Here is a 115,343-nt window from a genome sequence, read left to right as displayed (position 1 = left end):
GGCACCGAGCTCACTCTTCAGCAATTCGAGAGCGACCTCGTCTGGGTCTCGCCGGTCGCCAGGAGCCACCGGATCCGCCGCGGCGGCCAGCATCTCTTGCTCCTCCTCCGGCGTCGAGGCGGGAACGACCCCGTCGTTGTCCCATCCCCTGCTGGTCGCGGCGTCGTTTCCGCTCGCAGCGGCATCGAACGTCGCGGAGTCCGCGGGGCCGGGATCGTCCGGCAGATCGGGATAGTCGGGCGGTGGAATATCGTCATCGCCGCCGAACGGACGTGAGTCGGAGCGGCCTTGGCGCGACCGGCCTGCACCGGTCTGCTGGTCCGCGCCTGCATTCCTGGCCTGACTCGGGCGCGAAAAGCGCGGCGGCGCAGCGGCATCCGAACCACGTCCGGCCGCGTTGCCCGATTCACGTCCTGCGGCTTGACTGCCCGCCGATCCGCGCGATCGGTTCCCCCCGCCGCCGGACCGCGGCGCCGCGGCAGGCCGCGGTGCCGCACCACCCGCTTCCCAGCGCACCTCATGGTCGCGACCGAGCACAGCGCGCACCGCCGACCGCACCGCTTCCAGATTCCGCGGATCAGACAATCGCTGCGCCAGTGGGGCGTGCTGATGCGCGAACACGATGACATTGCCCTCGACGCGCGACACCGACGCGCCGGCCAGCATCGCCTGCACGGCCGCGCCGAACTCGCGCACCTTGGTGCGGATCTCCGCCCAGGCGGCTTCCACCTCGCGCAGCAGGTCATCGCTCTGCGTGACGGGTTCCGGTTGCCCTGGTTCGTGCGCCGAGTGGGCTTCCGCGGGTGCGGTATGCGCGGCCGTCGACGGCGTGGCCCGAGCCGCCGCTGCGGTATTCGCATCTGCGGCCTGCGCATCGGACGCACCCGTCGGCCTGGCCTTCGCAGCGGACGAAGGTTCGTCAGCCGCATCTCCCGCGGAGATAGGCTGCGCCGCCGCGGAGTCCGGGTCGTGGACAGCGGGAGGACGGCGACTCGAGCTCGATTCGGCCCTGGCGGGCGCCGATCCGGACCGTTCGGCCGCGGCTGCGGAACCACCTGGAGCGTTCGCGGAGTCGGCCGTCGAACTCGGGGGGGCGGCCACGGAGCTCGACTCGGTGGGCAAGGTGGGCCCGCTCGGCGACGAGGGCAGCGTGTTGCCGGCTGAACCACCCGATACGTCCGACGCGGCACCCGACGACCCCGGTCCGGAGGTAGCAGCGGTATTCCGGCCCCTCTCCGCTCCTACGACCGGCGACCCGGATGCACCGACCTGCGCGGATCGCGCGTCTTCCTGGCCGGGACCAGCACGTCGAACGTCGGGCGCACTGCCGGCCGGCTCCCCTGTGGCAGACCCGCCACCAGCCGACGACGCGTCGGACGCGCCACGACCGGCGGATCCGATATGCGTCCGACCCTCTGCGGAATCCTCGCCAGCGATGGGCACTATGCGCTCAACGGGCCCGGTATCGGCAGATGCCGCGTCACCGCCAGGCGCCACACCACCGGGATCGCCAACCTGTGCCGTACCGCTCGTAGGCACCGCGGCACCGATAGACGCGCTATCACCAACGGATGCAACGCCACCGGTTTCAGTGGTATCCGCCGACGCGGCGGACCCGACAGTCGAGGCCGTACCGGCAGGCGGGTTGCCGTCATGGCTCTCACGGCGAATAGCGGCCAGTGCCTCCGCGCCGCGCCGGCGCGGCGGATCGGACGGCGATCCGCTCGCAGGCGCGGGCCGGGCAGGCGCGGTAGCCGGCGCCGGAGACGCGGTGGGCGCTGCCGCGAGGGAGCCGGTCGCCACCCCCCGCTCCAGTCGTTCCAGGCGCTGCAGCGTCGCGGATTCGGCGTCGGAGACCGAGGGCAGCAGCATGCGGGCGCAGACGACCTCGAGCAGAAGTCGGGGCGCGGTGGCACCACGCATCTCGCCGAGCCCTTCGTGTAACAGCTCGGCGTAGCGGGTCAAGGTGGCCGAACCGAGACGCTCGGCCTGATCGCGCATGCGGTCGAGCACGTCGCCGGGGCCGGTGACCAGGGCGCGATCGGTGGCGTCGGGCACCGCGCGCAGCAGGATCAGGTCGCGGAAGCGGTCGAGCAGGTCGACGGCGAAACGGCGCGGGTCGTGTCCCGCCTCCATTACCCGATCGACCGTGCCGAACAGTGCCGCCCCGTCGTCGGTGACCAACGCCTCGACGGCGTCGTCGATCAGCGCCACGTCGGTGACGCCAAGCAGAGACACCGCGCGGGAATAGGTGACGCCCTCGTGGCCCGCGCCGGCCACAAGCTGGTCGAGCACGCTCAGACTGTCGCGCGGCGAACCGCCGCCCGCGCGAATCACCAAGGGGTACACCGCCTCTTCGACCGGAACGTGCTCCTGCTCGCAGATCCGGCCGAGCAGCCCGCGCATGGTCGCCGGCGGCAACAGCCGGAACGGATAGTGGTGTGTGCGTGAGCGGATGGTGGGCAGCACCTTGTCCGGCTCGGTGGTCGCGAAGATGAAGATCAGGTGGGCCGGCGGCTCCTCGACGATCTTCAGCAGCGCGTTGAAGCCCGCGGTGGTGACCATGTGCGCCTCGTCCACGATGAACACCCGGTACCTGGACTCGGCGGGGGCGTAGAAGGCGCGGTCGCGCAGCTCGCGGGTGTCGTCGACGCCGCCGTGGCTCGCGGCGTCGAGCTCGATCACGTCCAGGTTGCCCGGGCCACCTGGGCCGAGCGCAACACAGGACGGGCAGACGCCGCACGGCGTCGAGGTGGGACCCTGCACGCAGTTCAGCGACCGGGCGAGAATGCGCGCCGAAGAGGTCTTGCCACAGCCTCGTGGACCGGAGAACAGATAGGCATGACTGATCCGCCCCGTGTCGAGCGCGGTACTCAGCGGGTCGGTGACGTGCTCCTGACCCACCACCTCAGCGAATGTTGCCGGTCGGTACTTTCGGTACAGAGCCACGGCCAGAGGTTACCGGCGAGCACCGACAAAGAACATTCCCGCCCAGCGCGGCTCGCACGAGCACATCGACCACCAGATCTGTGACCCAGATCACATGATACGCCATGACTTCTTACACCCCGCTTCCCGGCAAGCAAGACGGCAACGCGTCAGCAATCACACATCGCCGCCAACCGAACCCGGACGTTTGCCACCACATTCTCCCTAATAGCGCGAAAATACGTACCTACGCCCCGCTTCACCGCAAGTTTGTGGACATAACGAAACAGTCACCACTGGTGACATGAACGCAATCGTCTGGCTAACGTGGCAATCGGCAACTTCGGTAGCCAAACCTTCATCAGGTTGGTGACCCCGGCCGGTCCCTCATCCCGACCGGGGCACAACCACCGAGTTCGGCCCACGGTGACCAGCACCATTCCCACACTTCCACCGGAGGAAATTCCACCGTGCCGTCGTGTGACGACATCGCCGCCGCCTGGCTGTCCAGTACCGATTTCGCAGGCGATCACTCCGCCGTCGCCCTGCTGAGCCGGGCGATCAGCCCGCAGGACTTCGCGATCAAGCGCGATTCGCTACCGGTGACCGCCGCGGCCGACCCGGCCACCGCCGCCGCGATTCTCGAACTCCTGGAACGCGGCCAGGTTCCGACCATAGCCGCGATCCGCACCCTGACGACACAGAACGAGATGCGCCGCGAGGCCGAGCGCATCGAGCGGCTCGGGCGGCGCGCCCAGCGCAGCATCGACGACTTCGGCCGGGTACTCGCCAGACTTGCCGACGCGCACTGGACCTCGCACGGCATCGGGCCGACGCGCCGTGACGTGCTGTGCTCCGAGCAGATCATGACCCTGATCCGCACCCGCATCGGCAATATCGCCCCATCAGCCGTCAAGCACCTCTGGCTGATCGAGCGGGCGCAGCGCGCAGGCTGGATCGCCTCCAATGCCAATCCCCGATCCCTTTGTGCTGCACGACGTTTCCACGCCGCCCAGTACGGCAACCGGGTGTCGCTGCGCCCGGTGAACACCATCGGCACCGCGGTCGCGGCCTACCTCAACGACTACCTGGCCGAGCACGGACGCCCGCCACGCTGGTCGGTGGTCACACAGGAATTACGCGACGACCGAGGCCGCCGGATCTTCCACAACACCGCCGACGCCCGCGCTCAGCAACTCTGGTTGACCACGGCGGAGTGGGTGGAGATGCACGACGACTTTCCCGTCCCTGGCCGCAGGGGGCTTCGGGCAATCCGCAAGTCCCGTGGCTGACCCTTCAGCGCATCCCGGCCTCTCGACACCCATAGGTTAACGGCGTTACTCTAACGTCGCTAACCTATCGAGCGGAGCGCCCCGATGCTGACCCGGATAGCCCGATTCACGACCCGATTCCCCCGTGCCGTGCTCGCAGCCGCGTTCGCTATCGCCGTGCTGTGCGGTATTTTCGGAGCGACCGCGGCCGCGCACCTGAAATCCGGCGGATTCACCTCGAACGATGCCGAGTCCGCACGGGTGGTCCAGCTGATCGCCGACAACTTCGGCGGCGCCGCGCCTAATTTCGTGCTGCTGGTCAGCTCCGACGCCGGTGCGAACGATCCGGCTACCAAGGCGGCGGGTATCGGGCTTGCCGACACCCTGAAAGCGCGCGCCGACGTGCAGGGCGTCCAGTCCTATTGGACCGCCCCGTCCCCGCTGTCGACCGCCTTACGCAGCAGCGACGGCAAGAGCGCCTTGGTAGTCGCCTACCTCACCGGCGACGAATCCCACGTCCAGCAGACCGCGGGCGAGCTGACCGACCAGCTCGCCGGTACCTCCGACGGCGTCACGGTCCGCCAGGGCGGCATCGCCGCGATCTACCACGACGTAACCGTGCAGACCACGCGAGATCTCGCCCTCGCCGAAGGCGTCGCGCTGCCGCTGGTGATGATCGTGCTGATCCTGGTGTTCGGCAGCCTTATCGCGGCCGCACTGCCGCTGGTGATCGGCTTGTTCGCGATCGCGGCGACGCTGGCCATCCTGCGCTTGTGCACGCTGTTCACCGATGTCTCGATCTACGCGCTGAACATGACGACTGCCATGGGACTCGCGCTGGCCATCGACTACAGCCTGTTCATCGTGAGCCGCTACCGAGAGGAACTCGGCAACGGCCTCGACCCGACCGCGGCCACCATCCGCGCCGTGCAGACCGCTGGACGAACCGTACTGTTCTCCGCACTCACCGTCGCCCTCTCGATGGCCGTGCTGAGCGTGTTCGACCTGTACTTCCTCAAGTCTTTCGCCTATGCGGGCGTCGCCGTGGTCGTCGCGGCCGCGGCAGCATCGATCCTGATCCTGCCCGCGGCGCTCGTGCTGCTCGGCCATCGGGTGAACGCCCTCGACCTGCGAGTTCCCCTGCGTCGGCTGTTCCGTCCAGGCACACCCGCGCCGGCCCCGCTTGCGCCGGAGGAGACCCGCTGGTACCGAACGGTTTCCGCGGTAATGCGTCACGCGCCGCCGGTCGCGGTCGTGCTCATCGTGGTGTTGCTCGCGCTCGGCGCACCGTTCCTCTCGGTGAAGTTCGGCTACCCCGACGACCGGGTGCTCCAGACCGGCGCCGCCAGCCGTCAGGTCGGTGACGTAATGCGCAGCCAGTTCCCCCAGGCGGACCCGGCGGCCACCACAACGATCGTGTTGGACGGCTACCGGGGCGATACCGCGGCGATCGGCGCGTACGCCGCCGAGCTATCCAAGGTCGACGGCGTACCCGCCGTACAGTCCAGCGCCGGGATCTACGCCTCCGGATTCCGGTTCGCGGCGCCCACGCCCGGTATGGCCAATGACACGGGGACCTACCTCAACGTCGCCACCAAGCTCGACCCCTTCTCCCCCGCGGGTGACCGGCAGCTGCAAGCGATCCGGGCGGTACCCGCGCCGGGCCCCGCGCTCTACGGCGGCGCCGCGGCGATCAACGACGACTCGCTGGACGTACTGGCCGCCCGGCTGCCGCTCGCGGGTGCGCTGATCGCGCTGACCACCTTCGTCGTGCTGTTCCTGTTCACCGGGAGCGTCGTGCTTCCGATCAAAGCGCTTGTGCTGAATACGCTTTCGCTCGCCGCCGCGTTCGGTGCGATGGTATGGGTGTTCCAGGAGGGCCACCTGTCCGGGCTACTCGGGTTCACCCCGGTCGGCTACCTGGTGCCGACCATGCCGATCCTGATGTTCTGCCTGGCCTTCGGCCTGTCGATGGACTACGAGGTGTTCCTGCTCTCGCGGGTGCGTGAGGAGTGGCTGGCCGAGCACGACAACGCCCGCGCGGTCGCGATCGGCGTCGCCCGCACCGGTCGCATCTTCACTGCGGCCGCCGTGCTGATGGCTATCGTGTTGGGCGCCCTTGTCACCTCGAAGGTGTCGTTCATGCAATTGATGGGGCTCGGCCTCACGCTGACCGTGCTCGCCGACGCGACAATCATTCGCGGCCTGCTCGCACCGGCGCTCATGCGGCTGCTCGGCCCGGCGAACTGGTGGGCGCCTGAACCGCTGGCCCGCCTGCACGCGAAGATCGGGCTGACCGAGGTCGACCACGCGTCCGCGACACCCGACCTCGAAACCGCAGATCGCCCATGATCGGCTCGCACCGGCCGCGCTCGCCACGCGGCTCCGGAGCCCAGCTACGCGAGGAGATCCTGCGCGCCACCGCCGACCTGCTCGCACGCACCGGTGCCGCCGAGGCGGTGTCGATCCGCGCGGTCAGCGAGCTGGTCGGAGTGAGCGCGCCGTCGATATACCGACACTTCGGGGACAAGGACGAGCTCATCGAAGCCGTCGTTGCCCGGGTCTTCGAGGACCTCGCCGAGGCGTTGCGGACGGCAACCGACCCGGCGACCTCGCCGATGACCCAGCTGCGTGACCAGGGCATGGCCTACGTTCGGTTCGCCCTCGCGCATCCCGAGCAGTACCGGCTGGCGATCGCGCCCACGAAGATCGGCGGCGCGGTCGACCAAGTTCTCACCAGCGGAGCGTTCGAGCATTTCGCGGCAACCGTGCACAAGTGCATGGACGAGGGAACGATGGCACCGCGCGATCCGCTGCCCGTCGTGCTAGAACTCTGGTCCGTCGCCCACGGCATCGCCTCCCTGCTGATCGCCAAGCCCTACCTGCCCTGGGGCGACGTGGAAGCGGCTGCGTCGCGCGTGATGGGCGCCGCGTGCATCGGATACAGCGTGCTCGACCTGATCGGCGATGACCTGCCGACACCGGAAACCGTTACTGCCTGGCTCGGCCGTCTAAGGCACCACGATTCCCCGGCCTGACCAGCGTTAGTGTGTTTCCGCCGCTCGACTGCGAGGTTGCGTCATCGCCTCAGTTCACCTCGCCCGTCGATGCGGTGAATGTATTGCACTGGGCCGCACGGTTGTTGTCCAACCCCGTCTCGAACCACTGGCCGCCGTTCTCGGACGTGCCGTGGTCTCGCATGTCGCCTGCCTGGTCACCACGGCCGTACGCGTCCTTGCGGGCCAAGGTGAGCTGCGGGTTGGTCAGCGAGCCGCCTCCGGCCGAGGACGAGAGGTACATGCCGTCGAAGCAGTTGGCCTGCAATTCGACTCGGCGCGACAGTTCCAGCCCCTTGGCGCTGCGCGGGCCCGCGTCGGCCCGATCGCTGTTCGCCTTGCGCAGAATGCCGGACATCGCCTGCACGTGGTGACCATACTCATGTGCGAAGACCGACAGGTAGACCACCCAGTTGTCCTTGAAGTAGTCGGTCTGCAGCTGGCTGATCGGCATATAGATGGTCTTGTTCGCCGGGCAGTAGAACGCGGCGAAATTGCTCGTCGACCCGGTGCACGGCGTCGTGATGCCCGTCGTGGTCGCGCTGACGTTCAACGCGGGCGGCTGAAACGGCAGATTCTCCTTTCGCAACACCGGTTTCCACGCCGCCTCCAGGCACGACGCGGCGCTTTCGAAGAACTTGCGCGCGGCGTCGACCTGAGTGCCCCACGGGGAGTACGCGCACCGCGCCGGGAGCAGAGTCACGTTCGGGTCTGTGAGCAGCGGGTTGCTGCCCGTCTCGGCCGGACCCGTCGAACCGTCTGGCTGGGGAGTGAAAGTGAAGGTGGGCTGCGGACCGGACGGGCCACTGTTGTTCCGTCCGACGGAGACCGCGTTGCGCACCAGCCCTCCGGCGACGAGAAACACGACGACGATCAACAACGCCACCCATCCGCCGCCCCGTTTGCGCGGCGGCGGATACGGCCGTCGACCAGGCGGACCGTAGGGCATCGGCGGCGGCATCTGCGGGCGATAACCCGGTGGCGGACCGTAACCGGGCGGCGAATAACCGGGCGGCGGACCATATCCCGGCGGCGAACCGTAACCGGGCGGCGAACCGTATGCGGGTGGCGGTCCGTATGCGGGCGGCGAACCGTAGGCAGGTGGCGGACCGTAGCCGGGCTGGGGCGGAACCGGGCGCCCGCCATGCGGAACCGGTCCGTATCCGTACGGTGGTTGTGTCACGCCCCCGTACCCCCTCGTCTCAGTGATCGCCGACAGCCGCTGACGCAGGATAGCAAGCTGTCTAGAGTAGGCAGCCATGCTGACTTTTCGGGGGGGCGCCGTAGGCGCGCTCCTTCTCGCCACCGCGGGAATGCTCGCGACCGCCCCGGTCGCCCACACGGAGCCCGCACCGAGCGGCGTGACCATCACCGCCGACCTGAAACTCAGCCGCGAAGGCGTCCTCGAGGTGGTAGAGCGGGTGGCGGTGCCGCAGGACCGCACGTTCCGGATGTCACTTCCATTGCGGCTGAGGGTGAGCGACGACGTCGAGCGGGTTTTCCAGGTCACCGACGTGGACACCGAGGGCGCGGGCACCGCGACGGTGGCCGACGACCAGTTCACCATCGAGGCGCGACCCGGCGAATCCACTTTCGAGTACTCGGTGCGCAACACGGTCAGCGACGCGCCAGGTACCCAGGTTTTCCGTTGGCTCGGCGTGCTGAGCACCGACATCGCCTCGATCAGCGCTTCGTTGATCAGCCCGAGCTTCGAGATGGGCATCGTCGACTGCAGACTCGGCCCGCCCGGCAATGCCCGGCCGTGCGCCGACGTCAAAATCGAGACCGACGGCGTGCTCTTCCTCGAGCAGACCGACCTGCACAAGGGCGACGTCATCGATCTGACCCTGCAACTGCCGCCCGGCACCGTGCCGAGCAACGCCGACGTGCGCGACAGCGGCGACGCGGGCCCGTTCACAGTCACCACGCCGGCGCTGGTCGCGTTCGGTGTGCTGCTGCTCGCGCTGGCGGGCGTGATCGCCTTCGTGCTGCGGGCCCGGCGCCGCGACGTCGCAGCAGGCGGTGGCTCGGACGCGATCGATCCGCTGCTGCGCGAGGGTGACCGTGTGCAGTTCATCTCGCCCGACGGAGTGCTTCCCGGGGAGGCGGGCCTGCTGCTGGACGGGCACGTCGATCCGGTCGATATCGCCGCGACGGTGGTGGATCTCGCAGTGCGCCGGTACGTCCGGATCACCCCGCTCGGCGACACCGACTGGCGAATCAACCGGGTGAACGCACCCGACGACCAGCTGCGCGACTACGAGAAGGCGGTCTACCGGGCGCTGCTGCCCGACGGCGCCGACGCGGTGACCGTCACCGACCTGCGCAAGCCGGGCCGCATCCAATCCGGTCCGGTTCGCACCGCCTTGCTGGCCGACGCCGTCGCCCGCGGCAGCTTCACCGATCGCCGTCGCCCCGGCCTCGCGGTATGGCTGGGCGGCGCGCTGGTCGTCGCGGGCATCGCCGCGACGGTCGCGCTCGCACTCACCTCCGGGCATGCCCTGGTCGGCGTCGCCATCGCGCTCGCCGGTGTCGCGACCCTACTGCTTCCGAAGTACCTGCCGGTCAGGACCGCGCGCGGGGTGGAGCTCACCGGGCAGATCCGCGCGCTGCAACGCGGCCTGGAAGCGACTCGGCGCGAACAGATCCCGCCGCTCGACCAGGAGACGGTGTTCTCCCGCGCCCTGCCGTTCATGGTGATCGGCGGACGCGCCGACAACTGGATCCGCGCCTTCCGTGACCTCGACCTGTCAGCCGACTCCCAGGCCGGCCTCTACTGGTTCGGCGGCTTCGAACGCGACCGCAACCTGCAGCGCTTCGCAGGACACTTCCCATTCTTCATCACCGCGCTGGAAGGTCTGTTCGCCACCGCGGGCGATCCGCATCGGTAGCGCCGCACGCGGATGATCAAAGGGCGACCAGCCACCGCGGCCGGTCGCCCTTTCTCGAATCGCTCAGTCGCCCAGCGTTCGCCGGATCGCGGCGAGCGGATCGGCGTAGAGGACGCTCAGCGAGGTGACCACGGCGGCGAATTCCTGCACCTTGCCGCCGAATCCGCTGATCCGGATGTCGGTCGGAGGCAAGGTCGAGCCCTGGTTGAACGCGCGCGCAACGTGCGCGACCGCAGGCCGGTAGCCGGTGAAGGCCTGGCCACCCAGGATCACGCGATCAGGGTTGAGCATGTCGCGCACCATCGCCACGGTGTGGCCGAGGATCGTGGCGCGCTCGGCGAGCAGTTCACGCGCGGGTTCCGAGCCCGACTCCGCAGCCCGGTACAGGTCCGCGATGGTCGATCCCGCGGTCCCGTTGTGCGCCGGGATGATTCCACGACCGACGGCCCTGGAGTGCAGCGACCGATCACCCACGGTCACCTCCAGGCAGCCACGCCGTCCGCAGGTGCATTCGACGTCCGAGCCGGTGGGAAGGTGCGCGATCGAGCCGGGGCCGTTGCTCGGCGTGTGCACACGGCCATCCAAAGTCACCGCCACACCCGCGGTTTCGCGGACATAGAAATACAGGCTGCTGCCGTGCTCGGCGCGCGCTTGGTCACGCGGTTCGGCGGTGCGTAGCAACAGCTCCGAACCGGCCATCGCCTCGACGTGCGGCGCCACCGAGACGGGCAGCTCGAGTACCTCGCCGAGCACCGAACCGACCTGCGCGCCATGCCAATCCAGCTTGGGGTGGTCGACGACGCCGGTGAGCGGATCGACCCGGCCGCCGATCGCGACGCCCGCCCATAACGCCTTGCGCCGATGCCAGCGCTGCAGGAACGCCTTCGCGCTGCGGGCGACCGTGGTGGTGGCGAACTCCTGCCCGGTCTGCGGGGTGGCGATGGCGAGGCCACCGAGGATGCGGCCGCGCAGATCGGCCGCGACGATCTTGGTGACCGCGGCGCCGATGTGGATGCCAATGGTCAGGTAGGCCTCGTGGTCGAGTTCGAACGGCACCCGGGGGCGTCCGACCGCACCCGAGGCCGTCAGGTCCTGGCGCTCACGCAGCAGACCGGCGGCGAGTAGCGCGGACACCTGACGGTTGACCGTCGCGATGCTCAAACCCGTTGTGCGCGCGGCATTGTCGCGTGAAACTGGACCACCGATCGCGGCGCGGATAACCGCGGCCGCCGGGTTGTCGGCGATCCGCAGTTCGGGGGCGACCACCGGACGCTGAACACGAGCACGGCCGGCGGCAACCCTGGCGACAGATCGTTCAAGGGTAGGGAGGGACGTCAGGGTGAGGGGGGACATTGTGCAGATCCTTGCTGAAGTCCCGCGATCGAACGGGACGTGCCTACATGGGCGACGAAGCAGCAAACGAGCTGGAAAACCAGCTCAGCCGCAGCAAGAGGCGCAACACAGTTCACGTGTCAATGGCAGCCGCAAACCCAGCGCCGCGGTCACGTAAGTGACCCGCAGCGAGTTCGGCCGGCCGACAGACATGTCATTCAAATTAACACCGATATCCGCGACGCACCAAGCCCCGACTCGCCGTTGTGTGCATGCGCACACAGTTTCCCCAGGTGACAGATACAAGAATAAAGGCCTCGCCCGGCGGAGAAGCACCGGACGAGCCCTTTCGATTTCAACTGTGTTTCGGCCGCCCGCTACTTCGCTTTCGCGGCCGCTTTCGCTTGCTTCTTGAATTCCCTTACCTGAGTTAGGGATTCGACGTCGGTCACGTCGGCAACCGACCGCCGCGACCCCTCCGCACCGTACACGCCCGCCGCCGCGCGCCAGCCCTCCGGCCGCACGCCGCGCTGCTTGCCGAGCAACGCGAGGAAGATCTTGGCCTTCTGTTCGCCGTAGCCGGGCAGGTCCTTCAGCCGGCGCAGCACCTCAGCGCCGTCCGGGTCGCCCTTGGTCCAGATGTTCTCGGTCTCGCCGTCGTAGTTCTCGATGACGTAGCGCGCCAGCTCTTGAGCGCGCCGGGCCATCGAGCGGCCGTAGCGGTGGATGGCGGGCGGGGTCGCGGCCAGGTCCTCGAACTCCTGCGGATCGGCCTCGGCGATGCGGTGGATGTCGAAGCCACCCATGCGGTCGGCGATCTTCTTCGGGCCGCGGAACGCGTGCTCCATCGGGTACTGCTGGTCCAGAAGCATCCCGAGCAGGGTCGCGAAGTGGTCCTCGGTCAGTAGTTCGTCCGCCTCGACGTCCTGTGCGAGGCAAAGCTTGCGACTCATCGCCTACCTCCTGCTCCCCACGTGGTGTGCTCCTGACGGATTCGATCATCGCATCGGCGCCGACCGCATCGGCACCCGCCGGCCCCACACGCAGTGACTCGAGTCACAGATCTTACGCGCGGGTAGATGATGCCCCGCGTAGGCTCCAGACCATGCCTCAGACGACGGCGACACCCACCCCCACAATGGCCACGGATGGACACGGGCCCATGAACACCTACACTTTGCGCCCCGATCGGTTCGACCGAGCAGGCCAGGACCAGCTCGTCGATGTGCGCGACCTCCAGGCCGCGCTCCCGGGCATCCGCCGACTGCGAACCTGGGCGCACGAAGCCCTCGCGCTGCAGCCCGGCGAGAGCGCGGTGGATATCGGATCCGGCACCGGCTCCGAGGTCATGGCCTTCGCCGAAGCAGTCGGCCCGAACGGCAGCGCGGTCGGAGTCGAGCCCGACCCGCACCTGCTCGCCTCTGCCGAACGCCGCGCCACCCAGGCCGGCTCCACCGCGAAATTCCACTCCGGCGACGCCTACGGCCTGCCGTTCGGCGCGGGCAGCTTCGACGCTGCCCTGTGCGAGCGGGTCTTCCAGCACCTGACCGCCCCTGCCCGCGCCGCGAACGAGATCGCGCGCGTGCTGCGTCCCGGCGGCCGCGTCGTCGTAGTGGACAGCGACTGGGGCACCGCGATCGTGCACCCCGGCAACCGGCAGGTCGTGCGCGAGGTGATCGACACGCTGGTGTCGGCGACCACCAATCCGCTCGCCGGGCGCCGCATCCCCGGCCTGCTCACCAAGGCCGGTCTTGTGATCGACGACATCGGCTCGCAGGCCCTGGTGCAGGACCGCAGTGTGGGCGCAGGCTCGCTGGTCAACAGGATCTCGGCGATGGCGGTCGCGCGCGGCGTGATCAGCGAGGCACAGCGTGATCAGCTGATCGCCGACCTGCGAGCGGGCGCCGACAGCGGCGACATCCACCTCTCGGTCAGCATGTTCGCGGTTCTCGCACACAAGCCGCGCTGAGGCTGCCGATGTCCGTCGACGTGGTGACGGAGGTCGTGATCAACCGGTCGCGCGAGTTGGTCGCGGCGTTCGCGGGCGACCCGACGAACACTCCCGCTTGGTACGACAAAATCCGCGGCGTCGACTGGCGCACGGCACCACCGCTGCGAGTTGGCTCGCAGATGGATTTCGTCGTGCATTCCCACGGCAGGCGGCTGGCCTACACCTACGAGGTGGTCGACTACGCACCCGGCGAGCGGCTGGTGATGCGCACCTCCGCCGGTCCTTTTCCGATTGAGATGACCTGCACCTGGGCGGATACCCCGGAGGGCGGCACGCGCATGACGCTGCGCAACCGCGGCGAACCGAGCGGATTCGGCAAAGTCGCCGGACGCGTACTGGAAGCTGCGATCCGACGGGCCAATCGCGCCGACCTCGCACGGCTGAAGACGCTATTGGAGACCCGGTAGCCGGCGCACCGTCCCCTCAGCCCCGCCGGGCCGAGCGAAGGCGAGGCAGCCGCACAACGCGAGCGCCCGGCACGAAATTCGTGCCGGGCGCTCGCGTTGTGTCCGGTTACTTGCCAAGCAGCTTCTCGGTGGCCGCGAGCAGGACGCAGGTGGCCAGGCCGTCCATCGCCTTCTCCAGCTCGGGCAGCTTCGGAAAGCTCGGTGCGATCCGAATGTTCTTGTCCTCCAGGTCGTTTCGGTACGGGAAGGCCGAGCCCGCCGCGGTCAGCGCGATGCCCGCCTCCTTCGCCAACGCGATCACCCGCGCCGCGGTGCCCTCGAGCACGTCCAGGCTGATGAAGTAGCCGCCCTTCGGCTCAGTCCAGGACGCCACCTTGGACGCGCCGAGCCGGTCTTCCAGAATCTTCAGCACCAGGGCGAACTTGGGCTCCAGGATGGCGCGATGCTTCTGCATGTGTGCACGCACACCGTCGACATCCTTGAAGAAACGCAGGTGACGTAGCTGGTTGATCTTATCCGGGCCGATGCTCTTCTTCGACGCGTGGCTCAGGTACCAGTCCAGGTTCGCCGTGGAGCCTCCGATGAAGCTGACCCCCGAACCAGCGAAGGTGATCTTCGAGGTGGAAGCGAACACCAAGGGGCGGTTCGGGTTTCCGGCCGCGGCGGCCAGGCCGAGCACGTCGAGCACCGGAGCCGCCGTGTCGGTCAGCGGGTGTACCGCATAGGCGTTGTCCCAGAACAGCCGGAAGTCGGGCGCGGCGGAGGGCATCGAAACCAGTTCCCGGACGACATCTTCGGAGAAGACCACGCCGGTCGGGTTGGAGTAGTTCGGCACCGCCCACAGACCCTTGATCTGTGGATCATTCGCCAGCAGTTCGGCGATGACGTGGGTGTCCGGGCCGTCGTGGCGCATCGGGATGGGGATCATCTCGAAGCCGAGCGCCTCGGTGATCGAGAAATGCCGGTCGTAGCCGGGGGCGGGACACAGGAACTTCAGCGTGCCCTCGGCGGCCCAGCGGCGATCGGAGTCGTTGGTGCCGTACAGCATCGCGTAGGCGATCACGTCGTGCATCAGCTCGAGGCTGGCGTTGTTGCCCGCGAGCAGGTTGTCCACCGGGATGCCGAGCAGCTCACCGAAAATCGCGCGCAGCTCCGGGAGACCGTGCAGACCACCGTAATTGCGGCAGTCGGTGCCTGCGCCATCGCGGAAATCGCCCTCGCCGGGCAGGGTCAGCAGTTCGGTGGACAGGTCGAGTTGTTCCGGTGAAGGTTTTCCCCGTGTCAAATCCAGCGTGAGCTTCTCGGTCCGGAGCGTCGCGTAGTTCGCGGACTGGGTCTCGTGTTCGGACACGAGCTCCTCGTGGCTCATCAAACCGATCTGCGTTTGCCGGGGCATCCTGGGCAGCCTTTCGAAGCAGCGAAGGGGACGTGGAGGGCCGGGCCGATGTTGGCCGCGGCCGGTCATTTGTCCGTGCGGACGCAGGTGCGTTCGCGGACGCCGTTCACGTTACCCGTGCGTTGCTCGGAATTGGAGGCGTTATTCGACAGCCGGACATCCGTCCGTGCGAGCCCTCCGAAAGGGGACCCCGCGCACCCGGCAGAGCCCGTTGACCCTTGCTGCCTTCCGGCCCTGGGGGAGTTCACAGGATGCGCGCCGCGCGGGATCCGTAGGCCAGTGTAGCGGCTCCCGCGCGAAACCCGATCTTCGGGTCGACCAACCCTGACTCACCAGGCACTTCGCCCGATCACCCGGGGGCATTTGGCGACTCGCCGGGGGCTACCGGTATGCTGCTGCACGGAGGATTCGCCTAGTGGCCTATGGCGCTCGCCTGGAACGCGGGTTGGGTTAACGCCCTCAGGGGTTCAAATCCCCTATCCTCCGCAGAAACAGCAGGTCAGGGCAAGCTTGCCCTGACCTGCTGTTGTTTGTCCTCTCGGTGCCGAGGTCATGACCTATGACGGAATGCTCCGCGTCACGAGGAAGGGGTGGCAAGGTGGTCCCGCAGTTGGATATGGCGGAACTCGTAGACACCCCCAACCTGCCGAAGGACACCCGACCGATGGGCGTCATCTAGGAACGCCATCACTCCCCAGGGCAATTTGCGGCCGAGTGGCAGGTAGACGCGGGCTATGAACCACGGACCCCACACCGGGAAGAAGAGTACCCAGCTCAACAAACCCGCGTACATGGTGGCCAGCCAACCGAGCGCCCATCGGCCGTCACCGAGGACGGCGTCGAAGGGCAGCCCGAACGCGCGCTCGAACGCGAACCACATCATGCACCAGAACACGGATGCGCCGCCCACGCCGATGCCGAGTCCTTGCCGTAGTGCGGTCACGCGGTCGGTGTGGAGCAGGTCCGCCGGGCTCACCGTCTCCGTCGGATCGACCGGCACTCCCATGGCCCTGATGAAGGTGACGACGAGCCAGATGCCGGATCCGGCGAACACCCCCGCGGCGGAACCGACCGGAATCACGTTGTAGGTTTCCATGACCGGGGCGGCCGCGACTCCGAAGAATGTTCCGCCCGCCGTCCAGACAATGATCCACGCTAGTGTGCGCCAGCTGCGCAGCCTGCGGGACAAGTCCTGAACGATCTCGCCGACGCGGCCCTTGGCCCGCAGCCGCACCCGCGCGGGTGTGCGCCGGATACCGCGGCCCCGACCGACGAGGATGCCGCCCACGACGCCGCTGACCACCCCGGACACGAGCGTCGCGGTCAGCCAGGCCAGTTGGCCATCACTACCGCGCCATTCACCGACCCACCCGGTGATCCCGATGACCGGCCACACCGTCAAGGCAATGATCGAACCCGCGACCAGGCCGACGATGGTCCTTGGGACGGCATAGATCAGTTGCCACCAGACGAGTTCGTTGGTATTCCTCCGTTTCACATGCCTGGCAAGGAAGCCGAGCCACTTATTCGCGTCGTCGGCGTTGTAATGCTTTCGGAGGCCCGGTACTTGGGTGCGGTAGATGCGCGAGTACACCGCGGGAACGAATCCGTCCAGCAGCCGGTGCTCCAACGCGCGTCGGCGGTCGTCCGCAGGATCGGCTACCCGCTGGTCGAGGATGGCGAGCAACACGGCCGGATCAGCGTCGGTTTCGCTGAAGATCGTCCGCGCCAGCATGATCATCAACGGCGTGGACAACACATCCAGCAACACGGTGTATCGGGGCTGTGCCCGCGCGCGGGCCAGCACTGGATGCCATTTGGTTTGCCCGCCAAGGTTCTTCGGGGTAGTCAGCGGCAGGTACTCGGTGATCTGATCGGGGGTGAGGTCAGCCAGCTGGACCACCGCTGCGGCGCTGAGGACGTCTTCGGCCGGCACGACACTCTCGTACTCGTCGAGACGACTGGTCAGCAGTAACCGGTCGCCTGGGCGGAGGGCTGCGTTGATGCCGCGGATCGCGGCGGCCCGCAGTTTCTTGTTGATCTCGTCGAATCCGTCGAGCACGGGGATGATGCGCTGGTCGTCCAAGAGTCGAGCGGCGAAGGACTTTCCGACCGCATCTTCTCCCGTCAGCTGCGGCGAGATGATCTCGACCAGCTGATCGACCAGCCACAGGCGCAGGGGGATCGCGGTGGGGTTCCATGAGTACACCGAGAACAGGACCGGCACCGGCTGACGTGAACGGGGGATCCTGCGCTCGAGTGAGTCCAACACGAACCGTGACGCCAAGATGGTCTTTCCCGCACCGCCCTTCCCGAGTACGACAATCCGCCCCGAGGGTATGCGCTGGAAGACGTCGACGATCTGGTCGAGTCGACCGCTCAGGTCGATCGGGGTATGCCGCTCCGCCGATCCATGGATGTTCTCCCAGTGGTCCGCGAGGTGGTCCGGCCCGTTGTCCCAACGAGTTTCCATCGGCAACGAGTCATGCACGCGGCGAACCGTTTCCTCGTCGCGCCACAGTGCTCGTACCGCAGCGGCGAGCGTCTCGGTGAGCTCGTCGAGTTGCCCGGACGAATCGTGATGAGCCGGAGTCCGCCGCCCTTGCCAGACCGCGACTACCAGCGCAACCACCGCCAGCGGAAAGCCAACCACGGCAACCCACATGCTCACAATGCCCGCGAGCCAACTGCCGCGTTCGAGATCCTCCTGTGTCAGCCGCAGGACGAGCCAACTGACAAACGCCACAAAGGAAACTCCGCCAGCAATGGCACCGATCCGCAACCACGACGTAGGGTGACCTGGCGACACGGACATCATCATTGCGCACCCGCGTCCGCGGTGTCTCCCCAATTGCCATGCTCAGCGCGGCGAAACGGGGGCAAATGTCACCGGGCATGATGCCGAAACCGTAGTCCAAGGGCTGCATTTGGCATCCCCAACAGGGATCTGCTCCCGTGCGGGCCCGCACTCAGATCGGATCACTACACTCCGTTGATTGCGCTCGTTTCAACCCGTCAAGATGATGGACAGGCCGGAACGGAACTCGTCTTCAGGGTCGCTGCCGGTTGCGGCGTGGGCGATCTCGATCAGCTTGGCGAAGCCATCGGGTGGCAAGGCCGCGATACGTTCGGTGATGGTGACAGGGTCCGGCTCGCGCGCCGCGGAGAGCGGTCCAGCCAGTTCGGCTTGCGCGAGCCCGGTAATGAACCCGGACACCGCGCGGAACGCGATCAGTAGTTCGGCACCGGATCTGCCGCTTCGGGCAAGGGCCTGTAACAACGCCTCCGCGATCACGAGGGTGGGCAGGTCGAGGCTGCGGCGCGTGAGAAGGAGAGGAATGGCGTGCGGGTTGGCCCGAATGGCGCGCCACATGCCCCCGGCCACCGCGAGGATCTCGTCGGTCCAGTCGTAGCGGAGAAGGTCGCGACCGACGCGCCGCACACCATCGTCCAGCACTACGACGCCGATCACTTCACTGTTTATCCCCCGCCGATCGTGCAGCGGGTCGTCGCCGACCAGATCGACTTCCTGACCGAACACCTCGCATAGATTGAGGATCCCGCGCCTCTTGCACATGACCGGCCTGATCGGGTATCCCGGATATCAGGAGGTGTTCGATGCCGTCCTCCGCACCCGATCCCATGACGCGGACAGAAGAGGTCATCGTGCCGTCGGAGTCCATCCGGCTGGCGGGGCTACTGGCCGTCCCGGAGAACTCCACCGCCCTGATCGTCTTCGCGCACGGGAGCGGAAGCGGCCGGCACAGTCCGAGGAATCGGTTCGTCGCCGACGTACTGAATCGGGCGGGACTCGCGACGATGCTGGTCGACCTGCTGGTCGCGGACGAGGAGGGCGACCGTACCCGCGTTTTCGATATCGAGCTGCTCGCCCATCGTCTCGTCGACGTGACCCGCTGGCTGCGCACGCGATCGGGTCTGAGCGGCCTTCCCACCGGATATTTCGGGGCGAGCACCGGTGCCGGTGCCGCGCTGTGGGCGGCCACCGAACCCGGCACCGAGATCGCGGCCGTCGTCTCTCGCGGCGGCCGCCCCGACCTGGCCGGTCCGCGGCTGGCGCTGGTCCACGCACCGACGCTACTCATCGTCGGCGGTAACGATCAACAGGTGCTCGAGCTCAATCGGGAGGCCAGGCTGCGGATGCCGTGTCCGAGCGAGATCGATGTCGTCCCCGGTGCGACGCACCTGTTCGAGGAGCCCGGCGCACTCGAGCAGGTGGCGGATCTGGCCAGCGACTGGTTCCGCCGCCATCTCAGCGTTGTGTGGCGTTGAACACTACTGGCAGGTCGTCGGGCCGTGATGCGACTCTGGTACCGAAGCCGCGGCTGATCTGTTCGATCGTTTCGCACAGCCATCTGGATTCGCTGCGCGCCGCCGATTCGAGGCGCATGCGCCGCACCCGCAGCGGAATCATTCGCACCTCCACCGCACCCGGATCGATGGACACGAGATACAGCAGATGAAGATCGGTGCGGTACCGCTCGTGACCGTGGATGCCCTCGTAGTCGTCGATGACGTCGCCACACCCGTACAGAATCGGTTTGCCCCGGTAGATCTCGATCGGCCGCGGATGATGCGCGGAATGGCCGTGCACCAGGTCGACGCCGGCATCGACCAACCGATGAGCGAACTGTGTTTCGCTTCGTGCCACCCCGTAACCCCAGTTGGGTCCCCAATGTACGGACACGATCGCGATATCATCGTCGCGCTTATGGGCCAGCACTTGTGCTGCCACCTGGTCGGCGACATCAACGCTCGGTGAATCTCCGACCCGCCACAGCCCGGGCCGATCGCGACGCGCTGCCCAGAATTCCGGGACCCCGCTCGAGCCCGCGGCCACCGAGACGATCACCACCCTGCGTCCGTCGTCGAGTTCCGATATCGCCGGTGCCTGGGCGTCGTCGAGATCCGCGCCCGCTCCGGCGCGGCGGACGCCCCCGGTATCGAGCGCTTCGAGGGTGTCCACCAGCCCGTGGATACCGAAATCGAGGACGTGATTGTTGGCCAGCGCGCAAACGACCGGTGCGATCACGGTCAGCACCGGCAGATTGCCGGGGTTCATCCGGTAGTGGATGCCCTTGGCGGGGGCGAACGCACCGTCAGCGGTGATAGCGGTTTCCAGGTTGATCAACCGCACCTCGGGGTGGACCTGCGCGAGAATCGGCAGCACATCACCCCATGGTCGGCGGAAATCCACCGGACGGGTAAATGCGCCGTGCACACGTTCGGCCAACTCCACATACGTCCGCGCATCGTCGACATACCGTTCGCGCAGCGTCGGGTCGCCGGGATGCGGCAGGATCTGGTCCACACCGCGCCCCAGCATGACGTCACCGCCGAGCAGGACCGTCGCCATACCACCATTGTCGATCTACCGGACAAAGAGTGCACCTACTAGTAGCGCACCCGGCCCCGCCTGCAGGACATGGGCAGCTTCGAGCGGAATCGAGAACATTCGAACTTCGTCGGCTGTGCGAGCCACGATCGCGATGCGATGATTTCCCGGTGACTCAGTGGCTTCCACTCTTCGGTTCCCTTGTCGTCGCCATCGCGGCGGTGGTCGGCGTACTTCTCAACAACCGCACCAATCGCGCGGCGGTGACCGCCGCGGACGAGCGCAACAGGGTCACGCTCGACGCGGCGCAGCGGAATGTGGAGTTGACGAACTCGGCCGCGGAACGCCGCGAGCACGATAAGTGGCGGCGTGAGTCCGTGCTGGCCGCAGTGGCTTCCGTGCTGGCGATCTCCGCCGATGTCCGCCAGCAGTTGTTGTACTGCGACCGCTGGGAGGCCGACGAGCTGGACGAGATCGGCGCGGACGTGCTCCAGACCATCGCTGGGGCAAGGGGATACATCAGCAATCTGCGTGTCCTCGCGCATCGGAAGATCCCGAATCGCTGCGAGGATCTGACACGGACGCTCACCGCGGCGCTGAACATTTCGTTGCAGCGGCGCAGGATCGAAATGGACGCCGAGGCGACCGGTGAGGAGATCTCCGAAATCCAAGCGCTGTGGTCGAGGGCGATCGAGAACACCGTCGAGGAGGAACGCTCGGTCATCAACGCGACCCGTGTCGAGCTCGAGATCAAAATCTCCACCGACCTCCACTCGGCTTCGCCCGAACTGGCCCTCAACCGAGCCTGATCCACCGGTTCCGCTTCGCCGACGCAGGACGCTCCGCACAGGTTCTGAACCGCGCGAAGAGCCTGTCACCTTGTGAAGCGCGCCCTCCGAGGTGGAGAGCCCGCGGGTGCCGGACGTACCCGGTGGCATGGCAGGTTCAGCAGGTTCGGAGGGCAGCGATGACCTCGTCCAGCGCGGAGCGGAGTAGGGACGCGTAGGTGTCGAGGTCGGGTAGGACCGCGGGATCGGCGTGCAGCGAGAGGGTGATGGTGTCGCCGAGGCCGTGTACGCCGTGGGTGAGGTGCATGACCGAGCCGACGGCGGGAAAACCGGCGGTGAAGCGGACCCGGCCGCCGCCGAAGGTGAGGTCGGCGGGCCCGCGATCGACGCTGGAGACAATCGTGTGGCCCGCGATCGAGTCGGGGACAGTGTCGAGGGGATAGCGGTCGACGTCGCGGCGTAGCAGCGGGGCAGGGAGGGTCGCGGTGACCCGGTCCTGGGCGGACAGCAGCGGGTGGCGTGCCCGGAGACGGCGATCGGCGAGCGCCGTGCCGATCTTGTCGGCGCGCAGGCGCAGGTCCGGTTCGTCGGCGAACAGGTCGACGCCGAGGCTGCGGTAGTTGTTGCGCGGGTCGTCGTCGCTTCCGGCCGACGGCTCGGGCAGCGCCATCGGAACCTGCGCGCCGAGACGTTCCACATGTTCGCCCCGGTCCGCCAGATACCGCGCGAGCGCCAGTGACACCGCGGTCAGGACCACAACGGTCACCGTGTCACCAGGTGCCCGAAGACGCTCGGCAGCGCACACGAGCATACGCACTTGGTGTTGCGAGATGCCCTCTGCCACAGTTCGATTCACCTGGCTCGGCAGAAAGCCGACGCCAGGCGGCGGTAGTCGACCAGTATCGGTCAGGTACGCCAACTGCTGCTGCGCGTGGAAGGCTTGGTAACCGCGCACCGCGGTCGACGCCAACCGAACCGGAATGCACAGCAGCCCCAGCGCCGAATCAACCAGTGTCCCAGTGGATATCCGCCCGCCCACGATCATCTGCCCGCGGGCCACCACCGCAGAACCGATCGACAGCCCACCGGTGACCACCGCCCAGCCGACCTCGCGCACCCGAGCGAACAGGGTGGACAACGCCTGTGTCTCGCCACCCGGAATCACACTGCGGCAGACACCGCTCACCCCCGCATCGGCCTGCCCATCCACCACTCCCGTACCGCCGGCACCGCGACTGCTCGGCGCCACCAGACCCGTTCGGCGATAACTCAGAGGCGGAGCATCCCCCTTCCGCACGTCGGACTCGATGAACAACGCCCGCGCGATAGCCGCCGCCCGCCGCCCGTCCGCCAGAGCATGCGACATCTGCAACACTGCCACCAGCGCGGGTCCATCCTCCGGGCCTGGCGCGTCGACGACCCCGCGGAACACGTGCACCCGCCATGGACGTACGGCGGCATCCACGCCGGTGCCGAGCACCTCCCCGAGAGCGTCCACCAGATGCACCCAATTCGGCTCCACCAGCCGATGCTCCACGAATTGCTCGGCAGCGAATTCGCAGGGCATCCACGATGGGTAATCGATGTCCGCGGGCAGTTCGCGCAGTCGAACCCGCAGATCATCGATCCGCGCACTGCGTTCGGCGACCGAGGCGCGCAGTTCCTCGGTCGGGCACCCCTCGTCGTGGAAGCAATACAAGAGAAACAAGTCGTTGCGCGTGCGCTTCGACAGCCAGTACATCGTCGCGTCCTGCGGTGCCATCGCGCTCACGGATGGAACGATATCGACCCTGATTGCGGCGGCATTCGACGACGTAGAAAAAAATATAAATGATCTTGTTCCACAATTGAGACCGAAACCCCTCTCGATTCCGCGGATCCCGTCTGCTACCGTCCGTAGTAGGAACAGATACCACTCTCAACCAGGGCGGGGTGTCGGCCATGGCTACACAACTGGTTCGCAAAATAGGCGCGCAAGCCGACGAGGCGGACGAACGCTATCGTGCCGCCGCATTTCTGAAGCGGTCGATCAACAAGGTCTTCCCGACTCATTGGTCGTTCCTGCTCGGTGAGATCGCGCTCTACAGCTTCATCATCTTGTTGCTGTCGGGTGTGTATCTGACCTTGTTCTTCGATCCCTCGATGACCGAGGTGGTCTACAACGGGACATACCAGCCGTTGCGCGGTGTGACCATGTCGCGGGCGTACGAGACCGCGCTGGACATCACCTTCGAGGTGCGTGGTGGTTTGTTCGTCCGCCAGGTGCACCATTGGGCGGCGTTGTTGTTCGCGGTGTCGATCATCGTGCATCTGTTCCGTATCTTCTTCACCGGCGCGTTCCGCAAGCCGCGGGAGGCGAACTGGGTGCTCGGGTCGCTGCTGTTGATCTTGGCGATGTTCGAGGGGTTCTTCGGCTACTCGCTGCCGGATGATCTGTTGTCCGGCACCGGTCTACGCGCCGCGTTCTCGGGTATCACGATGAGCATCCCGATCATCGGTACCTGGATGCACTGGCTGATCTTCGGCGGTGACTTCCCCGGCGAGATCATCATCCCCCGTCTCTATGTCGCGCATGTGCTGCTGTTCCCCGGCATCATCCTGGCGTTGATCGCCGCGCATGTGGCGCTGGTGTGGTACCAGAAGCACACCCAGTTCCCCGGACCAGGCCGTACCGAGAACAATGTGGTCGGCGCCCGTATCGTGCCGGTGTTCGCCGCCGATCAGGGTGCGTTCTTCGCCTTCACCCTCGGAATCGTCGGCATCATGGGCGGGGTGTTCCAGATCAACCCGATCTGGAACCTGGGCCCGTACAACCCGTCGCAGGTGTCGGCGGGGTCGCAGCCGGACTTCTACATGATGTGGACCGACGGTATGGCGCGTCTGATGCCGCCATGGGAGCTGTATCTGGGTCGCTACACGGTGCCCGCAGCGTTCTGGGTCGCGTTGATCATGGGTTTGGTGTTCACCGTGTTGATCGCGTACCCGTGGATCGAGAAGCGGCTCACCGGCGACACCAGCGCGCACCACAACCTGCTGCAGCGTCCCCGCGACGTGCCGGTGCGCACCGCGATCGGCGCTATGTCCATCGCGTTCTACGTGGTACTGACCCTGTCGTGCGTCAACGACATCATCGCCTACAAGTTCGACATCTCACTGAACGCGACCACGTGGGTCGGCCGGATCGGGCTTCTGCTCGCACCGCCGATCGCGTACTTCCTCGCCTACCGGATCTGTCTGGGTCTGCAGCGCAGTGATCGTGCGGTGCTCGAGCATGGCGTGGAAACCGGTGTGGTCAAGCGTCTTCCGCACGGCGAGTACATCGAGGTGCACCAACCGCTGGGCCCGGTCGACGAGCACGGCCATCCGATTCCGCTGGAGTATCAAGGCGCCCCGGTGCCGAAGAAGATGAGCAAGTTGGGTTCCGCGGGCAAGCCGGGCACCGGCAGCTTCCTGCGCGCGGACCCGCGGCAGGAGTCGGAGCGGAACCGGTCGCTGGAGCACGAAGAAGAACGCAAGCAGCTTGCTGTGCTGCGCAGATATCAGGAGCGGACGAACGGCCGCGGCAACGGCTCCGCCGGTTGATGATTCGGCATCGCATCGCATCGCACGCGCCCTGAATACCGCGAAGGCCCCGAGTCCATCCCGCCCCGGGGCCCGCTTGCCTTATTCAGGCGTTTCCGAACCAGTTCAGCTGCGCCGGAACTCTCCCGTCGAGACCCCCGCTAGGAATGCATCCCACTCGCCCGGCGCGAAGGCCAGGACCGGGCCACGTCCACTGTCCTTGGTATCACGGACCGCTACATTGCCGTCGATGAGAAAGGCGACTTCCACGCAGTTCCCATCCGGACCGCTGTATGTGCTCTTGCGCCACACAGCGCCCGCCACATCAACCTTCACGGCACTAGCTCCTTTGCTGCGTCGAGAACGAGATTTCTCCTGACATCGTTCTAACTACCATCGGCACTCGGCGGAGACGCCGAATGCCGTAGCGCACCCTTCGGGAGAGCACACTTTCCCGGTGCGTCCATATCGCACATCGGGTTCGAGAGGAATTCACCTCGCGCGGGGTTGTCCCCGTGCGGTAAACACTAGCAGGTCCATCGAAAGTTTGCCCGCCTCTTATCTATTCAATCATCGCAACCACGCACGTTTGCGAAGGACGAGAGTTGCGGGAGCATTGCCAGCCGGTGGCATCCATTCCGAACACCGGCGTTCCACAATCTTTTTAACGGATGTAATTGCTCCGTTATCACTCGGACAATTCGCCCGGCGGGCAGTGCCCCTTCGACGGTGCCGCCGCGGCCGTGCATCATGGAACCTATGGTGGAACGCGATCGTGACGATGCAGGTCGTGCCCGTAGCACCCGTCCGCGCGACCGCCTCGGGCGTCCGCTGCCGCCGGGAAGTGCCGGAGTTGCCCGAATTCCGGACGATCTGAATCTGCCGCCACAGCAAACCCTGACCTTCGCCCAGCAACTGCTGGACGACGGTTTAGCATTCAATGCACATGAGGTATTAGAGGCAGCATGGAAGAACGGGCCGTTCGCTGAGCGGATGCTGTGGCAGGCGCTTGCTCAGTTCGCTGTCGGCCTTACCCACATACAGCGTGGAAATCCCAAAGGGGCGCGTACACTGCTGGACCGGGCTGTGACCCGGCTGGCCGCCTATCGGCCGGAAGACGACAGAGTGCCCTACGGGATCGACCGTGTCGGACTGATCGCTCACGCCGAATCGCTGCTCGCCACGCTCGACGCGGGCGTCGAACCGGCCGCCGACAACCTCAAGCCCCGTCTCCGCGGCTGATCGCACACCCCTACCATGGCCACCGTGCGCACCTCATCGTTCTCCAGTCGGCCCCGTGCCTGAGGTCGGCGCGGGCCGGTATGCGCCGAGCCCGTCCGGGGACCTGCACCTGGGCAACCTCCGCACCGCCCTGCTCGCCTGGGCGTTCGCCCGCTCCACGGGTCGGCGCTTCCTCCTCAGGATCGAGGATCTGGACCGGGTGCGCCCCGGCGCGGAGCAGCGGCAGCTGGACGACCTCGCCGCAATAGGGGTGGACTGGGACGGGCCGGTGGTGCGGCAGTCCGAGCGGCTGCCACACTACGAGGCCGCGATCGAACGCCTCACCGCCGCCGGACTGACCTACGAATGCTATTGCACCCGAAGGGAAATCCAGCAGGCCGCGACGGCGCCGCACGGGCCGATGGGCGCCTATCCCGGCACCTGCCGCACACTGACCGCACGGGCGCGAGAAAGGTTGTATACCGACGGCCGCCCGGCCGCTCTGCGCTTACGCGCGAAGGCGACCGAGTTCGAGGTGGTCGACGAACTGCACGGACGTTACCGCGGCCCGGTCGACGATCTGGTGCTGCGCCGCGGCGACGGTGTCCCGGCCTACAACCTCGCGGTCGTCGTGGACGACGCGGCGCAGGGCATCGACCAGGTGGTGCGCGGCAACGATTTGCTGCCGTCGACACCACGGCAGGCCTATCTCGCGACGCTGCTCGATCTTCCGGTGCCCCGCTACGCCCATGTCCCGCTGGTGCTCGACCCGGACGGGAAGCGGCTGGCGAAGCGAGACGCCGCGGTGCCCCTGGCCGACCAACGGGCGCTCGGCAACACGCCCGAACAGGTCGTGGCGGCCCTCGCCGCCTCACTCGGCTGCACCGCGACATCGTCATCTGAGTTACTCGCACATTTCGACCCCGGGCTTCTGCCCTGGGAACCGTGGATACTCGACGTGAGTGGGTTGTTGCAACGCAGTCGATGTCCGTAACGTACGCAACGTCCGAACTACCGATCACTCGACGAGGACAAACAATTATGACAAGCGGTGGGTACGACCCCAACCAGTATCCGCAGGGCGGGCAGCCGTACGGGCAGCCGTACCCGCAGGGCGGCGACCAGTACGGGCAGCAGCCCCAGTACGGGCAGCAGCCCCAGCATGGCCAGCAGCCCCAGCATGGGCAGCAGCCACAATACGGCCAGCAGCCGCAGCAGCAGTACGGCCAGCAGCCGCAGTACGGGCAGCAGCCCCAGTACGGGCAGCAGCCGCAGTACGGGCAGCAGCCGCAGTACGGGCAGGATGCCTACGGTCAGCAGCCGTACCCGCAGCAGCCGGGCAACTTCGGCTACAACGGCCAGCCTGGTGACCTCGGCACCCGCATCGGCGCCCGCGTCATCGACGGGCTGATCCTGATGATCCCCTACTTCATCCTGTACATCCTGGTCAACAACTCGCTCGGCCTGACCATTGGTCTCGGCCTGGTCTGGACCCTTGTCGAGCTCGGCTACTTCGTCGGCATGGAGACCTCGCAGGGCACCACGCTGGGCAAGAAGATCCTCGGCCTGAAGGTGCTCGCCCCCGGCGGCGCCGCCAAGATCGACCCGGTCACCTCGCTGAAGCGGAACCTCTTCCTCGCGGCGAACATCATCCCGTGCGTCGGCGGCCTCGTCGCGCTGGGCCTGGCGATCTACATCATGGTCACCATCTCGCAGGACCCGAACAAGCAGGGCTGGCACGATAAGTTCGCCGGCGGCACCCAGGTCGTCAAGGCCTGACACGGGGCAGCGGTACGACGCGTAAGGGGCGCACCCGATTCGGGTGCGCCCCTTACGCTTTCCCGGCCCTTGCCGCTATGAGCTCGTCGACCCCACGATGATCACGACGACGAACCACAGGATGGCGAGCACGATCGCACCGACACCGATCCAGACGCCGGCGAGCGCCATGCCGCGCCCCTCCTGCCCGGACTGCTTGATCTGGTTCAACGCGACCGCACCGAGGATGATGCCGACGATCGAGCCGATTCCACAGGTGACGAACCCGACCAGCGACGAGATCAGCGCACCGATCGCCACACCGTTGGTGCCCTGCACCGGAGCGCCATAGGGCTGGTAGGGGCTCTGGTAGGCGTAGTTCGGCTGCGGATAGGGCTGCGCGGGCTGCTGATAGGACGGGTACTGCGGGTGCGGAGGGGGCGTCATCGGCTGCGACGGCGGCTGCACCGGGTGCTGCGGCGCCGACGGATAACCCGAAGGCGGCTCGGCGTTCGGGTACTGCGGAACCGAACTCTGCCCACCGGACTCCGGCGACACGCCTTGGCCGCTGTACTGCTTCCACCATTCGTCGGAATCGCCGGGATTCGTCATTGGTACAGCGTATTCCACAACCTGGTTGGATGATGCACGTGAGTGAGTCGAAGACAACCGAAGAACACGGACCTGGAGACCCCGCGCCAGAGCATGCGGCATTCGCCCAGGTGGCGCGGGGGTACTACACACCGATCGTGGCGGTGTTCACCGCGACGCTGATCATCTCCAACATCTGCGCGACCAAGGGCGTGCAGTTCCTCAGCGACCATTCGGTGAAACTGGGTCCGCTGGAGATCCTGCCGATCACCACGGACGGCGCCTGGTTCCTCTTTCCCCTCGCCTACATCATCGGCGACGTGCTGAGCGAGATCTACGGCTTCCGCGCCGCGCGCCGGGCCATCTACTACGGCTTCGCCATGCTGCTGCTGACCGTGGTGTGCTTCAAGATCGCCATCGAACTGCCCGCCGCGACCTTCTACGAGAACCAGGACGCGTTCCGTTCCGTCATCGGAACAACCCCGCAGCTCGTCGCCGCCGGTCTGGCGGGCTATTTCGTCGGCGAGATGCTGAATTCGGCGACACTGGTGCTGATCAAGGAGCGGACCAAGGAGAGGCACCTGTGGGCGCGCCTGATCGGGTCGACCGTGGTCGGCGAGTTCGGCGACACGCTGATCTTCTGCTCGATCGCGGCCACGGCCATCGGCATCGACTCCTGGGGACAGTTCGTCAATTTCGTGATCGTCGGCTTCCTCTGGAAGACGCTCGCGGAAGTCATCGTGCTGCCGATCACCTATCGGGTGATTGCGTGGCTCAAGAAGCACGAACCCAGCTACGCGCCGAGCGAAGTTCCCGCTCTGCTCCGATGAAGGGGTGTCGAGTCCACGATGCGGAGTCCGGTTCAGACCCTATGACGTCCGGATCCGGCCCCGCCAGCGACCCAGGGTCTCGGCTTTGTGCTCGTAGAAGTAGCCGCCGTCGATACTCTGCCGGATGCGATCGACGAGCCGCACCGTGAACCGCTCGTTGTGGATCGTGCACAGCATGGCCGCGAGCATCTCCTTGGCCTTGAACAGGTGGTGGATGTAGGCGCGGCTGTAGTTGGCGCAGGTGTAGCAGTCGCAGGTCTCGTCGATCGGGGTGAAGTCGCGCCGGAAGCGGCTGGTGTTGATGTTGAACCGGCCTTCGGCGACGTAGATCGCGGCGTTGCGGGCGACCCGAGACGGGTTCACGCAATCGAAGGTATCCGCGCCGTTCTCGACGGCGGTGAAGATGTCCTCCGGCTCGCTGATGCCGAGCATGTGGCGCGGCTTGTCCTCGGGCAGCTCGTCCGAGCACCAGCCGACGATGGCGCCCAGGTTGCGCTTCTCCAACGCGCCGCCGATGCCGTAGCCGTCGAACGCCGTTCCCGCGCTTCCCCGGATCGATTCGAGTCCGCGACATGCCTTACGCCGCAGATCCTCGTACTGCGCGCCCTGGATGACTGCGAACAGTGCCTGGTACGGGCGGTGCGTGCGTGCGGCCGTCAGCCGTTCGTGCTCATCGATGCAACGCTGCGCCCACTCGTGCGTGCGCTGCAACGACTTCTCCTGGTAGGCGCGGGTGTTGAGCAACGTGGTGAGTTCGTCGAAGGCGAACATGATGTCGGCGCCCAATTCGTGCTGGATGCCCATCGACACCTCGGGGGTGAACCGGCGCTCGGAGCCGTCCAGGTGCGAGCGGAAGGTGACGCCGTCGTCGTCGACGATGGCAAGCCGCTCCTTGCCCGCAGCGATCACGTCGTCGCTGCGGACGTCGACCGCCTCCATCGCAAGCACCTTCTTGAACCCGACGCCCAGCGACATCACCTGGAACCCGCCGCTGTCGGTGAAGGTCGGCCCGGACCAGTTCATGAATTTGCCGAGCCCGCCCGCCTCGTCCACGATGTCGGCGCCGGGCTGCAGGTATAGGTGATAAGCGTTGGCCAGCAGCGCCTGCGCGCCGAGATCCTTCATGGTCTCCGGCAGCACCGCCTTCACTGTGGCCTTGGTGCCCACCGGGATGAACGCAGGCGTGGCGATCGGGCCGTGCGGCGTGCCGATCATGCCGGACCGGCCGTGCCGCCCGTCCAGGCGAGCACCGACGGTGAAGGAGAAGGATTCAGGACCGGACACCCCGCCATCCTCCCAGGGCGGCGGCCGCCGACCGCAGCAGGCCACCGACCATCAGCTCCGGCACCGCCCGTGGGTGCGCGCGTGTCGACATCGTCGCCCAGCACGGCGGCGAACACCGCCGCGCCGCAGGCGAAGGCAACCCTGCACAGTGATCGCCTCCAGACCCAACCACTCGGCCCGACCCCCACTTCCGAGCGCAGCGAAACCGAGCATTCCCCGTTCACGGCCCGCGCGGCCAAAACTACAGAGCCGCGGCGAACTGGGCGTTGTACAGGCGGTAGTACGGCCCGCGCTCCTCGAGCAGGCGTTCGTGCGTGCCGTGTTCCACGATCCGGCCCGCCTCCATGACGACGATCAGATCGGCGTCGCGGATGGTGGAGAGGCGGTGGGCGATGACGAAGCTGGTCCGGTCCCGGCGCAGCGCGGCGGTCGCGTGTTGCACCAGCAGCTCGGTACGGGTGTCCACCGAGCTGGTCGCCTCGTCGAGGATGAGGATGGACGGCTTGGCCAGGAATGCTCGCGCGATGGTGATCAGCTGCTTCTCGCCCGCGCTGACGCCGGAGCCCTCCTCGTCGATGATCGTGTCGTAGCCGTCGGGCAGCGCGTGTACGAAACGGTCGACGTACGCGGCGCGCGCGGCCGCGATGATGTCCTGTTCGCTCGCGTTCGGGTTGCCGTAGGCGATGTTCTCCCGGATGGTGCCGCGGAACAGCCAGGTGTCCTGCAACACCATGCCGATGCGCGAGCGCAGGTGGTCGCGGGTGATCTCGGTGATATCGACGCCGTCGATGGTGATGGTGCCCGCGTCGAGCTCGTAGAACCGCATGACCAGATTCACCAGCGTGGTCTTGCCCGCGCCGGTAGGGCCGACGATGGCGACCACGTGACCAGGCTCGACCAGCAGCGAGAGCCTCTCGATCACCGGCTTGTCCGGTTCGTAGCGGAATGAGACGGCCTCGAATTCCACCCGGCCGCGATCCACCGGGCGGGTGTCGGCCATCGCCGGGTCCGGGCTCTGCTCCTCGGCGTCGAGAATCTCGAAGATCCGCTCGGCCGAGGCGACACCGGACTGCAGCAGGTTGGCCATCGCGCCGATCTGGGTCAGCGGCTGGCTGAATTGGCGGGAGTACTGGATGAACGCCTGCACGTCACCGAGCGACAGGTTGCCTGTCGCTACCCGCAGGCCGCCGACCAGTGCGACCAGCACGAAATTCACGTTCCCGAGGAACATGATCGCGGGCATGATCAGACCGGAGATGAACTGTGCCGCGAAGCTGGCCTGGTAGAGCTCCTGATTGCGCTTGTCGAACTCCTTGCCGACCTCGCGGTTGCGGCCGAATGCGGTGACCACCTCGTGCCCGGTGTACGCCTCCTCGACCTGAGCGTTGACCAGGCCGGTATATTTCCACTGGTTGACGAAGTGCGGCTTGGAGCGTTTCGCGATTTGCGCGGTGACCACGACCGCGGCGGGCACGGTGAGCAGCGCGATCACCGCCAGCAGCGGCGAGATCCAGAACATCATTATCAGGATGCCGAGCACCGAGAACACCGAGGTCAGCAGCTGGCTCATGGTCTGCTGCAGGCTCTGCGAGATGTTGTCCACGTCGTTCGTGACCCTGCTGAGCACGTCACCGCGCGGCGCGGAATCGAAGTAGCGCAACGGAAGCCGGTGGATCTTGTCCTCGATGTCGCTGCGCAGCCGCTTCACTGTCCGATTGATGACGATGTTGAGCAGATAGCCCTGCAACCAGCCGAACACCGCGGCGCCGAGGTAGAGGACGAGCACGAGCGTGAGAATCTTGCCGACCGCGGCGAAATCGACTCCCACGCCCGGGATCACGTTCATCGCGCCGAGCATGTCGGCAAAGGTGTTGTCGCCCTTGGCCCGCAGCGCCTCGATCGTCTGGTCCTTGGTGACGCCGGACGGCAGTTGTTTGCCGACCACGCCGTCGAAGACCAGATTGGTCGCCTTGCCGAGGATGTACGGGCCCAGCGTGTTCAGTACCACGGATACGACGACGAGCAGGATGATCAACCCGACGTAGAACCGTTCGGGAGCGAGCCTGCGCAGCAAGCGCCGCAGCGAAGGGCCGAACGATTTCGCCTTGGCGTCCGGCGCACCGGGACTCGGCATTCCTGGCCTCATCGCGCCTCCCGCGTCCTGCGGGGGTTCCCGCACCCCGTCGGCTCGACGAGCGCTGCGCGATTGTGTCTCATCGCGCCTCCCGCGTCCTGCGGGGGTTCCCGCACCCCGTCGGCTCGACGAGCGCTGCGCGATTGTGTCTCATCGCGCCTCCTCGGCACTCAGCTGCGATTCGACGATCTCCCGGTACTCCGAGCAGTCCCGCATCAGCTGCTCATGGGTGCCGACGCCCGCCATCGCGCCGTCCTCGAGCACCACGATCTGATCGGCGTCGCGGATGGTCGTGATGCGCTGGGCGACGATGACCACCGAGGCGTTCGCGGTCTCCGGCTTCAGCGCCTCTCGCAGCCTGGCGTCGGTCGCGACATCGAGCGCGGAGAACGAGTCGTCGAACAGGTACACCCTCGGCTTCTTCACCAGTGCCCGCGCGATCGCCAGTCGCTGGCGCTGACCGCCGGAGACCGTCGTGCCGCCCTGCGCGACCGGGGTTTCGAGGCCTTTCGGCATATCCCGGACGAAATCGGCGGCTTGCGCGATCTCCAGTGCGTGCCAGAGATCCTCGTCGGTGGCGTCCGGATCGCCGTAGCGCAGGTTGCTCGCGATCGTCCCGGAGAACAGATACGCCTTCTGCGGGACGAGGCCGATCCGTGAGCGCAGCAGCTCGAGGTCGATGTGGCGGACGTCGGTTCCGCCGACGTAGACCGCGCCGTCGGTGACGTCCATCAACCGGGGAACGAGGTTGATCAAGGTGGTCTTGCCCGCGCCGGTGGACCCGACGATCGCGGTGGTGGTGCCGGGGCGCACCTGGAACCGGATGGCCTTCAGCACCGGCTTTTCCGCGCCGGGAAAGGCGAATTCGGCGAACTGGAAATCCACTGCGGCCGGGTCGTCCTTGAACGGCTGCGGCAATCGCGGTGGGCGAACCGAGGATTCGGTGTCCAGCACCTCGGCGATGCGGTCCGCGGAGACCGCGGCGCGCGGCGCCATCATGGCCAGGAACGAAGCCATCATCACGGCCATCAGGATCTGCATGATGTAGGACAGCATCGCGGTGAGCGAGCCGATCTGCATGTGCCCCGCATCGATCGCGTGCCCGCCGAACCAGATCACCGCGACGGCGGTGACGTTGCTGATCAGCATGACCGTCGGGAACATCAGCGCCGTCAACCGGCCCACACGCAGCGCGGTCTCGGTGAGTTCGGTGTTGGCCACGCCGAAGCGCCAGGTCTCCTGCCGCTCCCGCACGAACGCCCGGACCACGCGGATGCCGGTGATCTGCTCGCGCAGCACCCGGTTCACCTCGTCGATCCTGGTCTGCATCTCGCGGAAGCCGGGCACCATCCTGGAGATGATGAAACCCATGGACAATCCGAGTGCGGGCACCGCGATCAGCAGCAGCCAGGACAGGCCGAGATCCTCGCGCAGCGCCATGATGATGCCGCCGACGCACATGATCGGCGCCATCACCAGGATGGTCGCCGACATCACGATGAGCAGCTGAACCTGCTGGATGTCGTTGGTGTTACGGGTGATCAGCGACGGAGCGCCGAACATCCCCACTTCCCGCGCGGAGAATGTGCCGACCCGGTGCAGCACCGCGCCGCGCAGATCACGTCCGGCACCCATAGCCGCCTGCGCACCGAGATAGACCGACGAGGCCGACGCGACGATCTGCACACCGGTGACCGCGAGCATCCATAGGCCGATGGTCCAGATATAGCCGATATCACCCTTGGTGACGCCGCCGTCGATCAGATCCGCGTTCAGACTCGGCAGGTACAGCATCGCGATGACGGAGATCAGCTGGAGCACAACGACCCCCGCCAATTGGGCGCGGTAGGGGTACAGATGTGCGCGAAGCAGTCTGATCAGCATGATGAGTCGCAGGCTACCGGCAAACGGTGTACTCCGTCGCGGAGATTCCTGACCAGCATGAATACCCTTTCGTCGGGGTGCGCGGCGCTATCTGCGCGACCACGCTCCCGGATCCTCGGTGAGCGACTCGACGAATCCGGGCAGTTGATTCCGCGCGATGTCGTCGATCGACACGTTCTCCAGTACGGCGCGCAGGTTCACCCGTAGCGCGATCCACACCCGCTGCAACGAGTCGGCCGCGCCGGGATAGCGCACGTCCTCTGGTCGTTCGCCGCGGACCGACGCCAGCGGGCCCTCGACCGCGCGGATCACGTCGGCGATGGAGATCTCGGATGCGGGCCTGGCCAGCCAGTAGCCGCCCTCCGGACCTCGCCTGCTGATCACCAGATCGGCCCTGCGGAGCTCGCCGAGCACCGACTCGAGCACCTTGGGCGGAATTCGCTGCGCGGTGGCGATGGCCTCGGCCTTGACCACCGGGGCGGCCTCCGCGATGGATACGCCGAGTCCGACCGTGGTCTGGTTCAGCCGCGATGCGCGCGCGATCTCGAGCAGCGTCCGCACCGCGTAATCGACCTTCGCGCTGATGTGCACAGCGACAACTCCCTGGCGTTGGCGGCGGTAGGTCGAATCTACGCGGTTCCACACGCGGTGAGCACGCAAGTCGCCGCGTCCAGGAGGGACGACTCGACCAGCGAATCGTCGGCGCCGGGGACCAATTCCTTGGTCACCAGCGCGACGCCGATCACCTCGAGCGCCGCGCAGGCCCGGAGCCTGGCCTCCTCGGTGGCATTCGGCCCGGCCAGCCATTCCCGCAGCACCCGGCTCGCGTCCATCACATCCGGGTAGCGGTCGGCCATCGCGTTGATGATCGCGACCGTGTCGCGCATGATCAGTGCCCCGGCGCCGCGGTGGTGGATCAGCCCGCGCAAGTAGGTCCGCAGGACCTGGCGAATACCCTCGGCATCGTGCGGCACCTGGTCCAGATCGACGACCACCGATCGCATGTGATCGACGATCGGATCGATGATCGCGAGCAGCAGATCGAGCTTCGAGGCGTAGTGATAGTAGAGCGAAGCCTTTGTGATTCCTACCGCATCCGCGACCTCGCGCAGGCTCGTCTGTTCGAATCCTTTGGCTCCGAACAGCTTGACCGCTGCGTCGCGGATTGCAATTTTAGTGCCTCCACCTGCCACAACAGTGTCAGGTGCATCTCGGACAGCCATGGGATGATCCTCTCATCACTTCTGCGCTGAGCTAACGGTGCCAGCAAAATAGAGGTTGCACCTCCGCTTAGCTCCTGGGTAGTCTACCTACCGCACGGTAGGCAGAAAGCGTCAGTGTGGAGGCGGGGCAGGCAGGGCTCCCCGCGAGAGTGCTGTCTACACGCGGAACCAGCACGTCCCAGCCATCGCTAGGAGTAACCCCTCGTGTCCGTTTATCTGTACAGATGGGGAAAGTTCGCTTTCCGCAGGAAATGGATCGTTCTTCCCGTCTGGCTCGTCTTGTTCGTGCTCCTCGGCGGTTTGGGCGCACAGCTCAGCAAGCCGATGACCAACGACTTCAGCATGCCGGACCTACCGTCCGCCCGAGCCAACGACATCCTCGACAAGCACTTCCCTGGCGCCTCCGACGCGTTCAAGTTCGACGCGGTCACCGGCACCTACGTCATCAGCGCGCCGGAAGGGCAGAAGCTGACCGATTCGGCGAACCGTGCCGCGGTCGAAGCGTTCATCGCGAAGCTCGGCCAGCTCGACATCGTCGACCATGGCAAGCCGATCACGAACCCGGTCGAAGCGGCCGAGAAGATGGGCTGCCTGGCCAACCCCGACCCCGCCCAGTGCAGTGGCGCGCCGCTCAACGTGCTCAGCAAGACCGCGCCCGACACCGTGGCGGTGATGAACGTCCCGTTCACCATCGCGAAGTTCACCGATGTGACCGATACGGACCGTGACGCGGCGTACCAGGTGGCCGCCGACGCACGCAATGCCGGGCTCACGGTCGAGATGAGCGGCTCCATCGCGACGAAGCAGGAGGCCCCGAGCGGCAAGTCCGAGATGATCGGCATGGCCGTCGCGTTGGTCGTCATGATCGTGGCGTTCGGCGCCATCGTCGCCGCGTTCGTGCCGATCGTCACCGCGATCGTCGGACTCGGCGCGGCCACCTCGCTGATCATGCTCGGCACCTCCGTGATCGAGGTCCCCAGCTTCACCACGTTCCTCGCATCGATGATCGGCATCGCGCTGTCCATCGACTACGCGCTGTTCATCGTGTCCAGGTACAAACACGAACTCGCGGTGCAGGATTCGCCCGAGGAGGCGGCGGGCACCGCGCTCGGCACGGCCGGTTCCGCGGTGGTATTCGCCGGCCTGACCGTCATCATCGCGCTGGCGGGCCTCAGCATCGTCGGCGTCCAGTTCATGACGTTCATGGGTCTGGGTGGCGCGATCGCCGCCGGCTTCGCGGTGCTCACCGCGATCACCCTCATGCCAGCGCTGCTCGGCGCGTTCGGCCGCGTGCTGTTCAAGCCGAAGCTGCCGGTGGTGGCCCAGCACGACCCCGAGGACGAGCACTCGGTCACCAACGGCATGCGCTTCGGCCGACTGATCGGCAAGGCACCGTGGGCGGCGCTGATCCTCAGCGTCGTGGTGCTCGGCGCGCTCGCCGCGCCCGCGGCGGGCCTGAACCTCGGCCTGCCCGGCGACGACAGCATGCCGAAGACATCTACCGTCCGCAAGGCCTATGAGCTGCGCACCGAGGGCTTCGGCGAAGGCAGCAACGGCGTGCTGAACGTGGCCGCCGACCTGACCGACGTGCCCGCCGAGAACCGGCAGGCCGCAGTCGGGGCACTGCGCGACAAGCTCGCCTCCTACCCGGGCATGGATTACGTCACCGAGCCGCAGTGGAGCAAGGACGAGCAGGGCGTGCTGTTGGACGGCGTGCCGAAGTCGGGCCCGAACAACCAGGCCACCAAAGATCTGGTGCAGGACGCCCGCGACGCCGAAGGACAGCTGAAGGCCCAGTACGGCATCGAGTACGGCATCACAGGAAGCACCGCGATCTACGCCGACGTCGACCACGTGCTGCTCAGCAAGATCGTGCCCTACCTGGCGATCGTGGCGGGTGCGGCATTCGTTCTGCTGATCCTGGTGTTCCGATCCATCCTCGTGCCGCTCACCGCGGCACTCGGATTCCTGCTTTCGATGGCCGCGACCTTCGGCGCGACCGTGCTGATCTTCCAGCAGGGCAAGCTCGGGCTGATCGAGGACCCGCATCCGCTGGTCAGCTTCCTGCCGATCATGCTGATCGGCCTGGTGTTCGGCCTCGCGATGGACTACCAGGTGTTCCTGGTGACCCGGATGCGTGAGGAGTTCGTCAAGGGCAGGTCTCCCAAGGAAGCGGTGGTCGCCGGCTACCACCACGGCGCCCGCGTGGTGACCGCGGCCGCGATCATCATGATCTCGGTGTTCGGCTCCTTCCTGCTCGAGACGGATGTGACGGCGAAGTCGTTCGGCTTCGCGCTGGCGGCAGGCGTGCTGCTGGACGCGTTCATCGTCCGGATGGTGCTGATCCCGTCGCTGCTGGTGCTGATGGGCAAGTGGTCGTGGTGGATGCCCGAGTGGCTCGACCGGATCCTGCCGGACATCGACGTCGAGGGCGCGAAACTGCGTGAGCTACAGCAGCGTTCGGTGGACACCGTGCAGATGCCAGTCGGCGTCAGCTGATCCGAAAACCGCCGCTCGGCCCCGCATCCCGATTTCGGGTGCGGGGCCGAGCGCGTTTCCGGTTCTCGAGTTCGTGGGCATTCGTTCGGCTACTGGCTGGGCTCCGGAAGCTCGCAGTCGCCGACCTTCGGATTCATGCCCGTGTAGTTGAGCGGGCCAGCGAGCGCCGTCACGGCGATCGTGCCCCATCCCGCACAGTCGATAATCGGGCCGCTGTCGAAGTAATGGCGCTGACCGGCGGCGAGCAGCCCGACGGCCAGCCAGATCATCAGCACGAACCCGACAAGTCGGGTACCCGTTCCGCGTGCGGCACGCCTGTGAGTTCCATGGTCGCGCATCTCATCGCTCCCTTCCGTGCTTGCCATGGCTGGATACCCGGATGCAGGTTGGTTACCCCGCCGCTACTGGCGTGGCCGCGGAACGTGTCCGCCGGCGACCTTCGGGTTCATCCCGACGTAGTCGACCGGCGCCGCGAGCACAGTGCTGCGTAGCGGGGCGTAGTCACCGGGCTACGGCCGAAGTAGCGTCGCCGGCCCTCGTCGAGCGGCCCATGTTTTGCGCAGGCGGCCGAGCGGAATCCGCCCGGCCGCCGAGGTCACTCTGCCGTACTACGGACTCGGTTGCGGCACATTGCAATCCGCAATCTTCGGGTTCACGCCCATATAGTTCAGCGGACCTGCGATGACGGTGACAGCGACGGTGCCCACACCGGCGCAGTTGACCGGGCCGCTGTCGAAGTAGTGGCGCTGCGCGGCGGCGACCACGCCGATCAGCAGCCAGACCAAGACGATTACACTTCCGATTCTCATGTTTCTCTCGCGCATCGTTCCCGCGCGGACTGTTCTACGGCGCATTATGACATCGCGTCCTTTCCGCACTTCCGTATCCGGCGTATACCCCCGATTTCGCCGAATATCCGCCGTATGCGGGGGGATTCTCGGCTCGCCGACCAACCGGTTCGGATGTCGGGAGCGCGGCCGTTCGCCCCGTCCCTGGTACTTTCGGGTGGCATGGCGTCGGTATTGCAGTCGTCGATTCCAGGTTGGGTGATCCTCCTCGTGCTCGTCGCGGTCTACGAGCTGACCGTCAACAAGCGCCGCAGGCGGCGCCGCACCCCACTCTCGGGCACGTTCACCGACGAGTTCACCGCGCTGCTCTACAGCACCAAACGCATGGAACTCGACCACCGCGAATCGATCTCCATGCTGCGCGACGAGCAGGACCACGGTGCGCCACCGCTGCTCGGCGTCGACCTGGACCGCCACACCGTCGTGCTGCGCAAAGACGAACACCGCTAACGAATTTCCGCTGCGAACCGAGGTTTTCGATCTCCGGCAAGTGATTCACCGCGCTGAGAGCTTCTCACGTTCGAAGGCGATGACCGTTGACTCCGCACCTGGCCGCAGCCGATGCCTTCGTTGTAGCGACCCCGGGATGCGGTCCCGTTGCGCCCACCGAACCGGCCGTCCGCCGCCCTGCGCCCGTCTTACACCGCGACGGCGTTCAGCAGCGGTCCAAGCCCCTTGAAGTCGTCAGGGTTGCGGGTGTACAGCGGCAAGCTGTGCTGGACTGCCGTAGCTGCTATCTGGAGGTCGGCCACTCGTCCTCGGGGTTTACGCCCGATCCGCTCGAGGAGAAAAGCCAATGACCCATACACGTTGGCCGTCTCGGCGTCGAACGCGAGTGGATTGAACGATTTCGCGACCCACTGAAACTGGAGTTGGCGTCGGGCTTGTTTCATCGGATCTTTGGTGGAGTGCAGTCCCGCGGCGAGTTCGGCAAGGCTTATCGCACTGATGGCGGCTTCCGCTTCATCGGGCAGCGCTGATTGCACCTCGGGGTAATCGATAAGGATTGATGTGTCGAGCAGCACGTGCCGGGGACTGGTGGGTTCATTCACGGCCAGGGATCTCCTGGTCGATCATCGCATCCATGTCGGCACGCCACTCGTTGTAGTCGATACGCGGGAGGTGGGTGCTGGTGCGGGCGAGTTCGGCGATGGGCACGAAGGTTTGCCGTGTCAGGGGCTTGAGTTCGGCGACAGGTTTGCCATTACGGGTGATAGTGAAGCTCTCGCCGGCTTCGACAGCGGCGAGGACCTTGCCGCTGTCGTTGCGGAGGTCGCGTTGCTGGATCGTTTTCATACCCCCAGGCTACTCAAACTGCTACGTGGTGTACAGAATGCTACAGTCCTAGTATCCTGCGCCAGGAATTCGTTGAAGATGCCGAAACGCTGTGGGGACGAGGCCGAGGCGGTGCTCGCACCGATAGGCGGCTCAAACCGGGCAGCAGCAAGCGGTTCGCCTCCCCTGACCGCCGAGGAGGTCACTGACATCGGAGACCAGCAAGGTCTGGAAATTGACGCACCGCAACAAACATCGAACCCTCACCTACCCGCTTCGGCAGGTCAACCCTGTCCTGCGGGGATGGTACAACTACGCCGCCGATTCCGGCCGAAACAACCGGCGCCTGCACAGCCTCCTCGACCACACCCGGCCCGAGGAGTTCGAAGCCGCCTACTACGCTCAGATCGCGACGTCCCAGCCGGCGATGTCTCAACCATAAAGCCGGCATCGAACTCGGGGACGGTTCGAAGAATGGAGACCTCGTGGGTACAGCGCACGCCATCCTCACCGCCATCGCGATCATGGGAACCGCCGTCATCTACGGATCCGACACCTTCGCCGCCACCGTACTTCGCCCCGCGTTGACCCACCTCGACGACCGTGCTCTCGGCGTCTTGAGCGGGTTCGTCCATCTATACGGCGACCGAAGACTCGTGATACCAGGCATAGGAGGCACAGTCGCGGCGGGAGCGGCCACGCTAGTGGCCATCATGCAGGAAAACCTCGAGACGATCGTGCTCGACAGCGTGGCTCTCACCGCTCTACTGGCTTGGCTCGGCATCTACCTGCGGATCAATGCCCCCATCAACCGTGCGATGACCGAAGCGGCCCTGAGGGGCGAGACCCTCGGTGACATCAGAATGCTCCAACGGAAGTGGGAAAGCGTCTCCATCCCCCGCACGACCCTGCAAGCCGTCGCGGTTGGGTGCCTCTTCGCCGCCGCTGTAGCGAGCTGAACTCCTGAATGCTCACAGCGTTCGGCTACCAGCGCCACCGCCCAGGCCGAGAGGTGAGCGAGCCTTCACCAGCGTGGGGTCAGGACGAAGACCGGGATCTGACGGGTGGTCTTGCTCTGATAGTCGGCGTACGGCGGGTACGCCGCGACGGCGCGCCTCCACCACAGTGCCTTCTCCTCACCGAAAACTTCGCGAGCGGTGTAGTCATTAGCGACGGTGCCGTCCTGCAACTCGACGTGCGGGTCGGCGATGATGTTGTAGTACCAGACCGGATGGTTGGGCGCTCCGGCCAGTGACGCAACCACAGCGTATTCACCTTTGTACTCAACCCGCATCAAGGGGGTTTTGCGTAGTTTGCCGGTCTTGTTGCCGATGGTGGTCAGCAGGATGACCGGCATGCCCATTGCCGTCATACCTTCCGTGCCACCGGATTCCATTATTCGTTCGGCCTGATTCGCAGCCCAATCCATGGTGCCGCGTTCATACTCGCCGGTCAGTGGCATGGTGATCGTTCCTTCGTGTTCAGGCGACGTAGGGCCGAGTGGCTTTGGCGTCCCGCAGCGCGTGAGCCCACCAGATGAGCTGGTCCAGCATGGTTTTGGCCGCAGTGGCGGCAGCTTCGGGCTCTTTGAGTTCTCCCTGTTGGTCGAACTGCTGCCACGCGCCGTGGAAACTGACCGTGTCCCGGGTGGTTACGGCGTGCAATTCGGCGAAGACCATACGCAGGTGTTCCACGGCGCGCAGACCACCGGACATGCCGCCGTAGGAGACGAAGGCGACCGGCTTGGCGTGGAACTGCGGGCCATGCCAATCGATAGCGTTCTTCAAGGCTGCCGGGTAGCTGTGGTTGTACTCCGGGGTCACTACAACGAAGGCGTCGGCGTCGGCGAGGCGCGGAGTCAACTGATCGAGCGCCTGCCGCACGTGCACCGGCGGCGACGTGGATGGCGCGGTCGACCCGAGCGGGATCTCGGCCAAGTCGATGACGTCGATCTCGAGATCGCCGCGCTGCCGAGCCTGGGCTATGAACCAGGCGGCCACGATGGGAGCGAAGCGTCCTTCGCGGACGCTTCCGATGACGATGGCCAGTCTCACAGTGCCGGGGGACATATCGGTGTTCCTTCTTTCGAGGCGAATACGGCCCGCCTTGACGCAGGCAGGGACGCTGGCGGCTGTGCACCGCTCACGGCGCCGCGATGCCGGGGAGAAGGCCGGCGACTTGGCGCTCGAGGATCATCAGGAGCTGGCGGCTGCTTCGCGCTGCAGCGGCGACACCCCGACGGGAGTGTTCTGCGCTGCCGCCAGCCACCACCGCCCGCCACGTTCGACCAGCACGTACATCGCCATCTCCGAGAACCCCTCGGTATCGGCCGCCTGCCTGCGAATCTGCGTTACCACGACACCGGGCGCGGGGGTCAGTGCGGCGACCACCTCGAATCGCGACGGGGGTGCGACGTTCGCCGCCATCAGTCGGTGGTGGAGCGCATTCAGCTCAGCATATCCGGCCACACTTGCCCCGAAAGGGCTGCCCCACAACACATCTGCCGCGAAGTCGGAGTCGTACCCGTCGGCGTCGCCGGCCCGCTGCAATCCGGCGGCAAACCCGGCTGCCACCTCATGCGCCCGCACACCACCCTCTGGATCGCTCAAAGTAGGTCGCACATCCATTTCCCATCCCTTCGTCCGCCGATCATCAATTCGAGTACAGCGTACTCTAATTGGCTTCGGTAATTCAAGTACCCTGTACGCAAGAAAGGGGAAGTGCATGTCCAGTCACGAGAACACGACAATCTGGATGCGCCCGGAGGAGTTGGAGCGGTCCGGTCCGGGGCGTCGGCCGGGCTACAGTCGGGCCAAGATCATCGAGGCTGCCGTCAAGGTCGCCGACGTGGAGGGTTTGGATGCCGCGACGATGCGGCGGATCGCTGTAGAACTCGGCACCGGCGCCATGTCGCTGTACCGATATGTAACCAGCCGCGACGACTTGGTCGACCTGATGATCGACGCCGCCCTAGGCGAGATCGACCTCCCCGCACGGCCGAGCGGAGACTGGCGCAGCGACCTGTCGCTCGTCGCTGAGGAAACCCGCGCGGTTGGGTTGCGTCACCCCTGGCAGATCACCCTCGCCAATCGGCGCCCCACCCTGGGGCCGAACTCCTTGCGCGTGCAGGAATTCGCAATGTCCGCACTCGACGGCTTCGGGCTGGACATCGACGAAATCGCCAGCCTGGTCGGGATGGTCAGCGATTACGCCCACAGCGCCGTCCACCGGGAGATCGGATGGCTGGAAGAAGCCCGCCGCACAGGCATGGACATGGCCCAGTGGATGAGTGGTTACGTCGGACCGTATGTCGCACGGATCGTCGCCTGCGGACAGTACCCGATGTTCAATCGTTCGATCAGGCAGGCACGGATCCCGCATCTACCCCCGGAGGCGCGCTTCCGGTACGGGCTCGACCACGTGCTCAACGGCATCGCCGCCAGCCTTCCGGCCCAGAGCAGACAGGCCGTGCCGGTCCCGGACGGGGCACAACCCTCCTGCGCGCAGCACCCATCCTGACCACGACGGCCGAATCCGGTCTACCTGGACCGTTTCACTCACGGATTCAGGGAGGCGTTGTTGTTCGGTCGTGTCACGTGTCGACCGGCCGACACGGCCAAGACCAAATCCCTACTACCAGAGGAGAAATAGCCCCTCACCTGCGCGAACAGGTGAAGGGCGTATGCGGTGGCGGAGGGATTTGAACCCTCGGAGGGGGGTTACCCCTCACACGCTTTCGAGGCGTGCTCCTTAGGCCGCTCGGACACGCCACCGCCGACAACCATACCGGACCGTTGCCGGATCGTTAAATCGGCTCGAGAGCTGGGCTGACCGTTCGGTGTCCCGTTCTGACGGCCGGTGGCGGAGCGATCTCACCGAGGCTCGGTGCGGCATAGGTCTGGACACCCTGGAGCTCAGCGCTGGGTGCGGAAGAATTCGTCGAGCAGCGCGGCGCACTCCGCTTCGAGCACTCCCCCGCGCACCTCTGGCCGGTGGTTCAGCCGACGGTCCCGAACCACGTCCCAGAGGGAGCCGACGGCGCCGGTTTTCGGCTCCCACGCGCCGAAGACCAAGCGGCCGACCCTGGCGAGCACCAGCGCGCCCGCGCACATGGTGCACGGCTCCAGTGTCACCGCGAGGGTCGTCCCCGCCAGCCGCCAGCCGTCGCCGAGAACTTCGGCGGCCCGGCGCAGCGCGAGGATCTCCGCGTGCGCGGTCGGGTCACCGAGTGCTTCGCGGGCATTCGCCGCGCGCGCGAGTTCCCTTCCTGCCGAATCGAATACGACCGCGCCCACCGGTACGTCACGATCCCCGGCGGCAGCCGCCGCATCGATGGCGGCACGCACCATCTCGGCGTCCGAGGGGACCGGGGTGTCCGGCGAAACTCCCACGTCAGTGGGGCAGCTTGTCCAGGACCGCGGAGAGTTCGTCGGCGAAGCCGAGCCGCTGGGCGATCATGCCGAGCTGCTCGTCCGGATAGAGGTCGGTCTCGGCGAGGATGACGCTCAGCACCGGTTCGGGCAGGCCGAGATCGGCGAGCACACCGAGGTCGCCCTCCTCCCACGGTTCGATGTCGTCGATCTCGTCCGGGTCGATGTCGGGAATTTCCACATTCAAGGCATCGAGGACATCCGCGGCGATGTCGTAATCGATCGCGGCCGTCGCGTCCGACACCAGCATCCGTGTTCCGCTCGGCGCGGGCCGGAGCACGATGAAGAACTCGTCATCGACGTCGAGTAGTCCGAACACCGCTCCGGAGCTGCGCAAAGCCTTCAGCTCGGTTTCCGCCGCGGACAAATCGGTGAGCGCAGCCCGGGTCAGCGGACTGCATCGCCACTTGCCGTCTTCGCGGACAACCGCCACTGCGAACCCTTCCACGTCGTCGTCATCGTCCGACGCCGCCCTGTTCGTGCCCGAGCGCTGTGCTGCCATGGCCGCAACGGTAGTCGGCTCGAGCGGAAATGTTGAAGTCGTATGCCAATCTGTTCCGGTGACTTCCGCGAAGAAAGCACCCGTGTGCGTCCTCGGGACGGGTTTGATCGGTGGTTCGCTGCTGCGCGCGGCCGTCGGCGCGGGTTATGACGGCTGGGGATACAACCGATCAGCCGCGGGGGCGCGGGCAGCGCGAGCCGACGGTTTCGCCGTCACGGAGGACTTGCCCGCCGCACTACAACGCGCCGCGGACGCCGATGCGCTGATCGTCGTCGCGGTGCCGATGCCCGCGGTGGACCACATACTTTCCTCGGTCGCGACCTTCGCGCCGCAGTGCGCGCTGACCGACGTGGTGAGTGTGAAGACGCCAGTCGCCGCCGCCGTGCACAAACATGGGCTCGGGGCCCGATACGTCGGCGGCCATCCGATGACGGGCACCGCCGAATCCGGGTGGGCCGCTACCGATCCCGACCTGTTCCGCGACGCCGTGTGGGCGGTCGGGGTGGACGTAGGAACCCGTGCCGACCCGTGGACCCGGGTGGCGCGGCTCGCGCTGGACTGCGGCTCGGTCGTCGTCCCGGTGGTGGCCGAGGAACACGACCGCGCCGTCGCCCGCATCTCGCACCTGCCGCATGTGCTCGCCGAGGCGCTGGCGCTGTCCGGTGCCTCGGGCGGCGATCTCGCTCTGGGGCTCGCCGCCGGATCATTCCGCGATGGCACCCGCGTCGCAAGCACCGCGCCGGACATGGTCCGCGCGATCTGCGAACCGAATTCCGACGCGCTGCTGGACGTGCTGGAAGAAACCCTCACTGTCCTCGGCGCTGCACGCGACAGCCTGCGTGCGGAGAATTCCCTCGTCGATCTGGTCGAAGCCGGACACGACGCCAGGCAACGCTACGAATCGGCGCGACGGTGGGAAATCACCGATGTCCGCCCCGGGGATCACCATTGGCTGGAAGACCTGCGCGCGGCCGGACAGCGTGGCGGAGTCATCACCCGGCTGGACTGAACACACTCTTTCTGCTGCGGTACCAGCCTCGACCTACGGCGGGCGCCGGTCGACGAGAACCGAAGATCAGATCCGCTCGGCCAGGCCCGGGTAGTCCAGGAGAAAGCCGTCGGCGTCGACGGTGACGGTCGCGCTGGAGACCGGGGACAGCACGCTGATGCCCTCGGCCGCGCTGCTGTAGATCAACGTGGCCTCCTGCACGAGCAGGTCGGGCAGGCGGACGTAGACCACCGGGACCTGGACGGCCTCCACGGCGTGCTGCAGGTCGTAGCGACGGATCGGCAAAGTGTTGAAGAACGGGCTGAGCACCACGTCCACGTCGAGCGCGCCCGCGAAGGTGGAGCGGACGTGGTTGCCGCCCGAGTCGACGAGCCAATAGTTCTCCTCGTCCCTGGCGATCGAGGCTTGCCGCTCGCCAGCGGCGGTCGTGGTGCGCAGCGAGAGCCGCTTCGTCCTGCCGTTCTCGTCGGTGACCAGGTCATAGGAGGCGCTGAACGCGGGATGGTCCGCGCCCGCGCCGCCGATCATGCGCCCGGCGGCACGGATGCGGTTGCCATTGACCGTCACCCGGACCGACTCCATCCGCGACGCGTCAGGCGCGCGCCAGGTGAGAATCGCCGGCCACCGGGATGCCCGCGGGCTCTCGGCGGGAATCTCGGGGTCGGAGGCTGGGGTTGTCACGTATCTACCGTAAGCGACACCTTGCCGTAACCCGCACAACACCAACGCTCATCACACCAACGACTCGCGCCACGCCGCGTGCAGACCGGCGAATCTGCCGGTCCCTACGATCAGCTCGTCCGGTGCACCGTCCTCGACGATCCGTCCGGACTCGAGCACGAGCACCCGGTCCGCGATCGCCACCGTGGACAACCGGTGCGCGATGATCACCGCGGTGCGCCCGCGCAGCACGGTCTCCAGCGCATGCTGCACGAGCCGCTCGCTCGGGATGTCCAGGCTCGAGGTGGCCTCGTCGAGCACGATCACGGCGGGATCGGCCAGGAACACCCTGGCGAACGCGACCAGCTGCCGCTGACCCGCCGAGAGCCTGCCACCACGCTTGCGCACGTCGGTGGCGAAGCCCTCGGACAGAGACCGCACGAAGTCGTACAGACCGACCGCGCGTGCCGCGGCGAACACCTCCGCGTCGGTGGCGTCCGGCCTACCGAACCGGATGTTGTCGGCGACCGACCCGGAGAACAGGTAGGACTCCTGAGTGACCATCACGACGTTGCGACGCAGGTCGGCGTCCGAGAGGTCACGCAGGTCGACGCCGTCCAGGGTGACCGAGCCACCGGACGGGTCGTAGAACCGCGTCAGCAGCTTGGCCAGTGTCGACTTGCCCGCCCCGGTCGCTCCGACCAGCGCGACCACCTGTCCGGCCGGTATGTCCAAGGTGAACTCCGGCAGCACCGGTCGCTTCCTGCGGCTGTCCCGCTCGCCCTCGGATTCGCCCGAGCCCGCCACCTCGGCGACCACGGCCGCGCTGTTCGCGGGGAGCCGCGTGACCTCCCCGCCGGGACCGTCGGGCAGCTCGGCGGACGTGGCTCCGTAGCCGAACCACACCTTGTCCATCCGGATCGCGCCCGACGCCTTGCCCAGAGCTGCCGGCTGCGCCGGCTCCGGGACCGACGGCTCCTCCTCGAGCACACCCGAGATCTTCTCCAGCGCCGCCGCTGCGGACTGGTACGAGTTGAACACCTGCGCGAGTTCGTCCAGCGGACCGTAGAACTCGTTGAGGTAGAGCAGGTAGGCCGCGAGCACCCCGACCGCTAGGTCGCCCTCGATCACCCGCCACGCGCCGACCAGGATGACGATCACCGTCGTCAGGTTGCCGAGCAGCCTGGTGAGGCCCGCGTAGTCGCCCATGCCGCGCATGGCCGCGGTGGTCGCCCGGCGGTATTCGCCGTCCTCGACGGCGAGCACCGCCTCGTTGCGCTGCTCGCGCCGGAACGTCTGCACCGCGCGCATGCCGCCCATCGACTCGACGAACTGCACGACCACCTTGGCGATCGCGCCGCGCGTGCGGCGGTAGCCCGCGCGTTGCCTGCGCTGCGCCCAGCGGGTGACCAGCACCAAAGGCACGAAACCGGCCAGCACGATCACCGCGAGAGTCTTATCCAGATAGATCAGCAGCGCCGCGATGGTCAGCACCGAGAGGATCGCGCTCAGCGCCTGGTTGAGCGCGCCCTCCAGCAGCTCCTGCAGCGTCTCGATGTCTCCGGTGAGCCGGGCGACCACCTTGCCGGAGGTGTACTTCTCATGGAATGCGACGCTGAGCCGCTGTATGTGCGTGAACGAGCGCACTCGCAGGTCGAACAGCACGCTCTGGCTGAGCCTGCCGGACACCCGCAGGAAGAAGAACGTGGTGAGCACGCCGAGCAGCACCGAGCCGAGGTAACCGGCCACGGTCAAGGTGAGCGGGTGCCAGTTGCCTTCCGCACCCCGCGCGATGCCGGTGTCCAGCCCGTGTGCGACGAACAGCGGCGCCGACACCGTCGCCACGTTGTCGACCACGATGAGCACCAGCGCGAACGCCGTCAGCTTGCGGTAGGGCCGGACCAGGTCGAGCAGCAGCAGCCGGGACCGGTCGGCCAGCGCCAGATTTCCTGTCTCGGTGACCTCCTTGTCCTCGCTCGCGATGCCGCGCCAGTCGGCCACTTCGTCCCGGGCAACCTGGGCATCCTGTGTCGCCACGTCTTTCGACACGATCGTGTCCGTAGTCACTGCTACTCACCTCCCATCAGTTCTCGGTATCTGCCGCTGACCCGCAGCAGGTGGTCGTGTGTGCCCTCGGCGACGATCCGGCCGTCGGCCAGCACCGCGACCCGATCGGCCAGTGCCGCTGTGGACGGACGGTGTGCGACGAGCAGCGTCGTCGCGTCGGCAAGCACTGTGCGCAGCCGCTCCTGCACCCGCTCCTCGGTCTCCACGTCGAGCGCGGACAGCGGGTCGTCGAGCACCATGATCCGGCTGCGCTTCCCCGCGCCGCCGAGCACCGCGCGGGCCAGCGCGAGCCGCTGACGCTGGCCGCCGGACAGACTCAGGCCCTGTTCGCCGATCCTGGTGTCCAGACCCCAGGGCAGGTCGTCGACGAACCCGGTGGCCTGGGCGACGTCGAGCGCGCGACGCACATCGGCGTCGGTGGCGTCCGGGACGCCGAGCGCGACGTTTTCCCGCACGCTCGCCGAAAACAGCACCGGGTCCTCGAACGCGACCGATACCAGCGAGCGCAGATCTGCCAGCAGCATGCCGGCGATATCGATGCCGTCGACGGTGATGGCGCCACCCGTCACGTCGTACAGGCGCGGAATCAGATTGAGCAGCGCCGTCTTTCCACTGCCGGTCGCACCGACCAGGGCCACCGTTTCACCGGGCCGTACTGTCAGCGAAACATCCTGCAGTACTCCGGTTTCGGCATCAGGAAAGGTGAAATGCACACCTTCCAAGCGCAACTCGCCGACGAGCCGATCCGGCAGGTCCACCGGATCGGCCGGATCGGTGATGTCGATCGGGGTGTCGATGATCTCCCAGTACCGGTCCGCCGCGGTGCGCGCGTCGTTCAGCTCGGCGAGCAGGAAGCCGGTCCAGATGATCGGCCACTGCAGGAAGGTAGCCAACGTAATGCCCGCAACCAGGGTGCCGAGCGTCATCGCGCCGTGCACCACCGCGTAGCCGCCGTAGCCGAGCGCGAACGCGATGGCCAGCTGCGACAGGCCCACCATGGCCGACCACAGGGTCGCGTCCAGCCGCACCTTCAGCAGCTCCGTCCGCTGCAGCTCGCGCGACTGGGCGGTGAACCGGCCGCCGAAGAACACGCCGCGGCCGAACGCCTTGAGCACGCGCACCCCCTGTGCCGATTCCTCAGCCGTGGTGGCCAAGTCGCCGGACTGGTCCTGCGAACGCCGTGAGGCCACCGAGTACTGCCGTTCGAACCGAATGCAGATGTACACCAACGGAATCGACACGGTCGCGAACATCAGGCCGATCTGCAAGTTCAGCGCGAACAGCACGAGCAGGCCGACCGGGATGATCACGGTGTGCATCAGCAGGAACGGCCCGGCGAACGCGACGAACCGCCGCATGGTCGCCAGGTCGTCCACCGCGCGCGAGAGCAGCTGACCAGACTCCCATGCATCGTGCCTACCGATCGCCAGCGACTGCAATTTGCGAAAGATCTCGGCGCGCATGGCGATCTCGAACTGGGTGGCCGGTTTGGAGACCAGCCAGCGACGCCCCCACACGCCGAGCGCCTCCAGCAGGCCGAGTACCAGCACGACAGCCACCGGCCCGAGGGCTTTCGGGAAATCCCGCTCGGCGATCGGCCCGTCGATGATTCTGGCGATCATCAGCGGAATCACGATGGCCGTGAAGGTGGCGAGGATCGCGAGGCCGCAGGCGGCGAGCAGCGCGGCGCGGTGCGGACGCAGATACGGCCAGAAACGGCGCAGTGAATGCAGGCGGCGCGGCGCGGCGGCGGGCCGCGCCGGTCTGTCGGCCTCCGGTTCGGCCGAAATGTCCAGTGCGACTGACAAAGCTCCCCCTCGAGTTCCGTGGATTGCGGTGTCGGAAGACGGAACTCTCGATGATGTTCGCATCGAGGTCCGACATTCCAGGGTCGCACCGGGCCCCGGATCGGCCAACCGATTTTCCGGCTGGCCCGATACCGCGTCCACGCTGGACACAACGGTCGGCCCGCAAGCGGGAACGGCGTTCATGCCCTCAGCGAACAACCTCGAGCAACCTCGAGGTCAAGGGCATGGACTCGGCGCTCGTGCCGCGGGGGAGCGCTTCCGCGGCACGGGCACCTGTGACGACGTCGGCGCCCACATCGCAGGCGCCGACGTCCGTGAATTCGAGTGCACCACCGAATTTCGGCGGCTAGCCGACGATCACGCTCCCCGAGTCCCACTCCGCCTGCGCGTCCGGGAACGCCTGCTGCTGGTGGCCGCCGCGCAGCGTGCCCTCCAGGTACGCCGCACGACAGGCGCGGCGGGCGATCTTGCCGCTGGAGGTGCGTGGGATCGAGCCGGCGGGCACGAGTAGCACGTCGCGCACCGTGACGCCGTGACGCTGGGAAATGGCGGCACGCACGGTGTCGGCGACCGGCCGGGGTTCCAGCTTCCCCGCGCCGATGTTGCGCTCCGCGACGATCACCAGCTGCTCGGAGGTATCGTCGGCGTCGAACGTCAAGCCGACGTGACTGTCTTGATCGGAAACCAGCACGGGCAGCTCGTTGGCGGGCACCGAGAACGCCGCGACGAAGCCAGGACGTAGCGCCGTGCTCGATTCCTGGGCGGAGAACTCCAGGTCCTGTGGGTAGTGATTGCGTCCGTCCACGATCACCAGGTCCTTGACCCGGCCGGTGATGTACAGCTCGCCGTCCAGGTACGCGCCGTAATCGCCGGTGCGCATCCAGTTGGCGTCCGGCTCGGTGCCTTCGGCATGGCTGCCCGCTGCCAGCCGCGCGGCCAGCTGGGCGCGGAAAGTGGCCTGGCTCTCCTCAGGGCGGCCCCAGTACCCGATGCCCATGTTATCGCCGTGCAGCCAGATCTCGCCGACCTCGCCGTCGCGCCGCTCGGTGCCTTGCTCCGGGTCGACGATCACCGCCCACTGGGTCAGCGCGACGTAGCCGCATGACACTTGGGCGATCGCATTGTCCGCGTCCTGCGAGGTCTCGACCATGCGCCCGGCGTTCAACGCGGAGCGATCCACGTACACGACCTTCGCCTTGTCCTCGGCCTTGGTCGCCGACACGAACAGCGTCGCCTCCGCCATGCCGTAGCAGGGCTTGATCGCCGTCTCGGGCAACCCGTACGGCGCGAACGCCTCGTTGAACTTCTTCATCGATGACACCGAGACCGGCTCGCTGCCGTTGATCAACCCGATCACGTTCGACAGATCCAACTCCTCGTCCGGCTTCGGCTTGCCCCGCGCCGCGGCGTGCTCGAACGCGAAATTCGGTGCGGCGGCAAAGGTTCCCGCGCCGTCGGAGGCCGCGGCCAACTCCTTGATCCAGCGGTACGGCCGGCGCACGAACGCGCTCGGCGACATGATCGTGATGAATCCGCCGCCGATGGTCGGCAGGATCACAGACAGCAGACCCATGTCGTGGAACAGCGGCAGCCAGGTGACACCGCGCGAATGCTCGGTGACGCCGATGGCGTCGATCATCTGCAGCAGGTTCGTGCCGACCGCACGGTGGGTGATCTCCACCCCAGCGGGTGTCCGAGTGGAGCCCGAGGTGTACTGCAGGTAGGCGACACTGTCGATGTTGATGTCGGGTAGCACCCAGAGCGCGCCGACACTGTCCGGGACCGCTTCCACCGCGATGATGCGCGGCCGCTGCGGTGCAGGCAGATTCCGGAAGAGGTTCCGTACCCCGCCCGCCGCGGACCCCACCGTCAGAATCGCCGCAGGCCTGCAGTCGCCGAGCACCGCGTGCAACCGATCGGTGTGGCCCTGCTCCTCCGGATCGAACAGCGGCACCGCGATATTGCCTGCGTACACCGCGGCGAATATCGAGACGACGTAGTCGAGCCCCTGCGGAGCCAGGATCGCCACCCGGTCGCCCGGCCGCGTGACCTGCTGCAGCCGGGCCGCCACCGCTCGCAACCGCACACCGAACTGCCGCCAGGTGAGTTCGTAGTACTCACCGTCGCGTTCGCGGGAGTAGTCGATGAAGCGGTAGGCGAGGTCGTCGCCGTTCTCCGCCGTGTGCTTGTCGACGAAGTCGATCAGGGTCCTGTCACCGCGGATCTCGATATTGCCCTGATCGTCCAGATAGTCGTCGAAGGTTTCGTCGATCATCGCCTCATCCTTTTCCAGCGCACCGGCACTCAGGCCGTGCAATGACACCGAACACAGGTCGATAGCGAAGCGTCGGGAAGGCTAGCAGGTGCGCGACCTCCCGACGCTCAATAGCGGCCGAACGCGAGTGCGACGTTGTGCCCGCCGAAGCCGAAGGAGTTCTTCACGGCGTAGTCGATACGCCCGGTCCGGGATCGGCCACGCACGATATCCAGATCGATGTCCGGATCCTGGTTGTCCAGGTTCAGCGTGGGCGGCACGATGCCGTCGCGCACACTGAGCACGGTGATCACCGATTCTAGGGCGCCGACGGCACCGATCGAGTGGCCGAGGGCCGACTTGGGCGCGTAGACCGACGCGTGGTTGCCGACCGCCTCCGCGATCGCGCGCGCCTCGGCGGTGTCGCCGATCGGAGTGGCCGTCGCGTGCGCGTTGATGTGCGAGATATCGCTCTTGACCAGCCCTGCGGTCTGCAGCGCCCGCGTCATCGCGCGCGCCGCGCCGGTGCCATCGGGGTCGGGTGCGACCAGGTGGAAGCCGTCCGAGGTGATGCCGGCTCCGAGCAGCCGCGCGTGGATGGTCGCGCCGCGCGCCTTGGCGTGTTCCTCGGTCTCGACCACCATCATCGCGCCTGCCTCGCCGAACACGAACCCGTCACGATCGGTGTCGAACGGACGGGAGGCGCACTTCGGCGCGTCGTTGCGGGTGCTCATGGCGCGCATCATGGTGAACGCCGCGATCGCGAGCGCCTGGATCGAGCCCTCGACTCCGCCGGTGACCACCATGTCGGCGTCACCCATGACGATCATCTTCCACGCGTTGGCGATCGCCTCCGACCCCGATGAGCAGGCCGAGACCGGCGTCGCCGCACCGGCCCGCGCGCCGAGTTCCAGCGCGACGCACGCGGCGGCGCCGTTGGGCATGACGGCCTGGACGGTGAGTGGCGAAACCTTGCGGTAGCCACCGTTGCTCAGCTTGTCGCGCGCGTCGATGATCCCCTCGGCGCCGCCGAGTCCGGTGCCGATGGACACCCCGAGGCGGTCCTTGTCCACCTCAGGGCTGCCCGCGTTGCGCCAGACGTCGCGACCGAGCACTGTGGCCATCTGCTCGACATACGCAAGCCGGCGCGCCTCGCTGGTGGAGAGGCGGGCCGAGGGCTTGACCTTCAGATGACCGCCGATCCGGACCGGCAGCTCGAACTGGTCGATGAAGTCGTCGTCCAGGACGTCGATGCCGCTCTCGCCGTCGAGCAGGCCCTTCCAGGTGGAGTCCGCATCGCCCGCGATGGACGTGGTCGCCGCGAGTCCGGTGACCACGACCGTAGGAAAGTTCCCATTTCTGGTGGAAGAAATCCGCATTCTCGCTCACTTTCCCTAGCGTCGCTCTGGAAACTTTGTCGAGCAATGGCAATTCGCGATCGCGCGCCACCAGGGTCGTGGGACAACCCGCGCGGACGGCACCGAAGCGCAGGCGGGTCGGCCTGCCCGCCATTCATCGGGGCCGCGCATGTGATCGGCCCTGTGCATTATTGAGAAGAACACGCCGATCGCAGTGCGTGACACGCGGACGGTACCAGGTGCCGGGTTGTCGGTCGCCTGGTTCGCCGATCGCCTCCGGCAACTCGAGTACCCTGCTCCCGGGTACGGGTCGCGCGTTCGGCGGCGTCTCGTCGTGGACGTGAGGAAGGGAAGACTGTTGACGGGCGCGCGGATGGTCGGGCTGTTCGCCGGTATCGGTGGACTCGAGCTCGGCCTCGGCAGGCACGGCTGGCAGACCGAGTTGCTGTGCGAAATCGAGCCCGGCGCCCAGGGCGTGCTCGCGGCCCACTTCCCGGACGTGCCATTGCATTCCGACATCACCCGGCTGCGCGCGATCCCGTCGGGGACCGAACTGGTCGCGGCGGGGTTTCCGTGCCAGGACCTATCCCAGGCCGGGCGTACCGCGGGCATCACCGGCACCCGGTCCGGTCTGGTCGACGAAGTGTTCCGGCTGGTACGCCGCAAACGCGGGCCACGCTGGCTGCTGATCGAAAACGTCCCATTCATGCTGCAACTCGGCCGCGGTGCGGCGATGCGGCATATCACCGGCGCGCTGGAGGAGCTCGGCTACACCTGGGCCTACCGGGTGGTGGACGCGCGCGCGTTCGGCCTGCCGCAGCGCCGTCAGCGGGTGCTGATGCTGGCCTCCCGCACCGAGGACCCGCGTCCGGTGCTGTTCGGCGAGGACGCCGGTCTCCGAACGGTGGGCGACCCCGAGCGCGATCCGTGCGGCTTCTACTGGACCGAGGGGGTCCGCGGGCTCGGCTGGGCGGTGAACGCGGTGCCAACGCTGAAGGGCGGCTCGGCGCTCGGCATCGCCAGCCCGCCCGCGGTGCGACTGCCCTCCGGCGAGATCGTCACGCCGGGCATCGCCGACGCCGAACGCCTCCAGGGCTTCGACGCGGGCTGGACCGCGGCAGCGACCGAGGTTCCCGGCATCCGCAACGGCCATCGCTGGAAGCTGGTCGGTAATGCGGTGAGTGTACGGATGGCGGCCTGGGTGGGATCGCGGCTGGCCACGCCTCTGGGCCCGATTTCAGGCGATCAGCCGCTGCCGACCGGCACGCCGTGGCCGGTCGCCGCGTGGGGGCGCGGCGGTGTCGCGCACCGGGTGCCGGTGTCCACCTGGCCGGTGCATGAGCCGTACGAAGACCTGACCCACTTCCTCACCGACGCGCGGTTGCTCTCCGCCCGCGCGACGGCCGGATTCCTGCGCCGAACCGGCATGGGCAGCCTGCGTTTTCCGCCTGGTTTCCTCGCCGACGTGGAAAGTCACCTCGACCGGATGGGCGGCTGGGCGGCATGAGCGACCGACCACGCACGGACGCGGCCACCAGTGCGCGGATGGCACGCCAGCGGCGCACCGGGACCGATCCGGAACTCGCGCTGCGTCGCGAGCTGCACCGGCGGGGGATGCGCTATTTCGTCGATCGGGCGCCGATCCGCGGGCAGCGCCGACGCGCCGACCTGGTCTTTCCACGACGACGGGTCGCGGTCTACGTGGACGGCTGTTTCTGGCACCGCTGCCCGCAGCACGCGACCGATCCGAAGAACAATGCCGAGTGGTGGGCCACCAAACTAGCGGGCAATGTGGCCAGGGATCGCGCCACCGACACGGCGCTGATCGCGGCGGGCTGGCGTGTGGTCCGGGTATGGGAGCACGAGGATGCCGTCGCGGCTGCCGACCGCGTCCAGGCGGCGTTGCGGCCGCCGTGCTAGCGGTGCCGGACCCGAACGAGTGAGCGCGGCGCGTGGGCAGCCAGATAACCGGACACCGCCATCACCGCCATCACCGCGATTCCGGCGGTGGCTGTCGCGAAGCTGAGCATGAGGACCTCCTCGATATTTCACCTGCCCCTACAGGGTGTTCGGTGAGCCTGGTAAGACCCTGTGTGCCGGGTGGCAATGACGTGTCGATCAGGAGACCCGTCGGGGCCGCGCGGGCAAGCAGGACAATGGGTGTGTGACTGGTAGCCCGAAAGTCGCCGAACGGCGCGTGCGACTGGCGTCGGCGATAATCGCGGCAGCGATCGCGATCGCGGGGCTCTGCTATTCGTCCTGGGTGCTGGAATTCGTGCTGAAGATCAGCGTCGACCCGGTCAACTCCCTTCTCAGCGAGCTCGACGCGGAAGGCAAACCGTACCGTCAGGTCTTCGCTGTCGCCGACACGATCGTGGGAACGGTGCTGATGCCCGCGGCGGTCGCGGGACTGCTGCTGTTCCCGCGCCGCGGGTTCACCACGGCCGGATGGGTGGCGCTGTTCTGCTTCGGCGCGGCGACCATCGCCGATGTGCTGCTGCCGCTGCACGACTGCGTTCCCGGCGACAGCACGTGCGGCGGGCCGAGCGAGCTGTTCCCCCAACTGCATCAGCCGCACGCGCTGTCGAGCACGCTGGCGGTGACCTCGATCGCGGTCGCCGCTTTCGCGTTCAGCCTGGCCGCGTTCCGCTACCACCGCTGGCGGATCCTGCGCGAATTCGGTCTGGTCGTGCTGGTGGTCGGGTCGGCGGCGACGGTGTGGATGCTGGTCGCGGACAATCTGACCGGGAACTACGCCCTCGGGATCGCTCAGCGCATCCAGGTGGGGGCGATGTCGCTGTGGCTGCTCACGTTGGCCGCCGCCGTGCTCCTGGAAGGGAGGGACTGGACCGACCCGAGCTGATCGCCTACTACCCGACCTTCAGCCGAACAGTGTGGCGTTCGGTGCGCGCGGGCAGTTTCGCGGTGTCGACGAACAGGATCTCGCCGGTGTCCTGCACGCCGCCGGGCAGCGTCTTCGGCTTCAGCCCGAACGGCGGCTGCTCGCCCGTGCTCGCGGCCAGACCGAAATCGCTGTCGTCGGCGATGTAGAGGGTCTTACCGCCGTCCGAGGTGGCGACGCCCTCGATCTTGTCGTGACCGAAGAACGTTCCGTCCGGATTCAGCGTTCTGACCAGCACGCCGAGATCGACGTGCGCGGACTTGACGGCCGGGGTGATGCCCGCCTTGCTCAGCGCTGCGACGCCCTCGGCTGTCGGGACCGTCCCGACCAACGTCTCCACCGGCTTGCCGTCGACCTGGAGGCCACGCTCCCGGCCGTACTGCGCGCCGTCGACTTCCGAGTCCGGGCCGATGTCCGTGGCGGCGGAGATGTCCACGGTCCACAGCTTCTTGTCCGCCTTCGGCGCCGGGTTGCCGTCCCGTTCATCGACCAGGAAGGTGGTGGCGCTCAGCGCGGTGATCTCCGAGTCGGCGACCTTCGTGCTTTTCGGGTTCTCCAGGGGGAGCAGGAACTCCTTGACCGCCTTGGTCCTCAGATCCACGGCGACGATGCGGGTTACGGGCACATCCCTGGCCGACCCCGCCAGCCCCGGGGTGTTCAGGCCGCTTTGCATCAAACCGACAAGGGCGGCCCCGTCCGGCGTGACGGTCAGGCCCTCCATGCCCTGGTTCGGCGTGCGCAGCGAAAGTTCTTTCGGCAGACCTCGTCCCGGGACGAGTCGTTCGAGCTCGACGCCCTTGGCGTCGAAATGCACCAGAAACGGCCCGTATTCGTCGGAAACCCAGAACGTGCCGTCCGGCAGCGCGACGAGCCCCTCCGGGTCGAGACCGTGGTCGGTGGGGGGCAACACGTTTCCGGCCAGATCTTTGATGGTCTCGCCGGTGCTCGCGGAGACGTCCACCTGCCCGTTGAACGGAACGCCTGCGGCGGTATGCAACTCGATGACCGAGCGAAGCACGGCACGGTTGCCGACCAGCTGGAAACGGCCGATCTTCGGCACGAAAGTCGGTGTCGGTGCGATCTTCTCGTTCTTGCCCGGCCCGTCCACGTTCGGACCGCGATCGGTGAGCCCGTAGAACTCGTCCGTGCTGCCTGGCACCGGCGTCCATGCCGACCCGAAACCGCTGCCCTGCACCGTGGTTCCGCCGAGCTCGCCGATGGGCGGAATGTCGGTGGTGTACAACCGCACCGCGTCGGTAGTGGTCACCTCGATGCTGTCCGCACCTGTGTAGCCCGCGTCCGGCGTGTAGACCAGCGCGCCGTCGGTACGGCGGCTCAGCGTGCCGTGCGCTGGGTCGGCCGTCGCGACCGCCGCGCTCCCTCCGGTGTTCGCCAGCAGGTCGTCCAGGGAGATCACCAGCGGCTGGTCCTTCGCCACGGTGAAGTCGGTGGCCCGGTCCGCGGACGAACAGCCCGCGGCGAGCACGCCGACGCACAGGACGGCCACGGCGGCAATTCGTGGACGAGAATGAGCTTTCACCATCACTGCCTATCGCGTTGATCCGGAAAATGGTCGACACCCGGGTGAGGGTTCGGCGTACTCCAGCGCATCGACGGCCCGTGCCATGCTGTGGCCATGAGCGATCGCGTGAACATCTCCTCGGGTTCGGAGTTCGAAGATATCGTCGGCTACTCGCGGGCGGTGCGGCTCGGTAACGTCATCGCGGTCAGCGGGACCACGGCCTCGGAGCCCGGCGGCACCGCCGTCGGGGGCGACGATATCGGCGAGCAGACCAGGGAAGTCCTGCGCCGCATCGGCTCCGCGCTGAACGAAGCAGGTGCGAGCCTGGCCGACGTGGTGCGCACCCGCATCTTCGTCACCGACATCGCGCGCTGGCCGCAGGTCGCCGAGGCACACGCCGAGGTATTCGACAAGATCCGCCCCGCGGCCTCGATGTACGAGATCAAAGCCCTGATCACCCCGGCTCTGCTGGTGGAGATCGAAGCCGACGCGATAGTCCCCGACTGAGCCGCGGAAACTAGGTCGTGTGTCCGGAACCGGCCTTAGAGTGGTAATGCCGAGCGTAGTGATATGGCGGCGATGCGGCCCCCCGTTGGGCCACCATTCGACTACCGTCGGGACTCGCAACAAGCGGCGCTAGGGTCGGACCGTGAACCGCGCCGCTTCGCAGACTCCCGTGCCGCTCGACAGCGTCGCCGAGGCGACCGCCCGGCTGCTCGACACTATCCGTGGCCTCAGCGATCAAGCCGTCGGGGAGCCCTCGCTGCTGCCCGGCTGGACTCGGGGCCATGTGCTCGCCCACCTGGCTCGCAACGCCGACAGCCTGGTGAACCTGCTGCTGTGGGCGCACACCGGCGTCGAAATCCCGCAGTACGCCAGCACTTTCCTCCGCGACAACGACATCGAGGCAGGCGCACCGCGTCCGTCGGCAGAGCAGCTCGCCGACAACGAGGCCGCCGCGAACCGCTGGCTCGGCCTGGCCCGCTCCCTCACCGACGACACCTGGCAGGCGGAGGTCCGTACTCGCCAGGGCCGCCCGATTCCGGCGACCGAGGTGCGCTGGATGCGCCTGCAGGAGGTAGAGATCCACCACGTCGACCTGAAAGCGGGCTACCAGCCATCCGACTGGCCCGACGCCTTCGTCGCCCGCATCCTCCCCCAGGCAATCGCCGACCTGAACCGCCTCACCGCCGGCACCCCGCTCGAGCCGTTCGCCATCCACGCCACCGACGCCGACTTCACTGCCGCTATCGGCACCACCCACACCACCCACACCATCTCCGGCCCCGCCGCCTCCCTGGTCGCCTGGCTACTCGGTCGCAGTGACGGCACCGACCTGACCGGAACCCTGCCGCCCCTCCCTGCCTGGAAGTGAGCCGCGCACCCAGTGAACTACGGCCAGGCAGGCCGCAACCGTCATCCGAGAGACGGTTCCCCGGCCCCGCTGAGGCGATTGCGGGGGTTCGCGAAGTCCCAGTCGGACGCGGGTACCGCCTGGAACATGGGAGAAGGCCCCTCCCGTTGCGGGAAAGGGGCCTTCTGTTTGTTGTGCGCCCGGAGAGACTCGAACTCCCAACCTTCTGATCCGTAGTCAGATGCTCTATCCGTTGAGCTACGGGCGCATGCGTTTATTCAGTTGTACCCAGTTTCCCGGGCGTGGCGGAGGCGAGAGGATTTGAACCTCCGGTCCCCGTGAAGGGACAACTCATTAGCAGTGAGTCCCATTCGGCCGCTCTGGCACGCCTCCTGGAGCCTTCTCTTCGAGGGCACCGGTCCTTTCGAACCGCCGAGCAGCAAGGTTACAGGAGCCACCCTTCAGATCACAAAACGGCTGGTCAGCGTAGGTTACTGTCGAACCAGTCGAAGATCCTGGTCTGCGAAGCGACGGCATCGGTGTCGTCGTCGACCTCCGGGCTGTCGGCGCGGTGATGCAGACCCGGGTAGCTGACGACCAGACTCGCGACCGCAGCGCGGGCGGTCGCGTCGCGCAGCTGGTCGACCTGGGCGGGCGGGGTGGCCGGGTCGTCGGCGCCGAACAGGCCGAGCCATGGCGCCTGCAGGTTGGGGGCCGCGCGAACCAAGGCGTCGGCCTGGTCGGTGAGCGGCTCGACAATGCCGGGCGCCGCGACGCTCACCGCGGCCCCGATTGGACGGTTGGTGGCGACCAGGAAAGCGGCGGTTCCCGCGGAGTCGAAGCCGAGCACGCCGACGGTGTCGGGAAATACCCCGCGCCGGGTGAGCCAGTCGAAACAGGCGTCGAAGTCGTCGAACAGCTGGTCGCCGAAAACCGCGCCCCCCGGTTCACCGTCCACCCGGTGTAAGAGGTTGGGTGCAACGACCGTCCAACCCTCACTGGCCAGCGCGCTCATCAGGTCACGCACGGCGCCGGTGATCTCACAGCACTCGTGCAGCAGCACGATCCCGCCGCGGGCGTTGCCCTCTGGCTCCACTACGGTGATGGGCACCTGCGCATGGGCAGTTGACCGCTCTTCTTCTACATCGCCGCCCCGCAACGGGGCCATATCGTCGTAGGTGCCCGACATGAAACAAGCGTAGGGCGAGTTCCCGATATTCGGTAGAAGTTGCCTGTGAGGGCCTATCGCCCAGAGAATTTCCGATACACCAGATCGGGCTTTCCGGCGCGCGGACTAGGGTCGGAGTGTGACACCGCAGATCCGGCCGGACCTCGATTCGATCCCGGCGTACATCCCCGGCCGCAGCCGTCCTGGCGCGGTCAAACTGGCCAGCAACGAGACCACCTTCGGTCCGCTGCCTGCCGCCGCCAAGGCCATCGCCGAGGCGGCCGAGCTGGCCAACCGGTATCCGGACAATCAGGTCACCGAGCTGCGCACGGCGTTGGCAGACTTCCTAGGTGTGGGATTCACCAATGTCGCGGTCGGCTGCGGCAGCGTTGCGCTGTGCCAAGAGCTGGTGCAGATCACCTGCGCCGCACCCACCGACGAAGTGCTGTTCGCTTGGCGCTCGTTCGAGGCGTACCCGATCGTGACCAAGGTAGGCAACGCCACCGCCGTGCAGGTCCCGCTCACCGCGGACCTGGAGCACGATCTGGACGCACTGGCCGCGGCGGTGACCGAGCGGACCAAGCTGATCTTCGTCTGCAACCCGAACAACCCGACCGGCACCGCCGTCGGGAAGGCTGAGCTGATCCGGTTCCTGGGCGCGGTGCCGCCGCACGTGCTCGTCGTGCTGGACGAGGCCTACTACGAGTACGTGCGGCTGGCCCCCGAGGACCGGCCGGACGGCGTCGAGCTCGGCAGGACCCGGCCCAATGTGGTTGTGCTGCGCACCTTCTCCAAGGCGTACGGGCTGGCAGGGCTGCGGGTCGGCTACGCGGTAGGCGATCCCGCGGTGATCACGGCGCTGCTGAAGGTGCATATCCCGTTCAGCGTGAACCAGGTGGCGCAGGCAGCGGCGATCGCGTCGCTGGAGGCACGGCACGAATTGCTGGACCGCACCAATCTTCTCGTCACCGAGCGCGAGCGGGTACGCGACGTGCTGGTGACCGCCGGCTACCAGGTGCCGCCGAGCGAGGCGAACTTCGTCTGGCTGCCGCTCGGCGAGCGCAGCGCGGAGTACGGCGAAGCAGGCGCGGAGGCGGGAGTGCTGGTGCGGCCGTACGGCACCGACGGCGTGCGGGTCACCATCGGCGACCCGCACGAGAACGAGCTGTTCCTCGGCTTCGCCACCGATCCCGAGGTGCTCACGCGGTTCCTGGGTTAGCGGACGCCGATGGCGCCGGCGATCGTCGGCCAGGACAGGGCGAGCTCGTCTTCCCAGTACGGCCATGAGTGCGTTCCGGTCGCCCTGAAGTGCGCGGTCACCGGAATACCGAGACTGCGAAGCCGGTCGGCGAGCCTGCGGGTGCAGGCGTTGGTCGCGGCCTCGAGCGGCCCGCCGAAGCCGATGGCACTGACCACGTCCAGGTCGGGGGTGCCGGGCACGTCGTGCACGCCGGGCACGCCGCTGCCGACCGACAGGTAGATCGTCTTGCCACGCAACGCGTCCGCGTGCAGCGTGACATCGTGGGCCAACCAGTCCGGGTCGTCCTGCTTGCCGAACATGTTGTCCGGCTCACCCTGGTAGGTGGCCACCACGGCGCGCGCCTGCGCCTGGCCGATGTCGGTGCCCGTGGAGAAGCACCCGCTGTGCGCCCCGATGGCGGTGTAGAGCGTGGGATGCCGGAACGAGAGCATCATCGCGGCCTCGGCGCCCATCGAGACGCCCATGACCGCGTTGCGCCCGTTACCTTTGAACTTCGCGTCGATGAGCGGGGGCAGCTCCTTGGTCAGGAACGTCTCCCACATGTTTGTGCCGAGCACCGGGTCGGGCCGCTGCCAGTCGGCGTAGAAGCTGGCCGGACCGCCGACGGTGAGCACGACGTTGACGTCTTTGTCCGCGTAGAACCGGTCCGCGTGCCCGAGCCGGGTCCAGTTGTTACTGTCGCCGTCCGCACTGCGACCGTCGAGCATGTACACCGTCGGACGGGGGTGGGACTGATCGCGCGGCAGCAGCACCTGCACCTCGACCTCACGGCTCATCGCGGGCGAGGCGACGAAGACCCGCAGCCACCGATCGTTGATCGGCTCGATCCGCTTGATCGTCGGCGTCGAGGGTTGTTTGGTGGTCGGCTCGGCCGGACCGGGGCCGTCCGAGGACCCGGTGCTCACCGGCGGAGGGGCCGGGGGGGCCGCCGCCACCAGGGGAGCACCGAACACCGCCGCACCGGAAACGAGTGCGGCGCTTGTCAGGGCGCTGGAAACCCAACGCCGCACCCCGCGCCGAGCCAGCATGCGGACCATCCTGCCAGAGACGTCGGTTGCTGGTCGGAGGCCGTCGCCATGTCGGGGAATGGCATGCCGGGCCGCAACCCCGCGCTCACGACGCGGCGAGGCCGTCTTGCCAGCGTCGTTCCACTCCGGCCAAGCGCCACACGACAATCGCGACCGCCCAGGTGAGCACGAAGAGACCCACGATGATGTAACCGAGATCACCCAGGTCGAGGTTCCCGACCCAGCCGATGACACCCGATTCGACCTCCAGCTTCTCGGCGAAGATCGACACGATCTCCTGTCCTCCGATCAGCAGCGCGACCGCCACCGACAGCCCGGTGATCACCAGGTTGTAGTAGATCTTGCGCACCGGCCTTGCGAAGGCCCAGTCGTAGGCGTAGCTCATGAACGAACCGTCCAGCGAGTCGAACAGCGCCATGCCCGCCGAAAACAGCACGGGCAGTATGAGAATCGAATACCAGGGCAGCCCGGTCGCCGCGGCGCCGCCCGCGATCACCAGCAGGCCGACCTCGGTGACGGTGTCGAAACCCAGACCGAACAGCAGCCCGACCGGGAACATGTGCCTCGGCTCGCGGACCAGGCCGACCACCGGCCGCAGCACCCGGTTCAGCAGCCCCCGACTATTCAGCTGACGCTCCAATTGCGCCTCGTCGAACTCGCCGCGACGCATCTGCCGGAACACCCGCCAGATTCCCACCAGCGAGGCCAGATTCAGCAGGCCGATCAGGATCAGGAAGGTGCCGGACACGCTGGTGCCCCACAGCCCGGTCCACTGTTGCAGCGCCGAGTCCTCGTCCCCCAGGTCGGCCGCAAGCGCACGGACACCGAAAGCGAGCAACGCGACGAGCACGAACACCACGCTGGAATGGCCGAGCGCGAACCAGAAGCCTACGGTCTGAACCCTTTGTCTCCCGTTCTCCGCCACCAGTTTCCGCGTGGTGTTGTCGATCGCGGCGATGTGGTCGGCGTCGAACGCGTGCCGCATGCCCAACGTGTACGCCGTCACGCCGAGCCCGACACCGAACACCGCCCCCTGAACGTGGTAATGACCGGGCGCCACGAACAGCAGCAACGTCCCCCAACCGACGATATGAAGGGCGACAACGGTAATCGCCATCCCGATGACACCGCGCACGAGTAAACCCTCCACCCTCGAAAAGCAGATCAGGTCAACGCTACTCGACACAGCCTGATTCAGGCCCCGACATGGGCCGATCCAGCAAATCAGGCAAATCGCGGCACACGGCCAGCACACCAGCCGTACGCTGAACGCCGGGCCGCTTCCCGGCATGAAAAGGACGGGCATAATGTCGTATCCGCACCATCGGCACCGAGGTCATCTCGCTGCACACACTCGCGGCAAGCGGACCGGCCGCTCGGTACGTAGCCGCGGAAGGCCACCGCTTTCCGGGCAATCCCCGGGCGAAGGCTAATTTGTGGCATCCTCGTAACGCACGCCTGCGCGGGCCACGTGCGAAGGCAGGTGCCCAACCGCGCGAATTCTCTGCTCGAACTCGTCTGTTGCACCGCAGCACCTCTGCCCGACCGGAGAAAAACGTGAATCACGTGTTACCCATGTCATCAATCGAGAAGATTCCGGACACAAAGCCTTTCAGTATGGATCTGAAGCGCCGGATGCAGGAATGCGACGAATTCTTCCGGCTGCCCGAGCTGGCACACCTGGTTCCCCAGCGTCGCCGCGCCGCGCTGGAGCAGCTCGAACAGACCGGCGGCTATCTACAGACCGCCGAGGAGATCCTCATCGGAGCCAAGCTCGCCTGGCGTAATCACGCCCGCTGCGTCGGCCGAAAGCATTGGCGCTCCTTGAAATTGCTGGATGCCCGACGCGTACGGTCCGCGCGCGACCTGGCCGAGGTCTGCTGGCAGCACCTGCAGATGGCCACCAACGGCGGCGCCATCCAGTCGATGATCACCGTCGGCCCGCCGCGCCAGCCGGACGGACGCGAGTTCCACATCATCAATTCCCAGCTCATCCGCTACGCGGGTTACCGCAACGGAGACGGAACGGTCATCGGTGACGCCGCCAATATCAGGCTCACCGAGTTCGCCACCGAACTCGGATGGCGCGGTGCCGGAACACCCTTCGACATCCTTCCGCTGCTGATCAGCACCCCCGACGAGCCGATACAGTGGTTCGACATCCCGCCGGAGCTCGCGCGCGAGGTGGAATTGGAGCATCCGGAGTTCGACTGGTTCGCCGAGCTCGGCCTGCGCTGGCACGCACTGCCCGCGGTGTCGAATATGAATCTCGAGGTCGGCGGGATGACCTATCCGCTCGCGCCGTTCAACGGCTGGTACCTGGGCGCGGAGATCGGTGCGCGCAACCTCAGCGACACCAACCGCTACAACATGCTCCCGCTGATCGCCGAAATGATGTGCCTGGACACCGGATCCGAGCGAAACCTGTGGCGCGATCAGGCACTGGTCGAACTCAATCGCGCGGTGCTCTACAGCTTCCGCAGGGCGGGCGTCTACATCGTCGACCACCACACCGTGGCCAAACAGTTCTGCGACCACGTCAAGCGCGAGGAGGCGGAGGGCCGCGCCTGCCCGACCGACTGGACCTGGATCAACCCACCCATCTCCTCCGGGCTGACCCCGACCTTCCACCGCTACTACGACCCGCCCGATTTGGACATCCGTCCCAACTTCGTCCGACGGGACTTCAGCGGAGACGGAGGGATTTGAACCCCCGGTCGCTCTCGCGACGCTCGCTTTCAAGGCGAGTGCATTCGGCCGCTCTGCCACGTCTCCAGGCAACCGATCGTAGCGGACCGTTCAGCCGGGCCGCGTTCCGATTTCCTCATCGACGCGTCCGAAGACGTCGGCTATCACCTCGAGCTGGGCCGGACTGAGCAAATCGATGAAATCGCGGCGGACGGCATCGACATGGCCGGGGGCGGCGGCTTCCAGGCGGCGCAGGCCCTCGTCGGTGAGTTCGGCGAGTACGCCGCGGCCGTCCTCGATGCAGGTGCTGCGGCGCACCATGCGCTGGTCCTCGAGCCGCCGGATCTGATGGGTCAGCCTGCTGCGCGAAGACAACACGCCGTCGGCCAGCTCGCTCATCCGGAGCGAGTGGCCTGGGGCCTCAGAGAGCAGGACCAGGATCCGGTACTCGGCGACGCTCAGGTCGCTGTCACGCTGCAGCTGCCGGTTCAATGCCGTCATCAGTCGCATGTGGCCGTCCATGTACGCCCGCCATGCGCGCTGTTGCGCAGGCGTGAGCCATTGTGGTTCGACCAGCACACGAACGCTTGGTTCGGGATGCACGGTCGTTATTCTATGCCCGGCGAACTGCGGGAATGACGAGTAACGCAGGTCAGCGCACAGTGGAGACGAGCGAGCGGCTCACCGCGGCAATATCGGCACACCCGGAGAGGCCGAGCACCGAGTCGAAATCGGCGAGCAGCGAACGCAGCGCGTGTCGCATGCCCGCGGCGCCCGCGATACCGAGCCCGTAGGCCCACGGCCGCCCGTACAGCACCGCCTTGGCGCCCAGCGCCAGCGCGACGATCACGTCGGAGCCGGTGCGCACGCCCGAGTCGAACAGCACGTCGGCGCGGTCGCCGACGGTGGCGACCACCGCGGGCAAGGCGTCCAGCGCAGCGATCGACCCGTCCACCTGGCGGCCGCCGTGGTTGCTCACCACCACCGCGTCGACGCCCGCGTCGACCACTTGGCGCGCGTCGTCGGGGTGCAAGATGCCCTTCACCGCTATCGGCAGGTCGGTCCACTCGCGCAAGCGTGCGAGGTCCGCATGCCGCAGCGTGTGGTTACCGAACAGTCCCACCCAGGTGAGGATCGCCACCCGCATGGCCTCCTCGCTCTCCTCCGGCGGGGAAGGCAACTTGGCCCGGAACACCGGATCGGAGAGGTAGTTGGCGATGCCTTTGCCGTGCAGGAACGGCAGGTGCGCCAGCTCCAGATCGCGCGGACGCCAGCCGAGGGTCGGGGTGTCGACGGTGACCACGATCGCCTTCGCGCCCGCGCGTTCGGCCCGCCGGACGAACGAACGGGCCAATTCGTCGTCAGCGGGCCAGTACAGCTGATACCACCACGCTCCGGCCGCCGCGCCGACGTCTTCGATAGTCGATGAGGCCGCAGTGGACAGCACCGTGCCGATACCGAGTTCTTTGGTCACCTCCGCGGCGATCACCTCGCCGCCCTCGTGCAGCAGCTCGAGGACACCGATCGGCGCGGTGAGCACCGGAGCTGCCAGCCGCGTCCCGAGCACCTCCACCGACAGATCGCGTGCGCCTGGCCCGGTGGTGCCGCGCAGCATCCGCGGCAGGATTCGGTATCGGTCGAAGGCGGACCGGTTGGCCGCTGCGGTGCGTTCGGCCGACGCGCTGCCCGCCACATAGGCGAACGCCGCCGGGGCCAGCTGCTCCCGCGCGTGTTGCTCCAAACCCGCAGCGGTCATGGGCAATTCGGGCACCGCGCCACCGAGGCCGCCGAGGTAGATCTCGTTCTGAAATTCGATGAAACCGCCGCTCACCAACCGAACGGTAGTCCCTGGCTGCGGTAGCCGCAGCCTGCTCGCCAGATTGTGTTTCACCTGTTTTCCCGCCCCGCGGCAACCCGCCCGACCGCTGTTCGCCCGCCGAGCCGGGGGTCCGCGCGCAGTCATCTGGACGGCCGGAGCACTATGGCACGGTGCGTGCTATCAACCTGACCGGTTTCGGCGGACCAGAGGTGATGCAGTGGGCCGAGGCCGCCGGTCCGACGCCCGGGCACGGTGAGATGCTGATCGAGGTGGCCGCGGCCGGCGTCAACCGCGCCGACCTGTTGCAGCGCCAAGGCCACTACCCACCCCCTCCGGGCGCCAGCGAGATCATCGGCCTCGAATGTTCCGGCGTCGTCGCCGAGCTCGGCGACGGAGTGCGCGATTGGCAGGTCGGCGACCGGGTGTGCGCGCTGTTGTCCGGCGGCGGTTACGCCGAACGGGTCGTGGTCCCCGTGACGCAGGTGCTTCCGGTTCCGGACAGCCTCGACCTGGGCGCGGCGGCCGGACTGCCCGAAGTCGCGGCCACTGTGTGGTCGAACCTGGTGATGACCGCGGGGCTGCACGCGAACCAGCTGGTGTTGATCCACGGTGGCGGCGGCGGGGTGGGCACGCACGCCATCCAGGTGGCCAGGGCGCTGGGTGCACGCGTCGCGGTGACCGCAGGTTCGGCCGAGAAGCTGGCGCGCTGCGCGGAACTCGGGGCGAGCGTGCTGATCAACTACCGGGAGGACGATTTCGTCGCGGCGGTGCGCGCGGCGGCGTCGGGCGCGGGCGGCACTGGCGCCGACATCATCCTCGACAACATGGGCGCGGCCTACCTGGCGCGCAATGCCGACGCGCTGGCCGAACACGGACAGCTGATCGTGATCGGCATGCAGGGCGGGGTCAGCGCCGAACTGAATCTCGCTGCGCTGCTGCGGAAGTGGGGCACCGTCCACGCAACGAACGTGCGCGCGAGACCCGCGACCGGCATAGGCGGTAAGGCGGCGATCGTCGCGGAACTGCACCGGCACCTGTGGCCGTTGATCGCCGACGGCACCGTCGTGCCGGTCATCGGCGCCGAGCTGCCGATCGACGAAGCTGCCGAGGCGCATCGGCAGCTGGACTCCGGTGCGGTGTTCGGCAAAGTGGTGCTACGGGTGAAAGAACTCTGAACGCTGCGTCCGCCGATCACTCCAGCGTCACGAGCGCCCTGCCGAGCTGATCGATCTCGAACCTGGTGGTGTAGGGCGCGAGGCCGATGGTCACCGCGCCGCCCTCGTCGTTGACACCCAGCGCGTCGAGCAGCCTGCTGCCGCCGTGCACCCCGCTCAGCGTGCCGATCCGGTTGTCGGCCAGTTTGGCCGCGACTTTCTCGGCCTGCATGCCCGCGAGAGTGAAACTGACGGTGGGAATTCGGGTGGAAGCGCGCCCGATCACGGTGAGGTTCGGGATCCTGTCCAGCACGTCCATCAGGTGCTCGAACAGCTGGTCGTGGTAGTCCTGCAGCGAGGTGATCGACATTTCCAGGCGCTCGCGCCTGGTGCCGTGTGTGCGGTCGTCGAGCCCGGCGAGAAAGTCGATCGAGGTGGTCAGCCCGGCGAGCAGCGCGTACTGGTGCCCGCCCACCTCGAGTCGCTCAGCACCCTTGGCATAGGGGTTCAACGACATCGAGGGAATCCGGTCCAGAAACGCCGGGTCACGAAATACCAGCGCGCCGATCTGCGGGCCGCCCCATGCCGGTGCGCTCAGCGCGACCACGTCGGCGTTCAGTTCTTCGATGTCGATCAGCGCGTAGGGCGCCGCGCCGAACGCGTCGGCCACCAGCAGGCCGCCCACCTCGTGCACCCGGTCCGCGGCCACCCGGACGGCGGGTGCGGAGCCGACGATCGGCGAGGCGGCGGTAAGCGCCACCAATCGCGCGGTGGGCCCGATGAGCTCCTCGAACTGCCAGGACGGCATCTCGCAGGTCTCGATCTCGACCTCGGCCCAGCGCACGTGCGCGCCGTAGCGGTTGGCGATGCGCAGCCACGGCGCGACGTTGGCCTCGTCGTCCAACCGGGACAGCACGATGCCGGTGCCGAGCCCGAGCCGCGAGCTGAGCGATTCGGCGAGCCAGGCCAACAAGACCGCCCGGTCGGGGCCGAGCACGACGCCCGCCGGATCACCGCCGACCAGGTCCGCCACCGCCTCACGGGCCGCGTCCAGAATCGCGGCGCTACGCACGGCGGCGCCGTGGCGCCCGATATGCGAGAATGACGAAGTTCGGAAACCTGTTGAGACAGCACGAGATACCGCATCCGGAACCAGCATGCCCGCTTGCGGGTCGAGATGGATCCAACCGTCGCCCAGGGACGGTATCAGGCCCCGAACCCTCGCGACGTCGTATGTCATGTTGGCCACTCTAAGGGCAGCGGGCGAGCCTGTATAACCACGTTCCCCTCCGCATTCCGGCGGGAGCACAGTGACCTGGGACTCAGCATGGCAACCGACTTTCGACAAATCCGAACCACACGACCCGGACAGGATAGAACGCCATCGCCGCGCCGTAAGGCGGACCGGGCAACCCCGGCCGACCACCCGGAGCCGGGGCCACCCGCTTAGCGTGTTCGGAGCGAACGCGACATGATAGGGGTCATGACGCACTCGGATGAGGCACCGGACCACATCGTCGTTGTCGGACCGGACGGCAGGCCACTGATCCTCCCAGCGGGGGCCGGATCGGGGGCGCCCTTCACCGCTCAGGTGGTGACCGATGACGACAAGAAAGACGACTCGGACGGCAGTGACGATTCCGGCGAATCGCTCGCCGACATGGTCGAGCAACCCGCGAAGGTCATGCGGATCGGCACCATGATCAAGCAGCTGCTGGAGGAGGTGCGCGCGGCTCCGCTCGACGACGCCAGCCGCAGCCGACTCAAGGAGATCCACAAGTCCTCGGTGCGCGAGCTGGAACAGGGCCTCGCCCCCGAGCTGCGCGAGGAGCTCGAGCGGCTCACGCTGCCGTTCACCGATGACGCCGTCCCGACCGACGCCGAGCTACGGATCGCACAGGCACAGCTGGTCGGCTGGCTGGAGGGCCTGTTCCACGGCATCCAGACCGCACTGTTCGCACAGCAGATGGCCGCACGGGCACAGCTCGAGCAGATGCGCCAAGGCGCGCTGCCGCCCGGCGTCCATGCCGCCGACCCGCGCGGCGGCCATCCCAATCATGTCACCGGCGGTTCCGGTCAGTACCTCTGACACCACCCGACCCGCGTGTGCCACGCGGGTCGGCGGGAAGCCGCAAGGGTAGTGTCGCACCGTGCCCGCCGCTGCCGCTCGCTCCGACTCGGTATCCGAACCGAGTGCGGTGCGTCCTGAAGAGAGCTCAATTGGTTCCGATGACCAAGCGTTTTCAGATGACAGCTCACCGACCCCATCGCCCGAGCGCACGGTGCGTTCCGGCGACGACTCGCGGGAGGATCCGGTGAGCGCGGCTACACCGGAGGTGCAGCCCGCGACCGCCGGGGCGACCGCGGCAAAGATCGTGTCGGACTCCCAGACGTTCCGGCGCGCGTTCCAGGACTTCGCCGGCGGATTCGCCCAGCGCGAGCTGTGGTTGTCGCTCGGCTGGCAGGACATCAAGCAGCGCTACCGGCGCTCGGTGCTCGGCCCGTTCTGGATCACCATCGCCACCGGCCTGCAGGCCACGGCGATGGGCATTCTGTACGCGGCGCTGCTCGGCCAGCCGCTGCGGGAGTACCTGCCGTACGTGACGGTCGGGCTCATCATCTGGAACGTCATCAGCGCGAGCATTCTGGAGGGCTCGGACGTCTTCATCGCTAACGAGGGCCTGATCAAACAGCTGCCCTCGGCGCTGAGCGTGCACGTGTACCGATTGGTGTGGCGGCAGCTGCTGTTCTTCGCGCACAACATGGTCATCTATTTGGTGATGCTGGCGGCCTTCGGCGTCTGGAAGAACCTGGGCTGGTCGAGTCTCCTCGCGATTCCGGCCATCGTACTGCTGTTCCTGAATTCCATGTGGGTGTCGATCGTGTTCGGCATTTTCAGCACCCGCTACCGCGATATCGCGCCCATTCTCGGCAGCACCACCCTGATGCTGTTCGTGCTCACCCCGGTGATGTGGACGACCAAGACCCTGCAATCGCAGATGGGCACTGGCGACCGCGCCCGGCTTGCCGAACTCGTACCGACGTTCCACTATCTCGAAATCGTCCGGGCACCGCTGCTCGGCGAACCGCAGGAGCTGCGGCACTGGGTGGTCGTCGGCGCGATCACACTGGTGGGCTGGATCGTGGCGATCTTCGCCATGAAGCAGTACCGTTCGCGCGTGCCGTACTGGGTATAGGAGCGCCCCCGATGAGTCGTGTGAGTATCGAAACCCAGCAGGCGTGGGTCGAATTCCCGATCTTCGACGCCAAATCGCGGTCGTTGAAGAAAGCGTTCCTCGGCAAGGCGGGCGGCGCGATCGGGCGCAACCAGTCCGACGTCGTCGTGGTCGAGGCGTTGCGCGACATCAACCTCGCACTGAAAGAGGGCGACCGGATCGGCCTGGTCGGGCACAACGGCGCGGGCAAATCGACGCTGCTGCGGCTGCTCGCGGGCATCTACGAACCCTCCCGCGGCAGCGCGCGCATCCGCGGCAGGGTGGCGCCGGTATTCGATCTCGGTGTCGGCATGGACCCGGAGATCTCCGGTTACGAGAACATCATCATCCGTGGACTCTTCCTCGGGCAGACACGCAAGCAGATGCTGTCGAAAATCGATGAGATCGCCGATTTCACCGAACTCGGGGAATATCTGTCCATGCCGCTGCGCACCTATTCCACCGGCATGCGGGTTCGCCTCGCGATGGGCGTAGTGACCTCGATCGATCCGGAGATCCTTCTGCTCGACGAGGGCATCGGCGCAGTGGATGCCGAATTCATGAAGAAGGCCAGAATCCGGTTGCAGTCCTTGGTCGCGCGATCGGGCATTCTGGTTTTCGCCAGCCATTCCAATGAATTTCTCGCGCAACTGTGCGATTCCGCGCTGTGGATCGATCACGGGCAGATCCGATTGCGTGGCGGTATCGAGGAAGTGGTGCGAGCGTATGAAGGTCCGGACGCGGGGAATCACGTCGCCACCGTGCTGCGCGAAATGGAAGCCGAACGGGCTATCGGAACCGAACGAGAACTGGAGCGGAATCAGGCATGAGTGAGCCGGCCGGGCAGGACACCCCGATCGATGCAGGGGCGCAGGCCCGGGTCGGCTCCGTGCCGGATGGCTCCGGCGCCGTGGCGGGCGAGGACGGCGGCGCGCCCGCGCAGGCCGCCGGTGCGGCGATGCCCGGCACCGGGCCTGGCGCCCGCATCGTGGCCGTCGTCGTCACGCACAAGCGCCGTGAGCTGCTCGCCGAGTCACTGAAAGTCGTTACTTCCCAATCACGGCCGGTGAATCACCTGATCGTGATCGACAACGGCAACGAACCGGAAGTCGCCGATCTGGTGCGCGACCAACCGGTCGAATCCACCTACCTCGGCTCGGCGCACAACCTCGGCGGCGCGGGCGGGTTCGCGCTCGGCATGCTGCACGCGCTGAGTATCGGCGCGGACTGGGTGTGGCTCGCCGACGACGACGGCAGGCCCGAAGGCGCGGACGTCTTGTCCACCCTGCTGGACTGCGCGGACCGGCACGGGCTGGTCGAGGTGTCGCCCGTGGTCTGCGACATCGACGAACCCGACCGGCTCGCCTTTCCGCTGCGCAGGGGTGTGGTCTGGCGGCGGCTGCGCTCCGAACTCGGCGACGAGGATTTCCTGCCGGGCATCGCCTCCCTGTTCAACGGCGCGCTGATCTCGGCGAAGGCTGTCGACGTGATCGGAGTTCCCGACCTGCGTCTGTTCGTCCGCGGCGACGAGGTCGAGGTGCATCGCCGCCTGGTCCGCTCCGGCCTCCCCTTCGGCACCTGCCTGCAGACGGCGTACCTGCACCCCAACGGCGCGGCCGAGTTCAAGCCGATCCTCGGCGGCCGCATGCACACCCAGTACCCGGAAGATCCGGTGAAGCGCTACTTCACCTACCGCAACCGCGGCTATCTGATGTCCCAGCCCGGTATGCGCAAGCTCCTCCCCCAAGAATGGGTCCGCTTCTCCTGGTTCTTCCTCGTTACCCGCCGCGACCCCGCCGGCCTGCGCGAATGGTTCCACCTACGCTCGCTCGGCCGCCACGAACAATTCGGCAAGCCTGATTAACTCACCGCTTCCGACACCTACACAAGTCAGCGCACGTCAACGGTAGTGGTATCGGCACGCAATGATCGTGACGGTGTCACTGTCGATTCGGTAGACCAAGCGGTGTTCGTCGTTGATGCGCCGCGACCAGTAGCCCGAGAGCTCGTGACGAAGTGGTTCAGGTTTACCGATTCCCTCATTACCGTTGCGCATGATGTCGGCGATCAGAGCGTTGATGCGTTTGATCCTGGCCTTGTCTTGCGTCTGCCACCACAGGTATGAGTCCCAGGCGTCTTCGTCCCAGGCAATGATCATTCTTCGATCAGCTCATGCGGTTCGGCTTGCCCGGCTTCCACGCGCGCGATTGCCTCACGAAGCCGTCGAGCATTGGCAGGAGACCGCAGCAGGTAGGCGGTTTCCTTGATCGACTCGTATTCGGAGAGCGGCAGCATGACGACGGGCTCCTGCCCAGCGCGGGTGATAACCACTTCGTCCTGATCTTCGATGATGCTGGTCAGCGTCTCGGCTAGGTGCGCACGAGTCTCGCTGTAGGTCTGTATCCTCATACAAAAATTGTACGGCACTGCTGTACAAGTTTCGATATCAGCGGCTCGACGCGAAAGGATTCGGCCGCAGTGGGCGGCTTCCGGGCGCTCTCACGGCCAGGTGCTCGCCGCCAACGTCGACACCGTGCTGATCTGTACCGCGGCCGACGGCGATATCCATCTCGGCCGGATAGAGCGCATGCGCGCGCTGGCCTGGGAGAGCAACGCCCAGCCGATCGTGCTGCTCACGAAGGCGGATGCCGCGACCGACATTCCGCTCGACGACGTGCGGGCGGTCGCGCCGGCGGTCAGCGCGTCCAGCGGTGCGGGACTCGACGTGCTGGTCGCGATGCTCGACGGCACTGTCGCCCTGATCGGGCCCTCCGATGCTGGGAAGTCCACCCTCGCCAACGCGCTGCTCGGCGCAGAGGCGTTCGCCACCAACGCAGTCCGTGCGGCGGATAAGAAGGGCAGGCACACCACGGTGCATCGGGATCTGCGTCCGCTGCCCGGCGGCGGCACGCTGATCGATACGCCCGGGCTGCGCGGCGTCGGGCTGTGGGATGCTTCCGAAGGGATCGAGAACCTTCAGTGACATCGAATCCCTTGCCGCACAATGCTGTTTCGGCGATTGCGCGTATCCCAGCGAACCGGGTGCGCGGTGCTGGATGCGGTCGATACCGGTGCGCCGCCCCAGCGACGACTCGCCAGCTATCACAAACTCGCGCGGGAGAACGAGTGGATCCAGGCGCGTACCGACAAGCGGCTGCAGGCCGAACGCGAAAAGGCCTGGCGGGGCATCACCAAGCAGCAGCGCAGGCTGAACCAGGAGCGGAACTCGCGGCGCTGATTACGTCCGCGCACGGTAGGGTCGGCTCGCATCGTTCGCTATATGGGAGGGATAGATGAGTCATCCCGGCGGGTACCCGCCTCATGGCCAGCAACCCGGGCAATGGCCTGGACAGCCGGCGTTCGGTCAGCAGCCGCCCGTCGGCCAGTACCCGCCTCTACAGGCGCCCGCGCAGTACGCGCCGCCTGCGGGGCAGAATCCGAGCCAACCGCATCTCGTACAGCCCGCGGTCGGGCAGCCCCCGTATGGGCAGCCGGTGCCCCAATACGGCCAGCCCGCACCGCAATACGGCCAGCCCGCACCGCAATACGGCCAGCCCCAGCAGTTCGGGCAGCCCCAGCAGTTCGGGCAGCCGCAGGCCTATGGCCAGCCCGCCGATCCGCCGGGCATCACGATCGATGCCTCGTACTCGGGCTGGGCATTCCTTCTCGCGCTGACCAAACCGAAGATCCTGGTCAACGGGCAGCGAGTGCCGAACACCCGCTGGGGCGCGAACCACATTCCGGTCGGCCCGGGCCAGTACCACGTACGGGTCGCCACGCCGTGGCTGTTCGACATGGGTCCGGCCACCGTGACGGTGCCGATCGCTGATGGCCAGGCCACGCGGTTCTATTACAAGGCACCTGTGGTGATCTTCCTCAACGGCGCGATCGGCCCGATGCCGCAGAAGGCGCCCGGCATGGTGTTCCTGTACATCAGCTGGGCGCTGGTCGGGCTGATGATCCTGTTGAACATCCTGACGCTGGCGACGCTCTAGCGCGAAAGGGCACCGGAACCCGGTGCCCTTTCTTCCCACTCCCTATGCAACTGATTGCATAGGGAGGTTTACGCTTGATGTGCAAAGCGCCGACAGCTGCGGGCGTCCCACTCGTGGCAGACACGAAGGAGCAGGTCACATGACGGAACCGGGTTCCAAGCCGCTCGCGGGCCGGACAATGATCATGTCCGGCGGCAGCCGTGGCATCGGGCTGGAGATCGCCAAGCGGGCCGCGGCCGACGGCGCGAACATCACCCTGATCGCCAAGACCGACCAACCGCACCCAAAGCTTCCCGGCACCATCCATAGCGCCGCCGCTGAACTGGCGGCGGCGGGCGGTCAGGTGCTGCCGTTCGTCGGCGACGTCCGCATCGACGAGTCGGTGGCCGAGGCCGTGCGCCAGACGGTCGAGCGGTTCGGCGGCATCGACATCGTGGTGAACAACGCCTCCGCGATCGATCTGTCCCCCACCGACGCGCTTCCGATGAAGAAGTACGACCTCATGCAGGACATCAACTGCCGAGGCAGCTTCTTACTGTCGAAGCTGAGCATCCCGCACCTGCGCGAATCGGCGAAGGCATGGCGCAACCCGCACATCCTCACCCTCTCCCCGCCGCTGAACCTGGACCCGAAGTGGGCGGGCATGGCGCTGGGCTACACCATCGCCAAGTACGGGATGTCGCTGACCACGCTCGGCCTGGCCGAGGAGCTGAAGAGCGACGGCATCGGCGTCAACTCGCTGTGGCCGCGCACCACCATCGCGACGGCCGCGGTCAAGAACCTGCTCGGCGGCGAGGAAATGGTATCCACCTCGCGCACCCCCGACATCTACGCCGACGCCGCCTACCTGGTGCTCACCTCGCCAGGCAAGGAGACCAGCGGCAACTTCTTCATCGACGACGAAGTCCTCGCCGCCCACGGCATCACCGACCTGGACAAATACCGCGTCACCCCCGGCACCGGCGAACTCACCACCGACCTCTTCTTGCCCGCCTCTCCACGTATTTAGGGTATTCAGGCCGTGCTGGTCAAGGCGCCCCTAGAGCAGCGTTCAGGTCTTGCGTCAGGTGCCTGACCAGTGCGAGTACCCGGCGACTTACCCATGTACTCACCCACCTCTCCGCGTTTCTTGCCGGGCGTGCGGCTACCAGCAGCACAGCGGGTACCAATTCCCAACACAACAACTGATCTCGCACATACATGGGTAACTCGCCGGGTACGCCCAAAAACACGAGCGGCACCCAACGCAAGACCTGAACGCAAATCCCACACCACCCGACTAGTACGGCCTAAAGACCCGGAGAGGCGGGGGAGCCGTACAAGCGCTCCCAGTTGGCGCGGCTGGTCAATTCCGGCACTGCGGCGCGGTATTGCGCCTGCACGGTGGGCAGTTCGCGGCGCAGGCGGCGCAGCACGCGCAGGGTGCGGCGCAGCAGCTGACGGGCGCGGGCCTTGTCACGCCTGCGCACCCGCACCCCGGACTGCGAGGCATCGGTGACCACGACGTGGTCGAACAGCGAGACATGCCACCAGTAGGCGTCTTCCCTGGTGACGCCGACGACGCCGGGCTGGGTCCGGCCGAACCACTGGTTCAGTGCACGCTTGATCAGCACCAGCGTCACGCGGCTTGGTTCGCCACCTGCACGGCGCAATTGGATGTCGGCTGAGCGCACCGGAGGCGTCGCGGCCGGGTGCTTGACCGTCTCGCCGTACTCACCCCGGCTGGTGCGGGCGGCCGCCAGCGCGCCGACACCGCCGTCGCGCAACACCTCCGGCCCACGCAGGAAGTCCTCGATGCCCTGCAGCGTGGTGTGCACCAGGCCGTATTGCATGGCGACCAGATGTTCGGCCAGCTCACGGAACAGCTTGCGGCTGATCGTCTTCGCGTCCAGATCCGCATGCAGCGAACCGACGATCAACGAGTTGCGCGTGCTGAAGTAGCGCGCCCAGTCGTCGTAGTCCTTCCAATAGAAGTCCGCGTGCCACACCGCGGCATTGGGCAGCGTGACGGTGACGAAACCGTTCTCTCGCGCACGGATGCCGTATTCCACGTCGTCCCACTGGAAGAAGATCGGGACCGGAAGACCGATCTTCGCGACCACCTCGGCCGGGATGAGGCAGGTCCACCAGGCGTTGTAGCCCGCGTCTACGCGGCGCTCCTGGTTCTTCTTCAGCATGCTGGTGTTGCGCAGCGCCTTCGGCACCTTCTGTCCGTGCCGCAGCCGGTGCAGGTGCACTTCCTCGGCGCCGACGTTGAGGTAGTCGGGGTTGAGCAGAAACAACATCTGCGCGCCGACCAGGGTCGGCTCCACCGTCATGTTGGCGAAGGCGTTGAGCCGCAGAACTGTTTCCGGCTCGCAGAGAATGTCATCGTCCATCAGGATGACGTCGGCGTGCTCGTTGGCCGCGGACACCTCGTACAGACCACGGGTGAAGCCGCCCGCGCCACCGAGATTCGGCTGACGGATGTAGCGCAGCTTGTCGCCGAAGACCGGTGCGACCTCCTGGTAGCGCGGCCGGTTCTCGACCAGATCGGTGCCCTGGTCGACGACGTACACCGCGTCGATGGCCGCGAGCACGGTCGGGTCGGAGGCGAGCGCGGCGACGGTCTCGGCGCAGTCCTCGGCGCGGTTGAAGGTGCAAATGGCGATCGCGACCGGCCGCACGCGCTCCGGCGCCACCGTGCTCCAGGTCAGCTCGGCGATGCCGAGTTCGCCACCGACGGCGTCGAACTCCAGCCACAGCGCACCGCCGTCGACGTACTGATCGAGCGGTGCGGTCAGCGTGAGCGTGCCGCCGTCGTTCACCTGCGCGGTGTCGATGATCCTGCGATGCCCCGCGATGTCGGAGGCGACCACCCGCACCGTGGCCTTCTTCGCGACGTCGAGCACCATGGTGGCCCGCACCTCGGTGACCGTGGTCCAGCGCTGCCAGTAACTGGCGGCGAACCGGCCGAAGTAGGTATTGGTGTGCGCGGTCGCGCCCTTGTCCAGTCTCAGCGTCTGGCGTTCCCGATGCGCGCCACCCTTGACGACGGCGTAGAGCTCGTCGCTCACCTTGGCCGACGGACCGGTGAAGATGCCGCGCTGCAGCACCAGCAGATCCGGTGCCCGATGGTCGGCGCGCAGCGAAGCAGGCGCGTCAACGGCCGTCGAGCGATCGTTTGTTTCGGTAACGGCTTGGGTAGCCGACTGATCCATGAAATCCTCGAAATTCTCATTGTGCCGGACGGGACAGATACGCCCCTGGATTGCCGTTCACGGCGGGGGTGAGGATATCAACCGGCCCGGTAACGTGCCTGCTTCGGAACCGGGTGGCCGTATCGCCACACCATTGCTAGTCGTTCGCCGGGGCGTTGACCGCGACGCTGTCGTCAGCCCTGCCCGACCCTGTGAAGACGAATGTGTCGTAAGCCCAGTAGCGGAACACAACTGCCATGATCTGCCCGATCAGCGTGCCGGATATATTGTCCGACAGCGGGCTCGACAAGTCGAGTACGTAGCGGGAGAAGCCGAGACAACCGAGTTGCAGAGCGATCGCGACGACGTTGAACACCGCGTATAAAAGGTACTCGCGCCCGGGATTATCGGTTTGCTTGTGTGCGAAGGTCCACCACTTGTTGCCGAAGTAGGTGCCCACCGTGGCCACCACGATCGCGATGATCTTCGCGGGCAGCGGATAGTGATGAAGGATGCCCTCGCCACCCCAGAACACCAAGAGGTTGTAGGTGCCCGCGTCGACGAGGAACCCGATCGCGCCGACCACCAGGAAGGCCCCGCCCTGCCGCAGCGCGGTGAGCACCTTCCGGAGGATCGACCCCGGCTCCTGCGGCACGGACTCGCCTGCGGGCGCGGTGGACTCACTGGTTGGCACGGCCCGACGCTACCGCAGGCCACGGCGAACGGGCGTCGAGTGAGAATTCGTCGGTCGGCACGGTGAGGTCGGCCACGCGTTCTCTGTGAGTTCCCTGTACCCTCCCGGTGTTCCCGAATTCACCACCGATCGCGAGGATTGACCCGGGTGGACTCCACCGAGCTTCGTATTGCCGCCGTGGTTCCCTGCCACAACGAAGAGGCTTCGGTCGCCAAGGTCGTCGCCGACCTGCAGGCCGCCGTGCCGGGAATCAGCGTCTACGTCTACGACAATCTGAGCACGGACGAGACCGCCGAGCGGGCCCGTGCGGCCGGGGCGATCGTTCGGCACGAGCACACCAAGGGCAAGGGCAATGTAGTGCGCCGCGCCTTCGCCGATATCGAAGCCGACATCTATTTGATGATCGACGGCGACGACACCTACGAGGCGTCCGCCGCGCCGCTGATGATCAAGACACTGCTCGACGGCCCCTACGACCACGTGCTCGGCGTGCGCAGGCAGAACGAGGGCGCCACGGCCTACCGTGCGGGCCACGAGACCGGTAACAAGGTGCTCAACGGCGTGGTCGGCAAGGTGTTCGGCGAGAACGTCGAAGACATGCTGTCCGGCTTCCGGGTGTTCTCTCGCCGGTTCGTGAAGAGCTTCCCCGCGGTCTCCCGCGAGTTCGAGATCGAGACCGAGCTCACCGTGCACTCGCTGCACCTTCGGGTGCCGCGGACGGCGGTGCCGGTCGGCTTCCGCGACCGTCCGGCGGGCAGCGCGAGCAAGTTACGCACGTACCACGACGGATTCAAGATCCTCGCGTTGATCATCGGGCTGGCCAGGCACGAGCGGCCGGTCGCGTTCTACGGCCTGTTCGGCACGCTGAGCTGGCTGGTCTCGATCGTCCTCACCATTCCGATCGTCGTCGAGTTCTACAACACCCACGAGGTACCGCGCTTCCCCACGCTGTTCCTCGGCTTCACCCTGCTGCTGCTCGGCAGTCTGGCGTGGACCGCGGGCCTGATCCTGGACGGCATCCGCCGCTCACGGCATGAGACCGCCCGTCTGACCTACTTGCGGTACGCGGCGGTGAGCGCGGACGACGCACCCGCCGACGACAACGGCGGTGACGCCCGTGACGGTGGAGCCGGGCGTTGACGACATCGGCGGATCGGACCGCGGCACAGCCCCCGGACACCGCACCGCTCCCCACGGTGGACACCGCACCGCTGCCCGCCGCTGACATTGCTGCCGCTGACCAGCCCGCGAGGGGCGCTCTCATAGGCTTCGCGCGCCGGATCGGAACACGCCTCGGCGCGGCGACGGTCGCATTCACCGTGCTCGTCGCGATCTTCGGCACGCTGTTCAGCGTCCTCACCCCGTCGTTCTGGGGTCATGACGAGATCACCCAGTTCGGCCGCGCCTACCAGGTCGCGCACGGCGGGTTCGGCCCACAGCGGATTCACGACGACCGCGGTATCTCCTACGGCGGCGACGTCCCATCCAGCATCAGCAAGCTGATGGGCTACGCGATGAAGGACTACACGACCAACCCGGACGAGCCCGACCCGATGGTGGCGAATTCCGGCGGCTACGAACAGCTGGAGAGCGCCCCGGTCTCGGACGCCACCGAACCGGTCTGGTTCACCAACACCGCCGCATACTCCCCGGTCCCCTACGTGCCTGCCGCGATCGGCATCCGGCTCGCCGAGCTGTTCGGGCTCGACGTAGGCGGCCTCGTCGTACTCACTCGGCTCGCCGGGCTGGCGGCCTATCTCGCGGTGGTCGGCTTCGGCCTGTTCGCGCTGCGTGCGCACCGGGTGCAATGGCTCGCGTTCACCGTCGCAGTGCTGCCGATCGCAGTGTTCCAGGCGGGTACGGTCACCGCCGACACCATGACCAACGCGCTGGCCATCCTGGTTTCCGCGCTACTGGTGAAGTCCCTGTTCCTCGGCGAGAGGCTCGGCCGAGTGGAGATCGGCGCGCTGCTGACGGCGACGATCCTGCTTCCGGTGAGCAAGCCTACCTACGTGCTGCTCGCGCTGCTCGTCGTCGTGGTGCCCGCCGACCGGTTCGGGTTCACGGGCTGGCGACGCGGTATCCCGTTGGCCTTCGCCGCGGCGGGCGCGCTCGCCTTCGCGGTGTGGATGAAGATCGCGGCGCCGACCGGCGACGGCATGGGGCTGATGCGTCCGCAGCACCAGTGGCACTCGGTTCGTCCCGCCGACCAGCTGAGCGGTATCCTCCGCCACCCACTGGATTTCGTCCATGTGTTCGGCGAGAGCATCGCGCTGCGCGACGAGCGCTGGTTCAGCCAGTTCTTCGGCGAGCTCGGCTTCGCCTACGTGGATGTTCCGGCCGTGGCGATGCTGGCCTGCCTGCTCGCGTTCGCGGTGAGCGTCGGCGTCGCCGACCGGATGAACGCCGCCACTTTCCGGCGCACCGTGATCGTGGCGCTCACCATCGCGGCGAGCGTGGCGATGATCTACGTGACGCTCTACATGTCGTTCACGCCGGTTGGCTACTACATCATCGACGGCGTGCAGGGCCGCTACTTCGTGCCGCTGGCGATCGTCGGGCTCGCGGTGCTGCTGCGGTGGATGCCTTTGCGGCTCACCGATATCGCCGGGAAAACGCCGACCGTAGGCCCGGCCGTCACCGTGATCGCGGCGTCGACCGTGGCGCTGATCGCGGCCGCGGCGAAGTACTACACCGTCGTCTGGGGCTGACCCGCAACGGAATCCGAGCGTGCCGCCGCGACGTGGTCGAGTCGGTCCGATGCCGCGCTGATCGCCCCGGCGCTTTAGGTAGACGCGCTCGGCCTCCCGCAGGGGCCACCGATCGGCGCGGCGCGTTATCACGACGTCGATGACCGTCTTCCGCATGCGGTGATGGATCCGGCGCCACCGGTGACGAGCGATCACATGCGCACGACTCGACGGGGCGATGTCACGCCGACGACGAACTCGGACGGCGATGCCGAAGGCGCAGACCGGAGTCATATTGTGATCTAAGTCACATCGCAATGGAAACTCGCCGTGTGGCTTGGTGCGGAAAACCTGGTCGGCGTAGATCTTTCGCAACTCTCACAGGGTCACAAGAATCAACGGAGAACAAGTTTAAAAACGGTCACGATCTGGTCACTAAGCGTTAGCTGGTCTAGATTTTGCTCGTCTGATCCCCTCCGAACGCTTCACATCGAGGTTCCAAACAAATGCTGATGAGGAAATTCGCCGCGACGTCGGCACTGCTGATCGCCGCCCTAGGCGTCACCGCAGGCACCGTGAACGCTGCGCCGGCTGCCGAGGCCGACAACCGCGCGGTGAACTTCACCGCGCAGAACACCGACACCCAGTCCATCATCAAGACCGATGCCGGTTCCATGGTCGTCGAGGACGGTGTCTTCAAAGTCAAGGCCGCCAACGGCGACACGCTCACCGGCGTGCCGCTGACCTTCCGTGTGGACGACTTCGAGTTCCCGATCAATGCCGAGATCGCGGACCGCACCGCCACCCTGACCCCACAGCTCGACACGGCGCACGCAACCTACAAGCCGGTCGCCCTCCCCTTCGAGGACAAGGCGCCGTGGAAGACCGAATACGACCGTGAGCAGGCCGCCTGGAACCGGATGAGGGACACCATCTCGACCGGAGCCACGATCGCCACCCTGGTCGGCGGCCTCGGCGGCGGGGCCGTCGGCTGCGTGCTCGGTGGGATCGCCGGTGCGACCGTCGCCGCGGCGACCATCGTCGGCCTGTTCGGCGCGTTCGTCCCGGCCGCCGTCATCGGCTGCCTCGGCGGCATCCTCGCGGTCGGCGCCCTCGGCACCCTCGCCGGTCAGCTGCTGGTCACCGCCCCGGTCGCGATCGGTGCTGCGATCCAGTACTTCACGACGATCAACCAGCCGTTCGCCCCTGCGAAGTAAAGCCCACAACCGAACTCGCACAACACAACAGATACGAGTCGTGAAGCTCCGCCCGCGCAGTGCACGGGCGGAGTTCCATTTCTGCCCGTGCGCCGAGAGGGCGCCACGGCCTATCGCACCGGCCGACGGAATTCGAGCGCGGCGTCGCGGTCGGCTCGGTTCAGTCCGGTGCCGCGTCGATCGTCTGCTCGCCCGCCGCTAGATAGGCGCGCTCAGTGCCCGCCTTGTCCGGGCGCCACCAAAATTCGTTGTCCCGGTACCACCGGATGGTCGCGGCCAACCCGGCGCGGAAGTCTCCATATCGCGGCTCCCAGCCGAGCTCGGTGCGCAGCAGTGACGCGTCGATCGCGTAGCGCTGGTCGTGGCCGGGCCGGTCGGTGACGTGATCGAAATCGTCCGGATCGCGGCCGAACGCTTCCAGGATCATCCGCACCACGGACTTGTTGTCGAGCTCGCCGTCCGCGCCGATCAGGTAGGTCTGCCCGATCCGGCCGCGCTGCAGGACGGCCCACACGGCGTGGTTGTGGTCGTCGACGTGGATCCAGTCGCGCACCTGGTGCCCCGCGCCGTAGAGCCGCGGCCGGACCCCGTCGATCAGGTTGGTGATCTGGCGCGGGATGAACTTCTCCACGTGCTGGTAGGGCCCATAGTTGTTACTGCAGTTGGAGATGGTGGCGCGCACGCCGAACGACCTGGTCCACGCGCGAACCAGCAGATCGCTGGCGGCCTTGGTGGCCGAGTAGGGGCTCGACGGGTTGTACGGGGTGGCCTCGGTGAACGACGGGGCGTCCTGCGCCAAGTCGCCGTACACCTCGTCGGTGGACACATGGTGGTAGCGCACGTCGTGGCGGCGCACGGCCTGCAGCAGCGAATACGTGCCGACGATGTTGGTCTGCAGGAACGGCCACGGCTCGGCCAGGGAGTTGTCGTTGTGGGATTCGGCGGCGAAATGGACCACCGCGTCCACGCCGCTGACCAGTTCGTCGACCAGGTCGAGGTCGGCGATGTCGCCGTGCACGAAATCGATGCGGTCGGCCACCGGGTCCAGGGAGACGCGGTTCCCGGCATAGGTCAACGCGTCGAGGACGGTGACGGTCGTGTCGGGATGGTCGGACACGGTCTGGTGGACGAAGTTCGCGCCGATGAACCCGGCGCCGCCGGTGACGAGCAATCGCACCCACACGACTCTACGTGGGGACCGGCCGCGGTGACGACGGACTCGGAAGCCGGTGCCGCCAAGTAGCCGACCAGAGTCACACCCAGTGACCTTCGTCACATGATCTTTCCAAAGAGAAGAACGCCCAGTTTGGTTAGTGGTAGAAGACCCCGGTCAGCACCTTCATTTCCAAAACCCCACCAAGTCATCGGTCTCGATGGTGAACAAAATTTGAATAAATAGTCACAACCGGTTCACCACTCGTTAGCTGGTCTAGATTTTGCTGGTCCAGTCCCCTCCGAACGCTTCACATCGAGGTTCCAAACAAATGCTGATGAGGAAATTCGCCGCGACGTCGGCACTGCTGATCGCCGCCCTAGGCGTCACCGCAGGCACCGTGAACGCTGCGCCGGCTGCCGAGGCCGACAACCGCGCGGTGAACTTCACCGCGCAGAACACCGACACCCAGTCCATCATCAAGACCGATGCCGGTTCCATGGTCGTCGAGGACGGTGTCTTCAAAGTCAAGGCCGCCAACGGCGACACGCTCACCGGCGTGCCGCTGACCTTCCGTGTGGACGACTTCGAGTTCCCGATCAATGCCGAGATCGCGGACCGCACCGCCACCCTGACCCCACAGCTCGACACGGCGCACGCAACCTACAAGCCGGTCGCCCTCCCCTTCGAGGACAAGGCGCCGTGGAAGACCGAATACGACCGTGAGCAGGCCGCCTTCAACCGCATGAAGGACACCATCGGCACCGGCGCCACCATCGCCACCCTGGTCGGCGGCCTCGGCGGCGGGGCCGTCGGCTGCGTGCTCGGTGGGATCGCCGGTGCGACCGTCGCCGCGGCGACCATCGTCGGCCTGTTCGGCGCGTTCGTCCCGGCCGCCGTCATCGGCTGCCTCGGCGGCATCCTCGCGGTCGGCGCCCTCGGCACCCTCGCCGGTCAGCTGCTGGTCACCGCCCCGGTCGCGATCGGTGCTGCGATCCAGTACTTCACGACGATCAACCAGCCGTTCGCCCCTGCGAAGTAAAGCCCAACCGAACTCACACAACTGAGAACAAATCGGGAAACCCTGTCCGCGCAACAGCGTGGACAGGGTTTTCCGCAGGTCCGTACCCTGATCGTCGAGTGAACAGTTGCTCTATCGCACAGGGCCACACAGTTATTGCTTCGTGATACGCCCCGTCCGCATAGCTACCTGCCGAATCGAGGACCGAATATTTCGGTTCGGAAATTCGTCAGGCGGGCTGATTACCGCGATCGGAGTGACCGGAGCGATCCCGCCACCGACCCCGTCCACACAGACGCGAGCCCCGTCCCGGCCGCTGCGGGGCGGGGCTCGCCTGGACAGGCGGGACGGTTCACGCCGTCCGCGCCTGCTGGCCCTCCGCTATGCGGGCGCGCACGAACCGCGACACCCGCGCCAATGCCGCCCTGCTCTCCGGCAGGTTCGGCGCGATGCTCATGAAGGCGTGCACCTGGCCACGCCACAGCTCCAGCGCATTCGGCACGCCCGCCGCGGTGAGCCGCTGCGCCATCAGCTCGCAATCGAACCGCAGTATCTCGTCCTCGGCGGCCACCAACAACACTGGCGGAAGCATGGACAACCCCGCGTTCACCGGTGACAGTTGCGGATCGAGCATGCCGTCGACCTCGGCTCCGATGCGCACCACCGCCTCCAACGCCGACAGCGGGATATACGGATCGCGCGTGACGTTCATGTAGTCCCGCTTCGCTGCGTAGTCCAAGTCGAGCAGGGGGCTCAGTCCGACCAGCCCGGCCGGTGCGGACAGGCCTGACTCGAGCGCGCGCAGCGCGGTCGCGAAGGCCAGGTATCCGCCCGCCGAGTCGCCCGCGAAGACGATCCGCGCCGGGTCCGCGCCGTGGCGCAGCAGCCAGCGGTACGCGGTCATGCAGTCCCGGATCGACTGGGTGATACGTCGGCCCGGCAGTTGGCGGTACTCGACGTTGACCACCGGAAGCCCCGTGCGACGGGCCAGGCTCGCCGCGACCGGGCGGTGGCTGCGCGTGCTGCAGATCGCGAAGCCTCCGCCGTGCATATAGAGCACCGCGCCGTGCCGCAGCGCACGCGAAGCCCCGGCGGGACGAATAATCTCCAGGTGGAAACCGTTGAGCGATACCTGCTCCCGGTCGATGCCACGCGGCCGGGGACGCAGCCCCGCCAGCCCGTGCACCGCTGCGGCGCCGATCGGAATGGTCGCCCTGGTGACCGGAACCGTCCGCAGCACCGGTCGCACCACACCCATGAAGGTCGCCAGCAGCAGGCGGGATTGCGCGCTCGGCCCCTCCGGGTTCACCACAATGCCGGGTTCACCGACTTCGGTCGCTGACATCGCGCACCTACCTAACAACTGGCGCGCCGAGTCACGACCGGACCGGGGTACAGGCGAGCTGTCGGCGCTGACATCTCACACAGTGTCGTTCGACAACACCACGCAGAACGTGATCTACGCAACAGAATCGCCCGATCGGTACCGAAGCTAGACTCCCCGTAATCGAATCGAGCGCTTCTCGGAACCTCGCCGAATCCCGGCGTGCCGAGACTGGCAGACTCCAGGGCATGCGCGGAATCATTTTGGCGGGCGGCACCGGCTCCCGGCTGCACCCGATCACGCGCGGGGTGAGCAAGCAGCTGGTCCCGGTCTACGACAAACCCATGGTCTACTACCCCCTCTCCACGCTGATGCTCGCGGGGATCAGAGACATCCTGGTGATCACCACTCCGGAGGACGCCGACGCGTTCGCACGGCTGCTCGGCGACGGCGCCCAGTTCGGCCTTTCCCTCGACTACGTGGTCCAGCCGGAGCCGGACGGCCTGGCCAGGGCCTTCGTCCTCGGTGCCGACCACATCGGCACCGACTGCGCCGCACTCGTGCTCGGCGACAACATCTTTCACGGTCCAGGCCTCGGCACCAGCCTCAGCCGCTTCCACAGGGTCGACGGCGGCGCGGTGTTCGCCTACTGGGTGTCGGACCCGACGGCCTACGGCGTCGTGGAATTCACCGAAGGCCGCGCGGTCTCCATCGAGGAGAAACCGAAGGCGCCGCGCTCCAACTACGCCATCCCCGGGCTGTATTTCTACGACAACGACGTCGTGGAGATCGCCCGCTCGCTGCGTCCTTCGACGCGCGGCGAATACGAGATCACCGACATCAATCGCGCCTACCTTGAACAAGATCGGCTGCAGGTGGACGTGCTCGCCCGCGGCACCGCCTGGCTGGACACCGGCACCTTCGACTCGCTGCTGGACGCGGCCAACTACGTGCGCACCATCGAGGAGCGGCAGGGCCTGAAGATCGGTGTGCCAGAGGAGGTGGCCTGGCGAATGGGCTTCATCGACGACGAACAGCTGCGGACGCTCGCCGAACCGCTTGTCCGGTCGGGCTACGGCACCTACCTGCTCGACCTGCTCGAACGCGGACGGGACTGGTGAACATGGAGTTCCAGGAGCTCGCGGTGCCCGGCGCGTGGGTGATCACCCCACGCCAGCTCGGTGACGATCGCGGCATGTTCCTCGAGGGCTTCAAGGCCTCGGAGTTCGAGAAGGCGACCGGGCGGTCGTTCGACCTGAAGCAGGTCAACTGCTCGGTGTCCGCGGCAGGTGTGCTGCGCGGCATCCACTACACCGAAGACCCGCCGGGTCAGGCGAAGTACGTGACCTGTGTGCGGGGCGCGTTCCTCGACGTAGTGGTCGATCTGCGCCGCGGTTCACCGACCTACGGTCGCTGGGACAGTGTGCTGCTCGATGACGTCGATCGGCGCTCGGTGTTCCTGTCCGAGGGGCTCGGGCACGCGATCCTCTCCTTGGAGGACGGGTCGACAGTCACCTACCTTTGCTCGCTCGAGTACCAGCCCGAGTTCGACCGCGACATAGACGCCTTCGACGCCACGCTCGGCATCGAATGGCCGGAGGCGGGTCGCGACGGTAACAGACTCACCTTCATCCGATCCGCCAAAGACACCGCCGCCCCGCCATTTTCCTGAAACGCCGAGCCGCCATCACCCCGATCGGGGTGATGGCGCTCGCTAGCGGCCGGGTCAGCCGACGAGTTGCAACTCCTGCTCCCGTTCTTCGACCGCCCGCTGCTGCCTGCGGTACTTCGGCACGAAGGCCAGCAGAGCGACGAGGGCGCCGACCAGGGAGACACCAGCGGCGAACTCCAAACCAGGTCGGTAGGTGTCGAGCATCCCGGTCGCCGAGATGTCCGCGTGCGCGCCGGAGGAGATGATCGCTGTGGTGACGGCGAGCACGATGGCCGCACCGACCTGCATGGAGGTCTGCAGTACACCCGCAGCGAGGCCCTGCTCATCGTCATCGATGCCGTTGGTGGCCTGGATGTTGATGGCGGGGAAGCCGACCCAGCCGATGCCGATGAGCAGCACCGCGGGCAGCAGCATCGTCAGGTAGGACGGCGCGGTGTCCAGCCGCAGGAACATCAGGTAGCCGACGGCCATGACGACCATGGTGACCGCGATGATCGGCCCGGTGCCGAACCGGTCGACCAGCTTGTCGGAGAAGAACGCCGACAGCACGACCAGCAGACCGACCGGTAGCAGCGCCATCGCCAGCTTCAGCGGCGACCAGCCGAGGGCGTCCTGCAGGTATAGCGTCACGATGAACTGCCAGCTGAAGTAGGAGCCCGCCACCGCGATAATCGCGAGGCTCGCCCGCACCAGCGAGGACTTGCGCAGGATACCGAGACGCACCAGCGGGTAGCGCACGCGCTTCTCCACCGCGACGAACCCACCGAACAGGGCCGCGACCGCGACGAACGAGCCGATGGTGCGTGCCGAGGCCCAGCCCGCGTCCGGCGCGGCGACCACGGTGTAGACCAGCAACAGCATGGCCGCGGTGGACAGCAGCGCACCGACGAGGTCGTGTCCGCCGTCCTCGGCGGGCTTGTCCTTCGGCACCAGCACGTAGGCAGCGGCCAGGGCGGCCAGGGCGATCGGCACCGGAAGCAGGAACGTCCAGCGCCAGCCGACACCCGTCATCAGACCGCCGAACAGCAGCCCCGAGGAGTAACCGCCCGCGCCGAACACGGTGTAGATGGACAGCGCCTTGTTCCTGGCCGGTCCCTCCGCGAAGTTGGTGGTGATGATGGACAGGCCGGTCGGCGCGGTGAACGCGGCGGCGAGGCCCTTGACGAAACGGGTGAGGATCAGCAGCGGGCCGGAGCTCACCAGGCCGCCTGCCAGCGAGGCGACCGCGAAGACCGCGAGCGCGATGAGAAAGACCTTGCGGCGACCGAGCAGGTCGGCGGTGCGTCCGCCGAGCAACAGCAGGCCGCCATATCCGAGAATGTAGCCGCTGACCAGCCACTGCAGAGTAGAGGTCGACAGATCGAGTTCCGCGCCGATGGACGGCAGCGCGACACCGATCATCGACACGTCGAGACCATCGAGGAACAGCACGATGCACAGCGTGATCAGCATGCCCCAAAGCCGGGTTGACCATCTGGTCGGATCGGTCGCCTTGGCGGCCGAGAGCGTTGCTGGTGAAGTCATGCGGGGTACATTACATGCGCATGCATTAAATGCCAATACATCTAATGCGGTTGCATGCATGCGGTGTGACCACTAAGATGAGGGCATGTCGAAGCCGTCGACCATGGACACAGCCCGGCGCACCGTCGCGCCGACCGGGCTGGTTGGGGAGTGGCGCGAGCTGCTCGACCGGCACGCGGCGGTGAGTTGCGCACTCGAGAAAGCGCTACAGGGTCAGCATCGGATCGGGCTCAGCGAGTTCGAGACGCTGGACCGGCTGATCGACGCGAACTGCGGCAAATACCGCATGAGCGACCTGGCCGATGACATCTACCTGAGTCAGAGCGCGCTGTCGCGGGCCGTAGCCCGGCTCGAGCGCGACGGCCTGGTGCAGCGCACCATGTGCGCCGAAGACCGCCGCGCCGTGTTCGTCTGCCTCACCGAGAAGGGCCGCGAGATCTACAAACAGGCCCTGCCGACCCACCGTGCCGTACTGAACGACACCTGGGAATTGCCGGGCCCGCCGAGGTGCTGACGCGTGCCGCGAGCACCTTGATGACCGTCCCGTCCTACCGGCCGGAGGGCAGTGCGGGGTAGGCGCTTCCGCGCCGCTTGGCTTCCCCAACTGAGTTGCGGCGGCAGGACTTCCGATCGGCTCCACGTCCTTGCGCCCGAATAGCACTGTTTCACAGCAAAACTGACGCCGGTCACTGTCGCCGTCGCCGTCGCCGTCAGGAGCGGTTGTTCGAGCGCCACAATCCTTCCGCGCAGCGCGGTTTCGCACGCTACCTGCGCGGGCCGCGCCCGCGGAAGCGCCAGAACTGCACCGCCCGAACGTCTTCGGAAAGCTGATTGACCGGCTCGGCCACGTCGGACAGCGCCTGGAACAGATCGTCGGCCAGTTCGCTGATGTGTTCCACCCTGGTCGCGAGGCGGGAGGCGTTGACAAGGAACTCGAGCATCAGGCGCACGGCCGCGGCGATGGTCAGGCCGAGCGGAACCGCGATCACCGCGGCGAGCATGCCGAGCACCGCGGACACCCGCCACATCGCGACGGTCACCGCGATCGGCACAGCGAAGGCGAACACCAGCCCGAGGATGTATGCCAGCGGAAGCAGCGTGCGGGTGGCCGGGCGGTGGAACTGAACATCGAGCAGAGCGCGAGCCGCGGCCACGCCCCACAGCCGGAAGGCGCGCAGGCTCCGGAACGGCTCGGCGGTCTCCTCCTCGTCGACATCGCCGCGGGGGATCCGCTCGGCCGCCGACTCTTTCCATGCGACCCAACGCGATTCGGCGGCGTACTCCTCCGCGTCCGGCAATGCACTTCCCGCGGGCGCGCCGGTTTCGTCGGATTCATCGCTCATGGCTGTGCCTCGCCTGCGCGGCTCCGTCGCTGCGCTCAGCTGTGCTCATCGTTCGCTCGCTGCGCTCACTCATGCCGAAATCCTCCCCGTTCGCGCCGGCGCGATCCAGCCGGAAACGCGCGCGAACAGGACGTTGTCGCTCCCGCAACAGGAGTCACACCATCCACAGCACTCTCGCAGCATCGGCACAGCGAGCGATCAGGTCGGAGGCCGAAAGTAGCGGCGTGGCAACAACTGCGAGCCACCTCGGGACACCTGGCAGTACGCGGTCGACCACGCTCAGAAATGAGACGTAGGCGACACTCGGGAAATTGTTTCGACGATCGCGTAACGCTCCTGGCGTCCCCCGCCGATACGACCCATGAATGCAGGACCTAGATCTACTGGGGAATGGAGAAGACAGTGCGCACCACGTTTCCGACTTCCGTCTCGGCGGCCGACATGACCGCCGCAGCGCAGGACTACACCCAGCGCGGATGGACGGTCGCCGAAACGGCTAACGGTCTCAGCCTGATCACGGATGAAGACTTGTCCGCCATCGAGGTCACCGGCGAGCTGGCCGCCGAGGTCCGCCGCTTCCTGCGCGCGAACGACCTGTCCGGCCCGGTGATCGAGATCCCCGGCGCGGAGCGCCGCGAGATCCACCTGGTCACCGGTGTCCGCAAGGCCGCACTGGCGTTCGCGGCGCTGCGCGATGCCGGCGCCACCGTTTACACCGACGGCGCAGGCATCGCCCTGCCACCCACCCAGCTCTCGGCCGGTTCGGCCTGCTGGGGTGTCGCGCCCGCTGAGGCACGCTGGGTGCCGCCGGTCGTCGCGATCAGCGCCGCGGTACGCGCCGCGACCGCGACGCACCACACGAAGCTGTCCATCGCCTGCTGAAACAGCGCGTCCCTGATCGAACTCGCCTGCTGAGTACCGGTCCGGCCGCATCTCGGACCCAGCCGGACGTTGTCCGCCATCAGCCGCGCCAAGCCGAGCGAAGGTGCGGCAGCCACCTGATCGGCCTGGTAACGACCGGTATCCGCGCCGACGCTCCGGACCCCGCCTCCGAAGCGCTCGTCGGGTACCGGTCGTTCGGCGTTGTCGATGTTGGTCGTTCTCTTTTCAGTTCCACCTCGAGGGCCCAAGATGAGGTATGCCCCCGATCACAGAATCGCGCACTCTGCTGCGGACCTGCCCACTCTGTGAGGCGGTCTGCGGACTCGAACTCACCCTGGACGCCGACGACCACGTGACCTCGGTCCGCGGCGATCGACAGGATCCCTTCAGCAAGGGCTTCCTCTGCCCCAAGGGGGCCAGCTTCGGCCACCTCGACGAGGACCCGGATCGGGTGACCGAACCGCTGATCCGCGACCGCGCGACCGGCACTTGGCGCACCGCGTCCTGGGCCGAGGCCTTCGATGTCATCGCCGAGCGGTTCCCCGCGATCGTGGCCGAGCACGGAAATCAATCCGCCGGGGTGTATTTGGGCAACCCGAACGCGCACACCGTGGCGGGTGCCCTGTACGTGCCGATTCTGCTGCGCGCGCTGGGCAGCAGAAACATCTACTCGGCCAGCACCGCAGACCAGATGCCCAAGCAGGTGTCCAGCGGGCTGATGTTCGGCGATCCGCTGACCGTTCCGGTGCCCGACCTGGACCGCACCGACTACCTGCTGATGCTCGGGGCGAACCCGCTGGAATCCAACGGTTCGCTGTGCACCGCACCAGACTTTCCCGGCAGGCTGAAGGCGCTGCGGCGCAGGGGCGGCCGCTTCGTCGTGGTGGATCCCCGGGTGACCCGAACCGCGAAGCTCGCCGACGAGCACCTGTTCGTCCGTCCTGGCAGCGATGCGTACCTGTTGTTCGGCATCGTGCACACATTGTTCGCGGAGAATCTGACCGACGTCCGGGTCGAGGTCACCGGACTGGACGAACTGCGCACAGCCGCGGCCGCATTCGATCCGGACACGGTGGCGACCCGCACCGGTGTGCCCGCGCGGACGATCGCCCGGCTCGCCCGCGAGCTCGCGGCCGCGCCGACCGCGGCGGTCTACGCCCGAATCGGCACCTGCACAGCCGAATTCGGCACGATCACACAGTGGCTCGTCGACGCGATCAACACGCTGACCGGGAATCTCGACTCCCCCGGCGGTGCCATGTTCGCCAACGCCGCGTCGGGCGGCATCGTGCGCACCAGGCCGTTCCGCACCGGACGCTGGACCAGCCGGGTCCGCGAGCTGCCCGAGGCCATGGGCGAGCTGCCGGTGGCGACGCTGGCCGACGAGATCACCACCCCCGGCGCGGGACAGATCCGCGCGCTGGTGACAGTGGCCGGGAACCCGGTGCTCTCGGCGCCGAGCGGCGCGCGGCTGGACGCCGCGTTCGCCCAGCTAGACTTCATGGTCAGCGTGGACCGGTACCTGAACGAAACCACCAGGCACGCCGACGTGATCCTGCCGCCGCCGCGCCCGACCCAGTCGGCGCACTACGACTTCGCGCTGCTGCAATTCGCCGTCCGCAACTACGCCCGCTATTCGCGCCCGCTGGTGCCGCTGGGCGACCGGCCGTCGGAGCCCGCGGTCCTCGCCCGCCTCGCCGCGGCGCTGACCGGCAGGCCGCACGACGGCTCCGACGGAGCCGACCCGCTCACCGCCGCGGACGAACTCGTCATCGCGGGCACCATGCACAAGGCCGGGCTCACTGACCGGCGCGCCGAGCTGACCGGCGAGAACAGTACCGAACAGCGCATCGATTTGATGCTGCGCCTCGGGCCGTACGGCGAGTGGAACGGTGGCACGCTCAATCTCCGAGTGCTGCTGGACAATCCGCACGGCATCGACCTCGGCCCGTTGCAACCGCGCCTGCCCGGCGTACTGCGCACGGAAACGAAGCGGGTGGACCTGGCGCCGCGGCCGCTACTCGCTGATGTCGCGCGGATGCGGGTGCGGCTCGCCGACGCGGCGCCGGATATCGTCCTGATCGGACGGCGCCAACTGCGGTCCAACAACAGCTGGATGCACAACATCGCGCCGCTGGTGAGCGGTTCCAATCGCTGCACATTGCACATCAACCCAGCCGATGTGGCGCGACTCGGGCTCGGCGATCATGCGGTGGTGAAATCCGCCGCGGGGACGCTGACGGTTCCGTTGGAGCCCACCGAGGCGATCATGCCCGGGGTGGTGAGCCTGCCGCACGGCTGGGGCCACACCGACAGCGCGCAAACGGTCGCCCGCGCGCATGCCGGGGTCAACGCCAACGTGCTCACCGACGACTCCGTGGTCGACGTACCTTCCGGCAATGCCGTATTCAACGGAGTACCGGTCACCCTGATCCCGGGCTGAGCCACCACTCCGCGCCGCCCTTGCAGCGATGGCCAGTCTCGGCAACATTGCGGAGAACCCACACGGAGGCATCCCACTCAACCGACTGCAACCACAAAACCCCAGCTCAACGCACTATCAACCCCGTCTAGTGCGAGTCTTACGAGCACGTTCGCGGCCCGGCTCGCGTCCGAGCGATCGAAGCGCATGCGACGCAGTCGCCAGTCTCGATCGCTCGGACGCGAGCCAAGAGGGGGCCGCGAACACGCCGCGCCGCAGGCGCGGCAATTAGATACGGAAGATCACCAGACGCTGGACGACGAAGTTGATCACGGTCGCCGTGCCCTGTGCGATGACGAATGCCAGCGGTTGCCGCCACCACACCTCGTCGAGCGAGTGGTACAGCACCGCGTTGATGCCGACCTGCACCGCGAAGGTGAGCGCGTAGAGCGCGATCACAGCGAGAAAGCGGATCCGGCTGGGTGGCGCCTGGAAGGTCCACCGGCGGTTGATCAGGTAGGCGGTGGTGGTGCCCGCGACGAAGCTGATCGACTTCGCGACGCTGACCGGAAGTCCGACCAGGTTGAGCAGCAGACTGTAGAGCCCGTAGTCGACGACGGCCGACAACCCGCCGGTGACGGTGAACCGGACGACCTGCGTCTTCAGGTCGACATCGGTGCTGTGTCCGATTCGGCGCTCACGGGGCCCTGCGTGGTTACGCCGGCTGCCTCCTTCGGACCCGTCGTTCGCGCCGCCGGACTCGTCGACGAGCGGAAGTTCGGCCGGAAGCGGCAGGTGGGGTTCGGCTTGCACGCCGACGAGCGTAGCGCCGACCGGGGCGGACATGTGGATCCGGTTCTAAACCGACGGGTACGTCACCACCGTGGGTTCGACGACGACGACCGGATGTGCCGTCATACCTGTAGCCTCTATGCCGATGTCCACGAAAGCTCCGACCGCCACCACGACAACCGGGAACGACAACGGCGCCGACGTCACAAACGACGGCACCGCCGCGGGGAACGCGTTCGCGCTTCCGACGCGCACCCGCACGTTGACCGGGTGGGGTCGCACCGCACCGACCTCGTCCGAAGTTCTCTCGACCAGCGATCCCGAATTGATCGCCAAGGCTGTGGCCATGGTCGCCGAGGACAATGACAGCAAGCCCGCCCACCTGCGCCGCGGCGTGATCGCGCGCGGCCTCGGCCGCTCCTATGGTGACCACGCGCAGAACGCGGGCGGCCTAGTGGTTGACATGACCGCGCTGAACAACATCCATCGGATCGACCGTGACACACGGATCGTGGACGTGGATGGCGGCGTCAGCCTCGACCAGCTCATGAAGGCAGCGCTACCGTTCGGGCTGTGGGTGCCCGTGCTACCCGGTACGCGCCAGGTGACCATCGGCGGCGCCATCGCCTCCGATATCCACGGCAAGAACCACCACAGCGAGGGCAGCTTCGGCAACCATGTGCGCTCGATCGATCTGCTCACCGCTGACGGGCAGGTGCAGCACATCACGCCGAAGCGCAACGCCAAGCTGTTCTGGGCGACCGTCGGCGGCAACGGGCTCACCGGGATCATCCTGCGCGCGACCATCGAGATGGTGCCGACCGAAACCGCCTACTTCCGCAACGACGGCGTGAAGACCACGACCCTCGACGAGACGATCGCCGCGCACAGCGACGGCAGCGAGGCGAACTACACGTACTCGAGTGCGTGGTTCGACGTGATCAGCCCGCTTCCGAAGCTGGGAAGGGCCACCATCACCCGCGGCAGGCTGGCGAAGCTCGATGAGCTGCCCAAGCGACTGCAGCGCAAGCCGCTGAAGTTCGACGCCCCGCAGCTGATGACGGTGCCGGATATCTTCCCGAACTGGACGATGAACAAGCTGACGCTCATGTCCATCGGCGAGGCGTACTACCGGATGGGCGGCGACTACACCGGCAAGGTGCAGAACCTGACGCAGTTCTACCACCCGCTGGACATGATCGCGGAGTGGAACCGCGGCTACGGCTCCAACGGCTTTCTGCAGTATCAGTTCGTGGTGCCGACCGAGGCGGTCGAGGAGTTCAAGCGGATCATCGTGGACATCCAGGCGTCCGGGCACTACTCGGCGCTGAATGTGTTCAAGCTTTTCGGTCCGGGTAACCAAGCTCCGCTGAGCTTCCCGATGCCGGGCTGGAACATTTGCGTCGACTTCCCGATCAAGCCGGGCTTGAACGAACTGGTCGGCGAGCTGGACCGGCGGGTGCTCGAGTTCGGTGGGCGGCTGTACACCGCGAAGGACTCGCGAACCACGGCGGAGACGTTCCACCGGATGTACCCGCGGATCGACGAGTGGATCAAGGTCCGTCGCAGTGTCGATCCCACAGGCGTTTTCATGTCCGATATGGCGAGAAGGCTGGAGCTGCAGTGATCAATGCCGTTGGTAACCCGCAGTCGATTCTGCTGCTGGGTGGCACCTCGGAGATCGGCTTGGCAATCTGCGCGGAGTACCTGAAGAAGGGGCCCGCGCGCATCATCCTCGCAGCACTGCCGGGTGATCCGCTGCGCGAGGAAGCCGTTTCCCAGATGAAGGCAGCGGGCGCGAGTCAGGTCGAGGTCATCGATTTCGACGCGCTCGACACCGAGACTCACCCGAAGGTCATCGAGGCGGCCTGGGACGCCGGTGACGTGGACGTCGCCATCGTCGCGTTCGCCATCGACGGCGATCCGGAGGAACTGTGGCAGAACCAGCGCAAAGCTGTGCTGGTCGCCGAAATCAACTACACCGCAGCGGTTTCCGTCGGCGTGCTGGTCGGCGAGAAGATGAAGGCGCAGGGCTTCGGGCGGATCATCGCCATGTCCTCTGTCGCTGGCGAGCGGGTACGGCGCTCGAACTTCGTCTACGGGTCGACCAAGGCCGGCCTGGACGGTTTCTACCTCGGACTCGGCGAGGCGCTGCGCTCACACGGACCGCGTGTGCTGGTGGTCCGGCCCGGCATGGTGCGTACCAAGTTCTCGGCGCACGTCAAAGAGGCTCCACTCACCGTCGACAAGGAAGACATCGCGGTACTCGCGGTCTCGGCCTCGCAGAAGGGCAAGGATCTGGTCTGGGCACCCGGGCCCTTCCGCTACGTGATGATGATCCTGCGGCACATCCCGCGCACGATCTTCCGCAGGCTTCCCCTCTGATCGATCGGTCTCGGACCCAGTGCCCGCGTGATCCTCGATCGCGCGGGCACCTATCGTCGTTCGTCCCGTCTGACGGAGTCGACCGTTGCGCGAATCTCAGCGATTCTCTCGCCGAGACTCTTCCTGCTTCATCGACCACCGCCGACTCCGAAAGGAGTTTGAGGTCTTACATGGCCTCCACGAGGCGTTTATCCTCGCCAGGGAACTTCCCGGCGAGTATTGCGATCCGAGCATAGCCAGGATCGCTGATCAACACCGAGAAACGGCATATCAGTTTCCAACCCCAGTGAATCCGGAGGCGCCGTGCGAGTAATCGAGTGCGACGAGCGCGGAGCGGTACGTTGAGCACGGTCACCGCGACGGGCGCGGCGCCGCCGCACCCCGGCAATCCGGCCCCGGCGCCAGGGCGGACGGCGCTGCTGGTGCGGCAGATCGCCGCCGGTCTCGGGGAGGCCGTGCTCGCGGCGATTGTGGCCGCCGTGGTGGCCGCCGTCGGGCTCGTCGCGTTTTCCATGGTGCAGTGGCCCGCCTTCAACTCCTCGAACGTGACGCGGGCGCTCACCACGGTCGGGCAGGTCGTCGCGGCCGCGATGCTGGCCGCGGCGATCGTGCTGCTGCGGCTGCGCAAGTGGCCATGGATCGCGAAACTGCTGTCCTGGGTGGGGGTTTCGACGTTCGTCACGGTCACCCTCGGCATGCCGCTCGCCGCGACCAAGCTGTATCTGTTCGGCGTGTCGGTGGACCAGGAGTTTCGCACCGAGTTCCTCACCCGGCTCACCGACTCCGCCGCGCTGCGCGACATGACCTATGCGGATCTGCCGCCGTATTACCCGTCGGGCTGGTTCTGGATCGGCGGGCGCATGGCGAACCTGCTCGGGATGGACGGCTGGGAGGTGTTCAAGCCGTATGCGATCGGCTTCCTCGCGGTGGCCGCGGTCGTCGCACTCGTGCTGTGGTCCAAGCTGATTCGCGCGGACTGGGCGGTCGGCGTCGCCGCGGCGGTCACGGCGGTCACGGTGGCCTACGCCGCCCCGGAGGCCTACAGCGCCGTCATCGTGATCCTGCTCCCGCCCGCACTGGTCCTGGCCTGGGGCGCGCTGCACCGGCCGCTGGAGAACGTCGGGGCCCGCGCGGCAGCGTCGGACGGCGATCCGGCGGCGCGGGTGAGCGGCACCGCCGATGGCTGGGGCGCGGTCATCGGCACCGGCCTTTTCCTCGGTCTGGCGGCCACGTTCTACACCCTCTACTTCGGTGTCGCCGCGTTCGCGATCGGGCTGATGGGGCTGGTGGCGGCCGCCTTCGCGGTGCGCGAGCGGCACGCGGCCGATCATCCGAAGCGCAATCGCGACGGCGCGGGCACCAAGGGCTCGACGTGGCGCGCCGCAGTGCCGCCGCTGGTGCGGCTGGTGCTGATCGGACTGGTCGCCGGGCTGGTCGCGTTGATCGTATGGACGCCGTACCTGCTGAAGGCGCTGCGCGGCGCGACCGCCAGCTCCGGCACCGCGCTGCACTACCTGCCCGAGTCCGGTTCGGAACTTCCGCTGCCGATGTTCGAGTTCTCCCTGCTCGGCGCGCTGTGCCTGGTCGGCACCGTGTGGCTGGTACTGCGTGCCGCCTCGTCGCGGCGGGCACAGGCGCTGGCGATCGGTGTGCTGGCGATCTACCTCTGGACGCTGCTGTCCATGGTGGCGACCGCGGCGGGCACCACGCTGCTGTCGTTCCGGCTGGAGCCGATTCTGCTCGTGCTGCTGGCGGCGGCGGGCGCGTTCGGGTTCGTGGAGGGCGCGCGGGCGATCTATCAGGCGTTGAACGAACCAGGCCGGTTCCGCCTCACGGTGGTGGTCGTCGCCACGGTCGGCGCGCTGGCGTTCACTCAGAACATTCCGCACATCCTCACGGCGGAGATCACCACCGCATACACCGACACCGACGGCGACGGGAAGCGCGCCGACCAACGCGCGGCATCGGCGGTGTCGTTCTATCGCGAGGTGGACGCGGCGCTGACGGCACAGACCGGGCGTCCGCGCTCGGACACGGTGGTGCTCACCGCCGACACCAGTTTCCTCTCCTTCTATCCCTACTTCGGCTTCCAAGCGCTCACCTCGCACTACGCCAACCCGCTCGCGGACTTCGCGGGCCGGGCGGCGACCATCGAGAGCTGGAGCAAGCTGAAAACACCGGACGCGCTGCTGGACGCACTGGCGGCGAGCCAGTGGCGTGCGCCGGACGCGTTCCTGTTCCGGTCCACCGGCGACACCTACACGCTGCGATTGGCCAAGGATGTGTACCCGAACGACCCGAACGTGGCGCGCTACACGGTGAGCTTCCCGAAGAAGCTGTTCGCCGATACACGTTTCACCACCACCGATATCGGCCCGTTCACGCTCGTCACCGTTCACCGGTAAGCGTTTCGGGCACCCCTGCGACACGAGGAGGTCGGATTCCGGAGGCAGTGGACGACGTCTCCGGTTGTCAGCCCACGCACGGCGTGGTCGGATACGTTGGGCGGCTGATCCAGCGCTATAGAGGAGCGATTTGCAGGTGAAACGGGCACAGGACGTCGAAACCGCCGGGCAGGCGGTGTCGGCGGCGGTAGGGGTCGCGACCGAGAAGACGACACCGACCGGCGTGCTCGGCAGACCGCTGCACGCGCCGCCCCCGCGTCGACTCCCGCGAATCCGGTTCCACCGCACCGACCTTCTCGTCGCGACCGGCTATCTGGCGCTGGCGGCCACGGTGCTGTCGGGGCAGTGGCGCGATACGGACAGTGGGTACCTGATCAAGAGCGGTCAGGACCAGACGATGTGGGAATGGTTCTTCGCGGTCACCGCGCACACGGTAGCGACCCTGCGGAATCCGCTCGGCACCGACCTACAGAACTTCCCGGCCGGGGTGAACATGATGGCCAACACGGCCAGTTTCGGCGTCGGCGTTCCGCTGACCCCGATCACCCTGCTCTTCGGACCCACCGTCACATTCGTGCTCGTACTCACCCTCGGGCTGGCCGGGACCGCGTTCGCCTGGTATCAGCTGTTCTCGCGCGAGCTGGTCGACTCGCGGATGGCGGCCGGAATCGGTGGATTGTTCTGTGGTTTCGCCCCCGCGATGATCTCGCACGCCAGTGCGCACCCGAATTTCGTTGTGCTGGCGCTGCTTCCGATCATCGCCGGTCAGCTGATCCGGATGGCGCGGAGGGCAGTCACCGCGCATGACCTAGCCGTGCGCCAGCGAGGCTCGGTCATGAGCGGACCGGATCGGCCGCACAGGCGGGTCCGCGATGCCGTGGCGCTCGGGCTGCTCGTCGCACTGCAGATCGCGCTCGGCGAGGAGCCGCTGCTGATCTTCGCTCTAGCTTTCGGACTGTTCGCCCTCGTCTACTACTCGCACGCGCCGCGCATCGCCGGGCGCGTGTTGCGCGGGATCACCCCTACCGTCGCGCTCGCCGCGGTGATCACGATGATGCTCACCGAGATTCCCTTGTGGTGGCAGTTCTTCGGACCGCAGAGCTACCGGTCGATCGACCACGGCCCGATGGGCAACGACGTCGATGCGCTGGTGCAGTTCCCGTCCGAATCGCTGGGCGGCGTGTTCTCCCCAGGCCAGAACGTGGCGATCAATCCGACCGAGCAGAACGCGTACTTCGGGTGGCCCCTGCTGCTCCTGGTCGTCATCACGGTGGCGCTGCTGTGGCGCGACCGGGTGGTGCGGGCCGCGGGCGCGGTGATCGCCGTGTTCGGCGTGCTCTCGCTGGGCGCGGTCGCCACGATCGGCAAGAAATCCACCGGCATCGAGCTGCCGTGGCGCTGGGCGGAGCACGTGCCGCTGCTGAACACGGTGCTGGAGACCAGGCTGACGATGGCCGCGATCCCGGCCATCGCGGCGGTGCTCGCACTGGCCACCGAGCGGGCGGTGACGACATGGAAACAATCCGCGGTCGACTGGAAGCCGCTGGCCTGGTTCGGTGTCCTCGCGTGTGCGCTGCTGCCGCTGGCTCCCACCGTCCTGCCGGTGACCAACCGGGCGCCGACGCCGGAGTTCTTCGCGGACGGGACGGTACGGCGGTACGTCACGGACGGTTCGGTGGTGATGGTGCCGCCACCGCGACCGCCTGACGCGCGGGCGCTGCGCTGGCAGGCCGACGCCGACTTCGATTTCCCGCTCGCCGGAGGTTACTTCGTGGGGCCGACCGGCGCGACGAAGAAGGGAATCTACGGCCCGGATATCCGCCCGACGACCGCACTGCTGGTGGGAGCGCAGGACACCGGTGTGGTGCCGCCTATCGACGCCGACACCCGCTCGCTGGCGCTGGAAGACCTGCGGTTCTGGCAGGCCGACGTGCTGGTGCTTCCAACGACCACGAACGGCGATGTGCTGCGCGAAACCGTCACGCAGCTGCTCGGATTCGCGCCGACCCGGGTCGAGGATGTCTGGCTGTGGGACGTTCACCCGCTGCGGTAGTCGGGATCACAGGACGCGGTATATAGCATCAACCACCGTGCGACCGGACCGATCTCCTCGAGCGTTCACCCGTAACCGCCTGATCGCCCTCGTCTCCGGGTTTCTCGGATTCGTGCTGGCGCTGCTGACACCGCTGTTGCCGGTGCAGCAGGACAAGGCGACATTGGACTGGCCCCAGCCCGGCGCCGCGAGCGTCGAGGCGCCGCTGGTGTCCTACGAGCCACTGCGGCTGAGTGCGACGCTGCCCTGCGCGTTGGTCCGGGAGGCCGGGACATCGGGCACGCTGCTCTCCACGGTTCCGGTGGCGTCCGGCCAGGCGGCGACCAAGGGACTGGTGGTCTCGGTCGCCGAAGGGGTGCTGTCGGTGGTACTCCGAGACGTCCCGCTGCTATCGGCCCCGCTGACCGAGGTCGGCTCGTGTGCGACGCTCACCGTCGAGTCGAGCGCGGCCGCGACAACCGCGGAACTCACCGGGGTGTCCCGACGGGACGGCACGCCGTTCCGATCCACGGTCGGCCGGGACATCCGGCCGCAGGTGGTCGGCGTGTTCACCGACCTGGACGCCGCTCGTCTCGGCGGCGCACAGCTGCACGCGGACATCGACTCGCGCTTCTCCTCGACGCCGACAGCGCTGAAACTGGCCGCGATGATCGCGGCCGCGGTGTTCACGCTGATCGCACTGGTCGCACTGCACCTGCTCGATACCAGCGACGGTCGCAGGCCGCGGCGGTTTCTGCCCGCGCACTGGTGGCGGGTCACGGGCGCGGACGTCGTCGTGCTCGGCACGCTGGCGCTGTGGCACTTCATCGGGGCCAACACCTCCGATGACGGCTACATCCTGAACATGGCGCGCGCCTCCGGGCACGCGGGTTACATGGCGAACTACTACCGGTGGTTCGCGGTGCCCGAAGCGCCGTTCGGCTGGTCCTACGAGGTGCTGGCCTGGCTGACCAGGGTCTCCGACGCCAGCCCGTGGATGCGGCTCCCGACGCTGGCCGCAGGCATCGTCTGCTGGCTGGTGATCAGCAGGGAGGTGCTGCCGCGGCTCGGCGCCCGCGTCCGCCGGAACAAGGTGGCGCTGTGGACAGCCGGGCTGGTGTTCTTGGCGTTCTGGCTGCCCTACGACAACGGCCTACGCCCGGAGCCGCTGATCGCGGCCGGCGCGCTGCTCACCTGGTGCTCGATCGAGCGCGCCATCGCCACCGGGCGACTGCTGCCCGCCGCCGTCGCCGTGCTGATCGCCGCCTTCTCGCTCGCGGCGGGACCCACGGGCCTCATCTGCATCGCGGCGCTGATCGCGGGCTCGCGGCCGGTGCTGCTGATCATCATCAAGCGGGCGCGCGGCGCCGTCCCGGCGCGGACCGGCCCGGATGCCGACGCGGCCGCCGCCGGTTCCGCCGCCGCCGACGCCGCGGTGAACGCGGCAGCGGGCGCGCGGCAGCCGTCCTTCGCGACCACCGTCTTCCGGTTCGCGGCGTTGCTCGCACCGGGACTGGCCGCGGGAACGCTGGTCCTCGTGGTGATCTTCGCCGACCAGACCTTGTCGACGGTGCTGGAGGCGACAAGGGTGCGCACCATCGTGGGCCCGAACGTGGCGTGGTTCGACGAGCGCACCCGCTGGGACTCACTGCTGATGCTCTCGCCGGACGGCTCGCTGGCGCGGCGGTTCGGTGTGCTGGTCATGCTGCTGTGCCTGCTGGTGTGCGTACTGCAGGTGCTGCGAAAGGGACGGATTCCGGGGACCTCGCGCGGACCGTCGGTGCGCATTCTCGGCATCGTGTTCGGGTCTCTGTTCCTGATGATGTTCACGCCCACCAAATGGACCCACCACTTCGGCGTCTACGCCGGGCTTGCCGGTTCGCTCGCCGCGCTCACGGCGGTCGCGGTGGGCAGCACCGGCATCCGCTCACCGCGCAACCGCTCGCTGTTCGCGGCCGCGGTACTCTTCCTGCTCGCGGTGACCTTCACCGGCTCGAACGGCTGGTGGTACGTCTCCAGCTACGGTGTGCCGTGGTGGGACAAGGCTCCACTGATCGCGGGCAAGGGGCTGTCCACGCTGTTCCTCGGACTCAGCGGCGTCGCGTTGCTGGTGGCCGTCTGGCAGCACTACCGCGAGCCGTACCGGCGCGAGAACGTCTCGGCGCCACGGCGTTTCGATCGTTGGGCCTCGGCACCGCTGACCATTGCCGCTGCCCTGCTCGTGCTGTTCGAAGTCGCCTCGCTGACCAAGGCCGCGGCCACACAGTATCCCGCATACTCGATCACCAAGTCGAATCTGCAATCACTGCACGGTGATTCGTGCGCGATGGCGAACGAGGTGCTGGTGGAGACCGACACCGCGGACTCGCTGTTGCAGCCTTACACCGGCTCCGCAGCGGACGGACTGGCCGCCGAAAACAAAGGATTCACGCCGAACGGGGTCGCGGGTGACCTCACCGCCGACGCCGAGGAGACGGTCAGCGGCGGCGCGAACTCGGTGGACAAGGATTCGGAGAACAAGACCACCAAGACCACCGGCGCGGGTACCGGCGGCGGCACCACCACGCAGACGGGCATCAACGGCAGCACCGTGGCGCTGCCGTTCGGGCTCGACCCGGCCAAGACCCCGGTCCTCGGCAGCTATCAAGAGGGCGAGCAGCAGCAGGCCGGGTTGACCACGCAGTGGTACCGGCTCGACTTGACCGACAGCATGCGCTACGACCCCGCCTACCAGGTGCTGGCGATCACCGCGGCGGGCCGCATCCGGTCGGTCGACGCCGACGGCGTGCTCACGTACGGCCAGGAGCTGCATCTCGAATACGGCGTCCGCGGCTCGGACGGCGAGGTCCGCACGCTCGGATCGATCGACCCGCTGGACATCGGTCCCGCACCGTCCTGGCGCAACCTGCGGGTGCCGCTGGACCGGCTACCCGCCGAGGTGAACGCGGTGCGGCTGGTCGCGGTCGACAACGACATCACCCAGAAGCAGTGGCTGGCCGTCACACCGCCCAGGCTGCCCAAGCTGACCGCGCTGAATTCCATGGTCGGCTCGCAGGAGCCGGTGCTGCTGGACTGGCACGTCGGCCTGGCCTTCCCCTGCCAGCGTCCGTTCGACCACAAAAACGGCGTCGCCGAGATCCCCGGCTGGCGCATTCTTCCCGACCGAGTCGGCTCCGACGCCTCCAACGCCTGGCAGGACGACATCGGCGGCGGACCGCTCGGCTGGACCGGCCTGCTGCTGAAGTCGCAGACCGTACCCAGCTACCTCGACAACGACTGGGCGCGGGACTGGGGCTCGCTAGAGAAGTTCGCACCCTACGATCCGAACGCCAGACCCGCCACCGTCAACGTCACCGTCGAGACCCGCAACGGGCTGGCGACCGACGATCCGATCCGGGTCCGCTGACAAACAAGGCGGGGCGCACAGGAGGTGCGCCCCGCCTTCTCGGCCGTCGACAATGCACTCGACGCCCGCCTGTCAGCCGCGCACAGCACCCTCGGGCCAAACAACGTCAACGGGGACACCCCGCGTACGCGCAAGCTCGACAACCGTGCCGGTGCCACCTCTTTCGCCCGCGGCGCCGTCCCACACCGCGACCAGGCGATCACACGATGACAGCATGGCTTCGTTCGCCGCCTCATACGCTTCCCGGCCCGCGTCATCGAAGTCCATCACCCGCACGACAGCTGCTCGCGACTGAAGTTTGTCGAAGAGTTCGGCGTGGTCGGGCTTCACCTTGCGCTCACGGTAGTTCCGCGACGGCAGGACGACCTCGAGCTGGCCACCGACATCGAGCACAGCCTGCGCGAACACCGAGTCGGCGCCGCGGGCTATGCAACTCACGCCCACCAGGTCGGACCCGCCGTAGGTCGAGAGGATGCCGTCGCGTCGTCGGATCTGGCGCAGACCGAACTCGGATGGAAACCGGAGAAGCCGGAAATCATCGACATCGTGCGCGACGCCTGGCGATTCCACCGGCAACTGAACAACTCGATCCGAATCCGCTGACCAGCAAGGTGGGGCGCACGAACATGCGACCACCTCGCTGCTGCGGCCCGGTTGTCTATTCGTATTGCGATGTGGGCGATTCTTTGCATCCGACAGTTGTCTACCCTGGCTGTGCCAGAAGGGCCGGATCCGCTGCGGCTACCTCGAGAGCGGGGTCACCGAGACGGCGTCGTTGCGTAGTCCGGCACTGCGGCCCGCGCATGGAACAGCAACCATCCGATCGCCGCCAGCAGTGCCGCCAGACCGAGCAGGGTGTAGGAGTTGCCGGTCAGGAATTGGATGAGGGTCCAATGGGATTCGCGAAAATCGGTCTGCGGGACGAACCAGATCACGCCCTGGGGAATAAGCGGCAGGTCGGTGTCCCACGAGCCCACACGGTCGACCTGCATCGGCCAGGCGAAGGCCCACAACGAAAACGATGTGGGCACACCCGCCCGGATCGCCAGGGGCAGGTGGCGCATGGTGTGCCAGGCCCACATGAGCGCGGGGATCATCCATACCCAGTAGTGGGTCCACGAAATCGGCGAGCACAGCAGCGAAACCGCTGCGACGAGCAGGATGGCGAGCAGGTCGTCACCGCGCTGGTGTGCGACTCGGGCTGCGGCCAGCCCGCCCAGTCCCAACAGGCCGGCGGCCAGTAGCCAGAGGGTGTGGTTGTCCCAGGTGGTCCACTGCAGGCGACCGAGTACGCCGTTGATCGACTGGTTTTGCACATAGGCGAAGCCGACCCGATTCTGTTGGGCGACAACCGAGGTCCAGAACTGTGCCGCCTGCGGCGGCAGATACCAGAAGCCGATCGCTACGGTGACGGCGAAGGCACCGATCGCTACGCCTGCTGCCTTGAATTGGCGAGTGATCAGCAGGTAGACGATGAAGACCGCAGGAGTCAGCTTGATTCCGGTGGCGATTCCGATGAGTATTCCGCGATACGAACGGCGCTCGGGCAGCGCGAGGTCCACCAGTACTGCCGCCATCAGGATGACGCTGACCTGCCCGTATTGGAAGGTCTGCTGCACCGGCTCCAGCCACAAGCCGACGCTACCGACCGCGAGCGTGGCCGCAAGCATGCCGAGGCCACGCCGATACCGCAGCAGCGTCGCAGCGCACCACACGCTCGTGAACAACGAGAGCACACTCGCCACCGACATACCGGTCCCGATGTCATCGATCGAGAAGCGCGACAGCTCGGCGCAGATCCACGCCGCGAAGACGGGATACAGGAACGGCAGGTTCAACGGGCCGCCCGCGGTATAGAGCAGGTCCGGACGTACGGCCGCCGTGCGCCCGCCCCACATGTAGACCTGCAGATCGACCTGGTGCCAGTAGTAACCCCAGTTCGGTTGCAGATATAGCAACCAAGCACCGAACGAGACGGCGGCGAACACTACCGCCGCACCCAGCCACAACGCGGCATACGAAGACCTCGGCCGCTCAACGACAGGTGCAGCCAATCGATCTGTCGCGGGCGCGACAGCAATCATCAAGCTTTCCTTCATCAGTTGGTGCAAGAGCTCATAACGCCATCCGCAGCTGCGCCCCACTGACCACTTCGAACCACAACGGTCACAACATATGTCGGACACCACAGGCTGGCGCCGACGCTATCGGATACGAATAATGCATGCAACGCGGCACAGGGGCTAGCCGCAGAGAAGCCCGCCGGGATCGGGGAAGCCCCCGCAACGGATCCATGTTCGCATCGTGGGCGAGCAGACGCGCCTTGCCGAAGGCACATTGGCCGGCCTCACGGTCCGCGGCGCTACGCCGAACTCAACCGGACCATCGCGGGCGTGAGCCCGAAGATGCTGACGCAGACACTGCGCGCGCTCGAGCGCGACGGTCCGGTGGAGCGGCGAATCAGGTTCCGGTTCGCGCCGACTACGAACTCACCCCGCTCGGGCATAGGTTGCCACCGGTCATGAGCGCCGTCGAAACGTGGGCCGAGGAGCGGAGGGACGACGTTCCCGCGGCGCGGGCGCGCTATGACGGCGCCTTGCACCAAACCGGTTGTACGGTATGCAAAAGTGCTCCCACCTGTGGCGATGGATGCAGGACGAATCACTGAACGCGTCGTATTCTGAGCGCCATGACCACGGCATTCGATGATATGGATCTGCGCGATCTTGTCGGACTGCTCAACGAGGAGGAACAACGGGAGCTGCGGCCTGCGGTGCTGCGCATGCTCAACCGCCTCCCCTCGCAAGAGGTGCTCCGGCGCGAACTCGGTCTTCGACTGAAGGTCTGAGCGCCCGGTATCGCACCGGCAAAACAACGGCAGGGCCGCCGCGCAGGGTTGTTACCTGCGCGGCGGCCCTGTGTCCGGGGTATGGGCTCCCTACCCCGTCGTCAGCTCGCCGAAAGCGACGTCGATGGGGATCGGCACGTCCAGGGTCAGTCGACGAGTATGCAGGCACACAAGGTGATAGCGACCTTCGGAGAGCCGGTACTCTTCGATCTGCTCGATTCCGTCGCCTGCCTCGGTAAGAAACACGATGAGGTACACCGGGATACCGGCCGCCGCGTACGCTGCCTTCTTCTCCACCGTATCGGTGTGGTGCGAACTGTCAGGCGAGACGATCTCCACTACGAGCACGGTGTCATCGGCGTAGAGCTTCGCATCATCGTCCAGACAGCGGTACACGATGACATCCGGTCGACGGAGGCTGAGCGGAACGTCGCTGAGCCGGACGTCCATATCTGTCTCGACCATCAAATACAGCTCTGGTTTCCGCGCTGCTTCCATTCCCGCCGCCATGCGCCGCGCCACCCTATTGTGCAGCCGTGATGGGCTCTCGCACTTCACGATATGGCCGTCGACAACCTCGATAGTTCGGCAGAATTCGGCAGGCAACAATTCATAGTCCCGCGCGGTGATCTGATCCGGGATCCAGCGGTACCAGTCACTGGGTGCGCCGCTCGTCATGCCGTGAGCCTACCGGCCGGCTTGCACACCGCTGATCCGATCGGGATCAGGTAGGTGTCCGCACGACCGATTGCGGTGTGGGTGGTGTGGCGGATGGTCGCCGCGCAGATTGCTGTCTGCGCGGCGACCCTGCGTTCGGGGTGACCCGGAATGGGTCAGAACGCTCGCAGCACGCCCGGAGACCAAAGGCCGGACCTGGTGACCGTGCCGGTGTCCAGCCTGGCCGGGACCGCGTTGCGGTCGTACTGGTCGTAGCGCTCCAGCGAACCCCAGTCGCGCGCCCAGTTGTCCTTCAGGTAGGTCGGCACCGTGGTCGACTTCGCCAGCATCTGTGCGAAGCCGAGCGGGCCACCGAACTCCTCGGCCTGCCAGGTGTTGGTCGAGCTGATGGCCAGCGGGCGGTCCGGCAGGATGCGGTAATTCGGAACCTCGGCGACGCCATTCTGGTGGTCGAACGGCCGCTGGCACGGGAACTGCAGGCCGACCGCCCAGTCCAGCAGGATCGGCTGCTCGGAACCGAGAAGGGTGTTGAGCGATTGCAGCTTCGGCATGCGCGGCGGAGTGAATGCCAGCCACTGGTCACCGATCAGGATCGGGTCATTGGCGACGATGCGCACCGCGTCGGCGTCGGGCGCGATCTCGTCCAGCGGCACCCGAAGGTTACGCCAGGACGGGAACGGGCCGATGTCGCGCGGCAGGTAGGTGCCAAGCTTCTGCACACTACCGTCGGGCAAGTGCTTGCCGTAGTCGACGGTGAGCGACTGACCGTACTTCATCGCGCCGGTGTCGTCGAAGGAGAGAATGCGCCCCGCGGCCGAGATCACCACCAGCGGGTTGTCCGCTGAACGTGCGGGCAGCTGGTACCAGCTGGAGGTGACGTTCGCGGGCTGCTGCACGCCGTTCTGGTAGCTGCCGAGGATCGGCGTGGACGCCGGATCGAGACCGAAGGGCAGGGCGACGGTGCTGCCGTTCACGCCGCGCGCACCCTGACCGCCTCCGGTACCGGCACTCTGTCCCTCGGCGAACGCGGCGCCGACCGACTGGGTGGAGGTGTTGCCGGTGCCCGGCTTCACCTCGACGCTGTCGGCGGACAGATCGTTCGGCACGCCGTTCGGGTCGAAACCGACCGGATCGACACCCGCGAGCGGGTCGGCCGGATCGGTCGGCGGATGCGATGGATCGATGATCGGCTCCAGCCTTCCACCGTTCGGGTTCGATTCCACCAAGACGTCGTTGGCGAGCCCGCAGGTATTGCCGCCGAGCGCGTCGATGTTGGAGCGGGCCAGCGAGTACGCCGGATACTGCGAGACCGCACCCTTGACCAGCGAGAGCACCTCCAGCGCGACCATCAGCGCGGCCACAACGGTCAGCGGAATCGCGGCGAACTTGCGAATCCGCTTGCCGCTCGGCGACTTCGGTGACGGCTGCGGCTTGGTGTAGTCCTCGCGCAGTGTGTACCAGCCCACCAGCGCGAGCGCCACGCCGAACAGGACCAGCATCACGGTGTTCGACTGATAGCCGTGCAGCGAGATGCGCTTGTCGAACCACGGCACACCGAAGCTGGACACATACCAGTAGCCGTTGATACCGGAGAACGCGACCGCGAGCACGAACAGCAGCCCGGCTAGGAAGATCGCACGGTTCTTCCGCGCCCGCAGCGCGCTCGCCGAGACAGCGACCGCGGTGACCGCCGCCAGCGACCCCGCGATGCCCGCGTACGCGCCGAAGTGGTGGGTCCACTTGGTCGGGTTGAACATCATGAAGAAGATGGTTCCGAAGACCACGCCCATCAGCCGCCAGGTCGGCCCACTCGCGATGCCGGGGACCTGCCTGCGCCGCAGCAGCACCAGCATGGTGGTGAACAGGCACAGCAGCATCACCAGGAAGGCGAAACGGCGCGACAGCGAACCGTCGACGGTCTCCACGAACAGGTAGTAGTAGCGCAGGTAGTCCTCGTACCAGGCCAGGTTCGGCCCGGTCACCTGACGCACCCGGTTCGCCTCCTGGATGCCGGCGAAGGTCTGATCGCTGTAGACCACCGTGAGCACGAGGAAACCGGCCGCCGCGATCGGCGCGAGCAGCGGCAGCGTCGAGCCCCACCGCCCCACCCCGTCGGCGGCGAACCGCCGGTGCTTGCGCACCACGATGCGCACCAGCGGACGGATGCCCGCGAGCAACGCCGCCACACACATCAGACCCGTCGGCGCCGCCGCGAGGGTGAACGCCGCGACCAGCACCGCGATGGCGGCGGGCAGCAGGCGGCCGGTCGCGATGGCCCGCTCGATCGACACCCAGGTCAGCAGGGCGCCGAGCGCGACGATCGGCTCGGAGCGCAGACCGTTGTCGAACGGCAGCCAGAACGCCAGGAAGACCAGACCACCGGTCCACAGTGCGACCTTGCTGCTGCGCACACCGCGGCCGAGCCGAGGGACGACCTCGCGACTGATCACCATCCAGCACAGGATCGCGCAGGCCAGCGCGGGCAACCGCACCCACGGGCTGGCCGTGGAGATCTCCGAGAAGATCTGGATCACGTAGTAGTACCAGCCGAACGGCGCCTCCGGCACGCCGTACCAGCGGAAGTAGTTGGCCATGTACCCCGCATGCGGAGCGACGCGCACCATGCTGAGGATGTAGCCGTCGTCGGAAGTGTTCGCGCCAGCGAAATGCCACAGCACCAGCGTGCCGATCACCGCGCCGTCCGCCCAGGTCGGCTTCAGCCAGTTCACCGGAAGGAACCGGCGGTGCCCGCGCCCGTCACTGCCGTCGAGCCGAGCCAGCGCCGCCAACGCGACCAACGTGCACAGCACCGCCGCGATCAGCGCGATCAGCTTGATCGCGGTCGGGCCGGACGAGAAGCGGGTGTCCACCGTCATGTGGAACGCGAGCCCCTCGGGCGCCGCACCCTTGAGGTCGGAGAACACCCCGACCACCTGTGGACGCAGATCGCCGCCCAGCTGACCTTCCACCGGCGCCGTGACCGTCTCGGTCACCCCGGGCGCGGCACCCGCGACCGGTCGCTCGACCTGCCTGGTGAGCCCGTCGAACACCGCGTGCGTGCGGTCGCTGTCCGAGCTGATGGTCAGCGACGTGCACCCACCCATCCGCTCCCTGTCGGCCGACACGACCACCGCGTTGCGGTCGATCACGTCCACCGAGCTCTCCGACACCCGGACGAACATGGCCTCCAGCGCGGCCCGGTCGCCCTGCGGCGGCGCGGTGGCCAGCAGCATGCCGCCCCGCTCGGGCAACTGCGCGATCGTGCTGCACGGAATCGTCGCGTTCAGCTCGATCGGGACCTGCGACATCAGCGGCGCCTGCACGTTGCCGAGCGTCCCGCTCTGCGGCCAGTTCAGCACCGCGGTGGTCTGCGTGACCGGTAAGAACGGCGTCGCCAGCGCGAACAGCGCGCCGAGCACCCCGGCGACCACAGCGATTATTCGCGCGGTGCGGAAATCGTTCGGGGTAACCACCGGAACGGCGGGCGGCTTCGTCAGTACAGCGGTAGCGGCGTCGGGCACGGTTGGCAATGCTATCTGGCTCCCCCGCCTCTCCGGGTCTTTAGGCCGTACTAGTCGGGTGGCGCGGGATTTGTGTTCAGGTCCTACGTCGAGTGCCACTCGATTTCTGGGCGTACCCGGCAAGTTACCCATGTTCTTACGAAATCAGTTCTCTGTTTGGACGACACGCGCCGTCCCGACGGGATCAACCGCACTGAAAAGGGCCCAGATGACTAACCGGTTGTGGCGGGAATGGAAAGGTGGGGGTATGACCAAGGTGAATCTCTCGACGAATTACGGACCGATCGTCCTCGAACTGGACGACCAGAAGGCGCCGGGCACGGTGCGCAACTTCGTGGAATACGTGAACGCGGGCCACTACAACGGCACGGTCTTCCACCGCGTCATTCCCGGCTTCATGATTCAGGGCGGCGGCTTCGAGCCCGGCCTGCGCCAGAAGGGCACCAAGGCCCCGATCCAGAACGAGGCGAACAACGGCCTGAAGAACAGCAAGTACACCGTCGCGATGGCGCGCACCAACGACCCGCACTCCGCGACCGCGCAGTTCTTCATCAACGTCTCCGACAATGAGTTCCTCAACCACTCCGCCCCCACCCCGTCGGGCTGGGGCTACACCGTCTTCGGTGCGGTGACCGAGGGTACCGAGGTGGTCGACAAGATCGCCGCCGTGTCCACCTCCTCGGCGGGCATGCACCAGGACGTGCCGGTCGACGACGTCGTGATCGAATCCGCAAAAATCGGTTGATCTTCGTCGCACAGAACGCGAATCGGGCCGCGCCCCAACGGGGTGCGGCCCGATTCTGTTCTGTGCGGCGCTACAACGGGAGCAGATGGTGCTTGCGTGGGTTGCGGGCAAGACTCTTGTCCCGCAACAGGTGTAGCGCGCGGCGCAGCTCCAGCCGGGTGGTCGACGGCTCGATGACCGCGTCGATGTACCCGCGCTCGGCGGCCACCCACGGCGTCGCCATGGTGGCGTTATAGAAGTCGATCATCTGCTGGCGCATGGCCGCCCGCTGCTCCTCCGGCGCGGCCTCCAGCTGCTTGCCACCGATCAGGCTGACCGCGCTCTCGGCACCCATCACCGCGATGCGCGCGGTCGGCCAGGCCAGGTTCACGTCAGCACCCAGTTGTTTGGAGCCCATCACGGCATAGCCGCCACCGTAGGACTTGCGGATCACGACGGTCACCTTCGGCACCGTGGCCTCCACGAAGGAGAACAGGAACCGCCCGCCGCGCTTGATGACGCCGATCTTCTCCTGCTCGACACCGGGCAGGAAGCCGGGCGTGTCGACGACGAACACCAGCGGAATCTCGAACGCGTCGCACAGTCGCACGAAATGTGCCGCCTTGTCCGACGCCCGCGCGTCCAGCGCGCCCGCATAGACCAGCGGCTGGTTCGCGACTACACCGACGCTGCGCC

The 115,343-nt window shown here is 67.0% G+C and carries 99 protein-coding genes, 5 tRNA genes, 1 other RNA gene and 3 pseudogenes (2 of these 108 cut by a window edge); 52 read left to right on the top strand and 56 right to left on the bottom strand.

The features are described from left to right. Positions 1-2,949, bottom strand: the 5' portion of a protein-coding gene (locus OHB12_RS26250) for a DNA polymerase III subunit gamma and tau (protein ID WP_327111627.1). The gene continues 18 nt to the left of window position 1, outside the view; only the first 2,949 of its 2,967 coding nucleotides appear in the window; the start codon lies at positions 2,947-2,949; its stop codon lies off the left edge, out of view. Between the two features lie 449 nt (positions 2,950-3,398). Here OHB12_RS26250 and OHB12_RS26245 point away from each other — a divergent pair, with 449 nt between their 5' ends. The 3 genes from OHB12_RS26245 to OHB12_RS26235 all read left to right on the top strand — a co-directional run bounded on the left by OHB12_RS26245 (position 3,399) and on the right by OHB12_RS26235 (position 7,237). After that, positions 3,399-4,220, top strand: a complete 822-nt coding sequence (locus OHB12_RS26245) for a hypothetical protein (protein WP_327111624.1) — start codon at positions 3,399-3,401, stop codon at positions 4,218-4,220. 84 nt (positions 4,221-4,304) lie between these two features. Then, positions 4,305-6,551: an MMPL family transporter gene (locus tag OHB12_RS26240; RefSeq protein WP_327111622.1), complete on the top strand. Its 2,247-nt coding sequence runs from the start codon at positions 4,305-4,307 to the stop codon at positions 6,549-6,551. Next, positions 6,548-7,237, top strand: a complete 690-nt coding sequence (locus OHB12_RS26235) for a TetR/AcrR family transcriptional regulator (RefSeq protein ID WP_327111620.1) — start codon at positions 6,548-6,550, stop codon at positions 7,235-7,237. The genes OHB12_RS26240 and OHB12_RS26235 overlap by 4 nt, the downstream gene beginning before the upstream one ends. Positions 7,238-7,286: 49 nt before the next feature. On the opposite strand, the gene OHB12_RS26230 is transcribed toward OHB12_RS26235, so the two are convergent. Continuing rightward, positions 7,287-8,438, bottom strand: coding sequence for a neutral zinc metallopeptidase (locus OHB12_RS26230; RefSeq protein ID WP_327111618.1), 1,152 nt, complete (start codon positions 8,436-8,438; stop codon positions 7,287-7,289). 76 nt (positions 8,439-8,514) lie between these two features. On the opposite strand from OHB12_RS26230, the gene OHB12_RS26225 reads away from it, so the two are divergent. Then, the gene (locus OHB12_RS26225; RefSeq protein WP_327111616.1) at positions 8,515-10,146 is read left to right on the top strand and encodes a DUF2207 family protein; all 1,632 of its coding nucleotides are present in this window, start codon (positions 8,515-8,517) and stop codon (positions 10,144-10,146) included. A 63-nt stretch (positions 10,147-10,209) separates the two neighbouring features. Here the strand turns inward: OHB12_RS26225 and OHB12_RS26220 are convergent, their stop codons facing one another. Continuing rightward, positions 10,210-11,499 carry an ROK family transcriptional regulator gene (locus OHB12_RS26220; RefSeq protein ID WP_327111614.1) on the bottom strand — a complete coding sequence of 430 codons (1,290 nt, stop codon included), beginning with the start codon at positions 11,497-11,499 and terminating at the stop codon, positions 10,210-10,212. A 356-nt stretch (positions 11,500-11,855) separates the two neighbouring features. After that, complete coding sequence (locus OHB12_RS26215) at positions 11,856-12,431, bottom strand: HhH-GPD-type base excision DNA repair protein (protein ID WP_327111612.1); 576 nt, start codon at positions 12,429-12,431, stop codon at positions 11,856-11,858. A gap of 209 nt (positions 12,432-12,640) precedes the next feature. On the opposite strand from OHB12_RS26215, the gene OHB12_RS26210 reads away from it, so the two are divergent. Together OHB12_RS26210 and OHB12_RS26205 are read left to right on the top strand one after the other, a co-directional pair. Then, positions 12,641-13,447 (top strand): methyltransferase domain-containing protein, encoded by an 807-nt coding sequence (locus tag OHB12_RS26210; protein ID WP_327121480.1) that lies wholly within the window; start codon positions 12,641-12,643, stop codon positions 13,445-13,447. 8 nt (positions 13,448-13,455) lie between these two features. Next, entirely contained in the window at positions 13,456-13,896 is a 441-nt protein-coding gene (locus tag OHB12_RS26205; protein ID WP_327111610.1) for an SRPBCC family protein, read from the top strand. Between the two features lie 106 nt (positions 13,897-14,002). Here the strand turns inward: OHB12_RS26205 and OHB12_RS26200 are convergent, their stop codons facing one another. Continuing rightward, on the bottom strand, positions 14,003-15,292 hold the full coding sequence (locus tag OHB12_RS26200) for an aminotransferase class I/II-fold pyridoxal phosphate-dependent enzyme (RefSeq protein WP_327111608.1): 1,290 nt from the start codon (positions 15,290-15,292) through the stop codon (positions 14,003-14,005). Between the two features lie 179 nt (positions 15,293-15,471). Next, positions 15,472-15,566: signal recognition particle sRNA small type (gene ffs / locus OHB12_RS26195), an RNA gene on the bottom strand. A gap of 127 nt (positions 15,567-15,693) precedes the next feature. On the opposite strand from ffs, the gene OHB12_RS26190 reads away from it, so the two are divergent. Further along, positions 15,694-15,778 (top strand) — tRNA-Ser (locus OHB12_RS26190). A 91-nt stretch (positions 15,779-15,869) separates the two neighbouring features. Here the strand turns inward: OHB12_RS26190 and OHB12_RS26185 are convergent. Next, positions 15,870-18,038, bottom strand: a complete 2,169-nt coding sequence (locus OHB12_RS26185) for an NACHT domain-containing protein (protein WP_327111606.1) — start codon at positions 18,036-18,038, stop codon at positions 15,870-15,872. A gap of 261 nt (positions 18,039-18,299) precedes the next feature. After that, positions 18,300-18,869, bottom strand: a complete 570-nt coding sequence (locus OHB12_RS26180; RefSeq protein ID WP_327111604.1) for a TetR/AcrR family transcriptional regulator C-terminal domain-containing protein — start codon at positions 18,867-18,869, stop codon at positions 18,300-18,302. Between the two features lie 56 nt (positions 18,870-18,925). Here OHB12_RS26180 and OHB12_RS26175 point away from each other — a divergent pair. After that, positions 18,926-19,582, top strand: a pseudogene (locus OHB12_RS26175) (dienelactone hydrolase family protein); the annotation flags it as partial. Here OHB12_RS26175 and OHB12_RS26170 read toward each other — a convergent pair. After that, complete coding sequence (locus OHB12_RS26170; RefSeq protein ID WP_327111602.1) at positions 19,563-20,666, bottom strand: CapA family protein; 1,104 nt, start codon at positions 20,664-20,666, stop codon at positions 19,563-19,565. The pseudogene OHB12_RS26175 and the gene OHB12_RS26170 overlap by 20 nt on opposite strands. 149 nt (positions 20,667-20,815) lie before the next feature. Between OHB12_RS26170 and OHB12_RS26165 the strand changes: the two genes are divergently transcribed. Continuing rightward, positions 20,816-21,454 (top strand): hypothetical protein, encoded by a 639-nt coding sequence (locus OHB12_RS26165; protein WP_327111600.1) that lies wholly within the window; start codon positions 20,816-20,818, stop codon positions 21,452-21,454. A gap of 136 nt (positions 21,455-21,590) precedes the next feature. Here OHB12_RS26165 and OHB12_RS26160 read toward each other — a convergent pair whose 3' ends face one another. Beyond that, complete coding sequence (locus tag OHB12_RS26160; RefSeq protein ID WP_327111598.1) at positions 21,591-23,204, bottom strand: hypothetical protein; 1,614 nt, start codon at positions 23,202-23,204, stop codon at positions 21,591-21,593. Positions 23,205-23,374: 170 nt separating this feature from the next. On the opposite strand from OHB12_RS26160, the gene qcrB reads away from it, so the two are divergent. Further along, complete coding sequence (gene qcrB / locus OHB12_RS26155) at positions 23,375-25,015, top strand: cytochrome bc1 complex cytochrome b subunit (protein WP_327111596.1); 1,641 nt, start codon at positions 23,375-23,377, stop codon at positions 25,013-25,015. Between the two features lie 105 nt (positions 25,016-25,120). On the opposite strand, the gene OHB12_RS26150 is transcribed toward qcrB, so the two are convergent. Further along, a complete protein-coding gene (locus OHB12_RS26150) occupies positions 25,121-25,330 on the bottom strand; it encodes a DUF397 domain-containing protein (protein WP_327111594.1) in 210 nt (69 codons plus the stop codon). Positions 25,331-25,753: 423 nt separating this feature from the next. On the opposite strand from OHB12_RS26150, the gene OHB12_RS26145 reads away from it, so the two are divergent. From OHB12_RS26145 to OHB12_RS26135, 3 genes are read left to right on the top strand one after another with little or no spacing between them, the layout of a single operon-like run. Beyond that, positions 25,754-26,236: a DUF309 domain-containing protein gene (locus OHB12_RS26145; protein WP_327111592.1), complete on the top strand. Its 483-nt coding sequence runs from the start codon at positions 25,754-25,756 to the stop codon at positions 26,234-26,236. A 55-nt stretch (positions 26,237-26,291) separates the two neighbouring features. Next, positions 26,292-27,209 (top strand): tRNA glutamyl-Q(34) synthetase GluQRS, encoded by a 918-nt coding sequence (gluQRS, locus tag OHB12_RS26140; protein ID WP_327111590.1) that lies wholly within the window; start codon positions 26,292-26,294, stop codon positions 27,207-27,209. A 47-nt stretch (positions 27,210-27,256) separates the two neighbouring features. Beyond that, entirely contained in the window at positions 27,257-27,994 is a 738-nt protein-coding gene (locus OHB12_RS26135; RefSeq protein ID WP_327111588.1) for an RDD family protein, read from the top strand. Positions 27,995-28,069: 75 nt separating this feature from the next. Here OHB12_RS26135 and OHB12_RS26130 read toward each other — a convergent pair whose 3' ends face one another. Beyond that, entirely contained in the window at positions 28,070-28,585 is a 516-nt protein-coding gene (locus OHB12_RS26130; RefSeq protein ID WP_327111586.1) for a DUF4190 domain-containing protein, read from the bottom strand. Between the two features lie 32 nt (positions 28,586-28,617). Here OHB12_RS26130 and OHB12_RS26125 point away from each other — a divergent pair, with 32 nt between their 5' ends. Further along, positions 28,618-29,394 (top strand): queuosine precursor transporter, encoded by a 777-nt coding sequence (locus OHB12_RS26125; RefSeq protein WP_327121479.1) that lies wholly within the window; start codon positions 28,618-28,620, stop codon positions 29,392-29,394. A 39-nt stretch (positions 29,395-29,433) separates the two neighbouring features. Here the strand turns inward: OHB12_RS26125 and tgt are convergent, their stop codons facing one another. The 5 genes from tgt to OHB12_RS26100 all read right to left on the bottom strand — a co-directional run bounded on the left by tgt (position 29,434) and on the right by OHB12_RS26100 (position 35,919). Further along, entirely contained in the window at positions 29,434-30,678 is a 1,245-nt protein-coding gene (tgt, locus tag OHB12_RS26120) for a tRNA guanosine(34) transglycosylase Tgt (protein WP_327111584.1), read from the bottom strand. A gap of 241 nt (positions 30,679-30,919) precedes the next feature. Then, complete coding sequence (locus OHB12_RS26115; protein ID WP_327111582.1) at positions 30,920-32,824, bottom strand: ABC transporter ATP-binding protein; 1,905 nt, start codon at positions 32,822-32,824, stop codon at positions 30,920-30,922. 138 nt (positions 32,825-32,962) lie between these two features. After that, complete coding sequence (locus tag OHB12_RS26110; protein ID WP_327111580.1) at positions 32,963-34,696, bottom strand: ABC transporter ATP-binding protein; 1,734 nt, start codon at positions 34,694-34,696, stop codon at positions 32,963-32,965. Positions 34,697-34,783: 87 nt separating this feature from the next. Next, positions 34,784-35,287: an RrF2 family transcriptional regulator gene (locus tag OHB12_RS26105; RefSeq protein WP_327111578.1), complete on the bottom strand. Its 504-nt coding sequence runs from the start codon at positions 35,285-35,287 to the stop codon at positions 34,784-34,786. Between the two features lie 38 nt (positions 35,288-35,325). Next, a complete protein-coding gene (locus tag OHB12_RS26100) occupies positions 35,326-35,919 on the bottom strand; it encodes a TetR/AcrR family transcriptional regulator (protein WP_327111576.1) in 594 nt (197 codons plus the stop codon). A 204-nt stretch (positions 35,920-36,123) separates the two neighbouring features. On the opposite strand from OHB12_RS26100, the gene OHB12_RS26095 reads away from it, so the two are divergent. Beyond that, positions 36,124-38,418 (top strand): MMPL family transporter, encoded by a 2,295-nt coding sequence (locus OHB12_RS26095; RefSeq protein ID WP_327111574.1) that lies wholly within the window; start codon positions 36,124-36,126, stop codon positions 38,416-38,418. Between the two features lie 89 nt (positions 38,419-38,507). Here the strand turns inward: OHB12_RS26095 and OHB12_RS26090 are convergent, their stop codons facing one another. Both OHB12_RS26090 and OHB12_RS26085 read right to left on the bottom strand, forming a co-directional pair. Continuing rightward, positions 38,508-38,783: a hypothetical protein gene (locus tag OHB12_RS26090; RefSeq protein WP_327111572.1), complete on the bottom strand. Its 276-nt coding sequence runs from the start codon at positions 38,781-38,783 to the stop codon at positions 38,508-38,510. Positions 38,784-39,026: 243 nt separating this feature from the next. Beyond that, entirely contained in the window at positions 39,027-39,227 is a 201-nt protein-coding gene (locus tag OHB12_RS26085) for a hypothetical protein (protein ID WP_327111570.1), read from the bottom strand. 114 nt (positions 39,228-39,341) lie between these two features. Between OHB12_RS26085 and OHB12_RS26080 the strand changes: the two genes are divergently transcribed. Next, on the top strand, positions 39,342-39,716 hold the full coding sequence (locus OHB12_RS26080; protein ID WP_327111568.1) for a DUF6191 domain-containing protein: 375 nt from the start codon (positions 39,342-39,344) through the stop codon (positions 39,714-39,716). Between the two features lie 188 nt (positions 39,717-39,904). On the opposite strand, the gene OHB12_RS26075 is transcribed toward OHB12_RS26080, so the two are convergent. Together OHB12_RS26075 and OHB12_RS26070 are read right to left on the bottom strand one after the other, a co-directional pair. Further along, positions 39,905-40,318, bottom strand: a complete 414-nt coding sequence (locus OHB12_RS26075; protein ID WP_327111566.1) for a type II toxin-antitoxin system VapC family toxin — start codon at positions 40,316-40,318, stop codon at positions 39,905-39,907. Continuing rightward, a complete protein-coding gene (locus OHB12_RS26070; RefSeq protein WP_327111564.1) occupies positions 40,311-40,562 on the bottom strand; it encodes a type II toxin-antitoxin system Phd/YefM family antitoxin in 252 nt (83 codons plus the stop codon). Before OHB12_RS26070 ends, OHB12_RS26075 begins: the two co-directional genes overlap by 8 nt. A 184-nt stretch (positions 40,563-40,746) precedes the next feature. Here OHB12_RS26070 and OHB12_RS36445 point away from each other — a divergent pair, with 184 nt between their 5' ends. Together OHB12_RS36445 and OHB12_RS26065 are read left to right on the top strand one after the other, a co-directional pair. Next, positions 40,747-40,983: a group II intron maturase-specific domain-containing protein gene (locus tag OHB12_RS36445; protein ID WP_442800139.1), complete on the top strand. Its 237-nt coding sequence runs from the start codon at positions 40,747-40,749 to the stop codon at positions 40,981-40,983. Positions 40,984-41,026: 43 nt separating this feature from the next. After that, positions 41,027-41,500 (top strand): DUF1772 domain-containing protein, encoded by a 474-nt coding sequence (locus OHB12_RS26065; RefSeq protein ID WP_327111562.1) that lies wholly within the window; start codon positions 41,027-41,029, stop codon positions 41,498-41,500. A gap of 65 nt (positions 41,501-41,565) precedes the next feature. Here OHB12_RS26065 and OHB12_RS26060 read toward each other — a convergent pair whose 3' ends face one another. The 3 genes from OHB12_RS26060 to OHB12_RS26050 form a co-directional block, all read right to left on the bottom strand. Beyond that, complete coding sequence (locus OHB12_RS26060; protein WP_327111560.1) at positions 41,566-42,003, bottom strand: nitroreductase family deazaflavin-dependent oxidoreductase; 438 nt, start codon at positions 42,001-42,003, stop codon at positions 41,566-41,568. Between the two features lie 19 nt (positions 42,004-42,022). Beyond that, positions 42,023-42,610, bottom strand: coding sequence for an NADPH-dependent FMN reductase (locus OHB12_RS26055; RefSeq protein ID WP_327111558.1), 588 nt, complete (start codon positions 42,608-42,610; stop codon positions 42,023-42,025). Between the two features lie 126 nt (positions 42,611-42,736). Further along, positions 42,737-43,168 carry a DUF4440 domain-containing protein gene (locus OHB12_RS26050; protein ID WP_327111556.1) on the bottom strand — a complete coding sequence of 144 codons (432 nt, stop codon included), beginning with the start codon at positions 43,166-43,168 and terminating at the stop codon, positions 42,737-42,739. Between the two features lie 97 nt (positions 43,169-43,265). Between OHB12_RS26050 and OHB12_RS26045 the strand changes: the two genes are divergently transcribed. Continuing rightward, on the top strand, positions 43,266-44,060 hold the full coding sequence (locus OHB12_RS26045) for a TetR/AcrR family transcriptional regulator (RefSeq protein ID WP_327111554.1): 795 nt from the start codon (positions 43,266-43,268) through the stop codon (positions 44,058-44,060). A 166-nt stretch (positions 44,061-44,226) separates the two neighbouring features. Here the strand turns inward: OHB12_RS26045 and OHB12_RS26040 are convergent. The 3 genes from OHB12_RS26040 to OHB12_RS26030 form a co-directional block, all read right to left on the bottom strand. Then, a tRNA-Ser gene (locus OHB12_RS26040) sits at positions 44,227-44,314 on the bottom strand. Positions 44,315-44,455: 141 nt separating this feature from the next. Beyond that, positions 44,456-44,890 (bottom strand): nucleoside deaminase, encoded by a 435-nt coding sequence (locus OHB12_RS26035; RefSeq protein WP_327121477.1) that lies wholly within the window; start codon positions 44,888-44,890, stop codon positions 44,456-44,458. 43 nt (positions 44,891-44,933) lie between these two features. After that, positions 44,934-45,473 carry a tRNA adenosine deaminase-associated protein gene (locus tag OHB12_RS26030; RefSeq protein ID WP_327111552.1) on the bottom strand — a complete coding sequence of 180 codons (540 nt, stop codon included), beginning with the start codon at positions 45,471-45,473 and terminating at the stop codon, positions 44,934-44,936. On the opposite strand from OHB12_RS26030, the gene OHB12_RS26025 reads away from it, so the two are divergent. After that, positions 45,472-46,482, top strand: a complete 1,011-nt coding sequence (locus OHB12_RS26025; RefSeq protein ID WP_327111550.1) for a prephenate dehydrogenase — start codon at positions 45,472-45,474, stop codon at positions 46,480-46,482. The genes OHB12_RS26030 and OHB12_RS26025 overlap by 2 nt on opposite strands. A gap of 66 nt (positions 46,483-46,548) precedes the next feature. Here OHB12_RS26025 and OHB12_RS26020 read toward each other — a convergent pair whose 3' ends face one another. From OHB12_RS26020 to OHB12_RS26000, 5 genes are all read right to left on the bottom strand, one after another. Continuing rightward, entirely contained in the window at positions 46,549-47,163 is a 615-nt protein-coding gene (locus tag OHB12_RS26020; RefSeq protein ID WP_442799851.1) for a putative glycolipid-binding domain-containing protein, read from the bottom strand. Between the two features lie 51 nt (positions 47,164-47,214). Further along, positions 47,215-49,209: an ABC transporter ATP-binding protein gene (locus OHB12_RS26015; protein ID WP_327111547.1), complete on the bottom strand. Its 1,995-nt coding sequence runs from the start codon at positions 49,207-49,209 to the stop codon at positions 47,215-47,217. A gap of 2 nt (positions 49,210-49,211) precedes the next feature. Continuing rightward, positions 49,212-51,017, bottom strand: a complete 1,806-nt coding sequence (locus tag OHB12_RS26010) for an ABC transporter ATP-binding protein (protein WP_327111545.1) — start codon at positions 51,015-51,017, stop codon at positions 49,212-49,214. Between the two features lie 346 nt (positions 51,018-51,363). Continuing rightward, positions 51,364-53,292, bottom strand: a complete 1,929-nt coding sequence (gene fadD32 / locus OHB12_RS26005) for a long-chain-fatty-acid--AMP ligase FadD32 (RefSeq protein WP_442799850.1) — start codon at positions 53,290-53,292, stop codon at positions 51,364-51,366. 107 nt (positions 53,293-53,399) lie between these two features. Then, on the bottom strand, positions 53,400-54,650 hold the full coding sequence (locus OHB12_RS26000; RefSeq protein ID WP_327111543.1) for a KasA/KasB family beta-ketoacyl-ACP synthase: 1,251 nt from the start codon (positions 54,648-54,650) through the stop codon (positions 53,400-53,402). Between the two features lie 352 nt (positions 54,651-55,002). On the opposite strand from OHB12_RS26000, the gene OHB12_RS25995 reads away from it, so the two are divergent. The 3 genes from OHB12_RS25995 (at position 55,003) to OHB12_RS25985 (ending at position 57,492) form a co-directional block, all read left to right on the top strand. Then, positions 55,003-56,136: a DNA cytosine methyltransferase gene (locus OHB12_RS25995; RefSeq protein WP_327121471.1), complete on the top strand. Its 1,134-nt coding sequence runs from the start codon at positions 55,003-55,005 to the stop codon at positions 56,134-56,136. Further along, complete coding sequence (locus OHB12_RS25990; RefSeq protein ID WP_327111541.1) at positions 56,133-56,549, top strand: very short patch repair endonuclease; 417 nt, start codon at positions 56,133-56,135, stop codon at positions 56,547-56,549. Before OHB12_RS25995 ends, OHB12_RS25990 begins: the two co-directional genes overlap by 4 nt. 244 nt (positions 56,550-56,793) lie before the next feature. After that, positions 56,794-57,492 carry a DUF998 domain-containing protein gene (locus OHB12_RS25985; RefSeq protein ID WP_327111538.1) on the top strand — a complete coding sequence of 233 codons (699 nt, stop codon included), beginning with the start codon at positions 56,794-56,796 and terminating at the stop codon, positions 57,490-57,492. A gap of 7 nt (positions 57,493-57,499) precedes the next feature. Here OHB12_RS25985 and OHB12_RS25980 read toward each other — a convergent pair whose 3' ends face one another. Next, entirely contained in the window at positions 57,500-59,038 is a 1,539-nt protein-coding gene (locus OHB12_RS25980) for an esterase-like activity of phytase family protein (RefSeq protein ID WP_327111536.1), read from the bottom strand. A gap of 129 nt (positions 59,039-59,167) precedes the next feature. Here OHB12_RS25980 and OHB12_RS25975 point away from each other — a divergent pair, with 129 nt between their 5' ends. Together OHB12_RS25975 and OHB12_RS25970 are read left to right on the top strand one after the other, a co-directional pair. After that, the gene (locus tag OHB12_RS25975; protein ID WP_327111534.1) at positions 59,168-59,560 is read left to right on the top strand and encodes a RidA family protein; all 393 of its coding nucleotides are present in this window, start codon (positions 59,168-59,170) and stop codon (positions 59,558-59,560) included. 142 nt (positions 59,561-59,702) lie between these two features. Further along, positions 59,703-60,428, top strand: a complete 726-nt coding sequence (locus tag OHB12_RS25970) for a maleylpyruvate isomerase family mycothiol-dependent enzyme (protein WP_327111532.1) — start codon at positions 59,703-59,705, stop codon at positions 60,426-60,428. Between the two features lie 174 nt (positions 60,429-60,602). Here OHB12_RS25970 and OHB12_RS25965 read toward each other — a convergent pair. The 3 genes from OHB12_RS25965 to OHB12_RS25955 all read right to left on the bottom strand — a co-directional run bounded on the left by OHB12_RS25965 (position 60,603) and on the right by OHB12_RS25955 (position 61,596). Then, positions 60,603-60,675 (bottom strand) — tRNA-Arg (locus OHB12_RS25965). 35 nt (positions 60,676-60,710) lie between these two features. Next, positions 60,711-60,800, bottom strand: a tRNA-Ser gene (locus tag OHB12_RS25960). Between the two features lie 88 nt (positions 60,801-60,888). Continuing rightward, positions 60,889-61,596 carry a dienelactone hydrolase family protein gene (locus OHB12_RS25955; RefSeq protein ID WP_327111530.1) on the bottom strand — a complete coding sequence of 236 codons (708 nt, stop codon included), beginning with the start codon at positions 61,594-61,596 and terminating at the stop codon, positions 60,889-60,891. Between the two features lie 118 nt (positions 61,597-61,714). Here OHB12_RS25955 and hisC point away from each other — a divergent pair, with 118 nt between their 5' ends. Continuing rightward, positions 61,715-62,794 (top strand): histidinol-phosphate transaminase, encoded by a 1,080-nt coding sequence (gene hisC, locus OHB12_RS25950; RefSeq protein ID WP_327111528.1) that lies wholly within the window; start codon positions 61,715-61,717, stop codon positions 62,792-62,794. Here hisC and OHB12_RS25945 read toward each other — a convergent pair. Then, the gene (locus tag OHB12_RS25945) at positions 62,791-63,864 is read right to left on the bottom strand and encodes an alpha/beta hydrolase (RefSeq protein ID WP_327111526.1); all 1,074 of its coding nucleotides are present in this window, start codon (positions 63,862-63,864) and stop codon (positions 62,791-62,793) included. The two genes, hisC and OHB12_RS25945, sit on opposite strands and share 4 nt — an antisense overlap. A gap of 85 nt (positions 63,865-63,949) precedes the next feature. Next, the gene (locus OHB12_RS25940) at positions 63,950-64,981 is read right to left on the bottom strand and encodes a HoxN/HupN/NixA family nickel/cobalt transporter (RefSeq protein ID WP_327121469.1); all 1,032 of its coding nucleotides are present in this window, start codon (positions 64,979-64,981) and stop codon (positions 63,950-63,952) included. Positions 64,982-65,481: 500 nt separating this feature from the next. On the opposite strand from OHB12_RS25940, the gene OHB12_RS25935 reads away from it, so the two are divergent. Next, positions 65,482-66,573, top strand: coding sequence for a nitric oxide synthase oxygenase (locus tag OHB12_RS25935; RefSeq protein ID WP_442799849.1), 1,092 nt, complete (start codon positions 65,482-65,484; stop codon positions 66,571-66,573). On the opposite strand, the gene OHB12_RS25930 is transcribed toward OHB12_RS25935, so the two are convergent. The 3 genes from OHB12_RS25930 to OHB12_RS25920 form a co-directional block, all read right to left on the bottom strand. Continuing rightward, a tRNA-Ser gene (locus OHB12_RS25930) sits at positions 66,555-66,639 on the bottom strand. The genes OHB12_RS25935 and OHB12_RS25930 overlap by 19 nt on opposite strands. Before the next feature lie 24 nt (positions 66,640-66,663). Then, positions 66,664-67,074 carry a MarR family winged helix-turn-helix transcriptional regulator gene (locus tag OHB12_RS25925; protein ID WP_327121467.1) on the bottom strand — a complete coding sequence of 137 codons (411 nt, stop codon included), beginning with the start codon at positions 67,072-67,074 and terminating at the stop codon, positions 66,664-66,666. Positions 67,075-67,204: 130 nt separating this feature from the next. Further along, on the bottom strand, positions 67,205-68,443 hold the full coding sequence (locus OHB12_RS25920; RefSeq protein ID WP_442799848.1) for an alpha-hydroxy-acid oxidizing protein: 1,239 nt from the start codon (positions 68,441-68,443) through the stop codon (positions 67,205-67,207). 98 nt (positions 68,444-68,541) lie between these two features. Here OHB12_RS25920 and OHB12_RS25915 point away from each other — a divergent pair, with 98 nt between their 5' ends. Further along, entirely contained in the window at positions 68,542-69,546 is a 1,005-nt protein-coding gene (locus tag OHB12_RS25915; RefSeq protein WP_327111522.1) for an NAD(P)H-quinone oxidoreductase, read from the top strand. A gap of 16 nt (positions 69,547-69,562) precedes the next feature. Here the strand turns inward: OHB12_RS25915 and OHB12_RS25910 are convergent, their stop codons facing one another. Then, on the bottom strand, positions 69,563-70,765 hold the full coding sequence (locus OHB12_RS25910) for a cysteine desulfurase-like protein (protein ID WP_327111520.1): 1,203 nt from the start codon (positions 70,763-70,765) through the stop codon (positions 69,563-69,565). A gap of 243 nt (positions 70,766-71,008) precedes the next feature. On the opposite strand from OHB12_RS25910, the gene OHB12_RS25905 reads away from it, so the two are divergent. The 4 genes from OHB12_RS25905 (at position 71,009) to glfT1 (ending at position 74,604) form a co-directional block, all read left to right on the top strand. Beyond that, positions 71,009-71,614: a bacterial proteasome activator family protein gene (locus OHB12_RS25905; RefSeq protein WP_327111518.1), complete on the top strand. Its 606-nt coding sequence runs from the start codon at positions 71,009-71,011 to the stop codon at positions 71,612-71,614. 226 nt (positions 71,615-71,840) lie between these two features. After that, positions 71,841-72,722, top strand: coding sequence for a galactan export ABC transporter permease subunit Wzm/RfbD (gene wzm, locus OHB12_RS25900; protein ID WP_442799847.1), 882 nt, complete (start codon positions 71,841-71,843; stop codon positions 72,720-72,722). 11 nt (positions 72,723-72,733) lie between these two features. Then, positions 72,734-73,570: a galactan export ABC transporter ATP-binding subunit Wzt/RfbE gene (wzt, locus tag OHB12_RS25895; protein ID WP_327111516.1), complete on the top strand. Its 837-nt coding sequence runs from the start codon at positions 72,734-72,736 to the stop codon at positions 73,568-73,570. 128 nt (positions 73,571-73,698) lie between these two features. Beyond that, the gene (glfT1, locus tag OHB12_RS25890) at positions 73,699-74,604 is read left to right on the top strand and encodes a galactofuranosyltransferase GlfT1 (protein ID WP_327121461.1); all 906 of its coding nucleotides are present in this window, start codon (positions 73,699-73,701) and stop codon (positions 74,602-74,604) included. A 36-nt stretch (positions 74,605-74,640) separates the two neighbouring features. Here the strand turns inward: glfT1 and OHB12_RS25885 are convergent, their stop codons facing one another. Then, a complete protein-coding gene (locus tag OHB12_RS25885; RefSeq protein WP_327111514.1) occupies positions 74,641-74,898 on the bottom strand; it encodes a Txe/YoeB family addiction module toxin in 258 nt (85 codons plus the stop codon). Next, the gene (locus OHB12_RS25880) at positions 74,895-75,149 is read right to left on the bottom strand and encodes a type II toxin-antitoxin system Phd/YefM family antitoxin (protein ID WP_327111512.1); all 255 of its coding nucleotides are present in this window, start codon (positions 75,147-75,149) and stop codon (positions 74,895-74,897) included. Before OHB12_RS25880 ends, OHB12_RS25885 begins: the two co-directional genes overlap by 4 nt. Positions 75,150-75,222: 73 nt before the next feature. Between OHB12_RS25880 and rsgA the strand changes: the two are divergent. From rsgA to OHB12_RS25865, 3 genes and pseudogenes are all read left to right on the top strand, one after another. Then, positions 75,223-75,978: pseudogene (gene rsgA, locus OHB12_RS25875) on the top strand (ribosome small subunit-dependent GTPase A); the annotation flags it as partial. Between the two features lie 55 nt (positions 75,979-76,033). Next, positions 76,034-76,735, top strand: coding sequence for a hypothetical protein (locus OHB12_RS25870; RefSeq protein ID WP_327111510.1), 702 nt, complete (start codon positions 76,034-76,036; stop codon positions 76,733-76,735). 139 nt (positions 76,736-76,874) lie between these two features. Next, positions 76,875-77,744, top strand: coding sequence for an SDR family oxidoreductase (locus tag OHB12_RS25865; RefSeq protein WP_327111509.1), 870 nt, complete (start codon positions 76,875-76,877; stop codon positions 77,742-77,744). Positions 77,745-78,024: 280 nt separating this feature from the next. Here OHB12_RS25865 and OHB12_RS25860 read toward each other — a convergent pair whose 3' ends face one another. Together OHB12_RS25860 and OHB12_RS25855 are read right to left on the bottom strand one after the other, a co-directional pair. Further along, positions 78,025-79,935: a glycosyltransferase gene (locus tag OHB12_RS25860; protein WP_327111507.1), complete on the bottom strand. Its 1,911-nt coding sequence runs from the start codon at positions 79,933-79,935 to the stop codon at positions 78,025-78,027. Positions 79,936-80,071: 136 nt separating this feature from the next. Next, entirely contained in the window at positions 80,072-80,608 is a 537-nt protein-coding gene (locus tag OHB12_RS25855) for a GtrA family protein (RefSeq protein WP_327111505.1), read from the bottom strand. A gap of 147 nt (positions 80,609-80,755) precedes the next feature. On the opposite strand from OHB12_RS25855, the gene OHB12_RS25850 reads away from it, so the two are divergent. From OHB12_RS25850 to OHB12_RS25840, 3 genes are all read left to right on the top strand, one after another. Next, positions 80,756-81,748, top strand: a complete 993-nt coding sequence (locus OHB12_RS25850) for a glycosyltransferase (protein WP_327111503.1) — start codon at positions 80,756-80,758, stop codon at positions 81,746-81,748. Beyond that, on the top strand, positions 81,745-83,319 hold the full coding sequence (locus tag OHB12_RS25845; protein ID WP_327111501.1) for a DUF2142 domain-containing protein: 1,575 nt from the start codon (positions 81,745-81,747) through the stop codon (positions 83,317-83,319). Before OHB12_RS25850 ends, OHB12_RS25845 begins: the two co-directional genes overlap by 4 nt. 485 nt (positions 83,320-83,804) lie before the next feature. Then, positions 83,805-84,515, top strand: a complete 711-nt coding sequence (locus tag OHB12_RS25840; protein ID WP_327111499.1) for a hypothetical protein — start codon at positions 83,805-83,807, stop codon at positions 84,513-84,515. A 160-nt stretch (positions 84,516-84,675) separates the two neighbouring features. Here the strand turns inward: OHB12_RS25840 and rfbB are convergent, their stop codons facing one another. Beyond that, the gene (rfbB, locus tag OHB12_RS25835; protein WP_327111497.1) at positions 84,676-85,692 is read right to left on the bottom strand and encodes a dTDP-glucose 4,6-dehydratase; all 1,017 of its coding nucleotides are present in this window, start codon (positions 85,690-85,692) and stop codon (positions 84,676-84,678) included. Between the two features lie 307 nt (positions 85,693-85,999). Here rfbB and OHB12_RS25830 point away from each other — a divergent pair, with 307 nt between their 5' ends. Further along, positions 86,000-86,710, top strand: a complete 711-nt coding sequence (locus OHB12_RS25830; RefSeq protein ID WP_327111495.1) for a hypothetical protein — start codon at positions 86,000-86,002, stop codon at positions 86,708-86,710. A 331-nt stretch (positions 86,711-87,041) separates the two neighbouring features. Here the strand turns inward: OHB12_RS25830 and OHB12_RS25825 are convergent, their stop codons facing one another. Beyond that, positions 87,042-88,034 (bottom strand): alpha/beta hydrolase, encoded by a 993-nt coding sequence (locus tag OHB12_RS25825; RefSeq protein ID WP_327111493.1) that lies wholly within the window; start codon positions 88,032-88,034, stop codon positions 87,042-87,044. A gap of 227 nt (positions 88,035-88,261) precedes the next feature. Here OHB12_RS25825 and rfbA point away from each other — a divergent pair, with 227 nt between their 5' ends. Beyond that, entirely contained in the window at positions 88,262-89,134 is an 873-nt protein-coding gene (gene rfbA / locus OHB12_RS25820) for a glucose-1-phosphate thymidylyltransferase RfbA (RefSeq protein ID WP_327111491.1), read from the top strand. Positions 89,135-89,136: 2 nt separating this feature from the next. Continuing rightward, complete coding sequence (locus OHB12_RS25815; protein WP_327111489.1) at positions 89,137-89,685, top strand: dTDP-4-dehydrorhamnose 3,5-epimerase family protein; 549 nt, start codon at positions 89,137-89,139, stop codon at positions 89,683-89,685. A 54-nt stretch (positions 89,686-89,739) separates the two neighbouring features. Here OHB12_RS25815 and OHB12_RS25810 read toward each other — a convergent pair whose 3' ends face one another. After that, positions 89,740-91,209, bottom strand: a complete 1,470-nt coding sequence (locus OHB12_RS25810; RefSeq protein WP_327111486.1) for an MFS transporter — start codon at positions 91,207-91,209, stop codon at positions 89,740-89,742. A gap of 85 nt (positions 91,210-91,294) precedes the next feature. On the opposite strand from OHB12_RS25810, the gene OHB12_RS25805 reads away from it, so the two are divergent. Continuing rightward, positions 91,295-91,723 (top strand): MarR family winged helix-turn-helix transcriptional regulator, encoded by a 429-nt coding sequence (locus OHB12_RS25805; RefSeq protein WP_327111484.1) that lies wholly within the window; start codon positions 91,295-91,297, stop codon positions 91,721-91,723. 250 nt (positions 91,724-91,973) lie between these two features. Here OHB12_RS25805 and OHB12_RS25800 read toward each other — a convergent pair whose 3' ends face one another. Next, positions 91,974-92,552, bottom strand: coding sequence for a DUF4282 domain-containing protein (locus tag OHB12_RS25800; protein WP_327111482.1), 579 nt, complete (start codon positions 92,550-92,552; stop codon positions 91,974-91,976). A gap of 402 nt (positions 92,553-92,954) precedes the next feature. On the opposite strand from OHB12_RS25800, the gene OHB12_RS25795 reads away from it, so the two are divergent. Both OHB12_RS25795 and OHB12_RS25790 read left to right on the top strand, forming a co-directional pair. Beyond that, on the top strand, positions 92,955-93,434 hold the full coding sequence (locus tag OHB12_RS25795; protein WP_327111480.1) for a hypothetical protein: 480 nt from the start codon (positions 92,955-92,957) through the stop codon (positions 93,432-93,434). Between the two features lie 256 nt (positions 93,435-93,690). Then, entirely contained in the window at positions 93,691-95,877 is a 2,187-nt protein-coding gene (locus OHB12_RS25790; RefSeq protein WP_327111478.1) for a molybdopterin-dependent oxidoreductase, read from the top strand. A gap of 267 nt (positions 95,878-96,144) precedes the next feature. On the opposite strand, the gene OHB12_RS25785 is transcribed toward OHB12_RS25790, so the two are convergent. Next, positions 96,145-96,702 carry a GtrA family protein gene (locus OHB12_RS25785; protein WP_327111476.1) on the bottom strand — a complete coding sequence of 186 codons (558 nt, stop codon included), beginning with the start codon at positions 96,700-96,702 and terminating at the stop codon, positions 96,145-96,147. 85 nt (positions 96,703-96,787) lie between these two features. On the opposite strand from OHB12_RS25785, the gene OHB12_RS25780 reads away from it, so the two are divergent. The 5 genes from OHB12_RS25780 (at position 96,788) to OHB12_RS25760 (ending at position 106,876) form a co-directional block, all read left to right on the top strand. Further along, positions 96,788-98,275, top strand: coding sequence for an FAD-binding oxidoreductase (locus OHB12_RS25780; RefSeq protein ID WP_327111474.1), 1,488 nt, complete (start codon positions 96,788-96,790; stop codon positions 98,273-98,275). Beyond that, the gene (locus tag OHB12_RS25775) at positions 98,272-99,033 is read left to right on the top strand and encodes a decaprenylphospho-beta-D-erythro-pentofuranosid-2-ulose 2-reductase (RefSeq protein WP_327111472.1); all 762 of its coding nucleotides are present in this window, start codon (positions 98,272-98,274) and stop codon (positions 99,031-99,033) included. Before OHB12_RS25780 ends, OHB12_RS25775 begins: the two co-directional genes overlap by 4 nt. 422 nt (positions 99,034-99,455) lie before the next feature. Further along, positions 99,456-101,438 (top strand): galactan 5-O-arabinofuranosyltransferase, encoded by a 1,983-nt coding sequence (locus OHB12_RS25770; protein WP_327121459.1) that lies wholly within the window; start codon positions 99,456-99,458, stop codon positions 101,436-101,438. A 223-nt stretch (positions 101,439-101,661) separates the two neighbouring features. Further along, positions 101,662-103,491 (top strand): glycosyl transferase, encoded by a 1,830-nt coding sequence (locus OHB12_RS25765; RefSeq protein WP_442800138.1) that lies wholly within the window; start codon positions 101,662-101,664, stop codon positions 103,489-103,491. A gap of 37 nt (positions 103,492-103,528) precedes the next feature. Next, positions 103,529-106,876, top strand: coding sequence for an arabinosyltransferase domain-containing protein (locus tag OHB12_RS25760; protein ID WP_327111468.1), 3,348 nt, complete (start codon positions 103,529-103,531; stop codon positions 106,874-106,876). A gap of 72 nt (positions 106,877-106,948) precedes the next feature. On the opposite strand, the gene OHB12_RS25755 is transcribed toward OHB12_RS25760, so the two are convergent. Together OHB12_RS25755 and OHB12_RS25750 are read right to left on the bottom strand one after the other, a co-directional pair. After that, positions 106,949-107,446 (bottom strand): hypothetical protein, encoded by a 498-nt coding sequence (locus OHB12_RS25755; protein WP_327111466.1) that lies wholly within the window; start codon positions 107,444-107,446, stop codon positions 106,949-106,951. A gap of 188 nt (positions 107,447-107,634) precedes the next feature. Next, positions 107,635-108,960, bottom strand: coding sequence for a glycosyltransferase 87 family protein (locus OHB12_RS25750; RefSeq protein WP_327111464.1), 1,326 nt, complete (start codon positions 108,958-108,960; stop codon positions 107,635-107,637). 108 nt (positions 108,961-109,068) lie between these two features. Between OHB12_RS25750 and OHB12_RS25745 the strand changes: the two are divergent. Then, positions 109,069-109,544, top strand: a pseudogene (locus OHB12_RS25745) (winged helix-turn-helix transcriptional regulator). A gap of 21 nt (positions 109,545-109,565) precedes the next feature. Next, positions 109,566-109,724, top strand: coding sequence for a hypothetical protein (locus tag OHB12_RS25740; protein ID WP_327111462.1), 159 nt, complete (start codon positions 109,566-109,568; stop codon positions 109,722-109,724). A 90-nt stretch (positions 109,725-109,814) separates the two neighbouring features. On the opposite strand, the gene OHB12_RS25735 is transcribed toward OHB12_RS25740, so the two are convergent. Continuing rightward, positions 109,815-110,402 carry a Uma2 family endonuclease gene (locus OHB12_RS25735; RefSeq protein ID WP_327111460.1) on the bottom strand — a complete coding sequence of 196 codons (588 nt, stop codon included), beginning with the start codon at positions 110,400-110,402 and terminating at the stop codon, positions 109,815-109,817. Positions 110,403-110,557: 155 nt separating this feature from the next. Continuing rightward, complete coding sequence (locus OHB12_RS25730; RefSeq protein WP_442799846.1) at positions 110,558-113,923, bottom strand: arabinosyltransferase domain-containing protein; 3,366 nt, start codon at positions 113,921-113,923, stop codon at positions 110,558-110,560. A gap of 247 nt (positions 113,924-114,170) precedes the next feature. On the opposite strand from OHB12_RS25730, the gene OHB12_RS25725 reads away from it, so the two are divergent. Then, entirely contained in the window at positions 114,171-114,668 is a 498-nt protein-coding gene (locus OHB12_RS25725) for a peptidylprolyl isomerase (RefSeq protein WP_327111458.1), read from the top strand. Positions 114,669-114,738: 70 nt separating this feature from the next. On the opposite strand, the gene OHB12_RS25720 is transcribed toward OHB12_RS25725, so the two are convergent. Continuing rightward, positions 114,739-115,343: the 3' portion of an acyl-CoA carboxylase subunit beta gene (locus tag OHB12_RS25720; RefSeq protein ID WP_327111456.1), read on the bottom strand. Its footprint extends 940 nt past the window's final position; only the last 605 of its 1,545 coding nucleotides appear in the window; its start codon lies beyond the right edge, outside the window; the stop codon is at positions 114,739-114,741.

The sequence above is a fragment of the Nocardia sp. NBC_01730 genome, assembly GCF_035920445.1.
In the GTDB taxonomy this organism is placed as follows: domain Bacteria; phylum Actinomycetota; class Actinomycetes; order Mycobacteriales; family Mycobacteriaceae; genus Nocardia.
This window is presented reverse-complemented; position numbering and strand designations above follow the sequence as displayed.

What these genes read in the sequence shown, in the direction of transcription:
- OHB12_RS26125 (WP_327121479.1), top strand. Translation starts at nt 28,618, where the DNA reads ATGCACGTGAGTGAGTCGAAGACAACCGAAGAACACGGACCTGGAGAC.
- OHB12_RS26115 (WP_327111582.1), bottom strand. Translation starts at nt 32,824, where the DNA reads ATGAGGCCAGGAATGCCGAGTCCCGGTGCGCCGGACGCCAAGGCGAAA.
- OHB12_RS26030 (WP_327111552.1), bottom strand. Translation starts at nt 45,473, where the DNA reads ATGGCAGCACAGCGCTCGGGCACGAACAGGGCGGCGTCGGACGATGAC.
- OHB12_RS25865 (WP_327111509.1), top strand. Translation starts at nt 76,875, where the DNA reads ATGACGGAACCGGGTTCCAAGCCGCTCGCGGGCCGGACAATGATCATG.
- OHB12_RS26050 (WP_327111556.1), bottom strand. Translation starts at nt 43,168, where the DNA reads ATGGATGTGCGACCTACTTTGAGCGATCCAGAGGGTGGTGTGCGGGCG.
- OHB12_RS26145 (WP_327111592.1), top strand. Translation starts at nt 25,754, where the DNA reads ATGGTGGAACGCGATCGTGACGATGCAGGTCGTGCCCGTAGCACCCGT.
- OHB12_RS26215 (WP_327111612.1), bottom strand. Translation starts at nt 12,431, where the DNA reads ATGAGTCGCAAGCTTTGCCTCGCACAGGACGTCGAGGCGGACGAACTA.
- OHB12_RS25935 (WP_442799849.1), top strand. Translation starts at nt 65,482, where the DNA reads ATGGATCTGAAGCGCCGGATGCAGGAATGCGACGAATTCTTCCGGCTG.
- OHB12_RS26210 (WP_327121480.1), top strand. Translation starts at nt 12,641, where the DNA reads ATGAACACCTACACTTTGCGCCCCGATCGGTTCGACCGAGCAGGCCAG.
- OHB12_RS26180 (WP_327111604.1), bottom strand. Translation starts at nt 18,869, where the DNA reads ATGTGCAAGAGGCGCGGGATCCTCAATCTATGCGAGGTGTTCGGTCAG.
- fadD32 (WP_442799850.1), bottom strand. Translation starts at nt 53,292, where the DNA reads ATGATCGACGAAACCTTCGACGACTATCTGGACGATCAGGGCAATATC.
- OHB12_RS25995 (WP_327121471.1), top strand. Translation starts at nt 55,003, where the DNA reads ATGGTCGGGCTGTTCGCCGGTATCGGTGGACTCGAGCTCGGCCTCGGC.
- OHB12_RS25785 (WP_327111476.1), bottom strand. Translation starts at nt 96,702, where the DNA reads ATGTCCGCCCCGGTCGGCGCTACGCTCGTCGGCGTGCAAGCCGAACCC.
- OHB12_RS25810 (WP_327111486.1), bottom strand. Translation starts at nt 91,209, where the DNA reads ATGACTTCACCAGCAACGCTCTCGGCCGCCAAGGCGACCGATCCGACC.
- OHB12_RS26225 (WP_327111616.1), top strand. Translation starts at nt 8,515, where the DNA reads ATGCTGACTTTTCGGGGGGGCGCCGTAGGCGCGCTCCTTCTCGCCACC.
- OHB12_RS26090 (WP_327111572.1), bottom strand. Translation starts at nt 38,783, where the DNA reads ATGGCAAGCACGGAAGGGAGCGATGAGATGCGCGACCATGGAACTCAC.
- OHB12_RS26055 (WP_327111558.1), bottom strand. Translation starts at nt 42,610, where the DNA reads ATGTCCCCCGGCACTGTGAGACTGGCCATCGTCATCGGAAGCGTCCGC.
- OHB12_RS25830 (WP_327111495.1), top strand. Translation starts at nt 86,000, where the DNA reads ATGCTGATGAGGAAATTCGCCGCGACGTCGGCACTGCTGATCGCCGCC.
- OHB12_RS25925 (WP_327121467.1), bottom strand. Translation starts at nt 67,074, where the DNA reads ATGGACGGCCACATGCGACTGATGACGGCATTGAACCGGCAGCTGCAG.
- OHB12_RS26130 (WP_327111586.1), bottom strand. Translation starts at nt 28,585, where the DNA reads ATGACGAATCCCGGCGATTCCGACGAATGGTGGAAGCAGTACAGCGGC.
- OHB12_RS25780 (WP_327111474.1), top strand. Translation starts at nt 96,788, where the DNA reads ATGCCGATGTCCACGAAAGCTCCGACCGCCACCACGACAACCGGGAAC.
- OHB12_RS25910 (WP_327111520.1), bottom strand. Translation starts at nt 70,765, where the DNA reads ATGACATACGACGTCGCGAGGGTTCGGGGCCTGATACCGTCCCTGGGC.
- OHB12_RS25955 (WP_327111530.1), bottom strand. Translation starts at nt 61,596, where the DNA reads ATGTCGGGCACCTACGACGATATGGCCCCGTTGCGGGGCGGCGATGTA.
- OHB12_RS25815 (WP_327111489.1), top strand. Translation starts at nt 89,137, where the DNA reads ATGGAGTTCCAGGAGCTCGCGGTGCCCGGCGCGTGGGTGATCACCCCA.
- OHB12_RS25790 (WP_327111478.1), top strand. Translation starts at nt 93,691, where the DNA reads ATGCCCCCGATCACAGAATCGCGCACTCTGCTGCGGACCTGCCCACTC.
- OHB12_RS26205 (WP_327111610.1), top strand. Translation starts at nt 13,456, where the DNA reads ATGTCCGTCGACGTGGTGACGGAGGTCGTGATCAACCGGTCGCGCGAG.
- OHB12_RS25725 (WP_327111458.1), top strand. Translation starts at nt 114,171, where the DNA reads ATGACCAAGGTGAATCTCTCGACGAATTACGGACCGATCGTCCTCGAA.
- OHB12_RS25880 (WP_327111512.1), bottom strand. Translation starts at nt 75,149, where the DNA reads ATGAGGATACAGACCTACAGCGAGACTCGTGCGCACCTAGCCGAGACG.
- rfbA (WP_327111491.1), top strand. Translation starts at nt 88,262, where the DNA reads ATGCGCGGAATCATTTTGGCGGGCGGCACCGGCTCCCGGCTGCACCCG.
- OHB12_RS25800 (WP_327111482.1), bottom strand. Translation starts at nt 92,552, where the DNA reads ATGAGCGATGAATCCGACGAAACCGGCGCGCCCGCGGGAAGTGCATTG.
- OHB12_RS26235 (WP_327111620.1), top strand. Translation starts at nt 6,548, where the DNA reads ATGATCGGCTCGCACCGGCCGCGCTCGCCACGCGGCTCCGGAGCCCAG.
- OHB12_RS25905 (WP_327111518.1), top strand. Translation starts at nt 71,009, where the DNA reads ATGACGCACTCGGATGAGGCACCGGACCACATCGTCGTTGTCGGACCG.
- OHB12_RS25940 (WP_327121469.1), bottom strand. Translation starts at nt 64,981, where the DNA reads ATGGCGATTACCGTTGTCGCCCTTCATATCGTCGGTTGGGGGACGTTG.
- OHB12_RS26100 (WP_327111576.1), bottom strand. Translation starts at nt 35,919, where the DNA reads ATGGCTGTCCGAGATGCACCTGACACTGTTGTGGCAGGTGGAGGCACT.
- OHB12_RS26135 (WP_327111588.1), top strand. Translation starts at nt 27,257, where the DNA reads ATGACAAGCGGTGGGTACGACCCCAACCAGTATCCGCAGGGCGGGCAG.
- OHB12_RS25975 (WP_327111534.1), top strand. Translation starts at nt 59,168, where the DNA reads ATGAGCGATCGCGTGAACATCTCCTCGGGTTCGGAGTTCGAAGATATC.
- OHB12_RS26085 (WP_327111570.1), bottom strand. Translation starts at nt 39,227, where the DNA reads ATGAGAATCGGAAGTGTAATCGTCTTGGTCTGGCTGCTGATCGGCGTG.
- OHB12_RS26060 (WP_327111560.1), bottom strand. Translation starts at nt 42,003, where the DNA reads ATGCCACTGACCGGCGAGTATGAACGCGGCACCATGGATTGGGCTGCG.
- OHB12_RS25825 (WP_327111493.1), bottom strand. Translation starts at nt 88,034, where the DNA reads ATGTCAGCGACCGAAGTCGGTGAACCCGGCATTGTGGTGAACCCGGAG.
- OHB12_RS26070 (WP_327111564.1), bottom strand. Translation starts at nt 40,562, where the DNA reads ATGAAAACGATCCAGCAACGCGACCTCCGCAACGACAGCGGCAAGGTC.
- wzt (WP_327111516.1), top strand. Translation starts at nt 72,734, where the DNA reads ATGAGTCGTGTGAGTATCGAAACCCAGCAGGCGTGGGTCGAATTCCCG.
- qcrB (WP_327111596.1), top strand. Translation starts at nt 23,375, where the DNA reads ATGGCTACACAACTGGTTCGCAAAATAGGCGCGCAAGCCGACGAGGCG.
- OHB12_RS26110 (WP_327111580.1), bottom strand. Translation starts at nt 34,696, where the DNA reads ATGCTGATCAGACTGCTTCGCGCACATCTGTACCCCTACCGCGCCCAA.
- OHB12_RS25840 (WP_327111499.1), top strand. Translation starts at nt 83,805, where the DNA reads ATGCTGATGAGGAAATTCGCCGCGACGTCGGCACTGCTGATCGCCGCC.
- OHB12_RS25885 (WP_327111514.1), bottom strand. Translation starts at nt 74,898, where the DNA reads ATGATCATTGCCTGGGACGAAGACGCCTGGGACTCATACCTGTGGTGG.
- OHB12_RS25805 (WP_327111484.1), top strand. Translation starts at nt 91,295, where the DNA reads ATGTCGAAGCCGTCGACCATGGACACAGCCCGGCGCACCGTCGCGCCG.
- OHB12_RS26045 (WP_327111554.1), top strand. Translation starts at nt 43,266, where the DNA reads ATGTCCAGTCACGAGAACACGACAATCTGGATGCGCCCGGAGGAGTTG.
- OHB12_RS26240 (WP_327111622.1), top strand. Translation starts at nt 4,305, where the DNA reads ATGCTGACCCGGATAGCCCGATTCACGACCCGATTCCCCCGTGCCGTG.
- OHB12_RS25740 (WP_327111462.1), top strand. Translation starts at nt 109,566, where the DNA reads ATGACCACGGCATTCGATGATATGGATCTGCGCGATCTTGTCGGACTG.
- OHB12_RS26000 (WP_327111543.1), bottom strand. Translation starts at nt 54,650, where the DNA reads ATGCGGATTTCTTCCACCAGAAATGGGAACTTTCCTACGGTCGTGGTC.
- glfT1 (WP_327121461.1), top strand. Translation starts at nt 73,699, where the DNA reads ATGCCCGGCACCGGGCCTGGCGCCCGCATCGTGGCCGTCGTCGTCACG.
- OHB12_RS25860 (WP_327111507.1), bottom strand. Translation starts at nt 79,935, where the DNA reads ATGGATCAGTCGGCTACCCAAGCCGTTACCGAAACAAACGATCGCTCG.
- OHB12_RS25870 (WP_327111510.1), top strand. Translation starts at nt 76,034, where the DNA reads ATGAGTCATCCCGGCGGGTACCCGCCTCATGGCCAGCAACCCGGGCAA.
- OHB12_RS26170 (WP_327111602.1), bottom strand. Translation starts at nt 20,666, where the DNA reads ATGGCGACGGTCCTGCTCGGCGGTGACGTCATGCTGGGGCGCGGTGTG.
- OHB12_RS25990 (WP_327111541.1), top strand. Translation starts at nt 56,133, where the DNA reads ATGAGCGACCGACCACGCACGGACGCGGCCACCAGTGCGCGGATGGCA.
- OHB12_RS26035 (WP_327121477.1), bottom strand. Translation starts at nt 44,890, where the DNA reads ATGGTGCGTGCCGCCATCGATGCGGCGGCTGCCGCCGGGGATCGTGAC.
- OHB12_RS26200 (WP_327111608.1), bottom strand. Translation starts at nt 15,292, where the DNA reads ATGCCCCGGCAAACGCAGATCGGTTTGATGAGCCACGAGGAGCTCGTG.
- OHB12_RS25945 (WP_327111526.1), bottom strand. Translation starts at nt 63,864, where the DNA reads ATGCTGGCTCGGCGCGGGGTGCGGCGTTGGGTTTCCAGCGCCCTGACA.
- OHB12_RS26080 (WP_327111568.1), top strand. Translation starts at nt 39,342, where the DNA reads ATGCGGGGGGATTCTCGGCTCGCCGACCAACCGGTTCGGATGTCGGGA.
- OHB12_RS26220 (WP_327111614.1), bottom strand. Translation starts at nt 11,499, where the DNA reads ATGTCCCCCCTCACCCTGACGTCCCTCCCTACCCTTGAACGATCTGTC.
- OHB12_RS26025 (WP_327111550.1), top strand. Translation starts at nt 45,472, where the DNA reads ATGGCCGCAACGGTAGTCGGCTCGAGCGGAAATGTTGAAGTCGTATGC.
- OHB12_RS25735 (WP_327111460.1), bottom strand. Translation starts at nt 110,402, where the DNA reads ATGACGAGCGGCGCACCCAGTGACTGGTACCGCTGGATCCCGGATCAG.
- OHB12_RS25750 (WP_327111464.1), bottom strand. Translation starts at nt 108,960, where the DNA reads ATGATTGCTGTCGCGCCCGCGACAGATCGATTGGCTGCACCTGTCGTT.